Source organism: Vibrio sp. 1401 (assembly GCF_033340295.1).
On sequence record NZ_JAWOWF010000003.1, the window covers coordinates 57672 to 173014 of the forward strand.

The 115343-nt window shown below is 44.1% G+C and carries 103 protein-coding genes, 2 tRNA genes and 1 riboswitch (2 of these 106 cut by a window edge); of the genes, 62 read left to right on the top strand and 43 right to left on the bottom strand.

Annotation, left to right across the window (positions count from 1 at the left end; translation table 11 throughout):
• On the bottom strand, positions 1-98 hold the beginning of the coding sequence (sppA, locus tag R7Z77_RS02555; protein ID WP_005380705.1) for a signal peptide peptidase SppA. Its footprint begins 1753 nt before the window's first position; only the first 98 of its 1851 coding nucleotides appear in the window; its start codon is at positions 96-98; the stop codon falls past the left edge of the window.
• A 224-nt stretch (positions 99-322) separates the two neighbouring features.
• On the opposite strand from sppA, the gene R7Z77_RS02560 reads away from it, so the two are divergent.
• Complete coding sequence (locus R7Z77_RS02560) at positions 323-2335, top strand: NADPH-dependent 2,4-dienoyl-CoA reductase (protein ID WP_206958130.1); 2013 nt, start codon at positions 323-325, stop codon at positions 2333-2335.
• Positions 2336-2394: 59 nt separating this feature from the next.
• On the opposite strand, the gene R7Z77_RS02565 is transcribed toward R7Z77_RS02560, so the two are convergent.
• Positions 2395-3711 carry an MFS transporter gene (locus R7Z77_RS02565; protein WP_025767195.1) on the bottom strand — a complete coding sequence of 439 codons (1317 nt, stop codon included), beginning with the start codon at positions 3709-3711 and terminating at the stop codon, positions 2395-2397.
• A gap of 173 nt (positions 3712-3884) precedes the next feature.
• Between R7Z77_RS02565 and R7Z77_RS02570 the strand changes: the two genes are divergently transcribed.
• Both R7Z77_RS02570 and R7Z77_RS02575 read left to right on the top strand, forming a co-directional pair.
• A complete protein-coding gene (locus R7Z77_RS02570) occupies positions 3885-4433 on the top strand; it encodes an NAD(P)H nitroreductase (RefSeq protein WP_005380711.1) in 549 nt (182 codons plus the stop codon).
• Between the two features lie 103 nt (positions 4434-4536).
• Positions 4537-6504: a DNA topoisomerase III gene (locus R7Z77_RS02575; RefSeq protein WP_017821143.1), complete on the top strand. Its 1968-nt coding sequence runs from the start codon at positions 4537-4539 to the stop codon at positions 6502-6504.
• 44 nt (positions 6505-6548) lie between these two features.
• On the opposite strand, the gene R7Z77_RS02580 is transcribed toward R7Z77_RS02575, so the two are convergent.
• Both R7Z77_RS02580 and R7Z77_RS02585 read right to left on the bottom strand, forming a co-directional pair.
• Complete coding sequence (locus tag R7Z77_RS02580; protein ID WP_005380717.1) at positions 6549-6755, bottom strand: hypothetical protein; 207 nt, start codon at positions 6753-6755, stop codon at positions 6549-6551.
• 183 nt (positions 6756-6938) lie between these two features.
• Positions 6939-7628 (bottom strand): SDR family oxidoreductase, encoded by a 690-nt coding sequence (locus tag R7Z77_RS02585; RefSeq protein ID WP_017635826.1) that lies wholly within the window; start codon positions 7626-7628, stop codon positions 6939-6941.
• A 271-nt stretch (positions 7629-7899) separates the two neighbouring features.
• Between R7Z77_RS02585 and R7Z77_RS02590 the strand changes: the two genes are divergently transcribed.
• Complete coding sequence (locus R7Z77_RS02590; protein ID WP_005384909.1) at positions 7900-8823, top strand: histone deacetylase; 924 nt, start codon at positions 7900-7902, stop codon at positions 8821-8823.
• 194 nt (positions 8824-9017) lie between these two features.
• On the opposite strand, the gene R7Z77_RS02595 is transcribed toward R7Z77_RS02590, so the two are convergent.
• From R7Z77_RS02595 to R7Z77_RS02605, 3 genes are all read right to left on the bottom strand, one after another.
• Positions 9018-9108 (bottom strand) — tRNA-Ser (locus R7Z77_RS02595).
• Between the two features lie 154 nt (positions 9109-9262).
• Entirely contained in the window at positions 9263-11071 is a 1809-nt protein-coding gene (locus tag R7Z77_RS02600; RefSeq protein ID WP_213891762.1) for a DUF3413 domain-containing protein, read from the bottom strand.
• Positions 11072-11093: 22 nt separating this feature from the next.
• Positions 11094-11321: a YejL family protein gene (locus R7Z77_RS02605; RefSeq protein WP_005380722.1), complete on the bottom strand. Its 228-nt coding sequence runs from the start codon at positions 11319-11321 to the stop codon at positions 11094-11096.
• An 85-nt stretch (positions 11322-11406) separates the two neighbouring features.
• Between R7Z77_RS02605 and yejK the strand changes: the two genes are divergently transcribed.
• The 3 genes from yejK to R7Z77_RS02620 all read left to right on the top strand — a co-directional run bounded on the left by yejK (position 11407) and on the right by R7Z77_RS02620 (position 15084).
• Complete coding sequence (gene yejK / locus R7Z77_RS02610) at positions 11407-12405, top strand: nucleoid-associated protein YejK (protein WP_005380723.1); 999 nt, start codon at positions 11407-11409, stop codon at positions 12403-12405.
• Positions 12406-12487: 82 nt separating this feature from the next.
• Entirely contained in the window at positions 12488-13816 is a 1329-nt protein-coding gene (locus R7Z77_RS02615) for an Hpt domain-containing protein (RefSeq protein ID WP_053349606.1), read from the top strand.
• A 104-nt stretch (positions 13817-13920) separates the two neighbouring features.
• Positions 13921-15084, top strand: a complete 1164-nt coding sequence (locus R7Z77_RS02620) for a chemotaxis protein (protein ID WP_318136594.1) — start codon at positions 13921-13923, stop codon at positions 15082-15084.
• A 90-nt stretch (positions 15085-15174) separates the two neighbouring features.
• Here R7Z77_RS02620 and nhaC read toward each other — a convergent pair whose 3' ends face one another.
• Positions 15175-16608, bottom strand: coding sequence for a Na+/H+ antiporter NhaC (nhaC, locus tag R7Z77_RS02625; RefSeq protein WP_005380726.1), 1434 nt, complete (start codon positions 16606-16608; stop codon positions 15175-15177).
• Between the two features lie 431 nt (positions 16609-17039).
• On the opposite strand from nhaC, the gene asd reads away from it, so the two are divergent.
• Entirely contained in the window at positions 17040-18155 is a 1116-nt protein-coding gene (asd, locus tag R7Z77_RS02630) for an aspartate-semialdehyde dehydrogenase (RefSeq protein WP_005380727.1), read from the top strand.
• A gap of 57 nt (positions 18156-18212) precedes the next feature.
• On the opposite strand, the gene R7Z77_RS02635 is transcribed toward asd, so the two are convergent.
• Both R7Z77_RS02635 and R7Z77_RS02640 read right to left on the bottom strand, forming a co-directional pair.
• A complete protein-coding gene (locus tag R7Z77_RS02635) occupies positions 18213-19076 on the bottom strand; it encodes an ion transporter (RefSeq protein WP_005380728.1) in 864 nt (287 codons plus the stop codon).
• A 35-nt stretch (positions 19077-19111) separates the two neighbouring features.
• Entirely contained in the window at positions 19112-19750 is a 639-nt protein-coding gene (locus tag R7Z77_RS02640) for a YchE family NAAT transporter (protein ID WP_005380729.1), read from the bottom strand.
• Between the two features lie 650 nt (positions 19751-20400).
• On the opposite strand from R7Z77_RS02640, the gene adhE reads away from it, so the two are divergent.
• Positions 20401-23103, top strand: coding sequence for a bifunctional acetaldehyde-CoA/alcohol dehydrogenase (gene adhE / locus R7Z77_RS02645; RefSeq protein WP_005380731.1), 2703 nt, complete (start codon positions 20401-20403; stop codon positions 23101-23103).
• Between the two features lie 143 nt (positions 23104-23246).
• Here adhE and R7Z77_RS02650 read toward each other — a convergent pair whose 3' ends face one another.
• From R7Z77_RS02650 to sodB, 3 genes are all read right to left on the bottom strand, one after another.
• Entirely contained in the window at positions 23247-23990 is a 744-nt protein-coding gene (locus tag R7Z77_RS02650; RefSeq protein ID WP_064354206.1) for an SDR family oxidoreductase, read from the bottom strand.
• A gap of 134 nt (positions 23991-24124) precedes the next feature.
• Positions 24125-24628 (bottom strand): VC2046/SO_2500 family protein, encoded by a 504-nt coding sequence (locus tag R7Z77_RS02655; RefSeq protein WP_064354205.1) that lies wholly within the window; start codon positions 24626-24628, stop codon positions 24125-24127.
• Between the two features lie 156 nt (positions 24629-24784).
• Positions 24785-25369: a superoxide dismutase [Fe] gene (gene sodB / locus R7Z77_RS02660; protein WP_005396533.1), complete on the bottom strand. Its 585-nt coding sequence runs from the start codon at positions 25367-25369 to the stop codon at positions 24785-24787.
• 285 nt (positions 25370-25654) lie between these two features.
• Here sodB and R7Z77_RS02665 point away from each other — a divergent pair, with 285 nt between their 5' ends.
• The 4 genes from R7Z77_RS02665 (at position 25655) to R7Z77_RS02680 (ending at position 28518) form a co-directional block, all read left to right on the top strand.
• Positions 25655-25990: a Grx4 family monothiol glutaredoxin gene (locus R7Z77_RS02665; protein ID WP_017635833.1), complete on the top strand. Its 336-nt coding sequence runs from the start codon at positions 25655-25657 to the stop codon at positions 25988-25990.
• A 417-nt stretch (positions 25991-26407) separates the two neighbouring features.
• Positions 26408-26983: a hypothetical protein gene (locus R7Z77_RS02670; RefSeq protein ID WP_053349607.1), complete on the top strand. Its 576-nt coding sequence runs from the start codon at positions 26408-26410 to the stop codon at positions 26981-26983.
• Positions 26984-27176: 193 nt separating this feature from the next.
• Complete coding sequence (locus R7Z77_RS02675; protein WP_064354204.1) at positions 27177-27752, top strand: hypothetical protein; 576 nt, start codon at positions 27177-27179, stop codon at positions 27750-27752.
• A 136-nt stretch (positions 27753-27888) separates the two neighbouring features.
• Entirely contained in the window at positions 27889-28518 is a 630-nt protein-coding gene (locus R7Z77_RS02680) for a DsbA family protein (protein WP_213896241.1), read from the top strand.
• A 78-nt stretch (positions 28519-28596) separates the two neighbouring features.
• Here the strand turns inward: R7Z77_RS02680 and R7Z77_RS02685 are convergent, their stop codons facing one another.
• Positions 28597-29922, bottom strand: a complete 1326-nt coding sequence (locus R7Z77_RS02685) for a Na+/H+ antiporter family protein (RefSeq protein ID WP_017821192.1) — start codon at positions 29920-29922, stop codon at positions 28597-28599.
• 28 nt (positions 29923-29950) lie between these two features.
• On the bottom strand, positions 29951-30595 hold the full coding sequence (gene rnt / locus R7Z77_RS02690) for a ribonuclease T (RefSeq protein WP_318136595.1): 645 nt from the start codon (positions 30593-30595) through the stop codon (positions 29951-29953).
• Positions 30596-30936: 341 nt separating this feature from the next.
• Here rnt and motY point away from each other — a divergent pair, with 341 nt between their 5' ends.
• Positions 30937-31818 (top strand): flagellar protein MotY, encoded by an 882-nt coding sequence (gene motY / locus R7Z77_RS02695; RefSeq protein WP_005384887.1) that lies wholly within the window; start codon positions 30937-30939, stop codon positions 31816-31818.
• 120 nt (positions 31819-31938) lie between these two features.
• Here motY and R7Z77_RS02700 read toward each other — a convergent pair whose 3' ends face one another.
• The 11 genes from R7Z77_RS02700 to R7Z77_RS02750 all read right to left on the bottom strand — a co-directional run bounded on the left by R7Z77_RS02700 (position 31939) and on the right by R7Z77_RS02750 (position 43138).
• Positions 31939-32373 (bottom strand): DUF2753 domain-containing protein, encoded by a 435-nt coding sequence (locus R7Z77_RS02700; protein ID WP_005384886.1) that lies wholly within the window; start codon positions 32371-32373, stop codon positions 31939-31941.
• Between the two features lie 150 nt (positions 32374-32523).
• Positions 32524-32940, bottom strand: a complete 417-nt coding sequence (gene gloA / locus R7Z77_RS02705) for a lactoylglutathione lyase (RefSeq protein ID WP_213967588.1) — start codon at positions 32938-32940, stop codon at positions 32524-32526.
• A gap of 32 nt (positions 32941-32972) precedes the next feature.
• Positions 32973-33614 carry an endonuclease III gene (nth, locus tag R7Z77_RS02710; protein WP_318136596.1) on the bottom strand — a complete coding sequence of 214 codons (642 nt, stop codon included), beginning with the start codon at positions 33612-33614 and terminating at the stop codon, positions 32973-32975.
• Between the two features lie 64 nt (positions 33615-33678).
• Positions 33679-34371, bottom strand: a complete 693-nt coding sequence (locus R7Z77_RS02715) for an electron transport complex subunit E (RefSeq protein ID WP_005384881.1) — start codon at positions 34369-34371, stop codon at positions 33679-33681.
• Positions 34371-35003: an electron transport complex subunit RsxG gene (gene rsxG, locus R7Z77_RS02720; RefSeq protein WP_213967586.1), complete on the bottom strand. Its 633-nt coding sequence runs from the start codon at positions 35001-35003 to the stop codon at positions 34371-34373. Before rsxG ends, R7Z77_RS02715 begins: the two co-directional genes overlap by 1 nt.
• Before the next feature lie 7 nt (positions 35004-35010).
• Positions 35011-36057, bottom strand: a complete 1047-nt coding sequence (gene rsxD / locus R7Z77_RS02725; protein ID WP_318136597.1) for an electron transport complex subunit RsxD — start codon at positions 36055-36057, stop codon at positions 35011-35013.
• Positions 36057-38921 carry an electron transport complex subunit RsxC gene (gene rsxC / locus R7Z77_RS02730; RefSeq protein WP_213967585.1) on the bottom strand — a complete coding sequence of 955 codons (2865 nt, stop codon included), beginning with the start codon at positions 38919-38921 and terminating at the stop codon, positions 36057-36059. The genes rsxD and rsxC overlap by 1 nt, the downstream gene beginning before the upstream one ends.
• Positions 38922-38929: 8 nt before the next feature.
• Positions 38930-39526: an electron transport complex subunit RsxB gene (gene rsxB, locus R7Z77_RS02735; protein ID WP_318136598.1), complete on the bottom strand. Its 597-nt coding sequence runs from the start codon at positions 39524-39526 to the stop codon at positions 38930-38932.
• A 3-nt stretch (positions 39527-39529) separates the two neighbouring features.
• Positions 39530-40108, bottom strand: a complete 579-nt coding sequence (gene rsxA, locus R7Z77_RS02740) for an electron transport complex subunit RsxA (protein WP_042523119.1) — start codon at positions 40106-40108, stop codon at positions 39530-39532.
• A gap of 305 nt (positions 40109-40413) precedes the next feature.
• Entirely contained in the window at positions 40414-42711 is a 2298-nt protein-coding gene (gene pflB / locus R7Z77_RS02745) for a formate C-acetyltransferase (protein WP_064354191.1), read from the bottom strand.
• Positions 42712-43062: 351 nt separating this feature from the next.
• Positions 43063-43138: transfer RNA gene (locus R7Z77_RS02750), tRNA-Asn, on the bottom strand.
• 559 nt (positions 43139-43697) lie between these two features.
• On the opposite strand from R7Z77_RS02750, the gene uvrB reads away from it, so the two are divergent.
• The 3 genes from uvrB (at position 43698) to luxU (ending at position 47766) form a co-directional block, all read left to right on the top strand.
• Positions 43698-45728, top strand: a complete 2031-nt coding sequence (gene uvrB / locus R7Z77_RS02755) for an excinuclease ABC subunit UvrB (RefSeq protein ID WP_017636056.1) — start codon at positions 43698-43700, stop codon at positions 45726-45728.
• Positions 45729-46018: 290 nt separating this feature from the next.
• Entirely contained in the window at positions 46019-47425 is a 1407-nt protein-coding gene (luxO, locus tag R7Z77_RS02760; RefSeq protein ID WP_005380768.1) for a quorum-sensing sigma-54 dependent transcriptional regulator LuxO, read from the top strand.
• Complete coding sequence (luxU, locus tag R7Z77_RS02765) at positions 47422-47766, top strand: quorum-sensing phosphorelay protein LuxU (protein ID WP_017636054.1); 345 nt, start codon at positions 47422-47424, stop codon at positions 47764-47766. The genes luxO and luxU overlap by 4 nt, the downstream gene beginning before the upstream one ends.
• Before the next feature lie 137 nt (positions 47767-47903).
• On the opposite strand, the gene R7Z77_RS02770 is transcribed toward luxU, so the two are convergent.
• Positions 47904-48800 (bottom strand): YvcK family protein, encoded by an 897-nt coding sequence (locus R7Z77_RS02770; RefSeq protein WP_213967583.1) that lies wholly within the window; start codon positions 48798-48800, stop codon positions 47904-47906.
• Between the two features lie 175 nt (positions 48801-48975).
• Positions 48976-49110: riboswitch (molybdenum cofactor riboswitch) on the top strand.
• Here R7Z77_RS02770 and moaA point away from each other — a divergent pair.
• The 11 genes from moaA (at position 49099) to R7Z77_RS02825 (ending at position 59200) form a co-directional block, all read left to right on the top strand.
• Positions 49099-50088 (top strand): GTP 3',8-cyclase MoaA, encoded by a 990-nt coding sequence (gene moaA / locus R7Z77_RS02775; protein WP_064354189.1) that lies wholly within the window; start codon positions 49099-49101, stop codon positions 50086-50088. It overlaps the preceding riboswitch by 12 nt.
• A gap of 101 nt (positions 50089-50189) precedes the next feature.
• Positions 50190-50702 carry a molybdenum cofactor biosynthesis protein B gene (gene moaB / locus R7Z77_RS02780; RefSeq protein WP_005388935.1) on the top strand — a complete coding sequence of 171 codons (513 nt, stop codon included), beginning with the start codon at positions 50190-50192 and terminating at the stop codon, positions 50700-50702.
• A 26-nt stretch (positions 50703-50728) separates the two neighbouring features.
• On the top strand, positions 50729-51208 hold the full coding sequence (moaC, locus tag R7Z77_RS02785; protein WP_005380779.1) for a cyclic pyranopterin monophosphate synthase MoaC: 480 nt from the start codon (positions 50729-50731) through the stop codon (positions 51206-51208).
• A complete protein-coding gene (gene moaD, locus R7Z77_RS02790; protein ID WP_017636051.1) occupies positions 51205-51462 on the top strand; it encodes a molybdopterin synthase sulfur carrier subunit in 258 nt (85 codons plus the stop codon). The genes moaC and moaD overlap by 4 nt, the downstream gene beginning before the upstream one ends.
• Position 51463: 1 nt before the next feature.
• On the top strand, positions 51464-51919 hold the full coding sequence (moaE, locus tag R7Z77_RS02795) for a molybdopterin synthase catalytic subunit MoaE (RefSeq protein WP_017821374.1): 456 nt from the start codon (positions 51464-51466) through the stop codon (positions 51917-51919).
• Positions 51920-52450: 531 nt separating this feature from the next.
• On the top strand, positions 52451-54127 hold the full coding sequence (locus R7Z77_RS02800) for an ABC transporter substrate-binding protein (RefSeq protein WP_017633862.1): 1677 nt from the start codon (positions 52451-52453) through the stop codon (positions 54125-54127).
• Positions 54128-54255: 128 nt separating this feature from the next.
• Positions 54256-55176 carry an oligopeptide ABC transporter permease OppB gene (gene oppB / locus R7Z77_RS02805; RefSeq protein WP_005380786.1) on the top strand — a complete coding sequence of 307 codons (921 nt, stop codon included), beginning with the start codon at positions 54256-54258 and terminating at the stop codon, positions 55174-55176.
• Positions 55177-55191: 15 nt separating this feature from the next.
• Positions 55192-56094 (top strand): oligopeptide ABC transporter permease OppC, encoded by a 903-nt coding sequence (gene oppC, locus R7Z77_RS02810; protein WP_017633861.1) that lies wholly within the window; start codon positions 55192-55194, stop codon positions 56092-56094.
• A 27-nt stretch (positions 56095-56121) separates the two neighbouring features.
• Positions 56122-57093, top strand: a complete 972-nt coding sequence (locus R7Z77_RS02815; RefSeq protein WP_005380792.1) for an ABC transporter ATP-binding protein — start codon at positions 56122-56124, stop codon at positions 57091-57093.
• Positions 57072-58085 (top strand): murein tripeptide/oligopeptide ABC transporter ATP binding protein OppF, encoded by a 1014-nt coding sequence (gene oppF, locus R7Z77_RS02820; protein ID WP_005387265.1) that lies wholly within the window; start codon positions 57072-57074, stop codon positions 58083-58085. The genes R7Z77_RS02815 and oppF overlap by 22 nt, the downstream gene beginning before the upstream one ends.
• Before the next feature lie 167 nt (positions 58086-58252).
• Positions 58253-59200 carry a glutathione S-transferase family protein gene (locus R7Z77_RS02825; RefSeq protein WP_213896229.1) on the top strand — a complete coding sequence of 316 codons (948 nt, stop codon included), beginning with the start codon at positions 58253-58255 and terminating at the stop codon, positions 59198-59200.
• A gap of 113 nt (positions 59201-59313) precedes the next feature.
• On the opposite strand, the gene R7Z77_RS02830 is transcribed toward R7Z77_RS02825, so the two are convergent.
• The 3 genes from R7Z77_RS02830 to R7Z77_RS02840 form a co-directional block, all read right to left on the bottom strand.
• A complete protein-coding gene (locus R7Z77_RS02830) occupies positions 59314-59736 on the bottom strand; it encodes a hypothetical protein (RefSeq protein WP_005380804.1) in 423 nt (140 codons plus the stop codon).
• Between the two features lie 340 nt (positions 59737-60076).
• Positions 60077-62221 (bottom strand): phosphate acetyltransferase, encoded by a 2145-nt coding sequence (gene pta / locus R7Z77_RS02835; protein WP_005380805.1) that lies wholly within the window; start codon positions 62219-62221, stop codon positions 60077-60079.
• Positions 62222-62357: 136 nt separating this feature from the next.
• Positions 62358-63554 (bottom strand): acetate kinase, encoded by a 1197-nt coding sequence (locus tag R7Z77_RS02840; RefSeq protein WP_005380807.1) that lies wholly within the window; start codon positions 63552-63554, stop codon positions 62358-62360.
• Between the two features lie 346 nt (positions 63555-63900).
• Here R7Z77_RS02840 and yfbV point away from each other — a divergent pair, with 346 nt between their 5' ends.
• The 6 genes from yfbV to R7Z77_RS02870 all read left to right on the top strand — a co-directional run bounded on the left by yfbV (position 63901) and on the right by R7Z77_RS02870 (position 71153).
• Positions 63901-64353 (top strand): terminus macrodomain insulation protein YfbV, encoded by a 453-nt coding sequence (yfbV, locus tag R7Z77_RS02845; protein ID WP_005380809.1) that lies wholly within the window; start codon positions 63901-63903, stop codon positions 64351-64353.
• 330 nt (positions 64354-64683) lie between these two features.
• On the top strand, positions 64684-65649 hold the full coding sequence (locus R7Z77_RS02850) for an ABC transporter substrate-binding protein (RefSeq protein ID WP_005380811.1): 966 nt from the start codon (positions 64684-64686) through the stop codon (positions 65647-65649).
• A 174-nt stretch (positions 65650-65823) separates the two neighbouring features.
• Complete coding sequence (locus R7Z77_RS02855) at positions 65824-66759, top strand: ABC transporter permease (RefSeq protein WP_213896228.1); 936 nt, start codon at positions 65824-65826, stop codon at positions 66757-66759.
• Positions 66756-67550 carry an ABC transporter ATP-binding protein gene (locus R7Z77_RS02860; protein ID WP_005387275.1) on the top strand — a complete coding sequence of 265 codons (795 nt, stop codon included), beginning with the start codon at positions 66756-66758 and terminating at the stop codon, positions 67548-67550. The genes R7Z77_RS02855 and R7Z77_RS02860 overlap by 4 nt, the downstream gene beginning before the upstream one ends.
• A 141-nt stretch (positions 67551-67691) precedes the next feature.
• A complete protein-coding gene (gene malZ, locus R7Z77_RS02865) occupies positions 67692-69518 on the top strand; it encodes a maltodextrin glucosidase (RefSeq protein WP_213967582.1) in 1827 nt (608 codons plus the stop codon).
• Positions 69519-69692: 174 nt separating this feature from the next.
• Positions 69693-71153 carry a sensor domain-containing diguanylate cyclase gene (locus tag R7Z77_RS02870; RefSeq protein ID WP_213967581.1) on the top strand — a complete coding sequence of 487 codons (1461 nt, stop codon included), beginning with the start codon at positions 69693-69695 and terminating at the stop codon, positions 71151-71153.
• 51 nt (positions 71154-71204) lie between these two features.
• Here the strand turns inward: R7Z77_RS02870 and dusC are convergent, their stop codons facing one another.
• The gene (dusC, locus tag R7Z77_RS02875; protein WP_017633856.1) at positions 71205-72164 is read right to left on the bottom strand and encodes a tRNA dihydrouridine(16) synthase DusC; all 960 of its coding nucleotides are present in this window, start codon (positions 72162-72164) and stop codon (positions 71205-71207) included.
• 170 nt (positions 72165-72334) lie between these two features.
• Between dusC and R7Z77_RS02880 the strand changes: the two genes are divergently transcribed.
• Complete coding sequence (locus R7Z77_RS02880) at positions 72335-72952, top strand: YecA family protein (protein WP_005380818.1); 618 nt, start codon at positions 72335-72337, stop codon at positions 72950-72952.
• A gap of 79 nt (positions 72953-73031) precedes the next feature.
• On the opposite strand, the gene dsbB is transcribed toward R7Z77_RS02880, so the two are convergent.
• Complete coding sequence (gene dsbB / locus R7Z77_RS02885; RefSeq protein WP_031779052.1) at positions 73032-73568, bottom strand: disulfide bond formation protein DsbB; 537 nt, start codon at positions 73566-73568, stop codon at positions 73032-73034.
• Between the two features lie 83 nt (positions 73569-73651).
• Positions 73652-75238, bottom strand: a complete 1587-nt coding sequence (gene nhaB / locus R7Z77_RS02890; RefSeq protein ID WP_005380822.1) for a Na(+)/H(+) antiporter NhaB — start codon at positions 75236-75238, stop codon at positions 73652-73654.
• A gap of 639 nt (positions 75239-75877) precedes the next feature.
• Here nhaB and fadR point away from each other — a divergent pair.
• On the top strand, positions 75878-76717 hold the full coding sequence (fadR, locus tag R7Z77_RS02895) for a fatty acid metabolism transcriptional regulator FadR (protein ID WP_005380824.1): 840 nt from the start codon (positions 75878-75880) through the stop codon (positions 76715-76717).
• A 110-nt stretch (positions 76718-76827) separates the two neighbouring features.
• Here fadR and R7Z77_RS02900 read toward each other — a convergent pair whose 3' ends face one another.
• Positions 76828-77637, bottom strand: a complete 810-nt coding sequence (locus tag R7Z77_RS02900) for a hypothetical protein (protein ID WP_213967580.1) — start codon at positions 77635-77637, stop codon at positions 76828-76830.
• 743 nt (positions 77638-78380) lie between these two features.
• On the opposite strand from R7Z77_RS02900, the gene R7Z77_RS02905 reads away from it, so the two are divergent.
• The 3 genes from R7Z77_RS02905 to R7Z77_RS02915 all read left to right on the top strand — a co-directional run bounded on the left by R7Z77_RS02905 (position 78381) and on the right by R7Z77_RS02915 (position 79802).
• Entirely contained in the window at positions 78381-79025 is a 645-nt protein-coding gene (locus R7Z77_RS02905; protein WP_225452447.1) for a hypothetical protein, read from the top strand.
• A gap of 10 nt (positions 79026-79035) precedes the next feature.
• Complete coding sequence (locus R7Z77_RS02910; protein WP_062730501.1) at positions 79036-79374, top strand: hypothetical protein; 339 nt, start codon at positions 79036-79038, stop codon at positions 79372-79374.
• A 182-nt stretch (positions 79375-79556) separates the two neighbouring features.
• The gene (locus tag R7Z77_RS02915; RefSeq protein ID WP_226975267.1) at positions 79557-79802 is read left to right on the top strand and encodes a hypothetical protein; all 246 of its coding nucleotides are present in this window, start codon (positions 79557-79559) and stop codon (positions 79800-79802) included.
• A gap of 78 nt (positions 79803-79880) precedes the next feature.
• Here R7Z77_RS02915 and metG read toward each other — a convergent pair whose 3' ends face one another.
• Complete coding sequence (gene metG, locus R7Z77_RS02920) at positions 79881-81956, bottom strand: methionine--tRNA ligase (protein ID WP_132936841.1); 2076 nt, start codon at positions 81954-81956, stop codon at positions 79881-79883.
• A 162-nt stretch (positions 81957-82118) separates the two neighbouring features.
• Between metG and apbC the strand changes: the two genes are divergently transcribed.
• The 3 genes from apbC (at position 82119) to R7Z77_RS02935 (ending at position 86295) form a co-directional block, all read left to right on the top strand.
• The gene (gene apbC / locus R7Z77_RS02925; RefSeq protein WP_213967579.1) at positions 82119-83195 is read left to right on the top strand and encodes an iron-sulfur cluster carrier protein ApbC; all 1077 of its coding nucleotides are present in this window, start codon (positions 82119-82121) and stop codon (positions 83193-83195) included.
• A 180-nt stretch (positions 83196-83375) separates the two neighbouring features.
• Positions 83376-84017 (top strand): uridine kinase, encoded by a 642-nt coding sequence (gene udk / locus R7Z77_RS02930; RefSeq protein ID WP_005380833.1) that lies wholly within the window; start codon positions 83376-83378, stop codon positions 84015-84017.
• Between the two features lie 190 nt (positions 84018-84207).
• Entirely contained in the window at positions 84208-86295 is a 2088-nt protein-coding gene (locus R7Z77_RS02935; protein ID WP_213967578.1) for an AsmA family protein, read from the top strand.
• A gap of 62 nt (positions 86296-86357) precedes the next feature.
• On the opposite strand, the gene cobO is transcribed toward R7Z77_RS02935, so the two are convergent.
• The gene (gene cobO, locus R7Z77_RS02940) at positions 86358-86963 is read right to left on the bottom strand and encodes a cob(I)yrinic acid a,c-diamide adenosyltransferase (protein WP_005380837.1); all 606 of its coding nucleotides are present in this window, start codon (positions 86961-86963) and stop codon (positions 86358-86360) included.
• A 117-nt stretch (positions 86964-87080) separates the two neighbouring features.
• Here cobO and R7Z77_RS02945 point away from each other — a divergent pair, with 117 nt between their 5' ends.
• Entirely contained in the window at positions 87081-87530 is a 450-nt protein-coding gene (locus tag R7Z77_RS02945; protein ID WP_025767219.1) for a low molecular weight protein-tyrosine-phosphatase, read from the top strand.
• Between the two features lie 60 nt (positions 87531-87590).
• Here R7Z77_RS02945 and R7Z77_RS02950 read toward each other — a convergent pair whose 3' ends face one another.
• The gene (locus tag R7Z77_RS02950; protein WP_213967577.1) at positions 87591-89150 is read right to left on the bottom strand and encodes a SulP family inorganic anion transporter; all 1560 of its coding nucleotides are present in this window, start codon (positions 89148-89150) and stop codon (positions 87591-87593) included.
• A gap of 332 nt (positions 89151-89482) precedes the next feature.
• Positions 89483-92557: a ribonuclease E gene (rne, locus tag R7Z77_RS02955; protein WP_318136599.1), complete on the bottom strand. Its 3075-nt coding sequence runs from the start codon at positions 92555-92557 to the stop codon at positions 89483-89485.
• Between the two features lie 639 nt (positions 92558-93196).
• Here rne and rluC point away from each other — a divergent pair.
• On the top strand, positions 93197-94141 hold the full coding sequence (rluC, locus tag R7Z77_RS02960; RefSeq protein WP_021033985.1) for a 23S rRNA pseudouridine(955/2504/2580) synthase RluC: 945 nt from the start codon (positions 93197-93199) through the stop codon (positions 94139-94141).
• Between the two features lie 58 nt (positions 94142-94199).
• Here the strand turns inward: rluC and R7Z77_RS02965 are convergent, their stop codons facing one another.
• On the bottom strand, positions 94200-94781 hold the full coding sequence (locus tag R7Z77_RS02965; RefSeq protein ID WP_053349621.1) for a Maf family protein: 582 nt from the start codon (positions 94779-94781) through the stop codon (positions 94200-94202).
• 149 nt (positions 94782-94930) lie between these two features.
• Between R7Z77_RS02965 and yceD the strand changes: the two genes are divergently transcribed.
• From yceD to R7Z77_RS03040, 15 genes are all read left to right on the top strand, one after another.
• The gene (gene yceD / locus R7Z77_RS02970; RefSeq protein WP_005387307.1) at positions 94931-95455 is read left to right on the top strand and encodes a 23S rRNA accumulation protein YceD; all 525 of its coding nucleotides are present in this window, start codon (positions 94931-94933) and stop codon (positions 95453-95455) included.
• Positions 95456-95514: 59 nt separating this feature from the next.
• Positions 95515-95685, top strand: a complete 171-nt coding sequence (rpmF, locus tag R7Z77_RS02975; protein ID WP_005396978.1) for a 50S ribosomal protein L32 — start codon at positions 95515-95517, stop codon at positions 95683-95685.
• 10 nt (positions 95686-95695) lie between these two features.
• Complete coding sequence (plsX, locus tag R7Z77_RS02980) at positions 95696-96721, top strand: phosphate acyltransferase PlsX (protein WP_017633846.1); 1026 nt, start codon at positions 95696-95698, stop codon at positions 96719-96721.
• Between the two features lie 5 nt (positions 96722-96726).
• The gene (locus R7Z77_RS02985) at positions 96727-97677 is read left to right on the top strand and encodes a beta-ketoacyl-ACP synthase III (protein WP_017821385.1); all 951 of its coding nucleotides are present in this window, start codon (positions 96727-96729) and stop codon (positions 97675-97677) included.
• A 75-nt stretch (positions 97678-97752) separates the two neighbouring features.
• Positions 97753-98676, top strand: a complete 924-nt coding sequence (fabD, locus tag R7Z77_RS02990) for an ACP S-malonyltransferase (protein ID WP_005387313.1) — start codon at positions 97753-97755, stop codon at positions 98674-98676.
• A gap of 45 nt (positions 98677-98721) precedes the next feature.
• A complete protein-coding gene (fabG, locus tag R7Z77_RS02995) occupies positions 98722-99456 on the top strand; it encodes a 3-oxoacyl-ACP reductase FabG (RefSeq protein ID WP_031781117.1) in 735 nt (244 codons plus the stop codon).
• A gap of 246 nt (positions 99457-99702) precedes the next feature.
• Positions 99703-99936 carry an acyl carrier protein gene (gene acpP / locus R7Z77_RS03000; protein ID WP_004406112.1) on the top strand — a complete coding sequence of 78 codons (234 nt, stop codon included), beginning with the start codon at positions 99703-99705 and terminating at the stop codon, positions 99934-99936.
• A gap of 93 nt (positions 99937-100029) precedes the next feature.
• Positions 100030-101280, top strand: coding sequence for a beta-ketoacyl-ACP synthase II (fabF, locus tag R7Z77_RS03005; RefSeq protein WP_017821387.1), 1251 nt, complete (start codon positions 100030-100032; stop codon positions 101278-101280).
• 107 nt (positions 101281-101387) lie between these two features.
• Positions 101388-102203: an aminodeoxychorismate lyase gene (gene pabC / locus R7Z77_RS03010; RefSeq protein ID WP_213896223.1), complete on the top strand. Its 816-nt coding sequence runs from the start codon at positions 101388-101390 to the stop codon at positions 102201-102203.
• Positions 102200-103216 carry an endolytic transglycosylase MltG gene (mltG, locus tag R7Z77_RS03015; protein ID WP_005372950.1) on the top strand — a complete coding sequence of 339 codons (1017 nt, stop codon included), beginning with the start codon at positions 102200-102202 and terminating at the stop codon, positions 103214-103216. The genes pabC and mltG overlap by 4 nt, the downstream gene beginning before the upstream one ends.
• Positions 103213-103845 (top strand): dTMP kinase, encoded by a 633-nt coding sequence (gene tmk, locus R7Z77_RS03020; protein ID WP_005387350.1) that lies wholly within the window; start codon positions 103213-103215, stop codon positions 103843-103845. Before mltG ends, tmk begins: the two co-directional genes overlap by 4 nt.
• 24 nt (positions 103846-103869) lie before the next feature.
• Complete coding sequence (locus R7Z77_RS03025; protein ID WP_054729226.1) at positions 103870-104832, top strand: DNA polymerase III subunit delta'; 963 nt, start codon at positions 103870-103872, stop codon at positions 104830-104832.
• The gene (locus R7Z77_RS03030) at positions 104823-105590 is read left to right on the top strand and encodes a TatD family hydrolase (RefSeq protein WP_005372957.1); all 768 of its coding nucleotides are present in this window, start codon (positions 104823-104825) and stop codon (positions 105588-105590) included. Before R7Z77_RS03025 ends, R7Z77_RS03030 begins: the two co-directional genes overlap by 10 nt.
• 444 nt (positions 105591-106034) lie before the next feature.
• The gene (gene ptsG / locus R7Z77_RS03035) at positions 106035-107465 is read left to right on the top strand and encodes a PTS glucose transporter subunit IIBC (protein WP_005372959.1); all 1431 of its coding nucleotides are present in this window, start codon (positions 106035-106037) and stop codon (positions 107463-107465) included.
• A 212-nt stretch (positions 107466-107677) separates the two neighbouring features.
• Complete coding sequence (locus R7Z77_RS03040; protein WP_005372960.1) at positions 107678-108079, top strand: hypothetical protein; 402 nt, start codon at positions 107678-107680, stop codon at positions 108077-108079.
• Between the two features lie 68 nt (positions 108080-108147).
• Here R7Z77_RS03040 and R7Z77_RS03045 read toward each other — a convergent pair whose 3' ends face one another.
• From R7Z77_RS03045 to R7Z77_RS03055, 3 genes are all read right to left on the bottom strand, one after another.
• Positions 108148-108243 carry a MetS family NSS transporter small subunit gene (locus R7Z77_RS03045; protein WP_005372963.1) on the bottom strand — a complete coding sequence of 32 codons (96 nt, stop codon included), beginning with the start codon at positions 108241-108243 and terminating at the stop codon, positions 108148-108150.
• Complete coding sequence (locus tag R7Z77_RS03050; protein WP_005372966.1) at positions 108240-109706, bottom strand: sodium-dependent transporter; 1467 nt, start codon at positions 109704-109706, stop codon at positions 108240-108242. The genes R7Z77_RS03045 and R7Z77_RS03050 overlap by 4 nt, the downstream gene beginning before the upstream one ends.
• A gap of 569 nt (positions 109707-110275) precedes the next feature.
• The gene (locus R7Z77_RS03055; protein WP_053306612.1) at positions 110276-110866 is read right to left on the bottom strand and encodes an outer membrane protein; all 591 of its coding nucleotides are present in this window, start codon (positions 110864-110866) and stop codon (positions 110276-110278) included.
• Between the two features lie 127 nt (positions 110867-110993).
• Here R7Z77_RS03055 and R7Z77_RS03060 point away from each other — a divergent pair, with 127 nt between their 5' ends.
• Both R7Z77_RS03060 and R7Z77_RS03065 read left to right on the top strand, forming a co-directional pair.
• Positions 110994-111086: a YnhF family membrane protein gene (locus tag R7Z77_RS03060; protein WP_005372970.1), complete on the top strand. Its 93-nt coding sequence runs from the start codon at positions 110994-110996 to the stop codon at positions 111084-111086.
• A 44-nt stretch (positions 111087-111130) separates the two neighbouring features.
• The gene (locus tag R7Z77_RS03065) at positions 111131-112282 is read left to right on the top strand and encodes a patatin family protein (protein ID WP_005372971.1); all 1152 of its coding nucleotides are present in this window, start codon (positions 111131-111133) and stop codon (positions 112280-112282) included.
• Positions 112283-112390: 108 nt separating this feature from the next.
• Here R7Z77_RS03065 and pyk read toward each other — a convergent pair whose 3' ends face one another.
• A complete protein-coding gene (pyk, locus tag R7Z77_RS03070) occupies positions 112391-113833 on the bottom strand; it encodes a pyruvate kinase (RefSeq protein ID WP_064354176.1) in 1443 nt (480 codons plus the stop codon).
• A gap of 410 nt (positions 113834-114243) precedes the next feature.
• Between pyk and R7Z77_RS03075 the strand changes: the two genes are divergently transcribed.
• Positions 114244-115343: the 5' portion of an ROK family protein gene (locus R7Z77_RS03075; protein ID WP_005385828.1), read on the top strand. It continues 118 nt past the right edge of the window; only the first 1100 of its 1218 coding nucleotides appear in the window; it begins with the start codon at positions 114244-114246; the stop codon falls past the right edge of the window.

Here is a 115343-nt window from a genome sequence, read left to right on the forward strand (position 1 = left end):
AGCAAGAAAATTAGGTTTGCCAGTGCGAGTCTGATGAAAGTGATACTTTTCCATATCCCTTTAAATATCAAACCAATAAATTTGAAGAGTTTTTTCATCTTGTCTCCATAACGAGATAGTTACGCCGAGTCTAACAAAGTATGGGTTCTTATCTCTAAGATCTCAAAAGATAACATTTTTTTAGCTTATCACGACCACTCAACAATTGGCATATTTTCACACGAGATTGATCGGTGTTACAAAAATGTAAACGCTTGTTTGATTTTTTGGTTGAGCAGGCTTAATCTGGTCAGACCATGATAATAACAATGGATGTTAAGTGATGTCTGCCATGTACCCAAACCTATTAAAGCCACTGGACCTCGGTTTCACACAATTACGAAACCGAGTTCTGATGGGATCAATGCACACGGGCTTAGAAGAGCACAAAGAAGGATTACAGAAGCTCGCTGCTTTTTATGAAGAACGCGCGAAAGGCGGTGTCGGACTGATTGTAACCGGAGGTTTTTCTCCTAACTTACGCGGTCGTTTACACCCGTTGAGTGCTGAATTCAGCAAGCCAAAACATGCTAAAGCCCATAAAGTTGTGACAGAAGCGGTGCACAAGCACGGTGGTAAAATTGCGTTGCAAATTCTCCATGCTGGGCGTTATGCAATGCATCCATTCTCGCAAAGTGCATCTGGCATTAAAGCGCCGATTGCAAAGTTTGCTCCGAGTGAAATGAGCGACCGCCAGATAAAGAAAACCATCGACGCGTTTGCTAATAGTGCGGAGTTAGCACAGCTTGCTGGTTATGATGGCGTCGAGTTAATGGGCTCGGAAGGTTACTTGATAAACCAATTCTTATGTAAACGTACTAATATGCGTTACGACGAATGGGGTGGCAGCTATAAAAAACGTATGCGTTTTCCGCTAGAAATTGTTAAAGCGGTACGCAAGGCGGTGGGTGACAAGTTCATCATCATCTTCCGTCTTTCTATGCTGGATCTTGTCGAGCAGGGCAGCACTTTTGAAGACGTTATCGAATTGGCGAAAGCACTTGAAGAGGCTGGCGTCACGATTATTAATACGGGTATCGGTTGGCATGAGGCTCGAATTCCGACAATTGCGACTCAAGTACCACGCGGTGCGTTTACATGGGTTACGGAAAAAGTTAAACCTCACGTTTCGGTTCCTATTATCACTTGCAACCGTATAAATACGCCAGATGAAGCAGAACGTATTTTATCTTCAGGTCATGCCGACATGGTTTCGATGGCGCGACCATTCTTGGCCGATCCTTACTTTGTTGCTAAAGCCGAACAGGAAAAAGCGCAGCTTATTAATACGTGTATTGGTTGTAATCAGGCGTGTCTAGATAACGTGTTTAAAGGTAAGCGCGCCAGTTGCTTAGTGAACCCTCTAGCGTGCTATGAAACCGAAATTGTTGTTGAACCAGCCTTTAAAAAGAAAAACATTGCAGTTGTTGGTGCTGGACCTGCGGGCTTGGCTTGTGCGACCACACTGGCTGAACGTGGCCATAAGGTTGATTTGTTCGAAAAGAACGACCGCATCGGTGGTCAGTTCCGTCTTGCGATGCAGATCCCTGGTAAGGAAGAGTTTCGAGAGACGATACGATATTTCGCTAACCGTATTGATGAAACAGGCGTGAATCTGCACTTATCGACGGAAGCGAACTATGACTTACTCACAGAGTACGATGAGATAGTGATGGCATCGGGTGTTGAGCCACGTAAAGTCAATATTGATGGAATTGATAACCCAGAGAAAGTCGTCGACTATCAAACTCTCATTCGAGACAAAACGCCAGTCGGTGAGAAAGTGGCTATCGTTGGTGCTGGTGGCATTGGCGTAGATGTCGCGACCATGCTCACAGAGCCAGTTGGACAAACGTTGGATGACTGGTTGCATGAATGGGGAATCGACAAGGAGATGTCTCAGCCGGGTGGTTTATATCCTTACCCTGATGCAGTCAGCGATAAAGAAGTCTGGGTACTTCAGCGTCGTAAAGGTCGTGTAGGTAAAGGTCCGGGTAAAACGACAGGTTGGATCCATAAACGTACCCTTGAAAAACGGGGCGTACATTTAGTCGGTGGCGTGTCTTACGATAAAATTGATGATCAAGGTTTGCACATTCATGTAGACGGAAGCGCGCAGGTACTTAATGCAGACAAAGTTATCATTTGTGCTGGGCAAGAGTCTGTACGTCCGTTTGAAGATAAATGGTCTGAACTTGGAGATAAGATTCATATCATTGGCGGAGCTGACCATGCGGGTGAACTTGATGCTGTGCGTGCGATTCGTCAAGGTGTTAAATTGGCGGTAAAACTCTAGCCTTTTAATGTGTGTTTACCATAAAAGCTGCGCTTTGAGCGCAGCTTTTTTGTATAGAACTAGTCACTGATATCTGGCAGTTGTTTGGCCATTACCACGCCAGCAAAAGTAATAAAAGAGAACACTAACACCACAGCTGAAAGGCTCAAGAAGTTCGACATAACACCAAGAGAGCTCATTAGAAGCAGCATTATCCCAACCACTGTGTTACTCACGGCTACATAGCTCGTCCGTTTGTCACCTTCTGCGATATCAACTAAATAGGTTTTTCGTCCGACTCGTATTCCGTCGTGGGCAATACAAACACAAAAGTAAAGCAGAGGAATCACGAATAGGAAGCTTTGGCTAGCGGTGACCCATGTATCGTAAACAAATAAAACAACGCCAAGTAGCGCGCTCATCATTGCGCCGATGACCATCACACTGCGGCTAGAGCGATCGGACATTCTTCCCCAGAAAGGACCTGACACAAAGGAGGCCAAGCCACTCGCAAACATAAAGAGAGCTAGCACCCAGAGCTGTCCCCCCAGAGATTGCTGTGCCAGCACAACGTAGTACGGAGCACTCAGCGCAGAACATAAAAATAGTGTCCGCGTGATAACGAATCGACGAAAGGTCACGTCTGTCTTAAGTAACGCGAGTTGTTTAAATGCTTCGAGGACGCCATTTCGACCACCGTCTACCTCACCGGCATACTCATTAATTCGCGCATAGACGAATGCCGCGATGAGCCATATGACGCCCGCTAAGCCTAAACTCAGACCGTAAAAGCGCTCTGTCGGCTCTACGTCCCATAACCAGGCTAGTGCCAGAAGGCTAGCGAAAAGCAGCGTAACCAGGCCAGCAGCGCTTGAAGACCAGCCGTTGACTTGACCTCGTTGGTTTTTAGGGATGGTTTTGCCCAATACATCTTTTGATGCGACGGAATTTAAACCGCGTGAGAGGCTGAAGATCACAAGGCATGCAATCACACCATAACCCGCAGCTGCTCCTGTTAGAGTTAATGCGACCAATCCGATTGCAAATATGGAAAGAGCCTGCAAGATACTGCCAATTACCCAGACCCATTTTCTTACTGGAATGCGTCGGATGTAGTGCGCGATGCTAAGTTGTGGGATAAGGGATCCTGACTCACGAATAGGAACCAGCCAACCAATTAAGTAAACCGGAGCCCCGAGACTTTGTAGTATCCACGGCAACGTGACTTTAGGATTGATTAACGCATCGCCGACTTTCGTTAAAAACTGAGCGAGAATGATTTTAAGAAAGTTGCCGGGAACTTGATGACAAGCTGATTCAGGAATCGCCTTACAGGCACGGGCATCTTCGTCATTAACGATCTTTTCGTAAATGCTGTTTTGTTTGTCCTTGTTCATCAACCTGCCTATGTTCAACTTATTCATTTCGCGAATAAATTAACATTAAACCCAGATTGATGTTAAGTGAAGCACGTTATCAAGCCCACAGAAAACCGGTTGTTATTCGCAGGAGCAGATTGTGCTAAAGTGGCGTAAACAAAATAACAACGATATTCAATAAGGATTCTTTCATGGACGCTCTCGATCTTTTGCTCAATCGCCGATCTATCGCGAAGTTATCCGCGCCTGCACCAGAAGGTAAAGCTCTTGAGAACATCATTCGTGCTGGCCTTCGTGCGCCTGACCATGCGGGATTAACCCCTTGGCGTTTCGTTATCGCACAGGGCGATGGTTTGAAAAAACTGTCAGATATCTTGGTAAAAGCGGCAGAAGCTGAAAATAGTGATGAAGCGGTGGTCGAAAAGGTAAAGAATGCCCCATTTCGCGCACCAATGGTGATCACGGTGATTGCTAAAGTAACAGAACATGAGAAAGTACCAGCACTAGAGCAACACTTATCTGCGGGATGCGCTGTACAAGCGATGCAAATGGCAGCCGTAGCGCAAGGCTTTCAAGGGTTTTGGCGCTCAGGTAAGTGGATGTTCCATCCAGAAGTTCATCAAGCATTTGGTTTAGAAGGTGACGATGAGATTGTTGGTTTCTTGTACTTAGGCACGCCTGGTTGTACACCGATGAAAGTTCCTGAGCGTGACCTTTCTCAGTTTGTTGAATTTCTATAACTGAAAACTTAAATAAATTGACTGTTTATTTATACAGTTTTTCTTGATTTATTAGGGCTACATTCGTTAATGTGGCCCTAATTATATTTATTTCCAAAACGTTATGTCTCGTCTGTTTATTGCTGAAAAACCAAGCTTAGGCCGTGCGATTGCCGCTGCACTGCCAAACCCTCAAAAGAAAGATCAAGGATTCATCCGCTGTGGGAACGGGGATATCGTTACTTGGTGTATCGGCCATTTGCTCGAACAAGTCGAACCTGACGCTTACGATGAGCGTTATAAAAAGTGGAATATGGCAGATTTACCAATTGTTCCGCAGCAATGGCAGCTCAGACCGAGGAAAAGCGCAAGTAAGCAATTAACAGTGATTCGTAAATTGCTCAAAGAAGCTAACGAAGTCATTCATGCAGGAGACCCAGATCGAGAGGGTCAGCTGTTAGTTGATGAAGTTCTGGACTATTGCAAGTTATCTAAAACCAAGAAGGAATCCACACAGCGTTTGCTGATTTCCGACTTGAACTTACCTGCGGTTAAACGCGCACTCAGTTCTATGCGCAGTAATCGCGAGTTTATCCCACTTTCAGTTTCTGCATTGGCCCGCTCTCGGGCTGATTGGCTGTATGGTATGAACATGTCTCGTGCTTATACCTTGCTTGGTCAAAAAGCAGGGTATCAAGGTGTTCTCTCGGTAGGGCGAGTGCAAACGCCAGTTCTTGGCTTAGTGGTGCGTCGTGATGAAGAAATCGAAAACTTTGTCCCGAAGGACTATTTTACCCTACATGCTCTGATCCCATATCAAGATGCCAATGGTACTTTTGATATTCGTGCTCGTTGGAAGCCAAGTGAGGCATGCAAGCCTTGGCAGGACGAAGAAGGTCGAGTGTTAAACCGTAAGTTGGTGGAAAATGTTGCAAACCGCATCGCAAATCAACCTGCAAAAGTGACGGAGTCGGAACAAAAGCAAACCAAGCAATCAGCACCATTACCTTATTCGTTATCTGCCTTACAGATCGATGCCGCGAAGCGCTATGGTATGAGTGCGCAACAAGTACTAGATACTTGTCAGGCATTGTATGAAAAGCACAAGCTGATCACTTACCCGCGTTCAGATTGTCGCTATTTACCGATGGAACACTACTCACAAGCAGGGACGGTGACAACTGCTATTGCGAATAACGCAAAAGAGTTGCAAGTTGCCGTTCAGGGAGCAGACTTAACATTAAAGTCCAAAGCCTGGAACGATAAAAAAGTGGATGCGCACCATGCGATTATCCCTACACCGAAGCAAGCTAATGTGAATGCGCTTTCCGGCAATGAGATGAAAGTGTATCAATTGATTGCGCGCCAGTACCTCATGCAGTTCTATCCGGCGGCGGTTTACGCAGAAGCGAAATTGGTTTTCGATATCGCTGGTGGTACGTTTGTCGCGAAAGGTCGTCAGTTAGTTTCGCCGGGTTGGAAAGCGCTAATGGGCAAAACTGACAAGGAAGATGAAGGTATTGATGCCGTGCCACCGCTACCCGAAGGCACCGTGTTAACTTGTCGTGAAGGGGAAATAAAAGACCGAAAAACCGAGCCACCAAAGCATTTTACCGAAGCATCGCTGTTGCAAGCGATGACCGGGATCGCCCGTTACGTTGCGGATAAAGAACTGAAAAAAATCCTTCGTGACACTGATGGGCTAGGCACGGAAGCGACTCGCGCTGGTATTTTGGACACGCTGTTCAAACGCCAACTGCTTACGCGTCAAGGTAAGTCAATTCTCAGTTCTCCTGCGGGAAGAGGTCTCATTCATGCCTTGCCAGAAGATTCAACATACCCTGATATGACGGCTCATTGGGAGCACCAGTTACAAGGTATGGCAGAGAGAAATCAAGCATATCAGCCGTTCATGCAAGCACTGGAACAACGCATTGATAGCTTGATGGCACAAGTAAAAGCAGGCCCTATCCCTGATTCATTACGTCATTTACCCAAGGTGGAACGTCCTGCGTTTAAACGTAAAAAGCGCAGTTATTCAAAGAATGGTGGCGCGACTAAATCTCGTGCAACCAAAGGTAAGCAGGCATAGGACAAGCGCGGTGTAATTAAACACCGCGCATGCTTGAAAATAGATTACTCGAACAGGTCACCGTGGTTTTGGATCGCGCCTCTTACTTCACCTTGAGTTAACACGCGTTTGTCCAGTACCTCTTTCACCTGGTTGCCCAAGTCAACTAATGTATCTCGATTCGCTTGAGTTTGGCGTTTACCAGCACTTCTCAAGCAGTAATTTAGTTCGTGCTCTTCGCTAAAATTAACCAAATCCCTATCTGCTGCCATCGTGCTTTCTCCTTATTTGTTCTACTTTTTCCTAAGTCTGGATTGGATGTAGATAAATTCAAGTTAGATTGCGTGAATTATGCTGGTGGATCACTGATGAACATTATGTTTGCCAACCAAGTCACGATTATGAAGCCTGGCTTTGATGGTATTTGGTTTAGTGATGGTTGTGTCTTAATGCTGCTACCAAGGTAACTCAGTACCATCGTAGTTAATAAATCGACCTGAAAGCTGCGGTGTGCTCAGCTCTATCACGTTCGCTAGGCCTTGCGCGGAGGTTTGCGTATCTATCAAAGCATTTGGCCCGCCCATCGCCGTTTTTACCCAACCAGGGTGAAGCGCTAAAACGGTAAATCCTTCAGGTGTTAAATCATTACTTAAGCTTTTCACAACCGAGTTAAGCGCCGCTTTCGATGAGCGATAAATATAACCGCCACCGGACGTATTTTCGGTCATGCTCCCCACTTTTGATGAGATACAAGCAATCTTTTTTATCTTGCCTTGTTGTAAGCGAGGGTAACAGTGCTCAACCAGTTTTAACGGTGCAATGGTGTTTACTTCGAAGGCTTTACGCCATTCTTCTACGTCAGTGTTTCCAAAGCCATATCCCTTGGGGCCGTAATATCCTGCATTATTGATGAGTAAGTCGATGGCAGGGAGTTTATCGGCAAGCTTAGCGACTTGTTCGTAGTGAGTGACATCCAGTTCGTGCAAAACCAAATTACTGAATTGTGAGGCTAGAGTTTGTAGTTCTGAACTGTTCTCTAAGGAACGGCTAGTAGCATGTACTTGGTGGCCTTGCTTCAGGTACAGCTCAGTTAAGCTAAGGCCAATGCCGCGATTTGCTCCGGTAATAAAGACGGTTTGACTCATACAAACACCTATGTTTTTTTGATTTCAGTTGAAAGTCATTGTGTTAGTTAAGCACAATAAAATCAACCAACCACCACGCACCAACAACAAGAGATGAAAATAGGGACAGGGCACAAAGAGAGCCAAACAGTGCGCCGAGAATAGCAAAGAAAGTAGAATTCATATGTATATTAAATTTAATTGATATTGAAAATCATTATCAATTAAATTGCGTTTTATTCAACCCTTTAAGTTGATACTATTTCGTTACCATTGTTATTAAGAATTTCTCATGCTGCCATTTATCTACCACCCGATTTATTCTCAACTTGAGTTGCCAGAGGGGCATCGTTACCCAATTATGAAATACCAGTACCTCTATGAATCGGTATTGGTGCATATGGAGAAAGATAACTGGAAAGAGCACACGCAGTTTTTCCAGCCCGAAGCATTAACTGTTGGGGAAGTAAAACGTGTTCATGACGAGGAATACGTCGAGTTACTTGTTAGTGGAAACATGCCAGCTGCGAAGATGCGCCGAATAGGTTTTCCTTGGAGTGAGTCTCTCATTACCAGAACGCTAACTTCAGCAGCGGGCACGGCTCTGACCGCAAAAAAGGCACTTGAGTACGGTGTGGCCATTCATTTGAGTGGTGGGTATCACCACGCACACAAAGAGTTTGGCAGTGGTTTTTGTTTATTTAATGACTTAGTGATCGCGGCCAGGCAAGCGCTCGAAGTCGAGCATGTCGATAAAGTATTGATCATTGATAGTGATGTTCACCATGGGGATGGAACAGCAACTTTATGTGACGATGAGCCAGATATCATCACGCTTTCTTTCCACTGTGATAAAAACTTCCCAGCGAGGAAGCCTCAGTCTGACCTCGATGTGCCTTTGGTGCGAGGGACAGGTGATGAGGATTTTTTAATGGCGTTTAAAGAAGTGGTCGATATGGCACTTAATCTTCATCGCCCTGATTTAGTTATCTACGATGCTGGTGTCGATATACATCAAGACGATGAGCTTGGATATTTTGATGTGTCGACTCAAGGGATTTTAGAACGTGATAGATTTTTAATGCAAACAGTGAAATCTCGAGGTATCCCTGTCGCAGCTGTCGTTGGAGGTGGATATCGAACGAATCATGCTGACCTCGTCCCAATCCATTTGCAGCTTATCAATGCCGCTAAAGAAGTCTTTATTGATGAGTAGATACAACTAGACGTAAATATCAAATTGATTCAACACTGGAACGAACGAAAAGGGCATTAATTTTTTGTGGGTTCTTTCTGAGTGTGGCGGAGTGCTTAGTTGCGTTCAAGAAGTGATAAGTGATTTGTACAAATCTTTTTAAGTCTGGAGATGCGAAAAAGCCCGCTAATTTCTTAGCGGGCTTTTTCTAAATGTGGCGGAGAGATAGGGATTTGAACCCTAGATACGCTATTAACGTATGCCGGTTTTCAAGACCGGTGCTTTCAACCACTCAGCCATCTCTCCGTTGTTGAGGCGCATAATATAAGGCTTTGAAAATGTTGTAAACCCCTAGTTGAACTGATTGGATGTTTACTGCGCAAATTTGTGGTTTGTGTTGTTGAAATAAACAAAAACTCCCCAAAAAGGGGAGTTTGAATAGTATATGGATTGCTAGGTATTAATCGTTTTTAGAATAAAAACGCTGTAACTCAGTTAAACCTTGCATCAAAACTGGCAACTTCGGTGCATCATCTCGAAGTCGTTTGTAGTTTTTGTCATACAGCTTGTAGTTGCCAAACTTATCGATCACTGTGGTTTGTGAGCTAGTAATTAAGGCAAGCTCGCGAGTATCGCCTGCCAAGATCCAGCGACGACGACTTTCATCGAATAGGTTGCGACCACTACTGTAATCATATGGGTTGGAAGATACGCCGAGCATATCTTGCAACAGTGTAACTGAGAGGTCCAAGTGACTTGTGCTGTGATTAAATTCGCCAGCCAGCATTCCAGGCCAATGGATCACCATCGGAACTTGTAATTGATAACGGCTGTAGTTGCTGTTTGCTCCCCAGCTGTTCGTATTGGTTTCGTTAAATTCACTACCGTGATTAGAAGTGATGATTACGATGGTGTTTGTCAGTTGTCCCGTCGTTTCCAGTTCATCAATAATACCGGCGATAGTTCTATCCGCCGACTTCACTGCATATTCATAAGCTTTTTTGAATCGCTCACTTGCAGGCATTTCTTCGTCATTATTTGAAGGAATCGATTCAAAATTATCAACGGTGGTGACTTCGATGTAACTAAACCATGGCTGACTTGCTTTCTCTGCTAACCATGTATTCCAGTTTGCGATAGATTGTTTATCGGTATGAGCTTGCGTGCCATCTAGGTCTTCCGCTAAGTTCAAGTCGCGGAAAATAATTTCTGAGTAGAGATCATCTTCAAACCCACTGCCACTGAATAAACCAAAGTTGTAGCCCTGATCTTTCAGTACATCGAGCAATACTGGGGAAGCACCTTGCGCCTTGATGCTTGATGCATAACTGGTCGGTAAGCCATAGAACAAACCAAAGGCCCCGTATGTATCATTACTTGAGCTGTAATGATTACGGAAGTTCTGATTGTTTTCAGCAAACTCATAGAGGTTAGGCATCTCTTCTTGGTTCAGCGCATCCGCTCGTAAATTGTTTATGCTGATCATCAACACATTGAGCTTATTAACTCGGCGGTTAAACTCAAGCTTTTCAAGAGGGTAGTTGACTAACTCTACGTTGCTTTCGTTTTCTGCTAAACGTTTTAGGTATTCCTCACGGTCAAGTAGACCATGTTTTTCCATAAAACTCTTCGCTGTCATCGGGTAAGACAACGGGAAGTTTGAACGCTGGCTAGTAATTGGGTTGTAAAAATACGCATCTGCCCAAATGTAAACCAAATGGCTGGTCATAAAGCTGAGGAAAAAGACGGCCGCGAGAGGGCGTCCTACGTGCTTATGAGATAGTTTGCGCTGTTTTCGCCATACCCATTCGGATAGTGCGAGTTGAACAAGGAAGATCAGCGGCATCACAACAAATAAATGTTGTAGGTCAGTGCTGAGTGCACTTTTGTCTTCGCTGAATAGTAACTCCCAGACAACGGGAGTTAAGTGCAAATTGATCGACTGATACGCTTGGGTATCAATTAATAATATGGTTTGCCCAACGGTTGCGAAAATCACTGCCACCAAACGGAACAATTTCCGCGATGGCAGGATAAACGTCAACGGGAATAGAACAAGCAAGTAAAGTGCGAAAACTAGAAAGCCAAAGTGACCAACCCAAGAAACCGCCAGATAAAACTGACCAAGTAACGTCTCGGGCCAAGGAGACTGAACAATGTAGCGTGTGCCTATCAACATCGACGCAACGATATTGAAGAATGCAAACCAGTGACCCCAACCAACTAGTCGAGATACACGTTCGCCGTATGAGTTTCCGCTGTCTACCATGTATGTGTTCTATTGTCCGTGATTAGTGTGTTTTTGGTGTTTCTAAAGAAGACATCAGCGCCTGAGCAAATTTTTCAGCAATCGCTTTGCGTTGTGAAGCAGCAACACGTTGATTTAAGACATTGGTTGCGATATTTCCGGCAATCATTAGCGTCAACTCAGGAGAAGCAGCGTGTTTTTCAAGAACTGTTGCTACTTCAGCAAGAATTTTTTCTACTTGCTCGTCAGTATATTTAGATGTAATCGGCATAAAGACTCTAATAATGATAGTAAAAGCGGCTTATGATAACCTACAATGCCCATCAACTAAAACCTTGTAGCAAGATAAAATCACTATGAGTCTTCATCTTTCAAACGTTATTCTGCATCAACTGTGCAAAAACGATCAGGACGAGCTGGTTGTAAACTTTCGTCCAGCATCATTAGAGAACGATGCATCTACAGAAAACTTAGTCGCTGAGCTTCACCGAGTATTCCATTCTAAAGCTGGTAAAGGTTTTGGCGCTTTCCAGTCAGACAGCGAATTTCAATTTTGGCTTCAAGAAATGCGCAAAGGAGAGCGAGATTTTTACGACTTCTCACAAATTAGTGCAAATCGCTTGAAAGAAGAGTTGATTAAGTACCCATTTGCGGATGAAGGTATCTTGGTTTTCGCTGAGTATCAGAGTTTAGCAACGGACTACTTGTTCATCGGTATCTTACCAATGAATCAGAGTTTAAAAGTGACCGAAGGTTTGGACATCAGTGCGACAGATTACCTTGATATCACCAAAATGGATATTGCCGCACGCATCGACCTGTCGAGCTACGAGACCGACAAGGAATCCAATCGTTATCTGCAATACATTAAAGGACGCGTTGGCCGTAAAGTGGCGGACTTCTTCCTAGATTTTCTGCAAGCGGATATTGGCTTAGATACTAAACAACAAAACTTAGTGTTGATGCAGGCGGTGGATGATTTTTGTGCTGACTCGAAGCTAGAAAAGCAAGAAGTGAACGAGTACAAGAAACAAGTTTACGACTACTGCAATGAGCAAATTAAATCCGGTGATGAGGTTCAAATCTCAGAGCTTTCCGGAGAGCTTCCTCAAAGCCAAGATGGCACGAGCTTTATGGATTTCACCAAAGAGCAAGGGTACGAGCTTGAAGAGTCTTTCCCAGGTGATCGTGCGACGGTTCGCAAACTGACTAAATTTGTTGGAGCTGGTGGTGGTTTGAATATTAGCTTCGATAGTCTCTTACTTGGCGAGCGTATTTTTTATGATCCAGAGACGGATACCTTAACGATTAAAGGGACGCCTCCAAATCTAAAAGATCAGTTAAGTCGCAATTAAAATCATATCGTTAAATAAAGAGAGCAAACGGCTCTCTTTATTTATGTGAATAAGAAACATCCATAGTATATGCTTGTAATTAATGGAGATATGCGAGGGGCAAGTGTTGCTGAAGCTAAAAGAAGGAATACGGCGGTTTGTTTGGTTCTGGTTCGTTTTGTGGTGTGTTTTAGCACTTGGCATTTGGCTGCAAGCCAAACAAACGATTCAAACGATTTCGACTGTAAATGAGTTAGGAAGTAAAGTTGAAGAAGTCAGGCACTTTTTTAACTTCGATCTGCCTTACCGTGTTAAACACGTCGACCAAATTTCACTGAAACTTCAGTTGGCTTATGCAGTTCGCTTACAGCTTGAAAGTGAGTTTTCTGAAGGGAAAATCACACCAGATATCACTCAATTGCTTTATACGACCGACCGATTTTTAGAAAGTGCTCGAGCTTTTGTGAGAAGTGACAGTGAATTGGTTTCGTTAGCAGAACAGTTACGAAGCAGCCGTGCTCGAACAGAAAACTCTGAGCAAATTCAGGCAATGTACTATCGCTTAGGTGCGCTTGTTTTTGAGTCTGTCTTTAGTGACTCTGCAACGAATAGCGATACTTACCGTGACTTAGACCGACTTTTTATTGAATCAGAGGCACTCTCTCCCGAAGAGCGAAGTGCTCTTCAGCGCCAGCTTGCTCAAACCTCAAGCGCACTATCTGCTCAGGCACAGGGCAGTTATTTATCTAATCAACTGCTTAATCCAGATTTCCCGAACCAGTTAACTTCGATAAATGATAAGTTGGAACAGAAGCTAATGACTTTTATTGTTTGGCTGTCTGTAATCAGTGGTTTGCTCCTTTTCCTCATTTCATTGGGAGCCTTCTCCCCAAAAACGATTCAACCGATACCACTACCCAGAACCGATGATAAAAAGTCAGAGCAAGTTGGCGATGATGAAAATGGAGCTAACACTGTTCCCTCAGCTCAGTCAGAAAATTTTCAAAACGTCCAAATGAACGAAAAAAGTTGTAATGAGGTGAATTCATCACAAGTGGAAGTAGTGGAACGTGAGCCGTACATAGATATCAATAAAATGTTAGATTCTCTGTCTGGTGACGAGGGCGCTGTGCGGATGTTACTGGAGGTCTTTATTCAGGACCACTCTGGCGATGGCACTAAAATGTATCAGCTGTTAGAAGAGGATAAAGAGCAAGCGCAAAGAGCCGCACACAGTCTTAAAGGGGTCTCAGGGAGTTTAGGTGCAATGCCATTGCACTGTATTTCGGGTGATATTGAACTGTTGATTAAACAAGGGCAAAAAGTGCCGGAAGAGAAGTTGGCATGTTTAGATGATGTCCTAAAACAAACCATACTTTTTGCTAATAATGTTCTCAATAGTGAAAAGATAACAGAAGCGCTAACAGATTGATATTGCTCTGACTTAATGTCATAAGAGTTGAGGTAATAAAGGCTCGAACTATATGACTTAGTTCGCTTTATTCCTGTTCTATACAATTTGTTAAAGGTGTTTTCATGTCCGTTCGCCGAATGTCTTCAATGATGTTGATAGGGCTGGTTATGATGCTTTCAGGGTGCTCCCTGCTCGAAGTCAAGATCGAGAGTCAAACCGTCCCTCTTACCAAACAAGAGCTCAATATGCGTCTTTTGACTCGTGAGTATGCGCAGCAGTTTTTTGCTCAGGTTGAGCAAGCAGCAGACGCACTACACGAACAATATGAGCCTCATGATGAAGTTCATCAATCTTATATTTTACTTTGGAAGATAAATGCTGAAGAAGGCATCCAAGCTTCTGCATACCAAGTGTCCCCAATGGCTGCACTGATTGATACATGGACTTTCACGCTACAAATGGAACAGTTTTTTACTACCGCTTCTGGTAATGAGCTCTTTGCGTCCGATGAGGCCAAGTTAGTTTCCGTTTATTTAGCGAAAGAGGTAGATAAACTGGCTCAATCTTTATTGAAGAAAGAAGCATACATCAAGACACAAACGTTTGTTGCAGAGTTCGCCAAGCAGCATCCCTTCGCTGATTTAAGCATGATTAGGACTCCGGCTTACCGTAGGTGGTTAGATGCAAACCAAATTAGCGAAGAGGAAGCCGTTACAACGCTAGGCACGATGCCAGAAGCACTCGGGGATGTCTCTGATCGTCTAAGTCTGGTATCAGAACAGACACCAAAAATTATGACGTGGAAAGCGCAGTTGTTGGCCTTGAGTAGCTCTGCCAGTATCGAAAAAGTCAATGCGGCGCTCAATAGTTTGCAAGTTACCGCTGATTCGGTGAGGGATTTTATCGATAACAACCCAGAGTACATGCGTTATTTGGCAGAGCAAATGGCGCTGGAGTTACAACCTTTGGTTGACGATATCGATCAAAGGACGGAGGCGCGTTTATCTCAGTTGGGTGAAGAACGCCAAGCTATAGAGCTGATGGTTGCCAGAGAGCGCCAAGAAATCGCACAGATCATTACCCATGAGCGCGAGAAGTTTGCTCAAGATATGGATCGAGTGTCGCAAGAGGTTGTGAATCTCGCAATGACTAAGCTGATTGAACTTGTCAAAAGTACCATCATCTACTTTATTCTGTTCATTGCCGTTATATTCTTTGCACCGCTTGGCTTGGGCTATTGGTTTGGGAAGCGTTCAGCCGTGAAAACGCCAGTCAAACAAAGCTAACGATTTGTTTTGGAAATAAAAAAAGAGCGCTTTAAAGCGCTCTTTTTTAGTATTGAATTCGGAAGAGAGGTTCTTCCTATCTCTGCGAAGTTAAGCGGTTTGCTGCTTTAATTCGCCTTCAGCTTCTTCAACTGCTTCTGCTGTTGGTTCGCACTTATCAACAAACCAACCCATGTAAGAAGTGAAGATCGTTACGATGATACATACAAAACTCAGCCACATGAACGGGGCATAAGACAGTGTAGCAACACCCAAAATACTGGCCATGTAGATACCGTTGTCACTCCAAGGGACCATACCTGAGGTTAGCGTGCCGCCAAATTCTGCGTTACGAGACAAATTCTTACGTTTGTAGCCTAGACGGTCATAGTTCTTCGCACAGATTTTTGGGGTCAGAATAAGTGAAACGTACATCGCTGAACCAAATACGTTGCCCATAAAGGCCGTACCAATTGTGCTTGTTGCCAATGAACCTGCACTTTGAACGCGTTTTTCAAACAGCTTCGCGATAGTCTCTAGCACGCCTACTTTATCTAGTAGACCGCCAAAACCAAGGCCGAATACGATAACCGCTACCGACCCAAGCATTGAAGACATGCCGCCACGGTTAAGGATTGAGTCAATGAAATCTACGCCAGATGAGATTGCAAACGGAGCCCAAGCCGTGTTGAACGCGGTTAGGAAATCGACATCTTGGATCATCACTGCCCAAATAATACCTAGCAGAGAACCAAAACTGATCACTGGGAATGAAGGCATACGCATCGCTAGAAGTGACAATACGATGATCACAGGAACAAATGAGTAAGGGGTGATGTAGAACTGCTGTTCCATCGCTTTAATGACAGAGTCTACCTGGCTCATGTCAACTTGACCTGCGTAGTGGAAGCCAAATGCAGTAAACATAATGCCTGTAATAATGTAGCTAATGAGTGCTATCGGCAACATGCCTTTAATATGTTCCATCACTTCAACGTTAGACATAGATGAAGCAAGGATTACTGAATCCGATAGAGGCGACATTTTGTCACCAAAGTAACAGCCTGAAAGTACGGCACCTGCAGTGATTGGCGCAGGAACACCAAGACCTTGACCGATACCCATCATTGCAATACCTGCCGTGCCAGCCGCACCCCAAGACGTGCCAGTCGCTAGCGCAGTCAATGAACAGATGATCATGGTCGCGAGCAAAAAGATGGAAGGGTGGATTGCTTTAAGGCCGTAGTAAATAATGGTTGGAACAATACCACCAGAGATCCAAGTACCTACAAGCGCGCCAACGGCCAAAAGGATTAAAACGGCTCCAAGTCCATTGGAAATGCCATTTAGTGCTGCTTTTTCCAGATCTTTATACTGATGGCCAAGCTTTATGCCCAATATCATGACAATGAACCAACCGATGTATAGCGCTAGCTGAATCGGTAGGTCTAGCTTGGCTGTGAACGAAAATGCCAGCAGGAGAAATAAACCGAGCGAGATAAATACCTGTATCAAGCTTGGTAGGCGTGGTGTAACTTGCTTCATATGTGCCTCTGTCAATCTTGGAGCAATAGAGGAAGGCGCTCCTTGTTGTAATCGCGCATAACATACATTAACAAAAATTATATTTCGAACATTTGGTGTTTTATCTTGATGTTCGTCGGTAAAAACGTTTGCTTGTGAAATTAACTGTTAGTTTGTTTTAACTTTTTTGGTTTTAAATGTTGTGTAATGTGAAATTATTGTGCTTCATGTGTTATTTTCTCATTGAGTGGTAAGACCAATTAGGGGACTAAAGTGCTTTCCCTACTTGAAAAATGGTTAAAACCGCAAACCAAACACTAAAAAATCTCGTGTAACCCGGTTTTTCAGAGGAAAAGGTTAAAAAACGCGCTTATTTACAAAATAGGGGTTGAGATTTTGCTGTGAAAAATTAACTATGGGGTAGGTTTTTTAATACATGGAGAGTTAATACGATGAGAGTTGGTTTAGTTGGTTGGCGCGGTATGGTTGGTTCAGTCCTTATGCAGCGTATGGTTGAAGAGAAAGACTTCGACCTAATCGAACCAGTATTCTACAGTACTTCTCAAGTTGGTATTCCTGCTCCTAACTTAGGAAAAGACGCAGGCTTACTGCAAGACGCATATGATATTGAAAGCTTAAAACAGCTTGATGCGGTAATCACCTGTCAAGGTGGTAGCTACACAGAAAAAGTGTTCCCTGCACTTCGTCAGGCTGGTTGGAAAGGCTACTGGATTGACGCGGCCTCTACGCTACGTATGGCTGAAGATTCGATCATCACACTTGATCCTGTGAACTTAAAGCAAATCCAACAAGGCATCCACGGTGGCACGAACACATTTGTCGGTGGTAACTGTACGGTTAGTTTAATGCTAATGGGGCTAGGTGGTCTATTTGAGAAAGGCCTTGTTGAGTGGACAAGCGCAATGACTTACCAAGCCGCATCTGGTGCTGGTGCGCAAAATATGCGTGAATTGATCTCGCAAATGGGCGTTATCAATGACTCTGTTAGCTCTGAACTTGCAAACCCATCAAGCTCTATCCTAGATATCGATAAGAAAGTCGCGGATACAATGCGCAGCGGCTCTTTCCCTACCGATAAATTCGGTGTGCCACTAGCTGGTTCGTTGATCCCATGGATCGATGTGAAGCGCGATAATGGTCAGAGTAAAGAAGAGTGGAAAGCGGGCGCCGAGGCGAATAAAATTTTGGGCTCTCAAAGTTCACCTGTCCCAATTGACGGTACTTGTGTGCGTATTGGCGCGATGCGTTGTCACTCTCAAGCACTTACTATCAAGCTTAAACAAAATGTACCAATGGACGAAATCGAAGAAATCATCGCCACTCATAACGATTGGGTGAAAGTGATTCCTAACGACCGTGACATCACTGCTCAAGAGCTAACACCGGCAAAAGTTACGGGCACAATGTCTGTACCAGTGGGTCGTCTACGTAAGATGGCAATGGGTGATGATTTCCTAAATGCTTTCACTGTTGGTGACCAACTGCTTTGGGGTGCTGCGGAGCCATTGCGTCGTACTCTGAGAATTATTCTGTCTGAGAAAGCATAATCACATCAATCCTTTATTTGATGACAAAATAAAAGAGCTCCGTAGGGAGCTCTTTTTTCATGCGTCGTCTTCCGTTCGAACGACTCTTTTGTCTGGATCGGCTAGTTCACTACCACAATGTTTACAGTAAATTGCGTCAGAGTCGTGCCCTGCGTGGGAGCAGTTTGGGCATTTCACCAATACTTTGTGCGATTGCATCTCTTGGTGCAGTTCGGCAGTGAAAATACCTGTAGGTACCGCCAAAATGGAATAACCCAGTAACATGGTGAGTGATGCAAGCCCTTTACCTAGGTCTGTTTGAGGGACCAAGTCACCATACCCAACCGTTGTGATGGTCACGATCGCCCAATAAATACTTTTAGGAATGCTAGTAAATCCGTTTTCAGGTCCTTCAATGATAAAAATCAATGAGCCGAAAATCGTTACCATAATGGCGACGGAGCTAAAGAAGATAAAAATCTTTCTGCGCGCCATAAGCAGTGAACGTAAGAGGATATTGGACTCTTGGAGGTATCGGACTAACTTGAGTATGCGGAATATTCGCATCACTCGCAGCGCCCTGATCACACCCATAAACGAAGCGGATGGGAAGAAGAGTGCTAAATAAGTGGGCAAAATCGCAAGTAAATCGACGACACCATAAAAACTCTTTGCGTAGGCGGCAGGTTTAGGAGAGCAATAAAGCCTTAGAAGGTATTCAATCGTGAATAGGCCAGTAAATGTGTATTCAATAAACTTCAGCTCTTTTTCCCACTCGGCCCGAACGGAGGGTATCGAATCTAACACCAGTACGATTAACGAGCTGATGATCGCGATAATGAGAGCAATATCGAACGTTTTACCAGCTTTGGTATGAGTACCAAAAATGGTGACATATAGAGTATGTTTAAGAGAGTCAGTCGTCATGACAAAGCGATCCATTGTTGAATCGCTCTATCATACAATTTTATAGAAACTCAGGCTAATCCTGGAAATAAGTTGCGTAAGCCATTCGCAATAAACTCTATGCCAAGCGCGCCCAATATCAAACCCATGATACGAGTAATGACGTTGATTCCAGTTTGACCTAAAAATCGTACGATCAATGGGGCAGAGCGGAACAATAGCCATGAACAAAGGCAGAACAAACCAATCGTAATACTAATGCCCACGGTATCGAACATGCTTGGGTAGCGTGCACCATAAACAATAGTCGAACTGATTGCACCAGGCCCTGCCATTAAAGGCATTGCAAGAGGGACCACACCAATCTGTTCACGACTGACGTATTCCGTTTTCTCTTGTTTGTTCTGCTTATCTTCCCCCAGTTTACCGCTCATCATCGAGAATGCGATGCTAAGTAATAGCAACCCGCCAGCGACACGAAACGAATCCAGAGAAATACTGAACATGTCTAACAGTAACTGACCAGCAAAAAGCGAAATGATCAGGATGATCGCAACAGCCACATTTGCTGTTGTTGCCGTATTGCGCTTTTCGTCTGGTGTCATATGCCCGGTTAGTGACACAAACACAGGCATGATACCAACAGGGTTTACTGCGGCAACCAAACCGAGAAAAAACTGCAAGAAGATAGCAAGTTCAAAAGTTTGCATGTTGCTTACTCATCAAAGTTCACATTAGTGAAAAGGAGAAGGGGTAATTTGGGCGTAATGTAAGGCAAAAGTTAGGTTGTAAGAAATGAAAAAAACTAACGCATTCCCTGCCATTTAAGTGAGAAAAACTAATTCTTTAATAAACTGTATCTAATCTGGAAAGGAAATGTTACGTATAAAGTTGCTGATAAATTGCACTGTTTTACATAAACGTTAACATTCGCACATTTTTGATAAAAACCAAGGTGGTTTGTAGAGAGATGTATTCGGTTCGATATACTCTCAGTAGCACAAAGAATTGGTCCTACATGTAATTTTGTTGGTCAAAAATGAAACTTTTTTACAGGTTGTTGTAGTTTCTTTTATTTATTTGTCCATTTGCTTCTTTTTTACTCAATAAAAAATGAAAGTTAATTTATTTGTTTATCAATTATTTATGTCATTTTGGTGTGATGAGGCACCACTTTGGTAGTATTTAGGTGGTGAGAACTGATCCAAGTCAATTTTTTTCACACTCTGAAATATTATACTCAGTCCTGAAAGCAATTTACTAAGACGTTTGTTTTCTAAGTGACTGATAAACAGTAAAAACGATAAGTAATAGCCTTAGTAAAAAGTTTTTAATATTTGTTAATTTTAGGAGATTCCCTATGCCTGTAACTAATATGGCTGAACTAGATGCAATGGTTGCTCGCGTTAAGAAAGCGCAAGAAGAGTTCGCTACTTACTCTCAAGAGCAAGTAGATAAAATCTTTCGTGCAGCATCGCTTGCAGCTAACCAGGCCCGTATCCCGCTAGCTCAACAAGCGGTAGAAGAATCTGGTATGGGTATTGTTGAAGATAAAGTAATCAAGAACCACTTCGCTTCTGAGTTTATCTACAACAAATACAAAGACGAACAAACGTGTGGCATCTTAGAAGAAGATGACAACCTAGGTACTATGACTATCGCTGAGCCTGTAGGCATCATCTGCGGTATCGTACCAACGACTAACCCAACTTCTACAGCGATCTTCAAATCTCTAATCTCTTTGAAGACTCGTAACGGTATCATCTTCTCACCACACCCACGTGCGAAAAACTCAACTAACGATGCAGCTAAACTCGTTCTAGATGCAGCAGTAGCAGCAGGCGCACCAAAAGACATCATCGGTTGGATCGACCAGCCTTCTGTTGAGCTTTCAAACGCTCTAATGAAACACGATGACATCGCTCTTATCCTTGCAACTGGTGGTCCAGGCATGGTTAAAGCCGCTTACTCTTCTGGTAAGCCAGCAATCGGTGTAGGTGCAGGTAACGTTCCTGTTGTTATCGATGAAACAGCAGACATCAAACGTGCTGTTGCTTCTATCCTTATGTCTAAGACTTTCGACAACGGTGTAGTATGTGCTTCTGAGCAGGCTGCAATCGTAGTTGACGAAGTATACGACGAAGTGAAAGAGCGTTTTGCTTCTCACAAAGCTTACGTACTAAGCAAAGCAGAAGCTGATAAAGTTCGTAAAGTGCTTCTTATCGATGGCGCGCTAAACGCGAAAATCGTAGGTCAGCCAGCAGCAGCAATCGCTGAAATGGCAGGCGTTAAAGTTCCAGCAGACACTAAAGTTCTTGTTGGTGAAGGTCTGGGCAAAGTATCTCACGATGACGCATTCGCTCACGAGAAACTATCTCCAACTCTAGGTCTATTCCGTGCTGACAACTTCGAAGACGCGGTTGCTCAAGCGGTAACTATGGTTGAGATTGGTGGTATCGGCCACACATCTGGTCTTTACACTAACCAAGATACTAACGCTGACCGTATCCGTTACTTCGGTGACAAGATGAAGACAGCTCGTATCCTAATCAACATCCCGACTACTCACGGCGGTATCGGTGACTTGTACAACTTCAACGTTGCGCCATCTCTAACGCTAGGTTGTGGTTCTTGGGGTGGTAACTCTATCTCTGAGAACGTAGGTCCTAAACACCTAATCAACAAGAAAACTGTAGCGAAGCGAGCTGAAAACATGTTGTGGCATAAACTACCTAAGTCAATCTACTTCCGTCGTGGTAGCCTTCCAATCGCGCTGGGCGACCTAGAAGGTAAGAAACGTGCATTCCTAGTAACTGACCGTTTCCTATTCAACAACGGTTACGCAGATGACGTAGTAAGCCTACTAAAAGCTCAAGGCATGGAAGTTCAAACATTCTTCGATGTTGAAGCTGACCCAACACTGTCTGTAGTAGAGAAAGGTGCGGCTCAAATGGCTAGCTACCAACCTGACGTTATCCTAGCGCTAGGCGGTGGTTCACCAATGGATGCAGCGAAAATCATGTGGGTAATGTACGAGCACCCAGAAACTCACTTTGAAGAACTAGCAATGCGCTTTATGGACATCCGTAAACGTATCTACAAGTTCCCTAAAATGGGTAAAAAAGCTGAGCTTGTATGTATCACTACAACTTCAGGTACTGGTTCAGAAGTTACTCCATTCGCGGTTGTTACTGACGACAAGACTGGTGCTAAATACCCACTAGCTGACTACGAAATCACGCCAAACATGGCAATCGTTGATGCGAATCTAGTAATGAACATGCCTAAGTCTCTAACAGCATTTGGTGGTTACGATGCAGTAACTCACGCTCTAGAAGCTTACGTTTCTGTTCTTGCTAACGAATACTCAGATGGCCAAGCTCTTCAAGCACTTAAGATGCTAAAAGAGTACCTACCATCAAGCTATGCGAACGGTGCAAATGACCCAATCGCTCGTGAGAAAGTACACAACGCAGCTACTATCGCTGGTGTTGCATTTGCGAACGCATTCCTAGGTGTTTGTCACTCAATGGCTCACAAACTGGGTGCTGAGTTCCACTTGCCACACGGCCTAGCTAACGCACTACTTATCTCTAACGTGGTACGTTACAACGCGAACGACAATCCAACTAAACAAACTGCGTTCTCTCAATACGACCGTCCACAAGCACGTCGTCGTTACGCTGAAGTTGCTGACCACCTAGGCCTAAGCCAAGAAGGTGACCGTACTGCTCAGAAGATTGAACGTCTACTAGCATGGTTGGATGAACTAAAAGTTAACCTAGACATCCCAATGTCTATCCAAGCGGCAGGTGTTGCTGAATCAGATTTCGTAGCGAAACTGGATGAGCTAGCGGTAGAAGCGTTCGATGACCAATGTACTGGTGCGAACCCACGTTACCCTCTAATCAGTGAACTTAAAGATGTGTTGATGGCTTCTTACTACGGTAAAGCATTTGTTGAAGGCGAAACTTTCGAAGGTACAACTGTTATCAAGAAGAAAGCAGACCAAGAAGCAGCAAAAGCAGCACCTAAAGCAAAGAAAGAAAAAGCTGACGCGTAATTAAAAAATCGAGTGAGCAAGGTTTTCGCTAGCACGAAACCTTAATCGGGAAAAGGTTAAAGCCCCAGTCAAATGACTGGGGCTTTTTTTATTTTGGTGCAGGAGTTACATCTGGCTTGGGAAAACAGAGTTGCTGTGTATGCTTACACTTCGGTCGCAACTACTCGGCCACTGAAGTATTCATTCGCGACGATGTATGCTGTGTTGCGGACTAGTTCGTCTTGGATCTCAGCCCAGTGCCTCTCGTTGAGCTCTTCTTTTGTATGATTTACCGAGGGAATAACGCCGCCCACTCGAATGTTGAATGGTGTGAGTTCTTTTGCCCAGCTGTGAGTAAAACCTGACACCAACGCCGCCATGCTTTCAACTCCCGTAAAGTCTTCATGGTTGTCATGAGAAATGACGTTAACAATGACGCCTTTCTTGTTTCTGGCTCGAAAGCGCTCTGCTCCTACTTGGCCGTAGGTATAAAGGAAGCGTGCCGCAGACGACAAGTGATCAATGTAAGTACTCATTGGTTCTGGCGCCATTAAGCCAGGCATAGGGGAGCTGGTCCAGCAATTAACAATCACATCTGGTGTCGCACGTAGCTGTGATTCTATCTGGTCAAACAATAAGTTAATGGACGTTGTGTTATCACTACACACATTCATCGCATACACTTTGTCAGTGAAAGCGTTGATTTGCTCATAGCTCGCTCTCAAAGCGCTAGAATTTTGGTCACAAAGAATCAACGTTGCTCCAAGGTGAGCAAAGTGATTTGCACAGGTTCTTCCTATAACCGAACCTGCAGACGTGACGAGAATAATTGATTCTTTGATATCCATAGCACCTTCACTGTATCCATATGTGAAAAACAATACACCAGTGGTTTGTGCTAATAGCATGGTTGAAATTCGTTGGGTTCAGTGTGAAAGGCTTCAAACTAACGCTTTCGAGTGAGGACTATTGTGCGGTAATTTGTAAGATGTCACATTTCTGACGTGTAGGTATTGCAAGCTATTGGATAAAAAGCGGATCTCTATGCTTTAGCTTGAATTTGATGCTGACGTTGAGCCGTCACTAGCTGATTATATAGCCCAGCATCTGGGATCAGTTGTTTGTTGCGTTCGCCCAATCTGCGTCGCTCATGACCAGATAGGTTGTGATAAACCTCCTCTGGTAGGTTGAATGTGTCTTCAGGCAGGTAAGTCAGCGCATCTGGTTTTAGGTAATGGCTCAGCTTTGCGGAAGGCAATCCTGCATCGTGAAACTGTTTCGCTTGTTCAGCTGCGAGTTCATAGCTGCTGCTATCAGAACGAAGAGCTTGAGGTTGCGATAAACCCAATTGTTGGCGAAGAATACTGTCACTGGTGATGACTTCCTGGACCTCTTCAACTGGGACCACATCGCGAACATCATTAGAGAACATAGACAGAATCAGCGAAAAATCGGCACGACGACCTTCGTGAACAGCATGGTTGATACCGTTGCCGAACTGAATTTCGTTGATAATTGCAGCTTTGTCTAACGTATGAATTTGCATGATGTTCCTCGCTCGATGCTCTTTTAACGGCGTGGATAAGAAAAACTTTAGTAAAAGAGGGAATTATTTAAAGGTGCTAGGGAAGGCGAAACAAAAAAGCCCGCTAAATAGCGAGCTTTTGAATAAGACTAAATTGAACTTAGGGGGGGAAGTATATTACTTCGCTAGGTTCTCAGCTACGAAGTCCCAGTTTACTAGAGCCCAGAAGCCGTTCATGTAATCAGGACGTACGTTGCGGTAATCGATGTAGTACGCGTGTTCCCATAGGTCAACAGTTAGAAGTGGTGTTGTACCTTCTTCTGTTAGAGGAGTAGCAGCGTTAGAAGTGTTAACGATCTCTAGAGAGCCATCAGCTTTCTTAACAAGCCAAGTCCATGAAGAACCGAAGTTGTTGATTGCTGAATCAGTAAACTTCGCTTTGAATTCTTCAAAAGAACCGAATGCTGCGTTGATTGCGTCTGCAACTGCGCCAGTTGGCTCGCCGCCCGCATTTGGAGCAAGACAGTGCCAGTAGAACGTGTGGTTCCAGATTTGCGCTGCGTTGTTGAATACGCCACCAGTAGAAGTCTTGATGATCTCTTCTAGAGTTTTGCCTTCGAACTCAGTACCAGGGATAAGACCGTTAAGCTTAACAACGTAAGTGTTGTGGTGCTTACCGTGGTGGTAGTCTAGAGTCTCTGCTGAGATGTGTGGTTCTAGTGCGTCTTTCGCGTAAGGAAGAGCTGGTAGTTCAAATGCCATTACTCGATTCTCCATTGATTTGAAAGGATGACCTTTCGATTGCTTCCAGTGTTTTTTTATAGCTATGTCGCCTTTAAGGCTGACTTGCTAAGTATTTTAGCAAGTTTTTACTTTATTAAAACCCCGATATGAAAATATTTTAAGAGGTTAGCAGTGGTGAAGTGCTGCATTGCTCGCCAATGAGCAACCTAAAATTAAGCCTTATTAATTATATGGTTTTTATTCTGTCGTTATTGAGTAGAATGTGGCAAATAAATAAAGTTCAAACCCATGAATGAGGAAGCGATGGAAACTATCGACAAAATCAAACAGCAGATCTCTGAAAACTCAATCCTGCTGTACATGAAAGGATCACCGAAACTACCTAGCTGTGGTTTCTCTTCTCAAGCGTCACAGGCACTAATGGCATGTGGTGAGAAGTTCGCTTACGTAGACATTCTGCAAAACCCAGATATCCGTGCTGAGTTACCAAAGTACGCGCAATGGCCAACTTTCCCTCAACTATGGGTTGAAGGTGAGCTTATCGGCGGTTGTGACATTATTCTAGAAATGTTCCAAAAAGGTGAACTGCAGCCTCTAATCAAAGAAGCAGCAGCGCGCGCTGAAGATCAAGCTGAGTAATTCGTAAATACTCACATTTAGCGATAGAATACGAAGGAGCCGTACTGGCTCCTTTTTCTTTTTAGGTTAGTGGAATGAACATAAAGCTTTGTTCTGACTGCCTATCTCGTAAACCTCGCGAAGCCATGTAAATTCCGCCTAGTGTATACAAAAACTTCAATATGCATTTTAATGCATTTTGGCGCGTAATTACGATGTATGCCGCCATCTATTTCGTAAAGTCGTTTTCAAACATCATTGCTTACAGGTCTTGACAAGGGAGTTGCTACAAATGGTATTTGGTTAAGGAATTACACTAAAGGCAATTTGAGTCCCCCAGAATTTTGAGGCCAACTTATTTCGGTACAAAATGCACTCGAAGAGTAAGCCCCATCATAAATCGGCATTGGACGCTAAAAATCAAGTTTTGGAAGGATTATGACAGTTTACAAGATAATAGATAATTTAAGAGAATTTCAAACGATCTGCTCTGGTCCCGATGAAATCGCTAGCCAGTTAGGTGACTTCGACTATTTTGAGAGGATCTTGTTACAGGCAATTAAAAATCAATCTCTGCAAGATATTTGGAAGCCTGTGGAGGTAAAGTTTCAAGATGTATTTAAGTACAATTCTCTATTGCCTGATATTAGTTTGTGGGCGCGAACATATCTTGTTTTATCTCCGAGGGCATATGAAATATTGAATGCTTATCTAACTGAACACGGAGAGTTTTTACCTGCTAACTACCAAGGTGGGCAATGGTATTTATATGCATCACTGACTTTTGGACAAGAAAACAAGAGAAAGTGCGTAGAAAAAATCGCATATGGGAGCCGAGATGGGTTAGATACCCTTGTTTTTATTGACGATGATGTTAAAGACAAAATGGTTTTCAAGTCTCGGCTAGAAGGAGCGGGCACCTTGTACTGTACAGATAAGTTTAAGGCTTTGTGTGAACAAAATCAGCTCAATGGCATCATGTTTTCTTCTAATTTGACAGACCCATTTAATTAGTGATTTTTATTAATATGAAAATACTATTTCTCTGATACTGGGGTTTGGAAGCACTGTAATGGTCGACGAGAAAATTAGCTTTCTCCTCTAAAACGCAGCTTTTTTAGGCCTGTTTCCTTCATGAAGAATGATTTGAAAAGTAACTTACCCATAGGTAGCACCTGGTAGTAAAACATGAGGAGTTGATAGATTAATGACGGTTTATAAAATTTTCGACTGTCACAATGAATATAAAATCGTGAGCACTACGCTTAGTTCTGTAGCTAGGCAGTTAGGTGACATTGATTTAATAGAAAAAATCGTTGTGCAGCCATTAGAAAACTTTTCTTTCAAAAGTATATGGGGTGAAGTAGATATTGAGTTTGAAGATGTTCTCAAGAAAGACTCATTACTTCCTGATATCAGTTTATGGTTACGGGTTTTCTTAGTGCTTTCCCCTAAAGCTTATGCATCTTTAAAAGAGCCATTGAGCAAAGTAGGCGAGTTCTTATCGATTCGTTATAAAGGAGAGGAATGGTACCTGTATACACCGTTGGAGTTTGGGCAAGAAGATGAAGATAAGTGCGTCCAAAAAATTGAATATGGCAGCTTAGCAGGTGTAGAGGTGTTAGTATTTAATGAAAGCGACGTTGCAGAAAAGGTTGTTTTCAAGTCAAAGATGCTAGGAGCGAGCTTTCTGTATTGTACTGAACATTTTAAGAGTTTGTGCGAACAAAATGAGCTAGGTGGGCTAGAGTTCTCAGCTGACAGACTTGTTTATCTAACCTAAGATCTACAATGAAACTTAACACGCCTCGTATAGACTGGCTTTAGAGCGAATTATTAAGATACAGCAGTTTTTCAACTTATGAGACTGTATAATTACTCTGAGATTTTGAAATGATTTTAAAGGTTTAATTATTAAAGTGGATATAAAGCTTTACTACGTGCATGACCCAATGTGCAGTTGGTGTTGGGGTTACAAACCAACGCTGGATAAACTAAAACAGCAACTGCCAGGTGTGATTCAGTTTGAGTATGTGGTTGGTGGTCTTGCGCCAGATACTAATTTACCGATGCCGCCCGAGATGCAACAAAAACTCGAAGGTATTTGGAAGCAGATTGAGCGCCAGTTAGGCACTAAGTTTAACTACGATTTCTGGAAGCTTTGTACGCCAGTTAGAAGCACTTACCAATCTTGTCGTGCGGTTATTGCAGCGGGCTTTCAAGACTCTTATGAGCAGATGCTAGAAGCGATTCAGCATGCGTATTACTTACGTGCGATGCCTCCTCATGAAGAAGCCACTCACTTGCAACTAGCGAGAGAAATTGGCTTGAATGTTCAGCAATTCAAGAATGACATGGATGGCTCTTTCTTAGAGGGTGTGTTCGAAGATCAATTGAGCCTTGCAAAGAGCCTAGGTGTGAACTCTTACCCTAGCTTGGTTCTTAAAATTAACGACGCTTATTTTCCGATTGCCATCGATTACCTGTCGACAGAAGCAACCTTGAAGCTGATTCGTGAGCGTATTATTGACAATATGCCAGCGCAATAACCACAGTTATGAATAACAAAAAGCCGCTCATTGAGCGGCTTTTTCGTAACTAAATGTATATCCATCCAAGCAATAGTATTAAAGCACCATTGCTGCAATCCAACCAAAGATGATTAGAGGGATATTGTAATGGATAAAGGTTGGAACGACTGTTTCCCAAATGTGCTCATGTTGACCGTCGGCATTTAGACCAGATGTAGGGCCTAATGTAGAGTCAGAAGCTGGAGAGCCTGCATCACCTAACGCAGCCGCAGTACCTACCAGTGCAATCGTTGCCATCGGCGAGAAGCCGAATGCTAGCGCAAGAGGCACATAGATAGTTGCAAGGATTGGAATCGTAGAGAACGATGAACCAATGCCCATTGTTACCAACAGACCAACGATCAGCATCAGTAGTGCAGCTAAAGGCTTATTGTCACCGATGCTGGTTGATAGCGATTGTACTAGTGTTTCAACACCGCCAGTTTGCTTCATTACTGCTGCAAAACCTGCCGCTGCAATCATGATGAAGCCAATCATTGCCATCATGTGTACACCTTTAGTGAACACGTCGTGCGTCTCTTTCCATGCAATAACGCCGCCGAAAGTAAACACCATAAAGCCAGCTAGAGCACCGATAATCATTGAACCCGTGTAAAGCTGAACACCCAATGCAGCGACAATACCAAGTGCCGCAACTAAGATGTGCTTTTTATTGATGACATGATCGGTTTCGTCAACGACAGTCAACTCAGTTTCTTTGTAGACACGCGGTTTACGATAGCTAACAAAGATAGCCAGTAATAGACCAAACAGCATGCCTGCACCTGGCAGTAACATGGCGGTTGGGACTTGGCTTGCAACCACGTTTTCCAAACCGTTGTCATGTAGGTTCTTTAATAGAATGTTGTTTAAGAAAATACCGCCGAAACCAACAGGTAAGATCATGTAAGGTGTGATCAAACCGAAGGTAAGAACACACGCGACCAAACGTCGGTCGAGCTTAAGTTTCGCGAATACGCCCAAAAGAGGTGGAATCAAAATTGGAATAAAGGCGATATGGACCGGAATTACGTTCTGAGATGACATCGTGACAAGCACTAACGCCACCAACACGGCGTACTTTAAGCCAGTAGTGGAAGCGGAGTTTTCTTTACCATTTAAGCGCTTGATAACACTTTTGGCCAGTAGATCCGTGATGCCTGATTTCGAGATGGCAACAGCGAAAGTACCTAACATGGCGTAGCTTAGCGCGATAGTTGCACCGCCACCTAGACCACTTTCAAATGCGGCAACCGTATCCCCAAGGCTCATGCCTGCGACTAGGCCGCCTACGATGGCACTAAACGTGAGGGCAACCACCACGTTTACGCGCATCAATGCTAACACGAGCATGACGCACACTGATATAACGACAGGATTCATACTTTTCCTAATATGTTGTGTTTACTTATTATTCTTCGTCGACAAGCGGCCAACCGCCGAGGGCCTTCCATTTGTTGACAATACCGCAGAATAATTCTGCTGTTTTTTGTGTATCGTAAAGCGCAGAGTGTGCTTCACGGTTATCAAATTCTATCCCGGCTGTTTTGCATGCTTTAGCGAGAACTGTTTGGCCATAAGCAAGGCCACTTAATGTAGCCGTATCAAAAGTAGCAAAGGGATGAAAAGGGACTCTTTTTAGTTTACAGCGTTCATTTGCTGCATTTACAAAACCCAAGTCGAATGCTGCGTTATGAGCAACCATAATTGCACGTGAGCAATCTGCGGCTTTTTGTTCTTTGCGAATAAGCTTATAAATTTCCTTTAGCGCCTCTTGCTCAGAAACAGCACCACGAAGAGGGCTGAAAGGGTCACGAATACCATTGAATTCAAGCGCTTCTTTTTCTAAGTTAGCGCCTTCAAATGGCTCCACATGAAAATGAATGGTGGAGGCCGGATGCAACACGCCATGTTCGTCCATTTTCAACGTAACGGCACAGATTTCTAAAAGTGCATCAGTTTGAGCATTGAAACCAGCGGTCTCAACGTCTACTACCACAGGGAAATAACCACGAAAGCGTTTTTTCAAGGTTAGAGCTTCATTTTCTAGTGTCATGTTGGCTTATTTTTGTGTGACGAAGGCTGCATTATTGCAGATTATACCGATGAGAAAAACCGCAATTTAAGAGAAAACCGGAATTCTATTTTGCATCCAATCAATAAGTTTGTATTGCATATTATGTAGACGTTTATTCGCCATACTTTGCATCATGTAAACCGATAAAACATGAGGAAGTAAAACGCTAAGTGGCGGTTAAGGTGATTGGAACACGGTGGCTCACATTAATGGCAGTGTGACAGATAACCCTATATTGGCGAGATTTTTGCATGCCGGTTGAAGTGGTTTTATTGATGCAAATTGACGGCAACAGACTGCCGTTTAAGAGACAGTATTAGATGAAGAAATGGCTGATTACCAGTGGTGTTGTATTTTCGTTGTTTAGCACAAGCAGCTTCGCTTTGATGGGCAAACGTTATGCTGCAACTCCACAGCAATCTCAATGGGAAATGGTGGTCAATACACCATTAGAATGTCAGCTTGTACACCCCATTCCAAGCTTTGGAGATGCGGTATTTTCATCTCGTGCAAATAAAAAAATCAATTTAGACTTTGAGTTAAAAATGCGTCGCCCGATGGGAGAAACACGTAACGTCAGTCTCATTTCTATGCCGCCACCTTGGCGACCAGGTGAACACGCCGATCGAATTACAAACTTAAAGTTTTTTAAACAGTTTGATGGTTATGTCGGAGGGCAAACAGCATGGGGCATTTTGTCTGAGCTGGAAAAAGGCCGTTATCCGACTTTTAGTTACCAAGATTGGCAGAGCCGAGATCAGAGAATTGAAGTCGCATTGTCATCAGTACTATTTCAAAACAAGTACAACGCGTTTAGCGACTGTATTTCCAACTTATTGAAATATAGTTTTGAGGACATTGCTTTTACGATTTTGCACTACGAAAGACAAGGTGATCAGTTAACCAAGGCTTCTAAAAAGCGTTTATCACAAATTGCAGATTATATCCGACATAATCAAGATATCGATCTCGTGCTGGTGGCGACGTACACAGATTCAACCGATGGTAAAAGTGCGAGTCAAAGTTTATCAGAGCGACGTGCAGAGTCACTTCGTGACTATTTTCAGTCTCTAGGGCTACCGGAAGATCGAATTCAAGTGCAAGGGTACGGCAAGCGTCGTCCTATTGCAGATAACGGTTCGCCAATAGGAAAAGACAAAAACCGCCGAGTCGTGATATCTCTAGGGCGAACCCAAGTGTGATGCATATAAAAACGCCGAAGCTGAAAGCTTCGGCATTTTTGATTTACTGACGTTGTTAATAATATTTTAGTGGTATTTTGCCAAGCACGTTTCGGTGATTCCTGCTGTATAATTTGAATGTTAGTTTAAGCGGAATTTGGCAATGACTTCGCAATTGGTGGCGGTATCGATTTTTTCAACCTGTTTGGCAATAGCCGGATTAGGGTGACGCTTCATAAAGTCTATCAACGCCTTAGTACAGCATCCTATCGAGTCGATAAAGCTTGCACACTCTTTATTTGGGCATTGTGGGATAAGTGTTAAGACCTTCTCAGAGGCCAGTTGAAGGTATTTGAGTTCATAGTCAGTATCTCCAGCCCAACGCCAGAACTGAGCTAAGTTATGACAAGAAATCACAGAAATTAATAATCGCTCGTCCGCCTCAATTTCCACACATTCGCTGATATCTTCACTCAGGCTTAGGGCTTGCTGGTAATGAAGAATGCTGCGAACAGGGTCATCTAGTTGAAGTGCCGTATCGGCTAGAAGTGTGTGTTTTTCCCATTCACTGATCATTATCGTAATCCCGCATATCGAAGTTGCGGATAAATCTAAACGATAACTATTATCAAGTAAAGGGTTTTGTTTATAAAAGGACAGGCAGATCGCAGACCTGCCTGTAATCGGAGTTCAACTTGCAGTACAAGTGATTATTAGAAGTGCCGCTTAGCCTTCAAGACCTGATGAAGCTTGCTTGTTTTGAATAAGCTCAATCATATAACCATCTGGGTCTTTTACGAATGCAATGTGCGTGCTTCCGCCTTTTACTGGACCTGGCTCACGCGTCACATTACCGCCCGCCGCTTTGATAGCGTCGCAAGTTGTGTAGATATCATCAACACCAATGGCGATATGACCAAAAGCAGTACCTAGGTCATACTCAGTTTTACACCAGTTGTAAGTCAGTTCGATCACTGCACCTTGGGATTCGTCACCATAACCAAGAAACGCTAGCGTGTATTCGTACTCTTTATTTTCGTTAGTACGAAGCAGCTGCATGCCCATAACTTCAGTGTAAAACTTGATGGATTTGTCTAGATCACCTACGCGAAGCATAGTGTGGAGAATTCGACCGTTTGACATTTTTTGCTCCTAGCTTTGATTTACAAATAGCATTAGCTATCTGGGTATACTTTCTCTTTATATTCGCACAAATCTTCGATAATACAGTTACCGCAGCGAGGCTTTCTTGCTACGCACGTATAACGACCATGAAGAATGAGCCAGTGGTGCACATCGAGTTTGAACTCTTTTGGCACAACTTTTAATAGCTTCTGCTCGACATCATCAACCGTTTTTCCCATCGCAAATTTAGTGCGATTCGACACGCGATAAATGTGCGTATCGACGGCAATAGTTGGCCAACCAAAAGCGGTGTTGAGCACGACGTTTGCGGTCTTGCGACCTACGCCTGATAGCGCTTCTAACGCGGCACGATCTTCAGGAACTTCACCATTGTGTTTTTCCAACAAGATCTTACAAGTCTTGATTGTGTTTTCTGCCTTTGAGTTAAACAAACCGATGGTCTTTATGTATTCTTTTAAGCCATCGACTCCCAAATCAAGAATGCTTTGAGGTGTATTCGCTACAGGGAAAAGCTTGTCGGTGGCTTTATTGACGCTTACATCGGTTGCTTGAGCTGATAGTAATACAGCGATTAGCAGCTCAAAAGGGGAGCTCCAGTTAAGCTCAGTTTGAGGATTCGGATTGTTTTCTCGTAATCGCTCAAGAATTTCGATTCTTTTTATTTTGTTCATTGCTGACTTCCAATACCGTCTCTGCGGTTTATGAAAAAGGCTCCTATGACAGAGCCTTATCTTGTTATGCGTTAGTGACGCGAGCACGTTCTATGGTTGGTTTTTCTTCTTTTGGTTGACGTGCCTGAATTGAATTATCTATGACATTTTTGAGCGCTATCAACAGCCCAACACCGATAAATGCACCAGGTGGGAGAAGCGCTAACAGGAAGCTATTGTCAAATTGGAAAACTTGAATCCGTAGAGCTGAAGCCCAGTCTCCTAGGAGAAGGTCTGCTCCGTCGAATAGTGTGCCATTACCAATCAATTCGCGCATGGCACCTAAAACAACCAAGACGCTCGTCATACCAAGGCCCATCCACAAACCATCTAGCGCAGCGGGTGCAACATCATTTTTTGACGCGTAAGCTTCTGCTCGGCCAATAATAATGCAGTTCGTTACAATCAGAGGAATAAAGATACCTAGAGACAGGTACAAACCGTACGCATAGGCATTCATTAACAACTGAACGCAGGTAACGAGTGAGGCAATGATCATAACGAATACAGGTATACGGATCTCTTTTGGCACATAGTTACGAATAAGAGAAACTGTTACGTTGGATCCAACTAGCACGAGTAAGGTTGCAATACCAAGACCTAATGCATTGGTTATCGTGGAAGAAACCGCTAGTAGTGGACACAGACCCAGCAGCTGTACGAGAGCAGGGTTATTGCTCCACATACCGTTTTTCATCAGCAATTTATTTTCACTCATTACTGCTCTCCTTCACAGCCCAAAGGCTGGCTAAGAATGTCTTCACGAGATTGGTTTACGTAGTTAACGGTATTTCGCACCACTTTTACGACGGCTCTAGGCGTGATCGTTGCACCAGTAAATTGATCGAAATCACCACCATCTTTACGAACTTTCCATGAGTTCCAGTTACTTTCCGTGACTTGTTTGCCCGTAAAGCTCAGGATCCAGTCGGTGACACGAAGATCGATTTTATCGCCCAGACCAGGGGTTTCTTGGTGGTTTAGGACGCGTGTCCCCAAAATATTGCCCTGATTATCAATCCCAGTAATCACTTTTATCTCACCATTGTAGCCATCTGGCGCGATAGATTCTATTGCGATTGCTGTTGGTTCACCATTCTTCGTGGCGAGGTAGGCTGGCATCGCACGTAATGTCCCCAGATCTGGAGACGTGACCATTGTACAAGCTTGTGTGAGTGCGTTGTCATGCATGTTTTCTGGAATGACTTGATTCAAAACAGAAAGTAATTGTTTTTGCTCTTGTTCCTTGATTTGGTCTTTTGTTAGGTACTGAGTAAGGGCGACTAATCCGGTTGTTGCACATGCAAATATCGCGAGTGTCAGACCATTTTTTCTAATAGCGGTTAACATGTTTACCTCAGTGACCGTAAGTTCTAGGTTTGGTGTAGTAATCGATCAGTGGCACACACATATTTGCAAGCAACACTGCAAATGCAACACCATCTGGGAAACCGCCCCAACTGCGAATGATAAAAACCAAAGCACCAATAAGCGCACCGAAGATTAAACGTCCTTTGACGGTGGTAGACGCCGAAACGGGATCGGTTGCAATAAAGAATGCGCCAAGCATGGTTGCACCAGATAACAAGTGTAAAACTGGCGACGCAGTTTCCCCTGGCGTCAGCAACGTGAACACTAGGCTAAACAGAGTCAGACTCGCAAGGAAACCTGCTGGAATATACCATTGGATGATACGCTTTTTGATCATGACTATGCCGCCAAGAAGGTAAGCAAGGTTTACCCATTGCCAACCAATACCACCTAAGCCATCAAATATTGGCTGCGACATTACTTCGCTTGGAGTGGCACCTGTAAGAATGCCAGTCTTAAATGCATCAAGTGGTGTCGCCATTGTCACGCCCTCAACTCCTGAGCGAACTTGCTGAAGTGATAAGCCGTCGTAATCATAGCCCGTAAAAATTAAAGAGAGTGTATCTGCAAAATTTACATGATCAGGTATGAGTGATGTCGGTGCACTCCAACTCGTCATTTGTACTGGGAAAGAGATCAACAAGACCACATAAGCGACCATTGCAGGGTTGAATAAGTTTTGTCCAAGGCCACCATAGAGGTGTTTAGCGATTACTATCGCAAAAATAAGCCCGATCACCATAATCCACCACGGAGACCATGGTGGTATAGCAACGGCTAACAACCAAGCGGTAACTATTGCACTGTTATCACGTAGCGCTCTCATTGGTGAGCGTTTACGACAGATCATGACTAAGGCTTCAAGGGATACAGCGACTGCAATGGCAAAAATCAGTTGAATAAGCGTACCCCAGCCAAAGAAGTAGGTTTGAGCTACTAAACCTGGAAGTGCGCAAAGTGCCACCCATTTCATTAAGTCTGGCGTACTACGACGACTGTGGGTATGCGGTGAACTGGCAATAAAAAACGACACTACTCGTTCTCCTCAGTATTATTTTTATTAGCTTCTTGTTGCGCTTTGCGTGCCTTCGCGCGCGCAATTGCTGCGGCAACCGCGGCTTTCTTCGGATCCTCTTCTGGTTCTTCGGAAGCTGCTTCTTCAACAGGCTCTGTTTGCGTTTCTTGCTTCGCTTTGCGCGCTTTGGCACGTGCAATGGCAGCTGCCACGGCGGCTTTTTTCGGATCTTCGGTTTGCTCGGCAGGTGCTTCAGCTTCTTCCGCTTCAGTTGAGTCTGCTTGTTTCGCTTTACGAGCCTTCGCGCGTGCAATTGCTGCGGCAACCGCGGCTTTTTTCGGATCCACTTCTGGTTCTTCAGAAGTTGCGTCTTCAACAGGCTCAGTTTGCGTTTCTTGCTTCGCTTTGCGCGCTTTGGCTCGAGCGATGGCAGCAGCCACGGCAGCTTTCTTCGGATCTTCGGTTTGCTCGGCAGGTGCGTCAGCTTCTTCCGCTTCAGTTGAGTCTGCTTGTTTCGCTTTACGCGCTTTGGCACGTGCAATGGCAGCAGCCACTGCGGCTTTCTTCGGATCGTCGGTTTGCTCAGCAGGTGCTTTAGCTTCTTCCGCTTCAGTTGAGTCTGCTTGCTTCGCTTTTCGCGCTTTGGCTCGAGCAATTGCAGCGGCAACTGCGGCTTTTTTCGGATCGTCGGTTTGCTCGGCAGGTGCGTCAGCTTCTTCCGCTTCGGTTGAGTCTGCTTGCTTCGCTTTGCGCGCTTTGGCTCGAGCAATTGCAGCGGCAACTGCGGCTTTTTTCGGATCGTCGGTTTGCTCAGCAGGTGCTTCAGCTTCTTCCGCTTCAGTTGAGTCTGCTTGCTTCGCTTTGCGTGCTTTGGCACGTGCAATGGCAGCAGCAACCGCGGCTTTTTTCGGATCGTCGGTTTGCTCAGCAGGTGCGTCAGCTTCTTCCGCTTCAGTTGAGTCTGCTTGCTTCGCTTTACGTGCTTTGGCACGTGCAATGGCAGCAGCAACCGCGGCTTTTTTCGGATCGCCGTCTTGCTGCGCAGACGTTTCCGATTCTACAGATTCAGTTGAATCTTCTTGTTGTGCTTTTTTCGCTTTAGCTCGGGCGATGGCGGCCGCAACTGCCGATTTTTTATCATCAGCGTTATTGTCTGGCGTTTCGCCTTGTTCTTTTTGCGCTTTACGTTCGCGAGCAAGACGTTTGCGTTCTTCGCGCAGTTTTGCCATTTCTGAGTTATCAGGTTCACTAGAGCCTGCTTTAGCTGCTGCCGCTTGTTTAGCCTTCGCTTTGGCAATGGCTGCCGCTACGGCTGGTTTTACTGCTGGCTCTGCTTTTTCAGTGGTTTCTGTCTTTTGAGCTTTCACTCGTGCGATCGCTGCTGCTATCGCATCATCGCTACCAGAAGACTTCATCTCTTTTCGGCGTTGATCGGCAGCTTTCTTGAAGCGATTTTCACGTTCTGCTTTTTCGCGTTCCATACGCGCTTTTTTCTCTTCAAAACGCAGTTTTGCTCGCTCTGCAGCTTCCGCTTCTTGTGTTCTAGTTCTAATTTCTGCTTTCGCTTGGCGGTAGTACTGTACAAGCGGAATTTCACTTGGACATACAAACGCACAAGCGCCGCACTCGATACAATCCTTTAAGTTTAATTCTTCGAGTTTGTCATACTCTTCAGCTTTCGCATGCCATTGCAGTTGTTGAGGCAGCAGCGAAGCAGGGCACGCTTCTGCACATTGGCTACAGCGAATACATTCCATCTCATACTGGTGCGGAGAGATCTCACGACGAGTCGGAGCAAGGATACAGTTTGCTGTCTTGGTAATCGGCACTTGGGAGTGAGGAAGGGTAAAGCCCATCATTGGCCCACCCATAATTAAACGCTGTAACTTCTTATCTGCTTTATAGCCAAACTCATCCAACAGTGCTTGTACTGGTGTCCCTAACAATGCCCAAACGTTGCGTGGTTGTTTGAAGGTTTTACCAGTGAGAGTCACGATGCGCTTTATCATCGGTTCACCGTCGATGACTGCGCGTTTTATAGCGTAAAGAGAACCAACATTCTGAACCAAAATACCAATATCGGCTGGAATCGCGCCACTTGGTACTTCTTTATTGGTTAAAATTTTGATCAGCTGTTTTTCACCGCCAGAAGGGTATTTAGTCGGGATAACGCGAATAACGATATCTTTGTTTATAGCCGCAGCTTCTAGCGCTTTGATTGCTTCTGGCTTGTTGTCTTCAATGCCAATAATCGTGAGCTTTGGTGTCAGGATATGTTCGACAATTTCGATACCTTGAATAAGCTCTTCGGCATGTTCTTGCATGAGCTTGTCATCAGACGTGATGTATGGCTCGCACTCTGCTGCATTAACGATAAGAATCTCGGTACGAGCAAAACCTGATTGGATTTTTTTTGCAGTAGGGAAGCCTGCGCCACCCATACCAGAAATACCAGCGAGACGAATAATATCAATCAGTGCGTCAGGGGTTTCTTGTTGGTAATCTGCGACGGGTTTTCTCTCACACCACGCATCTTTCCCATCAGGCGTGATGACTGCGCACAACTCACTTAACCCAGAAGGGTGCGCGACAGTTCGTGGCTCAATCGCGGTGAGCGTACCGGATGTTGGAGCATGCACTGGAACCGTAAAGCCGGTCTCCGATTGCGTTAATGGCTGACCTTTTAATACGTAGTCACCTTCGGCAACCAGTAGGTTACCCGCTTTACCAATGTGCTGTTTTAGCGGCAATACAATTTCTGACGGGATAGCCGCATGAGCGAGTTCAGTTTTGTTGGACTGCTTTTTATTTTCTGCCGGATGCACACCACCTGGGAAATCCCAAAGCGCGCCTGTACGAATTTGTTCAATCAAAGACAACATGTGAAACCTTACTTAATTGAATCTTTCACGTTCGCTGCATTGTCGGCAGCATCCGTAATGTTAAGTACTGGAATGGAGTGAAGTTGCCACTTCCAGCTTTCTGTGGTCGTTGCCACAGGAATCATTTCAATACAATCAGTCGGACATGGGTCAACACACAAGTCACAGCCCGTACATTCGTCTTTGATTACGGTATGGACCGCCTTTGTTCCGCCTACAATTGCATCCACCGGACACGCCTGAATACACTTAGTGCAGCCAATACACATGTCTTCATGAATAAACGCAACGGTTGGAATTTTGCTGTCGAGATCGTGCGCAGATTCTTCTGGCTCAACACCCATTAAGTCGGCGAGCTTTTCGATTGTTGCCTGGCCTCCAGGGGGACATTTGTTGATGTGATCGCCATTTGCAATTGCTTCAGCATAAGGACGGCAACCAGGGTAGCCACATTGACCGCATTGAGTTTGCGGTAAAATGGCGTCGATTTGATCCACAATAGGGTCCGCTTCAACTTTAAAGCGAATAGAAGCAAAACCAAGTATCGCGCCGAAAATCGCAGCCAGAACCGCTAACGCGATAATCGCAATTAAAATCGTACTCATCGCTTACTTCACCAAACCTGTAAAGCCCATAAAGGCGAGTGACATTAAACCTGCTGTAATCATTGCTATTGATGCACCTTTAAAAGGTACAGGAACGTCGGCGGCGGCTATGCGCTCTCGCATGGATGCAAAAAGTATCAACACCAATGAGAAACCAACAGCGGCGCCGAAGCCGTAGATGATCGATTCAATAAAGTTATGGTTTTCATTAATGTTAAGAAGTGCCACGCCCAATACTGCGCAGTTTGTTGTGATCAGCGGTAAGAAAATGCCAAGCAAGCGATAAAGCGTCGGGCTGGTTTTGTGCACAACCATTTCGGTGAACTGCACCACAACGGCTATCACCAAAATAAAACTCATGGTTCGAAGGTACTCAATACCCAGTGGACGAAGGATGTAGCTTTCCACTAAATACGCACACACTGACGCGAGCGTTAGCACAAAAGTTGTCGCTAAGCCCATACCTATTGCTGTTTCCAGTTTTTTGGACACGCCCATGAAAGGACATAGGCCCAAAAACTTCACCAGTACAAAGTTGTTCACCAGCACAGTGCCGACCAACAACAAAATATATTCGGTCATAGTTATTACGTTCTTAAAATCCGATCTTGATATTATCGTGTTTTGTGACACCAATAACAACCAGTGAACGATGTGGTTTTACATACACGATGGAAAAATAGTCGTCTATTTGATCTATTTTGATGAATCAATAAGAAATTGAATCGTTTGCTGAATGTATTGTTAGCGAGAGGATACTACCTATTAATTTTCATCTAATGTGTGATTTTAAAAAAAGCCCGCCTCTTCCAGGTAGAAAAGAGAGGCGGGCAACGCATATTTACAAGCTAATTATTTAAACTTTCTGAGTGCTTGATGGACTGTGTTTATATCTTACTTGTGAAGGTACGAGTGATGACGTCTTGCTGTTGCTCTGTCGTTAGAGAGTTAAAACGTACCGCATAACCAGACACTCGAATCGTCAACTGAGGGTATTTCTCTGGATGTTCAACCGCATCCAATAACATCTCTCGGTCCAGAACGTTGACGTTAAGGTGTTGACCACCTTCAATCGCAATGCCCTCGTTGCTTGCTTCGTGATGGAAGTAACCATCCATTAGCGCGGCTAGGTTTTTCTTCTGACTTAATTCATCTTTACCCAGTGCGTTAGGCACAATTGAGAAGGTGTAAGAAATACCATCTTTCGCGTAAGCAAACGGCAGTTTAGATACCGATGCCAAAGACGCAACCGCCCCTTTTTCATCACGACCGTGCATTGGGTTTGCACCCGGCCCAAAAGGCATACCTGCGCGACGGCCATCTGGTGTATTACCCGTTTTTTTGCCGTAAACCACGTTAGATGTGATCGTTAGGATCGATTGAGTTGGCACTGCTTCGCGGTAGGTGTGCATCTTCTGAATTTTCTTCATGAAGCGCTCAACCAGATCACAAGAGATGTCATCAACACGGGCATCATTGTTACCAAATTTTGGATAATCACCTTCGATTTCAAAATCAACGGCGATGCCATCTTCATCACGAACAGGTTTCACGGTCGCGTATTTAATTGCCGCCAAAGAGTCAGCGACAACAGACAGACCTGCAATACCACACGCCATGGTGCGGTGCACGTCGCGATCCATCAATGCCATCAGTGATGCTTCGTAGCTGTAACGGTCATGTGAGTAATGGATGATGTTCAACGCTGTGACGTATTGCGTTGCTAGCCACTCCAACATATTGTCGAAACGAGGCATCAAAGCGTCAAAGTCGAGAATTTCATCTTGAACTTTGTCCACTACCGGACCCACTTGCGCTTTCGATTTTTCATCGATACCACCATTGATGGTGTAAAGCAATGCTTTTGCAAGGTTGGCACGTGCACCAAAGAATTGCATGTGCTGACCAACAACCTGCGGGCTCACACAACAGGCAATCGCGTAGTCGTCATTGTCGAAATCAGGACGCATTAGATCGTCGTTTTCGTATTGAACCGAAGAGGTATCAATCGACACTTTTGCAGCATATTGTTTGAACGCTTCAGGTAATTGCTCTGACCAAAGAATCGTCATGTTTGGCTCAGGAGCAGGGCCCATAGTATGTAGCGTATGTAAGTATCGGAATGTCGTTTTAGATACTAGCGTACGGCCATCAACACCCATACCTGCCATGGCTTCTGTCGCCCAGATTGGGTCGCCAGAGAACAATGAATCGTATTCTGGTGTGCGTAGGAAGCGAACCATCCGTAGCTTCATGATGAAGTGGTCAATCATTTCTTGCGCTTGTGATTCATCAATCAAACCGTTTGCGATATCGCGTTCTAGATAGACGTCTAGGAAAGTCGAAGTACGGCCCAGTGACATTGCTGCGCCGTTTTGCGATTTAACCGCCGCTAGGTAGCCAAAGTAGGTAAATTGGATCGCTTCTTGTGCTGTTTTAGCAGGTAGCGACATATCAATGCCGTATTTCAGACCCATTTGACGAATGTCTTCAAGCGCTTGAACTTGATCGGCTATTTCTTCGCGAAGACGAAGTGTTTTCTCAAGATCGTTGCCTTGTTCTAAGAACGTTTGTGTTGAGTTGTATTGTTCTTTTTTGTCTGCTTTTAAGAAGTCGATACCGTATAGGGCGAGACGGCGATAGTCACCAATGATACGACCACGGCCATAGGCATCAGGAAGGCCCGTGATGATACCGGATTTACGACAGGCTAGAATTTCTTTGGTGTAAAGGTCGAAACACGCTTTGTTGTGAGTTTTACGGTATTCAGTGAAGATCTTTTCAACCGTTGGATCCAGTTCGCGGCCATAAACTTCGCACGAGTTTTTTACCATGCGAATCCCGCCATTGGCGATGATTGCACGTTTTAGCGGTTGATCAGTTTGTAAGCCAACGATCTTTTCCAGATCTTTGTTGATGTAGCCTGCATCGTGGGAAGTGATTGTTGAGGGCAAGTCTGTGTCAAAATCAATAGGGGCGTGTGTGCGGCTTTCTTGTTTTATGCCTTCAAGCACTTGGTTCCATAATGCTGAAGTGGATTTGCTAACCTCGGCTAAGAAAGACTCGTCTCCCTCATAGGGTGTATAGTTTTTTTGGATGAAGTCACGAGTGTTGACAGAGTTTTGCCATTCACCAGCAGTAAATCCAGCCCATGCATCTAGCATGTCAGTTGTCGGAATAGTCATAAGTAAATCCCTAAGTTATTGATAATTAGAATGGAGGCGACGAGTAGGACGGAACCATTCTTAACCCTTTTAATCGTATGGATTTATTTATTATGAGTAAAATGAATGCTTTTCATTTTTTCAATGATTAAATTGCATTAATAATAGATTCAATTAGTTATGATTGTTTTTTGCTAGGAAAGAGACAGAATTAAATGTGTGGTACTGTGAGAACACTATCTATGACAATGTTATGAGTTCTGTAATTTGAACTTATTTCGGTGTGATTTTATGGCGCCTAGATTGGCTTAGATTTCCTGGCGATTAAGATACAAAAAAAGCCGTGTCTTGCGACACGGCTTTTCTATAATCTGGCTCCTCCTGCTGGGCTCGAACCAGCGACCTGCGGATTAACAGTCCGTCGCTCTACCAACTGAGCTAAGGAGGAATTGCTTTGCTTGAAAGCGGGACGAATCTTACCGAGCACTCAAACTACTGTCAACAGTAAAAAAATACATTTTTAGCAAAAAATATTGAGTTAAGGGCTTTACTTTTCTGTATGGCTTGCCAGTAAAGGCTCGAGGTTAGTTATCCACTAAATTTGTGGATAAGTATGTTGATGAGATCTGGGTAAAGAAAATTGATATGCAACTAAGCTTTTATTTAATGAATTTTTAGTCGGAATTATGCGTAAAATAAGCAAATAAAACAGAGATTTATCGATGTTAATCAAAAGGTATTCAAAGTGGATAAAAATCAATCTTTTGGGGATAAGAAAGTTTTAAGCTAATTTTTGGGGAAAAGTTGTGGAAACTATAATGTGAAGAATGTGTGTAGCTCTTCAACTAGGGCGAAGTACTATATCAGAGTCACTTTTGTATGGCTATAGCATTCTAGACAAACAAGAAAATTTATTAACAATGATGGGTAAATTCTCGATAGACGTAGATTTCATTAGCTAAGGTGTATATATATACAGCCTTAGCGCAGTAAAATTGAGGAAGGGTATGAGTAAAGTCTATGAATTGGTCTCCGATTATCAGCCGTCGGGCGATCAACCAGGAGCGATCAATCAGTTGCTTGAGGGGCTCGATGCTGGGCTAGCACATCAAACATTGTTGGGGGTCACAGGCTCAGGTAAAACCTTCACACTAGCGAATGTGATTGCTCAAGCCCAACGACCTGCAATATTACTTGCGCCAAACAAAACGCTTGCTGCTCAGTTATATGGTGAGATGAAGTCATTCTTTCCTAATAATGCGGTTGAGTATTTTGTTTCTTACTATGATTACTACCAACCTGAAGCATATGTTCCCACAACAGATACTTTCATTGAAAAGGACGCTTCGGTTAACGCCCACATTGAGCAAATGCGACTGTCTGCCACTAAAGCTTTATTGGAACGGAAAGACGCTATTATCGTTGCTTCGGTTTCAGCTATCTATGGTTTGGGTGATCCGGAATCCTACTTACAAATGATGCTTCATTTGCGACGTGGAGATGTGATTGATCAGCGTGATATGCTTCGTCGCCTAGCGGAGCTCCAATACTCGCGCAATGATGTTGCTTTTGAGCGGGGGCAGTTCCGTGTCCGTGGCGAGGTGATTGATATATTCCCTGCTGAATCAGACCAAGACGCTGTGCGCGTTGAGATGTTTGACGATGAGGTGGATTGCATCAGTGTGTTCGATCCATTGACAGGCGTGGTGAAACAACGAGACTTGCCGCGCTATACCATCTATCCCAAGACGCACTATGTGACGCCAAGAGATCGCATTCTTGAAGCGATTGAAAATATTAAAGTCGAACTAGAAGTGCGCAAAAAGCAGCTTCTAGATAACAACAAGCTACTGGAAGAGCAGCGAATTAGCCAGCGCACTCAATTCGATATCGAAATGATGAATGAGTTGGGCTTTTGCTCCGGTATCGAAAACTATTCTCGTTATCTCAGTGGACGCTCGGAAGGTGAGCCGCCACCAACCCTGTTTGACTACTTACCTCATGATGGCTTGTTGATCATCGATGAATCTCACGTGACAGTACCGCAGATAGGTGCCATGTATAAAGGCGACCGTTCGCGTAAAGAAACGCTGGTGGAGTTTGGTTTCCGGTTACCTTCAGCTTTGGATAATCGTCCACTGAAGTTTGAGGAGTTTGAAGCACTAGCGCCACAAACGATTTTCGTCTCTGCTACTCCTGGAAATTACGAACTAGAAAAATCGGCGGGTGATGTAGCGGATCAAGTCGTTCGTCCTACAGGCTTGCTTGACCCTGAGTTGGAAGTTCGCCCAGTAGCGACCCAAGTCGACGACCTATTGTCTGAGATCCGTATTCGCGCAGCTAAAGATGAACGAGTTCTGGTTACAACACTGACCAAACGAATGGCTGAAGATCTCACCGAATACCTTCACGAACATGATGTTAAGGTACGTTATTTACACTCAGACATTGATACTGTTGAGCGTGTGGAAATTATCCGTGACCTTCGTCTTGGGGAATTTGACGTGCTGGTGGGAATAAACTTATTGAGAGAGGGCCTGGATATGCCAGAGGTCTCGTTAGTTGCAATTTTGGATGCGGATAAAGAGGGCTTCTTGCGGTCTGAACGCTCACTCATTCAGACCATTGGTCGTGCTGCACGAAACATCGAAGGTAAGGCGATTTTATACGCTGACCGAATCACCAACTCAATGAAAAAGGCGATGGATGAAACTAACCGTCGTCGCGAGAAGCAGGAAGCGTACAACGAAGAAATGGGTATTTCGCCACAAGCGCTCAAACGAAATATCAAAGACATCATGGAACTTGGCGATATCACTAAGTCTAAACGCCAGCGTAACACTAAACAGGTACCATTATCGAAAGTGGCGGAGCCTTCGCAAACTTACGAGGCACTGTCCCCTCAGCAGCTAGAAAAAGAAATCAGTCGACTGGAGGCAGCGATGTATCAGCATGCGCAAGATTTAGAATTTGAGTTAGCGGCACAAAAGCGTGATGAGATTGAAAAACTACGAGCGCAGTTCATCGCAAATAGTTGAACAAACTTACCGATTTAACTATCCAAGCATTTTAGGTCGCTTGTAAAAAAAGAAGCCAATAGGCAGTCGGGTCTATTGGCTTGTTTTGTGAACATATCGTTCACTAACAACGTCAGTTGGCTAGCTGACCCGAGGGGTCACAATGGTTACAGCATGGTTTGTGCCACTTTTTAAATAATTGATATTATTTTTGAATTTTTTCCTTTGCCCATAATTTAGCTAATGTTATTTGCAAAATGCAAAGCGTAATGCGATTATTGTTTAAAACACAACAAAATAATAGCTAGGTTATGCAACAAAAACCCGAAGGCCCAAAGTCTCGTTACCTTTTAATGGTCGAGGACACCGCATCTGTTGCGGCTCTGTACCGCTCATACCTGACACCGCTTGGCATAGATATCAATATTGTCGGCACAGGTAGGGATGCCATTGAGAGCCTAAATCATCGAATTCCAGATCTTATTTTACTCGATCTCCGTCTGCCAGATATGACGGGGATGGACGTTTTACATGCCGTTAAAAAGAGTCATCCCGACGTACCTATAATTTTTATGACCGCTCACGGTTCTATCGATACCGCTGTCGAGGCCATGCGTCATGGCTCACAAGACTTTCTAATTAAACCGTGTGAAGCAGACCGTTTACGTGTCACGGTTAACAATGCAATTCGTAAAGCGACCAAGCTAAAAAATGAAGCCGATAATCCAGGCAATCAGAGCTATCAGGGGTTTATCGGCAGTAGCCAAACCATGCAGCAGGTTTACCGTACGATAGATTCAGCGGCGAGCAGTAAAGCGAGTATTTTTATCACAGGTGAAAGTGGTACTGGTAAAGAGGTATGTGCCGAGGCTATTCACGCAGCAAGTAAACGTGGTGACAAACCTTTTATTGCAATTAACTGTGCTGCAATTCCAAAAGATTTGATTGAGAGTGAACTGTTTGGTCACGTAAAAGGGGCCTTTACTGGCGCTGCGAATGATCGTCAAGGGGCAGCTGAGTTAGCGGATGGCGGCACACTTTTTCTAGATGAGCTTTGTGAGATGGACTTGGATTTACAAACCAAGTTGCTACGATTTATTCAAACGGGCACATTCCAAAAAGTGGGTTCCTCAAAAATGAAGAGCGTGGATGTGCGCTTTGTTTGTGCCACTAACCGTGATCCCTGGAAAGAGGTACAAGAAGGTCGATTCCGTGAAGATTTGTACTATCGTTTGTATGTCATTCCTTTGCATTTACCGCCTTTACGCGAACGAGGCGAAGATGTTATTGAAATTGCATACTCACTGCTAGGTTACATGTCACACGAAGAAGGAAAAAGCTTCATACGTTTTGCGCCTGATGTCATCGAGCGATTCAACAGCTATGAGTGGCCGGGTAACGTTCGTCAGTTACAAAACGTGCTACGCAATATCGTTGTTCTAAACAACGGTAAAGAGATTACGTTGGACATGTTACCGCCACCGTTGAATCAACCGCTTGACCGTCCGTCGTCTGTGGCTAAATTAATTGAGCCGAAAGCGATGACCGCATCTGAGATTATGCCATTATGGATGACGGAAAAAATGGCAATCGAGCAAGCGATTGAAGCATGTGATGGCAATATTCCTCGAGCGGCGGGATATCTTGATGTCAGTCCGTCGACGATTTACCGCAAGTTACAGGCATGGAACGGCAAGGAAGAGCGGCAAAAAGTATGAGTGTAAATGTATTAAATCAGCAAAAAATAGATGAACTGTCGATGGAAATTGGCAGTGACAACGTACCTGTACTGTTCGATATCTTCCTAGGAGAAATGGATACCTATATCGAGAACTTATCCCAACTGCAGGGGGCAGAGCGATTAGCTTACTCAAAAGAAATCAGCCACGCGTTGAAAAGTAGTGCTGCGAGCTTTGGGGCAGATCGCCTTTGTGAACTGGCTATGTCCATAGACAAAAAAGCGAAAGCCGGTGAGTTGACTGCGGAGTCTGAGGAGTTAGAGGCTATGTTCGATCTTTTGCACGAAACTCGAGATGCTTATCGCTCTTGGCGACAGTAGCTATTTTTTCTATTAACCATTTTTTCTTAGTAAACATCTGTTTTTACTGGATGCCTGAACTAAAACCCTTCGATGACAGAAGGGTTTTCATTATCAATAAACACCTTAAAAGAGGGCGCTAGCCAGGTAACGTGCTCTTAAATAGAAAGTTGTAGCTGATTTTCAATCGCTAGTTTGAGCTTGTTTCTATCGTGACGCCAGTCTCGGTTATAGGAGGCGAGTGACTCCGTCACTACATTCCATTGACTTAAGACGTCTTGCTCGGTTTTCTCTGCTAGAACCACGTCTATTTTTCTTCCTTGACAGGCACGTTCACACCATTCTAATTTTTGAGCCATCGTCATTCGTCCCGCTGGGCCGTATTCTGGACTCAGGTTAGCAACAAAAATGACTTTTGCTTTTGTGTTTGCTGCAATCGCTTTGCCGAGTTCAGGCAGCAATAAAGGAGGCATGATACTAGTTAAAAAACTGCCAGGGCCAAGAATAATCGCGTCCGCTTCCGCCAAAGCTGTGATGGCTTCTTTGGTAGCAGGCACTTCTGGTGAAAGATCCAAACGTCGCAAGTCTGCTTTCATTTCGTCGACATTTGTTTCTCCCGTAACCCACTTCCCATCTACGGATAACGCGGAAAGATCCGAAGGGTGTTCGGACATAGGAAGGATGTTAACGTCGACTTTTAACATATTGCGAATCAGATTAATGGCATCTAAAGGTCTGACCGATAAGTTATCGAGTGCAGTAAGCATCAAATTACCAAGATTATGACCATCAAGTTCGCCAGTGCCTTTGAAGCGATATTCAAACATCATAGAACTGATCGAAGGCTCTGTAATGAGCTGATTAATACAGTTACGTGTGTCTCCCCAAGCGATTCCTCCTTGGCAGTGACGAATTCTTCCTGTTGAACCACCATTGTCAGTCGTGGCAACAATCCCAGTTGCATTGCTGCCAAAATCTCGTAATGCGGCCAGCATTCGACCTAAGCCATGACCACCGCCAACAGCGACCACTTTTTTATCTGTGTAGATATTCATTATGTTCTTCTAATAATCTAATAAAAAACGGCTACAATTTATCTTAAGGAGTGTCTTAAAGGTACTCACTTAGCGGTAAATTGTGTCTCTAGAGAGTTTTTTATCACTCAAGTCTGGATTCCATTACAAATATTAAGTATTTTACACCGCAAAGCTATCAGAGATTTCATATCTCTGGTTGCCATAACTCCGAGCTCACTATTGCTAAGTCCTTGGATAAGCGTTTTGAGCCAGTGGCATACTGTCACAAGGGCATGATTGGAAATGGCCATGCCTCCCGTGTTTGGAAAGGTGTTCCGTGGCGCAACAATTCGAAGACAAATTTCATCGTAAGTTTTATTACTTGCGTCTGTCTGTGACCGACGTATGTAATTTCAAATGTACCTATTGCCTTCCTGATGGCTATAAGCCTTCGGGCAATAAAAACTCGTCTTTTTTATCTCTCCCTGAAATCAAACGGGTCGTAAAAGCATTCGCTGATTGTGGCACGTCAAAAGTGCGCATCACTGGTGGTGAGCCTAGCTTACGCAAAGATTTTACCGACATTATCCATTCAGTAGCGGCGACGCCTGGCATTCAAAAAGTTGCAACGACAACCAATGGCTATCGTATGGCAAAACAAGTCGCAGATTGGCGTGAAGCGGGTTTAACCCACATTAATGTCAGTGTGGATAGCCTTGACCCGCGTATGTTTCATCAAATCACAGGTGAAAATAAGTTTACTGAAGTCATGAATGGTATCGAACGTGCGTTCGAGGTCGGTTATGAGCAAGTAAAAGTTAATGTGGTGTTGATGAAAGATCTGAACCATCACGAGCTGCCAGCGTTTCTTAACTGGATAAAAGATCGTCCAATCCAACTGCGTTTCATTGAGTTGATGCAAACGGGTGAGATGGATGAGCTATTTAATAAGCACCATGTATCCGGAGTGGCAATTCGTAACCAGCTAATTGCAAATGGTTGGTTGCTGAAAGTGCGCTCGCATAATGATGGTCCTGCGCAAGTATTTGTTCATCCTGATTACAAGGGTGAAATAGGTCTTATCATGCCTTATGAAAAAGACTTTTGTGAAAGCTGCAACCGACTGCGCGTTTCTGCGATGGGTAAGCTGCACCTATGTCTGTTTGGAGACCACGGTGTAGAAATGCGTGATCTTTTGGAACGTGATGAGCAAGAGAGTGAGCTTATTGAACGTATCCAGGCGCAGTTACAAACCAAGTCGGTAAGCCATTTCTTGCATGATGGCAATACTGGTATGACGCCACACCTCGCGTCTATCGGCGGCTAACTTCATTCAATTTTTAGAGCGAGCTCACTGATAAGCTGGCTCTAACTTTTTCCGAATCGATACCAAGCGTATCAAAGCTAATTAAGAGAATAGGTGAACAAATGGGTCACGCTGAAAGCAAATTCCAACCTGCAAATATTGCCGTTCTAACGGTATCTGACACTCGTACTGAAGAAAACGATACCTCTGGTCGTTACCTAGCTGAGCATGCTCAAGAAGCGGGTCACAACGTAGTAGACAAGCAAATTGTTATTGATGACATGTACAAGATCCGCGCGATTGTTTCTCAATGGATTGCTGATGAAAGCGTACAAGCGATCATGATTACTGGCGGTACAGGTTTCACCTCACGTGATAGCACGCCAGAAGCACTTAAGCCTCTATTTGATAAAGAAGTTGAAGGTTTTGGTGAGTTGTTCCGTATGGTGTCGTACGAAGAGATCGGTACGTCTACGATTCAGTCTCGTGCGATTGCTGGTTTTGCTAACCACACCGTGATCTTCGCAATGCCAGGTTCAACTGGTGCGTGCCGCACAGGCTGGACAAAAATTATTAAACAGCAGTTGGATGCAAGTCATCGCCCTTGTAACTTCATGCCACACCTATCTGTATAACCTTTCCTAAAAGCGAAGGAAAAACAATGACCCAATTTACACATATCAATGCTTCTGGCGAAGCAAACATGGTTGACGTGTCAGCAAAAACGGAGACGGTTCGTGAAGCTCGTGCTGAAGCATTTGTTCACATGGCCCCAGAAACACTTCAACTGATTGTCTCTGGCCAGCACCATAAAGGTGATGTATTTGCGACGGCTCGTATTGCTGGTATTCAAGCTGCGAAGAAAACCTGGGATTTGATTCCACTTTGTCATCCGCTACTACTCTCTAAAGTTGAAGTTCAACTGGAAGCTATCGAAGCAGAAAACAAAGTTCGCATCGAATCAGTATGTAAACTTGCGGGTAAAACTGGCGTGGAAATGGAAGCGCTCACGGCAGCTTCCGTTGCTGCTCTAACGATTTACGATATGTGTAAAGCAGTACAAAAAGACATGGTTATTGGTCAAGTTCGTCTATTAGAGAAAACGGGTGGTAAATCTGGTCACTTTAAGGTGGAATCATGATTAAAGTACTTTTCTTTGCTCAAACTCGCGAACTGATTGGCATCGACAGTGTCGAGTTAGACGGGCCGTTTGAGACGGTTGAATCAATTCGTGCACATCTAGTGGAAGAAGGCACTGAGAAAGATGGCAAGTGGGATTTAGCGCTCGAGCCAGGAAAGCTACTTGCTGCAGTGAACCAATCCATCGTCCCTTTGGATACACAAGTAAAAGCAGGTGACGAAGTTGCGTTTTTCCCGCCGGTAACTGGGGGTTAAGATGGATTCTCGTGTTTCTGTACAAATTGAAGATTTTTCGGTTGAGCAAGAATATCAACGTCTATCTGAAGGGACGGCTGCCGGCGCTGTCGTTACATTCGTTGGTAAAGTTCGAGATATGAACCTTGGGGATAATGTCATTGGTTTACATCTAGAGCACTATCCGGGGATGACAGAGAAGAGCTTGAGCGACATTTGCGATCAAGCTGAGTCTCGCTGGCCACTATTAGGTGTACGCGTGATTCATCGTGTCGGAGACATGGATAGCGGTGATCAAATTGTATTTGTGGGCGTTTCCAGTGCGCACCGCGGCGCGGCATTTGATGCGTGCGAGTTCATCATGGATTATCTGAAAACCCAAGCACCATTTTGGAAAAAAGAGCGTACGACGAATGAAGATCGTTGGGTTGAGTCGCGCGACACCGATCATCAAGCTGCACAGCGTTGGGAAAAATAGAACTAACCCGCATTCTAGTGAAAAAAGCTAAGTGCTAATGGCACTTAGCTTTTTTTGTATTTATCTTCATTGTATTGCTCACTTTGTTTCGATATTTCCTATCTTTTGTCTGGTGATATTCTTCACAATAAAAGTTTTTTGCCCAATATATAAACAATTATTTGTTAGACTTGATTTGTCATAAATGTTAAATGATGTGTAAATATCTAGCATAAGATGCTAGTAAATAGTTTAAACTCAGATTAATCGAAAGTTTCGCCTGTTAAATGTCGCTTCTGGTCTTTATTTGGCTGGTGAATGCTTTGGGGTTAGAGTTTACTGCTATATATGTGTGGTTTAGTCAGCATTATTGGTTTTTTTGCTACATTTTTATGGCAAATTACTTCAATGATTGCTAATGTGTGCCGCAGTCTTTGTAAGGTTTTAGACTTTTGTGCTCAGAAAGTGCACTAAAAAAATCTAAAACTCTGACCGTTCCAGGCCCTTACAAAGAAGTCATGGATGCTAACGAAAAAATTTGGAGTTTTACGCATGTATAAGAATAAAATCACGCGCGCTTTATTTATTGGTGCTGGTCTTTCTCTCGCTCTAGCTGGTTGTGGTGAAAAGCCTGCGGAGAAACAAGCTGCTGAGCCTGCTCCGGCTCCAGCCCCTGAAGCTAAATCTGATTCTAAAGAGCCAAAACTTGCTGCTGTTCAAGAATTGGTGCGTGGTAACGGTACAGAAGTTGCGACAATAGACCCTCATAAATCTCAAGGTGTTCCAGAATCCCACGTGATTCGCGATCTTCTTGAAGGCCTTGTAAACCAAGATGCGGACGGTAACACTATCCCTGGTGTTGCAGAATCTTGGGAAACTGAAGACAACAAAACATACACTTTCCACTTACGTGAAGACGCAAAATGGTCAAACGGTGATCCTGTCACTGCAGGTGATTTCGTTTACAGCTTCCAACGCGCAGTCGATCCAGCAACCGCCTCTCCATATGCTTGGTACATGGAATACACCAAGATGAAGAACGCAAAAGACATTGTTGCGGGTAAAAAAGATAAGAGCGAGTTAGGTGTTAAAGCGGTTGACGATCACACGTTAGTGGTTGAGTTAGATACTGCAGTACCATATTTTGTAATGATGATGGGCCACACGACAGTGAAACCTGTTCATCAAGCAACTGTTGAAAAGTTCGGCGATCAATGGACGAAGCCAGAGAACTTTGTAGGTAACGGTGCTTATGTTGTTGACAACTGGGTTGTAAACGAGCGTTTGGTTCTAAAACGTAACGAACAGTACTGGGACAACGAAAACACGACGCTTGACCAAGTTACTTTCCTACCAATCGAGAACCAAGTAGCGGAAATGAACCGCTTCCTAGCGGGTGAAATCGACTTCACGAACGAGCTGCCTACAGAGCACTTCAAGCGTCTGAAGAAAGAGCACCCACAAGAAGTGTCTGTAACCGGTAACTTATGTACTTACTACTACATCTTCAATACGAAGAAAAAGCCGTTTGATGATGTTCGTGTGCGTAAAGCGATTTCTTATGCGATTGACCGTAACATTGTGACCGATGCGATTTTAGGTCAAGGTCAAAAGCCAGCTTACTTCCTAACACCTGAAATTACGGCAGGTTTCAACCCAGAAATTCCTGCATACGGCAAAATGACGCAAGAAGAGCGTAACGCAGAAGCTGCGCGTCTATTGGAAGAAGCGGGTTACGGCGCAGACAACCCTCTTGAATTTAACCTTCTATACAATACATCAGAGAACCACAAGAAACTTGCGGTTGCACTGGGTTCAATGTGGAAGAAGACACTTGGTCTAGACGTTACGCTAGAAAACCAAGAGTGGAAAACTTACCTATCTACCAAAGATTCTGGCAACTTTGAGGTTGCTCGTGCAGGTTGGTGTGGCGACTACAACGAAGCTTCATCTTTCCTAACGCTGATGATGAGTAATAACACTACTGGTGGTATTCACTACGACAGCAAAGAGTACGATGCGATCATGAACAAAGCATTTGCTTCAACTTCTGACGAAGAGCGCCAAGCACTTTACCTAGAAGCAGAGAAGTTGATGGCAAAAGATATGCCAATCGCACCTATCTACCAGTACGTGAAATCACGTCTACTATCACCGAAAGTTGGTGGCTTCCCAGTAAATAACGCGGAAGACAAGATTTACTCTAAAGATCTCTACATCACAGAGTAATTCGTAACTCGATAGAACTATAAAAATGAGGCCCTACATGTGAGAAATTGCATGTAGCGCCTATCTTTAGTCCAAAAGAATTGGACGACTTCTTTAATTTAACTGTCACAGACTGAAAGAGTGAGTTTATGCTTAAATTCATCGCAAAAAGGATATTTGAGGCGATCCCAACAATGTTGGTTTTGATCACCGTATCTTTCTTTCTTATGCGCTTTGCACCGGGAAACCCTTTCTCGACAGAGCGTCCATTGCCACCCGAAGTAATGGCAAACATCGAAGCTAAATATGGCTTGGATAAACCTGTATTTGAACAATACACCACGTATTTGACCAATGTTATCCAAGGTGATTTCGGACCGTCATTTAAATACCTTGATTACTCAGTAAACGAGCTGATCGCGGTTGCCTTACCTGTTTCGGCTAAAGTGGGCTTCATCGCCTTTATCTTTACTTTGATAATGGGGGTTACCGTCGGTACCATTGCTGCGCTCAAGCAAAATACTTGGATTGATTACACCATTATGTCGACTGCGATGCTTGGTGTCGTAATGCCATCCTTTGTATTAGCGCCTGCGCTTATCTACATATTCTCGCTTCATTGGAATATCTTCCCTGCGGGCGGTTGGCAAGATGGTAGCTGGCAGTATTTAGTGCTTCCTGTTATTGGTATGTCGCTACTGTATGTTGCTACCTTTGCTCGTATCACGCGTGGTTCGATGATCGAAACCCTAAACAGTAACTTTATTCGTACGGCACGTGCTAAAGGTCTAAGTTACCGTTATATCATTATCAAACACGCTCTTAAGCCGGCACTTCTCCCTGTTGTTTCTTACATGGGCCCAGCTTTCGTAGGTATCATCACCGGTTCCGTTGTTATCGAAACCATTTTTGGTCTGCCTGGTATTGGTAAACTATTCGTTAACGCTGCGTTTAACCGTGACTACTCGCTAGTAATGGGGGTAACCATTCTGATTGGTTTCCTATTCATTCTATTCAACGCGATTGTAGATATTTTACTTGCAATGATTGACCCGAAAATTCGCTACTAACAGGGACGTTTGGTTATGTTAACGAAAAAAGAAAACCTAGAAGCGATTGAGAAATTCTCCGAAAACTTGGAGATTGAAGGTCGCAGTCTTTGGCAAGATGCTCGTATCCGTTTCATGCGCAACAAAGCGGCGATGGTGAGCTTATTCCTTCTTGTTCTAATGACGTTGGCGGTTATTATCCTGCCAATGATCGCACCGTACACATTTGATGATACTGACTGGTACGCGATGCACGTTGCACCGAATGCTGACCATTGGTTTGGTACTGACAGCTTAGGCCGTGATTTATACGTGCGTACGCTAATTGGAGGTCGTATTTCGTTGATGGTAGGTGTTATGGGTGCATTTGTAGCGGTACTGATTGGTACGCTCTACGGCGCAGCATCTGGTTTCATCGGCGGTAAAGTTGACCGCGTAATGATGCGTATTCTAGAAATTTTATACGCGGTACCGTTTATGTTCCTGGTGATTGTACTGGTAACATTCTTCGGTCGTAACATCATGCTGATCTTCGTTGCGATTGGTGCTATCGCATGGCTAGATATGGCGCGTATCGTACGTGGCCAGACTCTTAGTCTACGTAGCAAGGAGTTTATCGAAGCGGCACATGTGTGTGGTGTAAGCAACTGGAAAATCATTACTCGTCATATCGTACCGAACGTACTGGGTATTGTAGCGGTATACTCTACGCTGCTTATCCCAAGTATGATTCTAACGGAATCATTCCTATCATTCCTTGGTCTTGGTGTCCAGGAACCAATGACAAGTTGGGGCGCTCTTCTACAAGAAGGTGCACAGACAATGGAAGTAGCAATCTGGCAGCTGGCATTCCCAGCAGTGTTCATGGTTGTGACGCTATTCTGCTTCAACTACGTTGGTGACGGCCTGCGCGATGCGCTGGATCCAAAAGACAGATAATTAAAAGATAAGATTAAGGAAGCAATGATGAGCTTATTAGATGTCAAAGATCTGCGCGTCGAATTCACCACGCAAGATGGTATCGTAACCGCAGTAAACGATTTGAACTTCTCTCTCAACCAAGGCGAAACCTTAGGTATCGTTGGAGAGTCGGGATCAGGTAAATCTCAAACCGTATTCGCAATCATGGGCCTTTTGGCTAAGAATGGTATTATTTCTGGTAGCGCAAAGTTTGAAGGCAAAGAAATCCTAAACTTACCAGAAAAAGAACTGAACAAAGTGCGTGCGGAACAGATCGCAATGATCTTCCAAGACCCAATGACATCACTGAACCCTTACATGAAAGTCAGTGATCAGTTGATGGAAGTGCTTATGCTGCACAAAGGCATGGGCAAAGCGGAAGCATTTGAAGAATCAGTACGCATGCTGGAAGCGGTAAAAATCCCTGAAGCGCGTAAGCGTATCACGATGTACCCGCATGAGTTTTCAGGCGGTATGCGTCAGCGTGTAATGATCGCGATGGCGTTGTTATGTCGTCCTAAACTGCTTATAGCCGATGAGCCAACAACAGCACTTGATGTGACGGTACAAGCACAGATCATGGACTTGTTGAATGAGCTGAAATCTGAGTTCAACACAGCGATCATCATGATCACTCACGACCTTGGTGTGGTTGCAGGTTCGTGTGACAAGGTGCTGGTGATGTATGCAGGCCGTACCATGGAGTACGGCAACGTAAACGAAATTTTCTACAATCCAAGCCATCCTTATGCGGAGGGGCTGCTGAAGGCGATTCCTCGCCTCGATACTGAGGGTGAAATTCTGCCGACCATTCCTGGTAATCCACCAAACTTGCTTCGTCTACCGCCGGGCTGCCCTTATCAAGAGCGCTGTCACCGTGTGATGGATCGTTGTAAGCGCGAGGCGCCAATTCTGACACCATTTGGTGATGGTCGTCAGCGTGCATGTTTTTCTGAATGGGAGGCTTGGAACAAATGAACGCAGTAGACAAAAAACTAATTCTGGACATTTCTGAGCTGAAAGTTCACTTCAGCATTGCCTCAAAGTCGGCATGGCCGTGGTCAAAGCCTTCGAGCCTGAAAGCGGTAGATGGCGTGAACGTTCGACTATACGAAGGGGAAACGCTTGGTGTAGTAGGTGAATCAGGTTGTGGTAAATCGACGTTTGCTCGTGCCATCATTGGTCTGGTTGAAGCTACTGACGGCCAAGTAGTTTGGTTGGGTCAAGACCTTACTAAAATGAAAAGCGTTCAGCGCCGTGAGACGCGTAAAGAAATTCAGATGATTTTCCAAGACCCATTGGCATCGCTGAATCCGCGTATGACTGTTGGTGATATCATTGCTGAACCTCTTGAGACATTCTATCCAGAACTGTCTAAGCAGGAAGTGAAAGATCGCGTTAAAGAGATGATGGCGAAAGTTGGCCTATTACCTAACGTGATTAACCGTTACCCACACGAGTTCTCGGGTGGTCAGTGTCAGCGTATCGGGATAGCGCGTGCGCTTATCCTTAAGCCTAAGATGATCATTTGTGACGAGCCAGTATCGGCGCTTGATGTATCTATTCAAGCTCAGGTGGTTAACCTACTTAAAGAGATTCAAAAAGAGTTAGGGCTTTCTCTGGTATTCATTGCGCATGACTTGTCTGTCGTTAAACACATTTCAGATCGCGTTTTAGTTATGTATTTAGGTAATGCCGTGGAACTTGGCGAGGCCGAGGCTCTGTTTGCTGATCCTAAGCACCCATATACGCGTGCGCTGATGTCTGCGGTTCCGATCCCGGACCCGGATATTGAGCGCAATAAGAAAATCCAAATGCTAGAGGGTGATCTTCCTTCACCTATCAACCCACCGTCGGGTTGTGTATTCCGCACTCGTTGCCCACAAGCAACCGAAGAGTGTGCGAAGACAAAGCCAACCATTTTAGGTAATGACGTTCACGCGGTATCTTGTTTACACGTTAGTGTATAAATTCAGCCTGTGACGGGCTTAAGCGCGACACCTTCATCGGGTCGCGCTTTTTTTATGTGTCTGATTTATACATTCGAATTTCTTGAACATGATGTCCTAAGTTCGATGATTCTCTGTTTGATAGGAAACGCTAATATAGACACAAACAGAACGAGAGGAGAGCAATCATGGGTAAGTTGGTTGAAGGTGTTTGGCAAGATGTCTGGTATGACACAAAATCAAATGGTGGCAAATTTGTGCGCGAAGATGCCGGATTCCGTAACTGGGTTAAAAACGACCCTGATGCGGAGTTTACACCAGAGTCCGGTCGATACCATTTGTATGTCTCTCTTGCTTGTCCGTGGGCACATCGAACCCTCATTTTCCGCAAGCTGAAAGGTTTAGAACCACATATTGATGTCACGGTCGTTTGCCCTGATATGCTCAGCCAAGGTTGGCAAATGGGGCTTCCTGAGCCATTGTTTGGTCACATGCGCATGTATCAAATTTACACGCAGGCCAAACCCGATTACACGGGCCGCGTAACCGTGCCTGTACTTTGGGATAAAAAGACCAATACTATTGTGTCAAACGAGTCGTCAGAGATCATTCGCATGTTCAATTCGGAATTCAATGCGTTAACAGGGAATCACGACGACTACTATCCAGATCATCTAAAACACGTTATTGATGAGTGGAACGATTTTGTTTATCCGAATGTCAACAACGGAGTGTATCGTTGTGGCTTCGCGACTACACAAGAGGCGTATGAAGAAGCGTTTGATTCTTTGTTTAATGCGTTAGATAAAATCGATGCTCACTTAGCGACGCATCGTTACTTAGCAGGGAACACAATTACTGAGGCTGATTGGCGTTTGTTTACGACTCTTATTCGTTTTGATGCGGTGTATGTGGGGCATTTCAAGTGTAACAAGCAGCGCATCGCAGACTACGAAAATATACAAGGCTACTTAAAAGAGTTATATCAAGTTGAAGGCGTCGAAGACACGACGGATTTCTATCACATTAAACGCCACTACTACTTCAGCCACACTGGGATTAATCCGACGCAAGTTGTACCAAAAGGGCCTGATTTAGACCTAAATACTCCTCATGGAAGAGAAAGGATTGGCTAGTTTGCTGCTTCCATCGCAAATGAAAAAGTACTTAACGGTTAGCAATGCCGTTAAGTACTTTTGTGTCATCTAAATACCGGGAGTAGGAGTTTACTTTTTCATTCATCGTCACCTTACTTAGCGCGTACGATGTCCATCACTAGCTTTCCGTCCACTTTTACAGGACCGTCCTCTTTAGCGCCGAGCGTATACTCAAACACACCAGTCTTCATGCCACCTTTCTCTCCGTGGACCATTAACATCAGCATATCGCCTGATTCTACTGGTTCCATCAAAATTGCATTTACGTTTTCATTCTTTCCCATTTTTAACGGAGCGTAGCCGATAACAGGACCAGGCTTCATTGATTCGTCTGTTCGGTGGACAACCATCCACCCATTGTCATCAGCATGAGCCATTTCAGCGGTCACCGTTCCTCCGGACATATCTTGATCGACGCCTTTAATACTCGGGGCGGAAAAGCTGAATGAAGAAAAACTAATCAGAAACGCAGCTAAACCAAACTTTATCAGTGATGTATTGATGAAATCCTTCATATATATTCCTTAGCAGTCAATGAGTTTGTGCATTGCAGTAGCTTTTACGTATTTCCTAGCAAAAAAGTTTAGCTAAAACGTAAATAATGTCGATAAATTGAACAGGGACCGTGCTGCTTTGGAGCCAATGCATTTTTGGGAGTGGGTCAATCGGTGTAAGAACAAGCACGAGCAATGTCGATTAGGTATGGGGGCGATAGGGAGAAAGCTTTGTGCACCAGTCATTATAGGTTGTGCAGTGATTGGTATAAAAAACAAATAAGTGTTCTGGCCAGCAATAGAAAAAGCCCTCGACGAATCGAGGGCTTTGTATCTATATCCAACTAGATGTCAGAAGCGATTATTTAGCTTCTTGGTCTGCTTGGATAGCTGTTAGAGCGATGGTGTACACGATGTCGTCTACTAGCGCGCCACGAGACAAGTCGTTTACAGGCTTACGCATACCTTGCAGCATTGGACCGATAGATACTAGGTCAGCTGAACGTTGTACCGCTTTGTAAGTTGTGTTACCCGTGTTTAGGTCTGGGAATACAAATACTGTCGCTTTACCTGCAACTGGAGAGTTTGGTGCTTTAGAAGCAGCAACGTTTTCCATAATAGCAGCGTCGTACTGTAGAGGACCGTCAATGATAAGATCAGGACGTTTCTCTTGAGCCAGTTTTGTTGCTTCACGTACTTTATCAACATCTGCACCCTTACCAGATTCACCAGTAGAGTAAGAGATCATTGCAACGCGTGGTTCGATACCGAATGCTGCTGCGGAGTCAGCAGATTGGATAGCGATTTCAGCAAGCTGTTCAGCAGTTGGATCTGGGTTGATTGCACAGTCACCGTAAACCAGTACTTGATCAGGCAGAAGCATGAAGAATACTGAAGATACGATAGACGCATTTGGTGCCGTCTTGATGATTTGGAACGGAGGAACGATAGTGTTCGCCGTAGTGTGAACAGCACCAGAAACTAGGCCGTCAACTTCGTCGTTCTCAAGCATCATTGTGCCTAGGAATACTGAATCTTGTAGCTTCTCACGAGCCACAACTTCAGTCATGCCTTTCGCACCGCGCAACTCAACTAGGCGAGCAACGTAGTTTTCACGAACAGCATCTGCATCAATGATGGTTACACCAGTACCTAGCTCAACGCCTTGTTGAGCCGCTACGCGACGGATTTCATCTGGGTTACCTAGAAGTACACAGTCTGCAATGCCGCGTTCAGCACAGATTGCCGCTGCTTTAACTGTGCGTGGTTCGTCACCTTCTGGAAGAACGATACGCTTACCTGCTTTACGAGCAAGTTCAGTTAGCTGGTAACGGAACGCTGGTGGGCTTAGACGACGAGACTTCTGAGTGCCTTCAGTCATAGACTCGATCCAGTTACCGTCGATGTGGCCAGCAACGTGTTCGTTGATGAACTCGATACGCTCTTTATCGTCTGCAGGTACTTCGATGCTGAAGCTCTGTAGGTTTAGAGACGTTTGCCAAGTGTTACCTTGTGCTTTGAAGATAGGTAGACCAGTGTCGAATGCTGGTTTACATAGGCCTTCGATTTCGCTAGGGATATCGTAACCGCCAGTTAGCAGTACTGCACCAATATCCACACCGTTCATTGCAGCAAGAGAAGCAGCAACGATAACATCAGGACGGTCTGCAGAAGTAACAAGTAGAGAGCCCGGTTTGAAGTGCTCAATCATGTTTGGCAGAGAACGTGCACAGAAAGTGATGCTCTTGATGCGACGAGTGTTGATGTCACCTTCGTTGATGATATCTGCTTTCAGGTGCTTAGCCATGTCGATTGCACGAGTCGCAATCAGATCAATGCTCCATGGCACACAACCTAGTACACGAATTGGAGAAGTGTTAAAAATTTCCATCACTTTCAATTCGTTTTGTTTCGCGCTGTCTGCATCGTCAAAGATTTCAGATAGGTCAGGGCGAGTACGGCCAGCTTCGTCAACAGGAGCGTTTAGCTTGTTGATGATAACACCTGAGATGTTTTTGTTTTTAGTGCCGCCGAAGTTAGAACATGCTACTTCGATACGCTCTTTCAGTTGCGCAGGGTTATCAGTACCTGGAGTCGCAACTAGCACGATTTCTGCACCAAGTGTTGCCGCGATTTCCGCGTTTACTTGGTTTGCAAATGGGTGCTTACGAGTAGGTACAAGACCTTCGATTAGCGTAACGTCTGCGTCTTTGTTGATTTGGTTGTAACGTTCAACAACGGTTTCTAGCAGCTCGTCCATGTTGTCGTTACCGATTAGGCTTTCAGCAACAGACATCGCCATTGGTTCACCGATCTTCATATCGCTGTTACGACCAACGATAGTTGAAGTCAGATCTGGCTGATCACCACCTGAACGTGGCTGACAGATTGGCTTGTAGAAAGAAACTTTAACGCCTTTACGCTCCATAGCGCGAAGAACACCCATGCTAACGCTTGTTAGGCCAACGCCTGCGCTAGTAGGGATAAGCATAATAGTACGAGACATTCGTAGAGTACCTTTAGCTATTTGGGGGATAAAAGCTCAACTCTTATTCCATGAAGCTCGAAGAATAGGAGTTGAGCCCCTAAGAAATTCGTTTGAATGAAAATCTGGCTAGCCGAGTGGCTAGCCAGGAATTCAATTAAAGACCTGTCAGGCGAGCAGTGTCTTCAGCGATGACTAGCTCTTCGTTAGTAGAGATAACCATTGCAGGGATACGGCTGTTTTCAGTCGTGATAACGCCTTCGCCGCCGAAGCGAGCTTTAAGGTTAGCTTCGCTATCTACTTCGATACCGAAGATGCCAAGACGGTTTAGAACCATTTCACGGATAGGGCCAGAGTTCTCGCCGATACCGCCAGTGAAAGTGATTGCGTCTAGACGGCCTTCCATTGAAGCAGTGTAGCCAGCAACGTATTTAGCTAGACGGTGGCAGAACACGTCCATTGCGCGTGTTGCTTCTTCTTTTTGACCGTAGTTGTCTTCAACGAAACGACAGTCAGAAGTCACTTCAGTTAGACCTTGAAGACCAGACTCTTTAGTTAGCATCGTGTTGATTTGATCAACAGAGTAACCTAGAGCGTCGTGTAGGTGGAAGACGATAGCAGGGTCGATGTCGCCACAGCGAGTACCCATTACCAGACCTTCAAGTGGAGTAAGACCCATAGAAGTGTCTACAGATTGACCGTTCTTGATCGCACATACAGATGCGCCGTTACCTAGGTGACAGTTGATGATGTTTACTTCTTCAACTGGTTTGTTTAGTAGGCCTGCAACTTCACGAGTGATGAACAAGTGAGAAGTACCGTGCATGCCGTAACGACGGATACCGTGTTCTTTGTATAGGTTGTATGGAAGAGCGTATAGGTAAGACTCTTCAGGCATAGTTTGGTGGAACGCAGTGTCAAATACAGCAACGTTTTTCAGCTCTGGGAAGTTTTTCTTAGCCGCTTCGATACCGATGATGTGAGCAGGGTTATGAAGAGGTGCAAATGTTGCAGCGTCTTGAATACCTTTTAGAACTTCATCAGTAATTAGTGCAGATTGAGTGAACTGCTCGCCGCCGTGAACGATACGGTGACCGATTGCGCCTAGGTTAGCTTTAAGCTCTGGCTTAGAAGCAAGAATAGTTTCTACCATAAACGCTAGTGCTTCTTCGTGAGCTGCACCATTGCCTAGTTGAGCTTCGTGCTTGCCATCAAGTTTCCACTTGATGCGAGCTTCAGGAAGGTGAAGACACTCAGCAAGACCTGACAAGTGCTCGTCGCCGTTCTCGGCATCAACAACGGCAAATTTAAGAGAAGAACTACCGCAGTTTAAAACTAAAACTAGCTTAGACATGTATGACTACCTGTTATTCGTCTGATAAAAAATCAGTTAAAGAATGAAAAATTAATCACAAGAATAGCCGATACCCAGAAGGCTGCGTACTAATCCTGGTCAAAAATTGTTCTAATTCCATATAAAGAAATAGTGATGAACCCTTCCATCACTATGATGCGATCCGTGCAGATAGATATCTCGGAGTTGCTTAAATTGTAAATAACAGCAACAATGAGATTGAGGGTCTGCAAAGGATAGCGATAATAAGCAATGATAACAAAAAAAATTTGAAAGAATATTAACTTTCATCAATTTTTTGTACCTTCAGTTGAAATGTTCAACTATTTTTTAGTGAGAGAGCGGTATGAGTAATAAAGTCGGATTGATCCATAGCCTGAAAGATGGCCAGAATTACATGGAGATCTGGCCGGTTCGTAAAGAGCTAAGCGCCATATTTCCGGAACAGCGTATCATTAAGGCGACTCGCTTTGGCATTAAAGTCATGCCGGCCGTTGCTGCGATCAGCGTACTCACTCAAATGGCATTCAACAATTACCACGCGTTACCTCAATCCATTGTTGTCGCCTTGTTTGCGATTAGCTTGCCACTTCAAGGCATTTGGTGGCTTGGTGCTCGATCCAACACGAAATTGCCGCCTTCTTTGGCCTCTTGGTATCGGGAGTTGCATCAAAAAATTGTGGAAACAGGTTTTGCATTAGAGCCTGTCAAAGCTCGCCCTCGTTACAAAGAGCTTGCGATAATACTGAACCGAGCGTTTCGCCAGCTCGATAAATCGTCATTAGAGCGTTGGTTCTAATTTAAATTGTTTGAAATGGAGTGTGCACTGGCCGCTCCATTTTTGATCCTGCCTCTATTACCTACTTTGACGGTCGTTGATGAAGCGAGCGAAGCTTTGTTTACCAAAGATTCTTTCCGGATGAAGAAGTCCCCCCGATCACAAATGTTGCTTTAGTGTTAAATCTTTCTTTTCTTTACTAAGACTTAGTAGTAATAATAAAAACAAGATGCGCAAGAAGTACACAGTTATATGAACACAACAATACCGCCTTCAAACATTTGAATTCACGAGTCGATACACATATTGAAAGCTCGTGAAACAAGGACGAAGTCACATCAAGGAGTTATGATGAAAACGAAACGTTTATTAGCCACTGCCGTTCTATCAGCTACTGCTATTTTCTCTTCTACCAATGTACTGGCCGCCACTGCAACTGTCGCAGTTTCACAGATTGTCGAACACCCGGCGTTAGACGCGACGCGCCAAGGATTGCTTGATGGTTTGAAAGCGAAAGGCTACGAAGAAGGCAAAAATCTAGAATTTGATTATAAGACCGCACAGGGTAATCCAGCTATTGCGGTGCAAATTGCCCGTCAGTACGTCGGTGAAAATCCTGATGTGTTAGTTGGCATCGCTACACCTTCGGCACAAGCTTTGGTGTCGGCTACTCGCTCTATTCCTGTTGTCTTTACTGCGGTAACAGATCCGGTTGGTGCGAAATTGGTTAAGTCGATGGAACAACCAGGTAAAAACGTAACTGGCCTGTCTGATCTTTCACCCGTTGCTCAGCATGTCGATCTCATCCAAGAAATTCTTCCTCAGGTGAAAAGCATCGGGGTTGTATTTAATCCCGGTGAAGCTAATGCCGTGACTTTAGTTGAATTACTAAAAGAAAGCGCAAAAGCAAAAGGCATACAAGTGGTTGAAGCGACCGCACTAAAAAGTGCTGATGTTCAGTCTGCGACTCAAGCGATTGCAGCGAAATCAGACATTCTTTACGCCCCAACAGACAATACAGTTGCAAGTGCGATTGAAGGGATGATTGTGGCAGCGAATCAAGCGAAGAAACCTGTATTTGGTGGCGCGACGTCGTATGTCGAAAAGGGTGCAATTGCAGGCTTAGGTTTTGACTACTACCAGGTTGGTGTACAAACCGCGGATTACGTGGCGGCGATTCTTGATGGTCAAGAACCAGGCAAGCTGGATGTAAAAGTCGCGACGGGCTCTGACCTTGTAATTAATGAAAGCGCAGCATCTAAGCTCGGTATCAAGCTGCCAAGTTCTGTGATTGAACGTGCGACAAGCATGCAATAAGTAACGCTTTTTGGGGTTAAGCCTGTCACGTTGGTTGATAGAGGGTTGCCCCAAAATTGATACTCGCCAGATTTCTCGTGTAAAGCATTCTGCTAGAGAAGAAGGGGAGTATACGTTAGAAGTCTTAAGTTCAGGTTGGTATTAGCCAGCCTGAGCATGCAGAAAGGAGCAGTTATGTCTGCATTTGCTTTTTTTGGTGCACTCGAAATTGGCTTGATTTATGGCCTAGTCGCTCTGGGTGTGTATCTTACGTTCCGTGTTCTCGATTTCCCCGATTTGAGTGTGGATGGCAGCTTTCCAATGGGAGCTGCGGTAGCTGCAACGGCGATTGTCGCAGGTATTAATCCTTGGCTTGCGACAATAATGGCGATGATAGCTGGTAGTATGACGGGGTGGGTAACCGCTTTTCTGGCTGTTCGGTGTGGTATTTTACACCTGTTAGCTTCCATTCTTACCATGATCGCTGCATTTTCAATTAATATTCGTATTATGGGCAAACCTAATATGGCGTTGCTTGGAGAGGATACGATTCTCACTCCGTTTGAAGCATTGGGCGATGCGATGTTTATTCGCCCTCTGGTTGTTGGGGCCTTAGTTCTTCTGTCCGCTTTCTTTGTCATTCGCCTGCTGAACAGCGACTTTGGTCTTGGTTTACGAGCCACGGGTGTGAATGCGCGTATGGTTTCTGCGCAAGGGGCGAGCACTGCCTTTTATACCTACTTTGGCTTGGCTTTATCCAACGGGTTTGTGGGATTCGCAGGCGCGTTGTTTGCACAAACGAACAGCTTTGCAGATGTGACCTCTGGCGTGGGCACCATTGTCGTTGGTTTGGCAGCTGTGATTTTGGGGCAGACCCTTATTCCCGGGCGCAAGATTTGGGTTGCGGTATTTGCGGTCATCATCGGTTCGGTACTTTATCGCCTTGCAGTGGCTTTCGCTTTGAGCTCTGGCATGTTTGGTTTACAAGCTTCAGACCTCAACCTGGTTACCGCAGTATTGGTGGCTGTGGCGCTTATTGCTCCAAAGCTAAAACAGAGCATGAGAGCGAAACAACGCGTTACTGATGCTAAACAAGCGGCATCAAAAAATGGTTCTGGGGAGGCATTATGATCGAACTAAATAATATTCAGGTCACGTTCAACCCTGGGACGATTTTGGAAAATCGTGCATTGAAAGGCGTCTCTTTAGAGGTTCCAGAGCATCAATTTCTTACCGTGATTGGTTCTAATGGCGCAGGAAAATCGACGTTGCTTGGTGCGGTGACAGGTGAGACGCCGATGATAGGTGGTCAGGTGATCATTGATGGCAAAGACGTCACCAAGCAGACGGTTGCCCAACGTGCGACGCAATGCGCCCGAGTGTTTCAAGATCCATTGGCCGGGACTTGTGGTGAACTGACGATAGAAGAGAACATGGCTCTAGCGCACATGCGTGGTAAAAAACGCAGCTGGGGGTTGGCGCTCTCTACCAAACGTCGCAAGCTGTTCCAAGAGCGAATTAGCATCCTCGGTCTTGGTTTAGAAGACCGCTTGGGCGATAGCATTGGGTTGCTGTCTGGTGGACAACGACAAGCCGTTAGCCTTGTGATGGCGACGTTATCGGAGAGTAAGTTGTTGTTGCTTGATGAACACACGGCTGCGCTTGATCCTCGTATGGCGGCGTTTGTTATCGACTTAACTAAACGTATTGTCGATGAGTTCGATTTAACCGTGATGATGGTGACGCATTCGATGAAAGACGCATTAGCATGTGGCGATAGGACCGTAATGCTTCACCAAGGTGAAATTGTGCTTGATGTGGCTGGAGAGCAGCGCGCTAACATGCAAGTACCAGACTTGTTGGATATGTTCTCCAAAGTGCGTGGTGAAGAGCTGGCAGATGACAGTCTTTTGTTGAACTAAGCGGTATCCGACAAGTCACTACGCCTACTAAGTGTGATCCTCCTTGCGAAAATTGGCTGATATGTCAACTCGCAGGGAGGATTTCTTGTCTCTAATTCTTCAATAAAATAGTGGCATATCCGATGACGAGGAGTGCCCATAATGAACCTGCCATTTATTTTTCATAGTCAAACTATTGATGGTTTAGCTTTTAATGACGAGCAAGTTACAGTCAGGCTGAAAACCGAGACATTGGATTTTGATTCCGTCTATGTGCGTATTGAGCCGGACAATGAAGAATATCTGGTCGACATGGCTCAAATTGGAACAGCTGGGGAATTGTTACTATGGGAGGCATCGTTTCGACCAAATCGAGATCGAGATGTCACACATTATGTGTTTAAGCTCCTCAAAGACGGACAACAATACTGGCTCGATGCACGAGGCGTACAAAAGCGTATTCCACCCAAAGAGTTCCACTTTAAGTTGAATGTAAACCATCAACCACCAAGCTGGGTCCAAGAGCAAGTTTTCTATCAAATCTTTCCTGACCGTTTTTCTGCTAGTAAAAGTGAGTCCGATATTCGCCACGCTTATGCTCAGTATGATTCTGCATCGATCGTCAAGGCGTGGGGAGACGCGGTAGGCTCTCACCAAAATACCGGGGCACGTGAATTCTTTGGCGGCGACCTCAAAGGTGTGGAGCAAAAGTTGAACTATCTTGAACAGCTCGGCGTTACTGCGCTTTATTTTAATCCGATCTTTTCTTCACCAAGTAATCATAAATACGACACCACTGATTACTTCACTGTTGACCCTATGTTCGGCACCAACGATCAGTTTGCTGAACTGTGTGAGAAAATCCGTGGTAAGAATATGAAGATTGTCTTAGACGCGGTGTTTAACCACACGTCAGTGCATCATCCTTGGTTTGATATCCATCAAAAAGGAGAAGGAGCGTATGGCAATCCGCAGTCAAAGTTCCGTGATTACTACTTTTTCGAAGGCGAAACCAATCACTACATCGGTTGGAAAGGCATTGGTAACTTACCGGTTCTGAACTTCGAAAATGAACAGGTGCGCGACTACATCTACCAAAGTGAAGATTCTGTCATCAAGTATTGGCTGAAGCCACCGTACTTGGTTGATGGCTGGCGGTTTGATGTAATTCATATGCTTGGCGAAGGGGACGGCGCGAAAAACAATGCTCATTATGTGGCAGCGTTTCGTAATGCGACTAAGTCAGTAAACCCGAATGCTTATGTGTTAGGTGAGCACTTTTTTGAAGCAACGCAGTGGTTGCAAGGTGATCAAGAGGATGGGGCGATGAACTACTACGGTTTTGCTCATCCAGTTCGAGCTTTTATCGCACGACAAGACATTATGTACGATCCAATCAACATTGATGGTTTGGAGTTTAAAGCATGGTTGGACGAAGCCAGAGCAAAAATCCCATTTTCTAATCAGCTATCGCAGCTAAATCAACTCGATAGTCACGATACTGCTCGGTTTATCACACTGGTTGATGGTGATAAGCGTAAAATGAACATCGCGCTAGCAATGCTTATGACTTACGTTGGCACGCCTTGTCTTTACTACGGGAGTGAAGTCGGTCTAGAAGGAGGGCTAGACCCGGATAATCGTCGCTGTTTTCCTTGGAATGAAATCGAAAGTTCACAATGGCTATCGCTTTACCAACAATGGATCAAGATACGTAAACAATGTAAGCCTTTACAGTCGGGCTGTATTCAATGGCTGCATTGCACTAACAACCAGTTGGCGTACGCACGTGTACTGGGTCGTGAAGCAGTCGTTGTTATGATTAATCTCAGTGGTAATGAATGTTCAATCGATTTACCTATGTGGCAACTGGGCTTGGAGGTTAGCCAAGTTATATCGTTGTTAGATGACACAGAACAGGTTGATTATAAAGGTCATATCTCTGTCAATATGTCTGCACAGAGCTGCAAATTATGGCGACTAAAGTGACACCACACTCTATATTGATTAAACTCCTTTAATATATAAACGGTCTCAAACAGCGCGCACACATTTGTTTGGTCTCTTGTTATCTGGTGCTGCATTGCATGCGTCACCAGATAACGAGTATCAATTTAATAGCAATCATAAGAGACTATTGACCTTTCATATGCATGGTACTCAATGGTAAACCAAAGGCGATTTAGCCTCTCATTTGTCATCTTTTTTCCTCTGGCGTTATTTGTAGTGGTTTTACTCGTGACAACGAAAAATTACTATGATGCGGTTAACCGCTATATCGATTCTGAGTATTCGCGTATCGAGCGTGCAATGTCTCGCGGTATTAAAGTACTCACGGCTTTAGATTACAGCTTCACCAACTATACCAATTACGCTAACCCACTGTTTGAAGAACATAATTCTTTAGTCAAAGAAGGGCTTTGTTATCTTTGGCCTATAGATGTGTTATTACTCGAAAGTGTTTATAGTGAAGGGTTACCTGCGGTTGACCTTGATTATATGATCGTAGGGGACGAAAGCTTATGCCAGCAAGGTTCAACGATTAACCAGTTAGCTGAACAAAAGGTGGGTTTTGCGCCGTCCTTGTCATTTCTGCACGATATTGAATCGCACATTGTTGGAATCCATTACATTGACAAACGCGGTTACGTTATCTCCTCACCCGATACCTACGCAAAAAATTTCACGAGAGAACTTTTGTCAACGCTAAAAGCCCGACCTTTTTGGCAAAAAACCGCGCAAGATAAAGTGAACATTACCTTGGCTGGACCAGGGCCAGTGTTGGACTCGATGGAAGGTCAAGTCATTAGTATGACGGTACCCGTCTATGAGAAAGGAGAACACCAAGGTGTTTTGTCTATTGATTTTGACATCAATACGCTCATGGCTTCGTCGCTAGGTCTTGTTGGTCAGTTTCATTTGGTTTCCAATTTACAATCCATTCCTTCAAACAGTACACGAATCAAACCAGTCGAATTAGAGCGATTGAGTGCGAATCACAGCATGTACTACGAGTACAACCTTTGGGATGAAGCTAAGAACCTAGCGGTTTTTGAAAAATACAGCCTTATTGTCGCACTATTTATTTACGTGCTGAGTACCGTCGTCTTGTTCTATGTGAATATGCATAGCGAGCGACGTTACTTTAAAGAACTGGCAGCAAGAGACCCAATGACCAGTTTATTGAATCGTCGAGGTATGCAAACCGTGTGGCGTAATAAGATGACAAAAAAACAGGTTGCTTTAGCAGTGTTCGATATTGATAACTTCAAGAAGATCAACGACACCTATGGTCATGATGTCGGTGACTCTGCAATTCAGCTTGTTGCAAAATGTATACGTGAAAATATTCGCCATACCGATGTTGCCTCAAGGTTTGGTGGCGAAGAGTTCGTTTTAGCGATTTATGACGAAGATTCAGAGGGCATTAAACTCATTTTAGACAGAGTAAAAAAGGCCATAGATGAGCGCTCGACACGCGTAACGAAAGAAGGCTTTACGATCTCTGGCGGTGTGGTGTTTAGTAAAGAGAGCCGAGTAGAAAACTTTGATGAATTGTTTAAAGCGGCGGATGAAAAGTTATATCAAGCCAAAAGTACCGGCAAAAATAAGATCTGTTACTAGGATTTAGATACAAAAAAGGACGAGATATTCGTCCTTTTTTGTGTTCGGGAGTTATGCAACCTGAGAGTTTAAGTCATCGCGGTAGCGTTGAATATGCTCAACAATTGGTGCGGCTTTGTTGAACGTTCTGATTTCTCTAAATAGGTCTTTTGCTTCAGGATAAGCCTGACGTAAGTAAGAGAACCATTGTTTTACGCGGTTTGGGTAATACAAGCCTTTATCGCCTTTCATCTCAAACTTGGAATAATAGATAAGCAACTCAACCACCTCGGGCCATGACATTGGCTGGTGGTTATGTTTTACCATATTGCCTAAGTTAGGGATATTGAAAGCGCCTCGGCACACCATCAAAGAGTTAACGCCAGTCGTTTCAATGCAACGTTGACCGTCTTCATAATTCCAAATTTCACCATTCGCTATCAGTGGGATATCGAAACGTTCGCGAATTTGGTTGATGTAATCCCATTTTATCTCAGAAGCTTTATAACCACCTTGTTTAGTACGTGCGTGTACGGTCAATTCATTTGCGCCAGCAGACTGAATGGCATCGACAATTTCAAAGCAATCTTCAGGGTTCTCCCAGCCAAGACGAATTTTTGCAGTTACGGGAATGGCTTCTGGAACGGCTTCTCGACAAGCTTTAACAACACGGTGAATGAGCTCTGGATGTTGGAGTAGCGCTGCTCCACCTTTACTTTTGTTGACCATTTTGGCTGGGCAACCAAAGTTTATATCAATACCTCTGGCGCCAAGATTTGCCGCTTTAATTGCGTTCTCAGCCATCCAGTTTGGTTCTTGTCCCAACAATTGCACATGTACTGGCACACCAGATGCAGTCTGAGAACCTTGCAACAGCTCCGGGCATAAACGGTGAAATACATGATCGGGTAATAGCTGGTCGATTACGCGAACAAACTCCGTAACACACAGGTCATAGTCGTTTATCTCGGTCAGGATTTGGCGCATCAAATGATCTAAAACGCCTTCCATTGGGCCTAGTACAACTCGCATAGCTTGCCTAATACAGTTTGGTGGTAAAAAGGAGGGCGATTGTAGCGATGTAAGTTAAGTTTGTCATTAAAAGAGTCGAAGCGCCCAGTGCTGTCAAACACACAACGTTAGGTTACGTGCTTTTGAGCTCTGAGGTATAATGCCGCCAAATTTATGGGAAACCAGATGTCATGCAATACACATTGATTGAAAAAGGTGAAGTTCACGTCGATGAATCTTGCCTATTTATCGAAGGCGCAGTGTTAGCTGCGAATCTGACGACAAAACCACTCGCTCCTGAAAAGTGGTTAGAGCCGCTATTAGGTGAGGGATTCAAAGCGATTCAACCAGCTGTGGAAGAGCAAATTCACAAGCAGCATAACCGAATTCAACGAAACGAATATTCCGTGCTAGAGCTAACAGGCAAAGAACCTGAACAACTTGCTGATTTTGCCGAAGGCTTTATGTCTGTTTGGCCAATGATTGAAGAACAGTGGCAGGACGTTGAGCTCAATGATGGATTACAGCGTATGCTGCAAGCATTACTGACCACTTTGATGCTGGCTATTGATGAGCCAGCAACGCAGCAACAGATGCGCGACGCAGGTATTGAAACGCCACCGGCCCTGACAGATTTAGTCGACCAGCTTGATTTAATGGTCGGTGAAGTCGCGCTGGGCGCGGATGAGTTGATGGTAGGAAATAAAGCTCAAAGCCTAAACCCATTCAAAGGTATCGGGCGCAATGATCCCTGTCCTTGTGAGAGCGGAAAAAAATTCAAGCAGTGCTGTGGTCAATCACGCGGCTAAAGCGAATCGCCGCGCTATCCACTTAACAAAAAGCCGACCAGATGGTCGGGTTTTTGTTAATTTTTACGCGTTAGTAGGATTAACGAATTGGATTAACGCGTTTTGCAGGGAAGAATTGTGCAATTACAATTAATGCCAAAGCGATTAAATTGCCTGCAAAAATTACTACTAACCATTGTGGCATTGATAAATCAAGGAGCTGCCACACAACCTTAGAGCAATCACCATATGCTTCAAACATCCAAGGAACCCACTGATTGAGCGGAGCCCAGCTAGGGAATGTGACGAATAAATCGCAAGTCGCGAATGGTGATGGATTAAACTGGTAGTCAACGTGCTGCATTGCAAGTAACAAACCCTTGTAAGCACTTAATCCCCAGCCTATCAAACCTAGCCAGCGGAAAATTGGGTTCTTGGGTGCCAATATACCAACCATTGCAGCGACGCCCACTCCCATCATCGCGACTCTTTCATAAATACACATGACACATGGTGCAAGCATCATGACGTGCTGAAAATAGAGGGCACATGCTTCAAAGAAAACGACGAATAGCAGAAGCAGTAGCCACGATAAACGTCCCTTTGAAAACTGGTTAAGTGAATTTAAAATAGTCACGTTTTTGTTCCTGTCTGAAATAGAAAAAGCTCTGAATACTCAGAGCTTTTTATCGTGGATAAGTTTCCTAATCAACTCAAATTTTAGTGACCACCGGATACTACGGGAGTCAGATCACCACTATGAGGTAAAATCCAACCAGCTTCGTAGAAAGAAGCGGTTGCAGGCTCTAGGAAGAACATGATTCCCATCAGACCGACAATCGCAAGAACGACGGTGTAAGGCAGCGCCATGATAACCATTCGACCGTAAGACAGACGAATTAATGGAGCGAGAGCCGATGTGAGTAAGAATAGGAATGCCGCTTGACCGTTTGGCGTTGCAACAGAAGGCAGGTTAGTACCAGTATTGATTGCCACCGCCAGTAAGTCGAACTGATCACGAGTAATGAGACCCTCAATGAGTGCAGTTTTTACTTCATTGATGTAAACCGTACCAACGAACACGTTATCCGACACCATAGATAATAAGCCATTCGCCACATAGAACAGAGCTAGCTGGGTACCTTTATCTTCAACGGCAAGCACCGCATCGATGACTGGTTTAAATAGCTCTTGGTCAATGATTACGGCAACGATCGAGAAAAATACTGCAAGCAGTGCAGTGAAGGGCAGGGCCTCTTCAAACGCTTTCCCCATGGAGTGCTCTTCAATGACACCAGTAAATGCGGTCGCTAAAATGATCACAGAAAGGCCAATTAAGCCGACAGCCGCTAAGTGCAAAGCGAGTGCAACGATCAACCAAACCGCAATAAGACCTTGAACCCAGAGTTTTGCGACATCTTGATTTGTTCGCGTTTTACGCTCTTCACGGTCAAAATCGACGAGGATCTGACGAACGTTATTAGGAAGCTTCGCGCCATAGCCAAACACTTTAAGCTTTTCAACTAAAGCACAAGTGATGAGACCACAGAAAAATACAGGTAGTGTCACTGGAGACATACGGATTAGGAATTCACCAAATAACCAACCCGCTTGGTCTGCAATAATTAAGTTTTGAGGTTCACCAACCATCGTGGTTACGCCACCTAAGGCAGTACCTACGCCAGCATGCATCAACAAAGAGCGCAAAAAGGCACGATAGTTTTCTAGGTCATCACGCGTTAGTTCAGTGATCGTGTCATCTTGTGTATGGTCATGGTCACCGATAGGGTTACCAGACGCTACTTTGTGATAGATAGAGTAAAAGCCGATCGCCACGCTGATAACAACGGCGATAACCGTCAAGGCATCCAAAAATGCAGACAAAAATGCCGCAGCAAAGCAGAACGCGAGTGATAGTAGGGTTTTAGAGCGAATGCCAAGTAAAATTTTGGTAAAAATGAACAGCAATAGCTGCTTCATGAAGTAGATGCCCGCAACCATAAATACCAGAAGTAGCAGTACTTCGATATTTGCTACTAATTCGTGCTTAACTTGCGCAGGGCTAGTCATGCCGATAGCAATGGCTTCAATAGCAAGTAAACCGCCAGGTTGTAATGGGTAGCATTTTAATGCCATTGCTAGCGTGAAAATAAATTCAGCGACCAACAACCATCCAGCTACAAATGGGTTTATTAGGAAGAATACAATCGGGTTAATTATTAAGAAGGCTATAATGGCAACTTTGTACCAATCAGGCGCTTTACCAAGGAAGTTCTTGATAAAAGCGTTTCCGAGCGATATCGGCATGATAATTCTCTTTATAACAAAATTATGAATAGACACTACAATAGTGCTTAAGTATCTGTTTGTTAGACTTATTAACTAGTCTTTAAAAACAATAACTTAGTAAAACAACAATCCTTTGTTTATTGTAGTCTTGCCAAGTTACTTCCCCTGAACTCAAGCACCGCTCACTTTCGACCGCAAACTCTACACTCAGGCATTTATTAGTCAATAACACAACGTGATGCTACCGACTAAAATGACTTTTTAAATGTAATAACGCGATCAAAACGGCGTTACTATACCATGAAAGTCTTAAAAAAATCCTCTTGGATTTTAAATGACGGTCAGTGACGAGAAAAGGCAAATTAAGAAAGAATATTAACTGTGATATACAAAGTAATTTTTCATATTTTGAATATAAAAATGTGACACGGTTGTCTTTATTTCTCCGAGATTTGTGAGCTGTTTATTTAAATGAAAATTCATATTTTACTGCTTTCGCTTGCATGTTAGAGCCTCTTAAATTGACACAACATATAGAGTATTAACTCTATGTTATGGAGTCGTTTCCACTATTGATCGTAAATTTTCTCAAACCGCTAAGTAGTGGTATGATGAGTAGTATCGACCCTCAGAAATCAATATTGGATAAAAAGTAGAATGGTCATAAAGGCGAAAAGCCCTGCGGGATTCGCAGAAAAATATATTATCGAGAGCATTTGGAACGGCCGTTTTCCTCCAGGCTCAATTTTACCTGCTGAGCGCGAGCTGTCCGAACTGATTGGTGTTACTCGAACGACTTTAAGAGAGGTTCTTCAACGACTAGCCCGTGATGGATGGCTGACTATCCAGCACGGCAAACCTACGAAAGTTAACCAATTTATGGAGACCTCTGGTCTGCATATTTTGGATACTTTAATGACGCTAGACGTTGATAATGCGACAAACATTGTAGAAGATCTGCTTGCGGCACGTACTAACATCAGTCCTATCTTTATGCGCTATGCATTTAAAGCGAACAAAGAGAGCTCTGAGCGTACAATTAAGAACGTAATCGAATCTTGTGAAGCTTTAATGAATGCGGCTTCCTGGGACGAATTCATCGCTTCTTCGCCGTATGCTGAAAAAGTTCTGCAGAATGTGAAAGAAGATAACGAGAAAGATGAAGCGAAGCGTCAAGAAATCTTGATTGCTAAAACGTTCAACTTTTACGATTATATGCTTTTCCAGCGCCTAGCATTCCATTCAGGAAATCAAATTTACGGTTTGATCTTTAATGGTTTGAAGAAGCTCTACGATCGTGTCGGTAGCTACTACTTCTCAAATCCAGCTTCTCGTGAGCTAGCTCTGAAGTTTTACCATCAATTGCTCGAAACTTGTGAAAGTGGCCAGCGTGAACAACTACCAGTAGTGATTCGTCATTATGGTATGGAAAGTGCGTTGATCTGGAACGAAATGAAAAAGCAATTACCAACGAACTTCACGGAAGACGACAGTTAAGCGCTGACAAGTTGGATAAGCGAAAACCGCAGTGCCTTAGGCCTGCGGTTTTTTTGTTTTTATTTATAAGTCGGCGACGGACCAAGCACCAATAATAAGGCATGGAACGTTTATCCTGCTAGCGAGAGTCTGGGTAACGGTAGATATAATGACTCTACGACATCTGAAAGGACATGGTCGTAAGTATTGAAGATGGTCAATGACAAGTCCGATGTGACGCCATAAAGCTCTGCTTCTGTTAAGTCGACATGACTCCCTGTCACGTATTCATTTAGCGTCTGTATTGAGCGCGTGGAAGCAGGAGAGGTAATGCTAAGTGGAGCGATAACCGCTAGTTGGTTTAGCTTACGCATCATGACCGATGCATAGTTTTTGAAACGCTCATTTCCGCCTTGTTCTCCTAAATCTTGAATGCTGATTCGTAACTGAGTCAGGGTCTCCAAGCTATCCATAATGTTTTGCCAGTTCATGTGATACTCATTATGCAAGTCATCTCTTTGCTCAACCGCTAGCCATGCGATGGTTACTTCATCCATCAAAAACAAGCAATGACGAATTAACTTACCATGCTCCATCTGGTTTCTTGCAACACTATGGTCATTCCATTGTTCAAGTAGTTTCCCTACTTTAATCTGTAATACGCGATACATGGGTTTGTTTTCAAACCGTGATGTTTCGACTAAAAAATGCAGCTTGTTAGTCAGAGCATCATGAAGAGCGTCCAATTTTTGTTGATCGTTTTGTTGGAATTGAAGCGAGTAGTGAGTAGCAGCTCGGTGGTGTCTCAGAAGGTGAACAACATCTCGCAACAATGTTAACAGCTGATATTTGCGCGCATGTTGCTGCTCTCGTTTAGAAGATAAGTGATATATTCCGGCTAAAATAGCGATGGACAATAGTGTGGAAATCAAAACAAACATAACCAACTCCTTGTTAGTGTTTGGACCTAACAAGGAAGATTGCAGTTTTGATGCCAAACAAAAACTCAATTTAAACAATTGGTTATATTGAATGTTCTTTTTGAATGGTCGTTGTTGGTGCATGGATTCACCAAATTTGTGAATATGGTTGATTATTCGGTGTCGATGCTTGGTGTACGCGTTATTCTTTGTGAGTTACATATTGATTACTTTTTGTAGTCTGATTCAAGTCACAATGTTTAGAAATTAAAATACTCGAACACTTCATATGATATAAGTTGTCTATTTTGTTGATTGTTCGAGGTAATTAATTTGTCTAATAAATTCGACCTATGCTTCAGTACTCACTCAAAGATAACGCTCCCTATCGATACAAATGATGAGGATAGGTACCTTCAGTTTCGTAAGGACAACCCACATATATTTGGTAGTTTTATTCCCGCAGGTACTCCTTTCATACTGAACGAAGGCTCTGTGAACAACATAGCTAAGTTGCGTAGCGAGAGACCTGATATAGCTTGTGCTCTTGATACTGTAAAAAGTTGGTCACAAGAAACCAAAAGAAATGTAGCCAATCTAACACGTGAGTTTGGCGATGAAAACTAACAAGCGGTAGCCCTCCTCTATGAAAAAGAGATTAAGCCTTTTTTAGATGCTACTAATCATACTATGGGGAGGGGGGAATCGATGAGTATACTGCAGTAGGTGCTGCCGCTACTGCTGTTAATGAAAAGCAAGTCAGATTGAGTAATTTCGGGAAAGCTTCGCTCAAATATCAAAACGCCTTACTAGATGTACGTACAGCCTCACGAAGTGGTGCGCAGAAAAAGGAGCTTGTGAAGCTTGGATATAGAGTTAAAGAAGCTCACAGTTCTTTGAATGCCAAATTTACAAAAGAGCTTGCCCATTATGCAGGACGAGTTAAAAGTAGCCGTGGAAACATTTGGAGCAACCCGAATAGGGCTGTCAATATCGCGCGAAGTGGCAGGGATATAACTAAGTTACATTTAACATCTATAGCTAACATCCGCTCAATTCGATTTCTTGAACAAAGCTCTAGTATTGTGGGTAAAAAGATCATCATGATTGATGCTGGTGTTCGCTTTAACAATGTTCGAAATGCCAAGAATAACGGAGAAAATTGGCAAAAAAGAGCAGCAATGGAAGTTGCAGGGTTTGGTGCGAGCAACGCTGCTGGCGTTTGGACTACATCCAAAGTGATTGTATCTGGAATGGGAGTCGCTTTGGCTGCTGGCCCATTTGGAGTAGTAGTATTAATAGGTGTTGGTTTAGGGGCTGGTTATGCGGCTGCAAAAATGGGTGATTGGTTTGGGCAAGGTTTAGCAGAAAAAACCTATGAAACTAGCTCTAAAGTAAATTGGTTTTAAAGGAGTAGTTGTGTTTTGTTTCGATCTTATAGTGATGATTGTTGGTTGGACATGGTTACTGAGCACATTGGTTTTTATTCGTGTATCAGCAAAGCGGATTGAGACAAAAATATTGCAGGATGGTCATGATCCAATTGGCTGGGACAGAAATGGGTGGGGTTTTAGATTTCCCATGTACGCCTCAGTGTTGATGCGAGGTAAACCTGCGAAAGTATCGCTGGTAGAAGACAAACTTATTCTAAAGTACGCGACGGTCTTTGACCGAGTGCTTGCGTATATTGTCACAATAAGCTTCGTGATGGCACTTGCTTTGGGAGCAGTAATGGGGTTGGGGCCTGAAGAGTACTGAGTGAAAACCAGTTAAGCGCAGGGCTCTGTAGAACGGTGAATACAAGCCTAGTTGAAAAGCCAAATCCTAGTAAAGGGAACAAAGTGTTTTATTTTAATATTGTAAACATTATTGTTGGATGCACTTGGCTAGTGAGTACCTTGTTTTTTATTCGTATATCGGTAAAGCGGATCGAGAAAAAGATGTCGAAGGATGGTCATGGCCCTGTCGGTTGGGATAGAGATACCTGGGGGGTTAGATTCCCAATGTATACTACAGTTTTAATGCGAGGCAAGCCTGCGAAAGTATCACTTGTAGATGATCAGTTAATACTAAAATACGCAACGACATTTGATCGAGTTCTCGCTTTTGTAGTCACGATCAGCTTTGTACTTTTCCTTGCATGTGGCGCGATTATTACTTGGGGTCCAGAAGAATTCTCTTTGTAGTACAATCAAGCTTAATCGATAAGCTTAACTGCGAGAAAAGGCTTAACTGATTTAGTTAAGCCTTTTCAATAAAGATACTTACATTACGCGCATGCCAGGTTGAGCGCCTTCGTGTGGCTCAAGGATCCACAGGTCGCTACCACCAGGGCCTGCCGCTAGGATCATACCTTCAGACATACCAAATTTCATCTTACGAGGTTTTAGGTTTGCTACCATTACCGTTAGCTTGCCTTCTAGCTCTTCAGGTTTGTAAGCTGACTTGATGCCAGAGAATACCTGACGAGTTTCACCACCGATGTCCAATTGGAACTTAAGCAGTTTGTTGGCTTTTGGTACTTCTTCACAAGAGATGATACGAGCGATACGCATATCTACTGCAGCAAAAGCATCGAACTCAATCTCTTCAGCGATTGGTTCTTTGTCTAGCTCGGTTTGGCTAGCCTTGTTCTTTTCCGCTTCAGCTTTCTCTTTCGCCGCCATTTCTGCCGCCGCATCTTCTTTAGATGCTTCGATCATCGCTTCAACATTCTTCGGATCGATACGGTTGAACAGTGCTTTGAACTTAGTGATCTCGTGGCCTGTTAGTGGAGCAGCGATGTTTTCCCAAGTCAGCTCTTGGTTTAGGAATGCTTCAGTACGTGCAGCTAGAGCAGGCATTACTGGTTTCAGGTAAGTCATCAGTACACGGAACAGGTTGATACCAACAGAACAGATGTCTTGTAGCTCCTGATCTTTGCCTTCTTCTTTTGCTACAACCCACGGTGCTTTTTCATCAACGTATTGGTTAGCTTTGTCTGCCAGTGCAGTGATTTCACGGATTGCACGACCAAACTCACGCGTTTCGTAAAGCTCAGCGATACGGTCAGCAGCAGAAACAAATTCGTTGTAAAGTTCAGGCTCTGCAAAGTTGTCAGACAGTTTGCCTTCAAAACGTTTCGCGATGAAACCTGCGTTACGAGATGCCAGGTTAACGATCTTGTTAACAACGTCAGCGTTTACGCGCTGAGTGAAGTCTTCAAGGTTAAGATCTAGATCGTCGATACGGCTGTTTAGTTTCGCAGCGTAGTAGTAACGTAGACACTCAGGGTCTAGGTGCTCTAGGTAAGTGCTTGCTTTTACAAACGTACCTTTAGACTTCGACATTTTTGCGCCGTTTACGGTTACGTAACCGTGTACGAATACGTTGTTAGGCTTGCGGAAGCCAGAACCTTCTAGCATTGCTGGCCAAAATAGGCTGTGGAAGTAAACGATGTCTTTACCGATGAAGTGGTACAGCTCTGCTGAGCTGTCTTTTTTCCAATACTCGTCGAAATCTAGGTCGTCGCGCTTGTCACATAGATTTTTGAAAGAGCCCATGTAGCCGATAGGCGCGTCTAGCCACACGTAGAAGAATTTGTTTTTCTCACCAGGGATCTCGAAGCCAAAGTATGGTGCGTCACGTGAGATATCCCATTGCTGCAAACCAGATTCGAACCATTCTTGCATTTTGTTCGCTGTTTCAGCTTGTAGCGAGCCAGAGCGAGTCCACTCTTTTAGCATGCTTTCAAACTGGGGCAGGTCGAAGAAGAAGTGCTCTGAATCTTTCATTACTGGCGTCGCACCAGAAACCGCAGATTTAGGATTGATCAGTTCTGTTGGGCTGTAAGTCTCACCACAGTTGTCACAGTTGTCACCGTACTGGTCTTCAGACTTACATTTTGGACAGGTACCTTTTACGAAACGGTCTGGTAAGAACATCTCTTTTTCTGGATCGAACAGCTGAGAGATAGTGCGGCTAGAGATAAAGCCATTTTTCTTCAACTCAAGATAAATGTGTGACGCTAGCTCACGGTTCTCATCTGAGTGCGTGCTGTGGTAGTTATCAAAGCTGATATCAAATCCAGCGAAGTCTTTTTGGTGCTCTTCGCTAACTGCGGCAATCATTTCTTCAGGAGTAATACCCATCTGTTGCGCTTTAAGCATGATTGGCGTGCCGTGAGCATCGTCAGCACAGATGAAGTTTACAGTGTTGCCGCGTAGGCGTTGGTAACGAACCCAAATGTCCGCTTGGATATGCTCAAGCATATGACCAAGGTGGATCGAACCGTTAGCGTACGGAAGGGCACAAGTTACCAGCATTTTCCTTGACGGAAAGTTTTTTGGATCGTTTGCCATACTTAATATTCGCTTTTCTTGATAGGTATAAATAAATTTTGATGGATAATACTACCCCATGAACTGACTAACTCCAAGGTGTCAAACTGCGGAATGCCTTAGTTTTTTTGGGGTTCTGGTTGAGCCTGGACGGTGGTAGCATGACATCTAAAAGGAGGGCTTATGCATCAGTTCACTTCAAAACAAGATTTTTGTCACTGGTTTAACCAATTCCAACATCCACAGTTGGTGGAAAACTGGGCAGATACTCATGGCGCAATTTCGATTACGACAAAGGGTTCTATTGATATAACGTTGCCATTCGCAAGTAATGAGCTTCAAACCGTACTGCATGACTGGATCAAACAGCAGCAAGCCTCGGGTAAAGTGGCTGAATTCCCATTTAATATTCGCCTTGGAGTTAAAGCTTTAGAAACTCAAGTGGCTAACTCGGTTAAGGGTGTTAAGAACATCATTGCTGTCAGTTCTGCGAAAGGTGGCGTTGGTAAATCTACTACCGCAGTTAACTTAGCGTTGGCGATTGCTCAATCTGGGGCGAAAGTGGGATTGTTGGATGCAGATATCTATGGTCCGTCTGTACCTATGATGTTGGGGCAAGAAGATGCTAAACCAGAAGTTCGTGATGGCAAGTGGATGGAACCCATTTTTGCTCACGGCACCTATACTCATTCTATCGGTTATTTGGTGGATAAATCAGAAGCGGCGATATGGCGCGGTCCAATGGCTTCAAAAGCATTGTCGCAGTTATTAACTGAAACAGATTGGCCAGATTTGGATTATTTGGTGATTGATATGCCGCCGGGTACGGGGGATATTCAATTGACTCTGTCACAACAAATTCCGGTAACAGGTAGCGTGCTAGTCACAACGCCGCAAGATTTAGCCCTTGCCGATGCAAGGAAGGGAGCGGCAATGTTTAACAAAGTCCATGTCCCGGTTATTGGTGTTGTGGAAAACATGAGTTATCACATTTGTAGTCAATGTGGCGCGAAAGAGCATATTTTTGGTATGGGCGGAGCTGAAAAAATGTCGCAAGAATTTGGCTTAGCATTGTTAGGACAAGTTCCGCTTCATATCTCTATGCGAGAAGATATTGACGCTGGCGTGCCAACGGTAGCAAGACGCCCAGAAAGTGAGCATGCAGGGTATTATAAGCAACTTGCCGATCGCGTATGTAGCACGATGTTTTGGCAAGGCAAAGCAAAACCAGATGCGATTAGCTTTACAATGGTGAACTAAGTTTACTATGCCTGTTGGTTGATAATTGCACATTTTAACGTTTGCTCGGAGGTTAATCCTCTGAGCAGGCAGAAACTTATGACTAAACCCTAATTCCAACTAGTAACTATGGGGTGAACTCCCTATAATCAGGCAGTTTATCTTTTTATGTGACTAGAAATCATCATCGGGTGCAAACTAATGTCTGATAATAATCAATGCGTCATCGTAGGTATTGCTGGCGCTTCTGCTTCTGGAAAAAGTCTGATCGCGAGCACTATTTATAATGAGCTTCGCGCGAAAGTAGGCGATCATCAAATCGGTGTCATCACGGAAGATTGCTACTACAACGACCAAAGCCACCTAAGCATGGAAGAGCGAGTAAAGACGAACTACGATCACCCGAGTGCGTTGGACCACGACCTACTGTGTGAGCACCTAGAAAAATTGGTACGTGGTGAAGCAGTAGAAGTGCCTGAGTACAGCTACACTGAGCACACAAGAACAATTAACACCACCACAATGACACCTAAAAAGGTGATCATTCTAGAAGGTATCCTTCTTCTTACAGACCCTCGTCTTCGTGATTTGATGCATGCGACAGTATTTATGGACACACCGTTAGATATTTGCTTGCTTCGCCGTGTTAAGCGTGATGTGGAAGAACGAGGCCGAACTATGGAGTCTGTTCTTAAGCAATACCAACAAACAGTACGTCCGATGTTCATGCAGTTTATCGAACCTTCTAAGCAATATGCGGACATTATTGTTCCTCGCGGTGGTAAAAACCGTATCGCAATTGATGTATTAAAAGCTCACATTGCAAGACTTTTGAAAGCTTAAGCCTATAGACGGCTATATCGCTTTATTTTTAGGAGAAGAAGTGGCACCTTAAGTGCCACTTCTTTTTTTTTGTTTTTAAATTAGTCAGTTGCAGGTTAAAACCAGACACTTTTCACGCTTTTGTGGAACTGTCAGCGGCAAATGGAGTCTGCGCTTATAATTGTAAAAACACTCGAGCAAGGAAAAACAAATGAAGAAACTGCTCTTAATTCTAGCAATACCGATTGTGGTCATTTTGGTCGCAATTTTAGCGTTAACCATCTTCGTCAATCCGAATCAGTTTAAACCCCTTATTGTTGAGCAAGCGCAAAAGCAAACGGGATTAGAGTTGGTGATTGAAGGGGATATCAGTTGGCAATTTTTCCCATCAATTGGCTTTGAGTTGGGACATACAGAATTGCGAAACCCACAAGGCTTTAGTAAACCCAATTTATTCAAAGTTGATACCGTTGGTGTAGACATCTCTGTTATGCCACTTTTTAGTCAACAGCTTGAAATTGGAAACGTCACGCTTGATGGTGCTGAGTTCTACATTGAAACCAAGAAAGATGGCAGCAAGAATATTGATGCATTGACGAAAGCCCAAACACAACAAGCAGAACAAGAGAGCAATGCTGCGCCTACGCAAAATGGTGAAACGCAAACTTCTGGTTCTGATTGGAGTATTAATCTTGCTGGCGTTACGGTTTCTAACGGTTCATTAGAAATGCAGGATAAGCAAGCCGGTAGTTACACCAAACTTTATGATATTTCATTAAACCTTTCCGAATTCGCTTTTGACAACTGGACAACGGCTGATTTTGGCGTGAAGGGCGAAATGAACGACCAAAAGTTCACCGCGAAAGGTCAGGCAGACTTTAAGCTAGAAAAAGGTTTGGCAAACTACGCGCTAAAGAACATCAACTTTGATGCGACATACTCTGACCCTGCCAATAAAATTGAATCGGCAACGATCGGTTTAGACACGTTTGAATTCGATAAAGTAAATAACCTGACTTATGCCATTAAGGGTGTCGCTGGTGGTATGAAGTTAGATATGCAGGGTGCTGGTCAACTTAGCGTGGACAAGGCTATCAGCAAAGTACAGTTGGATAAGTTAACTCTTAAATCGACTTTTGAGGGTGATGCTTTACCTCAGTCCCCGATGAAAGTCGACATGGTGTCTGATCTGTCTTTCGACCTAACGAAAAACCATCTGAGTTTTGTTCTAGAGAAGTTAACAGCGAATGCTATCGCCCTAGATGGTAAGGCAGATGTGACACTCGGTGATATTCCTAAAGTACGCTTTGCTCTCCATAGCCCCAATATCGATCTTGATGAGTTCTTAGGGTTAGATAAGCAAGCTGCCGAAGGTAATAAGCCTGCTTCTGGTGGCGAGAGTGCTCCTGCCGGACCTGAGGTTGAGCCTGATTTGTCTGCGTTGAAAACGTTAGATGTAAAGGGTGACATTACCATCGACAAATTCAAAGCGGCAAATGCGAAGATGGAAGCGGTAAAAACGAGCTTCACTGTAAATCGTGGCGTGTTTGAGCTTACATCTTTTAGTTCGAAGTTGTACCGAGGCTCAATCTCAGCGACAGCGAAGTTAGATGCACGCCAATCACCAGCGACTTACAGTGTTAAAAAGTCAATCAAAGGCGTGAAAGTTCAACCGCTACTTATAGACGTTGCTGAAAACGACAAACTTGAAGGGACAGGTAACATTGATGTGAATGTTACAGGTAAGAGTCTCACGCCTACCGGTATCAAGAAGAATCTATCTGGTACGGTTGTTATCAATTTTGCTGACGGTGCGGTGAATGGCATCAACGTTGCTCAGTTGATTCGTGAAAACTATGCGAAATTTAAAGGGCAAAAAGTTGAAGGCACCAATGAAGCTAAGAAAACAGACTTCAGTGCGATGACGGCGACATTGAAACTCAACAAAGGTGTTGTATCAACGGATAATATGCAAGCTCAGTCTCCATTGTTACGTGTTCGTGGTAAAGGTACCGCAAACTACATCAATGAAACAGTCGACTTTACTATCAGCACGTCAGTTGTAGGTAGCCTAGAAGGCCAGGGCGGTAAAGATATAGATGAGCTGAAAGACATCACGATTCCAATCAATGTGTCTGGTAAGTGGGCAGAACCTAAATTCAAGCTCGTATTCGATGATGTTCTGAAGCAGAAAGCTCAGAAAGAAATCGATCGTGGCGTAGAGAAGCTAACGGACAAAATCAAAGACGAGAAAACCAAAGATGCGGTCGATGGTTTATTGAAGAATCTTTTCAACTAACCGTGCGTGAAAATCAAAAGGGTTGGCATTTTGCCAACCCTTTTTAAATTACTCTGCGAGTGTTACCAATCGACGCCTTTGAGGGCTTTTACGCCAGATTCAAATGCGTGCTTTACATTTTTCACTTCAGAAACGGTATCGGCCATTTCAATCAGGGTTCGATGTGCGCCACGCCCAGTAATAATAACCGACTGCATTTTAGGTCTGTTGCTCAGTGCTTCGACCACTTCGTCTAAGTCGATGTAGCCGTAGCTCACCATATAAGTTAGCTCGTCAAACAAGATGACATCGATAGAGTCGTCTTGCAGCATGCGCTTACATTCTTGCCATACGCCTTGCGCAGCTTCGGTATCAGCGGCTTTGTTTTGAGTTTCCCACGTAAAGCCGGTTGCCATTACTTGGAATTCAACGCCGAGTTTCTCAAGTAGGTTGCGCTCACCGTTGTCCCAAGTACCTTTAATAAACTGCGCGACAGCACAATTCAAACCATGACCCACTGCGCGTGCGATCGTACCGAATCCTGATGTCGATTTACCTTTACCATTTCCGGTAATGATCAGTAGCAGACCTTTTTCCTCTTGAGCAGCAGCGATTTTTGCGTCTACCTGTTCTTTGACTTTTTGTTGGCGAGCTTTATGGCGTGCTTCTTTATTTTCTTCGATAGACATAATACTTCCTCAATTCCTTTTCGTGCTGTGTCCAAGCTAATTTGGGTTCATTGATTTATCTCGCTATGATAGACCAACATATCGTGAAGAAAAACCACCGATAATTCAGGGAATAAAATGAAGAAAATACTTGTTGTTTGTATGGGAAACATTTGTCGGTCACCAACTGGAGAGGCAGTGTTAAGAGCGAAAGCTCAAAAGCTAGGCGTTGAAGTAGAGGTTGATTCGGCAGGTACAATTGGCTACCACGCAGGAAACCGACCGGATTCAAGAGCGATGGCAGCAGGAAAGCAGCGAGGTTATTCTTTTAAAGGAATGCAAGCGCGCCAAGTCACCATTGATGACTTTGAAAAGTTTGACCTTATATTAGCCGCAGATAAAGCAAATTTGGCCGATTTATTGGATATTTGTCCGTTGAAGTATCGACACAAAGTATCGTTATTTTTAAGTCATTCTGAGTCAGGTTACGACGAAGTCCCGGACCCATATTATGGTGGGGAAGATGGCTTTGAACTGGTGCTTGATTTAATCGAAGAGGCATCAGACGCAATTTTGAAGAAGCTATAATCGCCGTGCTTGAAGACAATAGAAAAAGGGATGAGCTCAGCTCATCCCTTTTTATTCGTGTTAACCCGCTAGTATGTCGGTTGCGACTTTGTAGCTTGGGTCTTCCTTCACGTTAATTTCAACCAAGCTGCCAGCTTTGTCCAAAAGTTTACGACAATCTGGGCTTAGGTGACGAAGGTGCAGCGTTTTACCTTGAGCATTGTAACGCTCAGCCAGTGTTTCAATGGCTTCAATTGCAGAGTGATCTGTCACGCGAGAGTCTGCAAAATCGACAATCACATCTTTTGGATCTTCAGGCGCGTTAAACAACTCCAGGAAGTTAGCCGCAGAGCCAAAGAAAATAGGGCCGTGAATCTTGTACTCTTTTGAACCTTCCTCGTTTAAGCACGTGTCGGCATAGATGTGCTTAGCGTGTTGCCATGCAAACATTAATGCAGAAACGATAACACCAACCGCTACGGCAATAGCAAGGTCAGTAAGAACAGTAACAACGGTCACAAGAACAATAACGAAGAAGTCTTGCTTCGGTACGCGGCGTGCTAGCTTAAATGTTGCCCATTCGAATGTACCAATGACAACCATGAACATCACACCAACCAGAGCAGCGAGTGGGATCATTTCAATTAGCGAAGAAGCGAATAAGATAAACATCAATAGAGCGATAGCCGCAACGATACCAGATAGACGGCCGCGACCACCTGAGTTTACGTTGATCATCGACTGACCAATCATCGCACAACCACCCATTGCGCCAAACACAGAACACGTCATGTTTGCCATACCTTGACCGATACATTCGCGGTTAGATTGACCACGAGTATTCGTCATCTCATCTAAAACTGTCAGTGTTAGTAGAGATTCAATTAGACCAATGGCCGCGAGAATGATCGCGTATGGAAGAATGATTTGTAGTGTCTCTAGTGTAAATGGTACCGCAGGAATAGAGAAGGTTGGTAGTGAACCTGCGAGTGTTGCAGCTTCATCACCAGACATTGTACGCAGGAAGTCAACAACAGTGCGAGTTTCCAGATCCAAGCCAACCACTAAAGCCGTCACCGTTACGATCGCAACAAGTGAAGAGGGTACAGCTGTTGTGATTTTTGGTAGAAAGTGAATGATTGCCATAGTCAGCGCAACCAAACCAAGCATTAGCAGCATCTGGTCTTGTGGTAGCCAAGTAAGCATGCCGTTGATGTCTGGCGCTTTAAACTGACCCAACTGAGCTAGGAAGATAACAATAGCCAGACCGTTCACAAAACCGATCATCACAGGGTGAGGTACGATACGGATGAACTTACCCAATTTAAACATACCAGCGGCAATTTGAAGAATACCAGCGAGCATGATGGCTGCGAATAGGTACTGGACACCGTGAGTCGCGACAAGCGAAACCATTACGACTGCCATGGCACCTGTTGCACCAGAAATCATGCCAGGACGACCACCGAAAATGGAAGTAATAAGACCAACGATGAATGCAGCGTAAAGACCGACCATCGGATCTACGCCTGCGACGAACGCAAATGCGACAGCTTCAGGAACCAATGCTAGCGCAACGGTTAAGCCTGATAGCACATCATTTTTTACGGAGTGCTTAGAAAATTGGGGAAATTCGAACATGTTTGTTTTTAAGTTCTCTTTGCAATGAGTTAAACCCGACACATATTCGTATTTGCACAAGCCACTGGAAGGTTGATTTTTAATCAAACATTGCAGTGTAAACCGTAGTATTAAAAGAGCAGCATCAGAATGGTGTCGAAAACTTGAGTCGGCGCATGCTACCGAAAAGTGTGATTAAGTTCAAGAATGATACGAATAATGGCGTACAAATGTGATCACGAATTGGTATTTATATGAACAATTTATTGGGCAAATATGAAGATAAAAAAGGCTACCAGATGGTAGCCTTTAATTTATTTATGCCGTTAAGCAGTTGAACGTAATGATTTAGCCTAGTTAAAGTTAGGCTTTGTCATCTCTGCCGATGCACGGTTTTTAGCCACTTGGCTACCTGCACCTTTAGCTTGGTAACGTTCGGTTTTGAACGGCGCTGCTGCAACCGTGATTTCGCGTAGCTCTTGAGGGCCAGGTGCTTTCGTCATCGGTGCGCTAGCGTTTAGCTTAGCAGCAACTTTAATGGCTTCGACTTTAGGCTCTGGTTTATCTACTGGCGCTTCGGCTACAATCTCTTTTGCTGCTTCAACGATAGGCTCTTCAGTAGGTGCCGTTTCTACAATGGCATCAACCGGTTCAGCATGTTCAGTTACAGGAGTTTCAACGATAGGCTCTACCGATGCTGTTTCTACTACTGCCGATTCAGCTTTTTCTGCGATTACTGTTTCAACAACAGGTGCTTCTACTACTGGAGCTTCCACTTTCGCTTCAACGGTTTCTTGAACCTTGTGTTCAACAACTGGCGCATCTGTTACGACAGGTTGCTCGCGACGAATAATCACTTTACCCATTGCCATTTCTGGACACGCAAAGCCACCTTGGATTGTAGGTACTGCTGCTACAGCTTCTTCCTTAACTCGCTCTTCCTTCTTAGGTGCTGGTTTCGGAATGTAACGTGGCATTACTTTACCCATAGCCATTTCAGGAGAAGCGACACCTCCCTTACGTAGGCGGAACGGGTTAGGGCGGCGATCACGGCCACGGCGACGACGCTGGCCGCTTGCACGCAGGTGACGTGGCGAACGACGATTACGACATTGCTTAGACTCTGCTTGCTTGTTGTCTTGCTGTGCCTCTACCGCTGCTTCTGTTGGCTTTTCAACTTTAGCTTCAACCGTTTCTTGAGTCTTAACCGCTGTTTCTTCGGCTTTCTTCTCAATAGCTTCTTGGTCCTTAACGCGTACAGACTTGTTCAATTTGCGACGTTGGCGGCGCTCTTTCACTTTTTCTGCTTTCGCATTTTGCTGCTTCGGTTTGCTCTCTTCTGGTTTTGTTTCAGTACGAGCTTCCGCTGCTAGCTGCAGACCTTTTTCCGCTACTTTTGCGTTTGCTTTCTGCTCTTGGGCTTTATCTGCCTGTTGAGCTTTAGGTTTACGCTTTTGGTTACGGTTTTGCGGTTTATTTGTTTGTTGTTGAGCTTCGTTTTGCTCATTAGCCTGCTCATCACGAGGCTTACGACGACGTCGGTTATCGCGATTGTCGCGGTTATCACGATTATCACGCTGGTTGTTATTGCGACGACGATCGTTGCGATCACGTTTGTTACGTCGATTATCGCGATTTGGTTTTTTCTCTTCCTGAGGTTTCTGTTCTTCTTTTGTTTCTTCAGAACCACCGAATAGGAAGCTACCAAGTGCTTTAAACAGACGGCTGAACAATCCAGGTTTCTCTTCTTGTTCAACGTTTTGTTCTTTCTTCTTCGCCTCAGGAGCTGGTTTAGCTGCTGGTGCAGGTGCGGTTTGAGACGGAGCAGCAAAGCCTTTAAGAACTGGCTCTTCAATTCGTTTTGGTTTTACGTCAACTTCCGCTGGCTCTTTACCTTCTGCTTCTTTCATTGCTTCCAGTTTCTTAGGAAGTAAGTAAGAAATCAGATCGAACTCTTCGCCTTCACGAACACGGATAACTTCAAAGTGCGGTGTTTCCATATCAGAGTTAGGAACAACCGTAATTTTCACTTCTTGAATGCGTTCGATATGGTTTACTGAACGACGTTTTTCGTTCAATAAGTAAGAGGCGATTGGCACAGGTACGACTGCAAGTACTTGTGCTGTGTTGTCTTTTAGCGCTTCCTCTTCAATTAAACGAAGTACAGAAAGTGCTAGAGATTCGTTGTCGCGAACGACACCAGTTCCGCTACAGCGAGGACAGATGTGATGGCTTGCTTCTGCAAGAGAAGGGCTCAAGCGCTGGCGTGACATCTCCAACAAACCAAAGCGAGAAATACGACCGATTTGTACACGAGCGCGATCAAGACGAACGGCTTCACGTAGACGGTTTTCTACTTCTCGTTGGTGACGAACTGGGGTCATATCGATAAAGTCGATAACCACTAAGCCACCCAAGTCACGTAGACGTAATTGGCGAGCAATTTCGTCGGCTGCTTCTAGGTTCGTGTTTAGAGCTGTTTCTTCAATATCGCCGCCCTTGGTTGCACGAGCAGAGTTGATATCGATAGACGTTAGTGCTTCAGTCGGGTCAATAACAATAGAACCACCAGATGGCAGACGCACTTCACGTTGGAAAGCCGATTCAATTTGGCTTTCGATTTGGTAGTGGCTGAATAGTGGAACTTCGCCTTCATATTTCTTAACGCGGTTAAGGAAATCAGGGCGCACCAATTGAATGTGCTCTTTTGCACGTTCGTAGATGGTGTTGCTATCAATTAAGATTTCGCCAATATCACGACGCAAATAGTCACGGATTGCACGAACGATAACGTTACTTTCTTGGTGGATTAAGAATGGAGCAGGGTTAGAGTCCGCTGCACCTTTGATTGCACCCCAGTGGTTAAGTAGTACATTCAAATCCCACTCAAGCTCTTCAGCACTCTTGCCAACGCCAGCAGTACGTACGATTAGGCCCATGCCCTGAGGCAGTTCCAAAGTACTTAATGCGGCTTTTAGTTGAGTACGCTCGTCACCTTCGATTCGACGAGAAATACCGCCAGCACGAGGGTTGTTAGGCATCAGAACAAGGTAACTACCAGCAAGAGAAATGAAAGTAGTAAGAGCTGCGCCCTTGCTTCCACGTTCTTCTTTTTCCACTTGAACGATAACTTCTTGGCCTTCCGTTAGCACTTCTTTGATGCTTGGACGACCTTGGTAGGTGTAACCTTCAGGGAAATATTCGCGGGCAATTTCTTTGAGAGGGAGGAAACCGTGACGCTCGGCGCCGTAATCAACAAATGCGGCTTCTAAGCTTGGTTCGATACGTGTGATACGTCCTTTGTAGATATTCGCTTTTTTAGATTCATGACCTGGACTCTCGATATCAAGATCGAAAAGTCGCTGGCCATCAACCAGAGCGACACGCAACTCTTCTTTTTGAGTTGCGTTAATTAACATTCTTTTCATTGAAAATTCTCGTTGTCTTTTCTTTTATATCTTTCTTGTCGACTTGCCACTGTTTTTTCGCTCTTTCACGGTGCCTGATCCCATGGCTTGTATTTTGCAGCCTCCCGGCTGGAAGGGGATGCTCTCGGGCACTTCAGTCATCACAAGCCTCTTGTGGTTTCTGTTGGAAACGTAGACTTGTGACCCGCTATTTGGGCGGTAGGTACTCAACGTGAATATGCGAGGAGTAGGGTGGCAAGAGTGTTGAATTCGATGTGTCTCACGCCAATGCTGCACTCGACCTTCAACGATCTACTCACATTGCTTGAGGATAAATGATTGGTAATGAATAAAATGTAACCAAACCTTCCTTAGCAGCTGTGAACTATAGCAGTGCGCGTGGCTATCAGCAATCTGCTTTCACGCAAACGATAGAAAATTTGCCGCTAAACTCAAAATTTCTATTTTATAACTGGCTGTTTCATAAGCAATTGAGATGTGCAAACTGTTCAAGACAGAAAACAAATTGAGAACTTGATTGAGAGTTTTAATAATTTAAACAAAAGCTTGGCGAAATTTAGACCAGTATGTGCCACCGAGTGTTTCTTTTACGACAAGAATAATGTGAAGTCGCACGAAATTGAGTTTACAATACCGCCCATGAACGAAATAAGAACAAAAGTCCAGTTCGTCGACATCGACGAAGATATGGCGGGTCAGCGCATTGATAATTTTTTGCGCAACCAATTAAAAGACATTCCTAAAAGCATGATTTACCGAATTGTGCGTAAGGGCGAAGTGCGCGTAAATAAAAAGCGTATAAAAGCAGAGTACAAGTTAAAAGCAGGCGATCTCGTTCGTATTCCACCGGTGACCGTCGAGAAAAAAGATGACGATGTCGCACCAAGTACGAAACTTAACAAAGTCGCTGAGTTGGAAAATATGATTATCTTCGAAGATGACCATATGTTGATTCTAAACAAACCATCTGGCACCGCTGTGCATGGTGGCAGTGGTTTAAAGTTTGGTGCGATTGAAGCGCTTAGGGCTCTGCGTCCTCAAGCTCGCTTTCTTGAACTTGTGCATCGTATTGACCGTGATACTTCAGGGATTTTGCTGGTTGCTAAAAAGCGTTCTGCACTTCGTCACTTGCAAGCCCAGTTTCGTGAAAAGACAGTAAAGAAGTTTTACTTAGCTCTTGTCATGGGGCAATGGAAAAGCAGTTGTAAGGTTGTGAACGCGCCACTGCTCAAAAACGAAGTGAACAGTATTGTTCGTGTTAACCCTAATGGTAAGCCGTCAGAAACGCGTTTTAAGATTTTGGAAAAGTTCGAACAAGCTACATTGATTCAGGCGAGTCCGATTACTGGTCGAACTCACCAAATACGAGTTCATACGCAATACACCGGTCACCCAATCGCTTGGGATGATCGCTACGGTGATCGTCGCTTTGATGCTTACACAGGTCAAGTTGGTTTAGATCGTTTGTTCCTACACGCGGCAAACATCAAGTTCCAACACCCATCAAATGATGAGTGGATGGAAATCAACGCACCGATGGAACCGAAACTAGAAAAAGTGTTGGCGGGTTTAAGAAACGCGTAACCATGTTTTCCTCGCGGATGCAAAAGGGAGCCCGTGGCTCCCTTTTATCGTATTTGGGTTAAAGGACATCGAGTCCTTGAACATTCAACATATCAATCAAATCAATCAATGGTAGTCCGACAAGTGTGTTCGGGTCTTTACCGACTAATTTCGTAAACAAGCAAATTCCCATGCCTTCGCTTTTAAAGCTGCCTGCGCAGTAAAAAGGTTCTTCCCTGTCGACGTAGCGTTCGATTTGTTCAAGCGTTAAATCTCTAAAGTGCACCTCGAAAGAATCAAAGCCGACTTCTGTATGGTTTGTCACGGTGTTATGTACCGCAAGACCAGTATAGAAAGTGATGACTTTTCCACTTTGAGCCAAAAGTTGATTTATCGCGTTATCTCTATTTAAAGGCTTGCCAACGATTTCACCATTAATGACACAAACTTGGTCACTGCCGATAACTAAACTTGCTTTATCCGTCTGGCAAGATATTGCTTTCTCTTGGGCCAGTCTCTGCACAAGTTCAGTTGGCGTTTCTTGGTCAAAAGGTGTTTCATCGCAATCAGGTGATAAACAAACGAATGGTAGTGAGAGCTTTTCAAGCAGTTGTTTACGAAAAGGGGAAGTTGAGGCTAAAACCAGTTGGTAATTTTTCATTTTGAATTACAATTCGTGGGAGCATTTCCAATAGGATAATCGATCAAAAATGATTCTGGCTAATGCTCTGTATGTTAAGCGCAAAAAAGTACAACTTTTTTGCCTTTTTCTTTGACTAATTTTGATTTGGAAGATATTATTCGCGCCCTATGCAAAAGGTAAAAATACCGCGAACGGTTGACCCAGCTAAAGCTGCACAGAAACGATTGGATTACGATGGCATCATCCAAGCTAGTCTTTTCAAGCGCTTAGTGGAAACAACTGAAGGCGTAAAACGCGACGCAGAAGTCTCATTGTCATTTGGGATGGATGAACAGCGACTCGTTGTTATCTCTGGTAAAGCTAACATCGAAGTCGATTTAGAGTGTCAGCGTTGTAATGAGGTATTCGCACATGAGTGCGAAGTTGAATTCCTTTCTACTCCTTACTACGGTGAGAAAACAGAACAGGAAGCACCAGAAATTTATGATTTGGTAGATCTAAATGAATATGGTGAATTAGACCTCATACAACTTGTTGAAGACGAGTTCATCTTAGCATTACCTCAAATTGCGATGCACGATGAAGCGGATTGTAGCGTTGATTCAAATAACATGGTTTTTGGTGAGATTCCTGAAGAAATTGAGGAAGAAAAACCGAATCCATTCGACGTTTTGAAAAGTCTGAAAAAGTAATAGGTGTGGTAGCCGATTCTTCTTCAGGTTTTTAACCCAATAGTATAGGAGTAGGGTCAATGGCCGTACAGAAAAACCGTAAAACTCGTTCTAAGCGCGGTATGCGTCGTTCACACGATGCGCTAACTACAGCTGCTCTATCTGTAGACGCGACTTCTGGTGAAACTCACCTACGCCACAACGTAACTGCTGAAGGTTACTACCGTGGTCAAAAGGTTATCAACAAGTAAGGTTGAACCTTTGCAAAGTATTACCGTTGCACTTGATGCAATGGGCGGGGATTTCGGTCCACGCGTAACAGTGCCTGCCGCCGTGCAGGCACTGTCTCATTTCCCAGAGCTAAAAGTGATTCTTATTGGTGATCAATCTCTGATCACGTCTCAATTATCTCAACTCGGTACCTCGACCAGTTCCCGCTTGACTATTCTTCACAGCGAGAAAGTTATCTCGAACTCAGAAAAACCTTCATTGGCGTTGCGTAATAGCCAAAATAGTTCTATGCGTATGGCTATCGATTTGGTTTCTGAGCAGAAAGCGGATGCTTGTGTTAGTGGTGGCAACACCGGTGCATTAATGGCACTATCGCGTTTCATTCTTAAGTTACTTCCTGGCATTGAACGTCCTGCTTTAGTTTCCGCTTTACCGACGATTACCGGAAAGCGCACTTGGATGCTAGATCTGGGGGCGAATGTATCGTGCGATGCTGATAGCTTGTTCCAATTTGCTGTAATGGGCAGTGCATTAGCTGAAGAACACTTGGGTCGTCCTCCTCGCGTTGCTGTACTCAATATTGGCGCAGAAGAGATTAAAGGTAACGATTTAGTCAAACGTTGCGCAGAAATGCTTTCTCAGACCGATGCGATTAACTTTGTCGGTTATATTGAAGGTAATCAAATTTTGCATGATGTTGCTGACGTCATTGTTTGTGATGGATTTGTCGGCAACGTATGCTTAAAAGCCAGTGAGGGAACAGCTCAACTTTTTATCGAAAAAATTAAAACCAGCATAATGGCATCAACGATAAAGGGTTGGATAGCTAGAAAGTTGTTTTCTAGGCTGTTTAATGAACTAAAAACACTGAACCCCGACCAGTATAACGGCGCAAGTTTGCTAGGATTGCGCGGCATTGTCATAAAAAGCCATGGAAGTGCGGATGTATCTGCGATTGTCAATGCACTTGGCGAGGCAGTACACGAGGTCAAACGACAAGTACCAAGCCGTATTAGCGATCGTTTGGAAGCGGTTTTACTCGAGAGGCATTATTAGTCTTCATGTATAGCAAAATTTTAGGTACTGGCAGCTACCTGCCATCTCAGGTGCGTACAAACGCAGATCTAGAGAAAATGGTAGATACAAGTGATGAGTGGATCGTTGCTCGCACGGGTATTAAAGAGCGTCGAATTGCTGCAGAAAACGAGACTGTAGCAGACATGGCATTCTACGCAGCTGAAAACGCTATCGATATGGCGGGTATTGATAAAAACGATATCGACCTGATTATCGTAGCCACAACGAGCAGTAGCCATACTTTCCCTTCATCTGCGTGTCAGGTGCAGGCAAAGCTTGGCATTAAAGGTTGTCCAGCTTTTGACTTAGCCGCTGCTTGTTCTGGTTTTGTGTACGCATTATCTGTTGCAGACCAACATATCAAATCTGGTATGTGCAAAAACGTACTTGTGATTGGTTCAGATGCTTTGTCTAAAACGTGTGATCCGACAGACCGTTCAACCATTATCCTATTTGGTGATGGTGCCGGAGCCGTTGTCGTAGGCGCTAGCCAAGAGCCTGGCATTATCTCTACCCACATATACTCGGATGGTCAATTCGGAGAGCTTCTAAGCCTACCTGTACCTGTGCGGGGGCAAGATGCGGATAAATGGCTTCATATGGCTGGGAACGAAGTATTCAAAGTCGCTGTCACTCAGCTATCGAAACTAGTAAAAGATACGCTTGAAGCCAACAACATGCATAAGTCTGAACTAGACTGGCTAGTGCCGCACCAAGCGAACTACCGCATTATTTCAGCGACAGCGAAGAAACTTTCGATGTCACTAGACCAAGTCGTGATTACACTTGATAAACACGGCAACACATCAGCTGCGACGGTGCCAACAGCACTAGATGAAGCGGTACGTGATGGTCGTATTAAACGCGGTCAAACTCTGCTTCTTGAAGCGTTTGGCGGCGGATTCACTTGGGGCTCGGCCCTTGTGAAGTTCTAAGTTTCACAAGAATTCAAAATTTAAGGTGCACTTGGTGCATCTTATTTCTTTTTACTTTGCTTAAAGGAAAACAACATGAGCAAGTTTGCTATCGTATTTCCAGGTCAAGGTTCTCAAGCTGTAGGTATGCTTGCAGAACTAGGCGAACAATATGACGTAGTAAAACAAACATTTGCAGAAGCATCTGACGCACTAGGTTACGATCTATGGGCGCTTGTTCAAAATGGACCTGCAGAAGATTTAAACGAGACTTTCCGTACTCAACCAGCTTTGCTAGCTTCATCTGTTGCAATCTGGCGTGTATGGCAGGAACTTGGCTTAGAGCAACCAGCAAACCTAGCCGGTCACAGCCTAGGTGAGTACTCAGCACTTGTATGTGCGGGTGTTATTGACTTTAAAGAAGCCATCAAGCTGGTTGAATTACGTGGTCAACTTATGCAAGAAGCAGTACCAGCTGGTACTGGCGCAATGTACGCGATTATCGGTTTGGCTGATGATGCGATTGCAAAAGCGTGTGAAGACGCAGCGCAAGGCGAAGTGGTCTCTCCAGTAAACTTTAACTCGCCTGGTCAAGTCGTTATCGCTGGTAGCAAAGACGCAGTAGAGCGAGCTGGTGCGCTATGTAAAGAAGCTGGTGCGAAGCGTGCGCTTCCTCTTCCTGTTTCAGTACCTTCACACTGTGCACTTATGAAGCCAGCAGCGGAAAAACTTGCTGTAGCTCTCGAGTCTATCGAATTTAACTCACCACAGCTGCCAGTTATCAACAACGTTGATGTGGTTGCTGAGACAGATCCTGCAAAAATCAAAGATGCGCTTGTTCGTCAGCTACATAGCCCAGTTCGTTGGACTGAGACAGTTGAACTGATGCACGAACAAGGCGTAGAAAATCTTCTTGAGCTTGGTCCTGGTAAAGTTTTAACAGGTCTAACAAAACGTATCGTGAAAACGCTAACTGCAGCCGCAGTGAATGATATCGCATCGCTAGACGCTGCGAAGTAATCCATCAAGCGATAAATTTGCGATAAGAAAAGGAAACACAACATGATGAATCTAGAAGGTAAGATCGCGCTAGTTACCGGCGCAAGCCGTGGTATTGGCCGCGCGATCGCGGAACTTCTTGTCGAGCGAGGTGCTACGGTTATCGGTACTGCTACTTCTGAAAGTGGTGCGGCTGCTATCAGCGAGTATCTTGGTGATAACGGTAAAGGCTTAGCGCTTAACGTGACTGATGTCGAGTCTATCGAAGCGACATTAAAAACGATCAACGAAGAATTTGGTGTGATCGATATTCTGGTGAATAACGCTGGTATTACTCGTGACAACCTATTGATGCGCATGAAAGATGATGAGTGGAACGACATCATCGATACCAACCTAACGCCAATCTACCGCATGTCTAAAGCGGTTTTACGCGGCATGATGAAAAAACGTGCGGGTCGTATCATCAACGTAGGCTCTGTTGTTGGTACCATGGGTAACGCAGGTCAAACTAACTACGCAGCAGCGAAAGCGGGCGTGATTGGTTTTACTAAATCAATGGCTCGTGAAGTTGCGTCTCGTGGTGTAACAGTGAATACTGTTGCTCCTGGTTTCATCGAAACTGACATGACTAAGGCACTAAATGATGACCAACGTGCGGCAACTTTGTCGAACGTGCCAGCAGGTCGTTTAGGTGACCCACGTGAAATTGCATCAGCAGTAGTTTTCCTTGCTTCTCCTGAAGCAGCGTACATTACTGGTGAAACTTTGCATGTAAATGGTGGTATGTACATGGTTTAATGCGACAGTTTATGCAAAATAAGCTATTTTACATTGTGAAAAATAGCCTATAGTTGCAGTTAACTGTCATGAACTTGTCATGCTTATGCGCAAGATTTGTGCATGATTTAAGTCAAAAATGTATTGAAATTCGGTTAAATTCGCTAATTTTGTGGTTTGACCAGCAAGGACCCCCTTGCAACTTTCAATAGTTCGAATAAACTACGGAATCATCGCATTAGGCGAAATCTGTAAAGGAAAAGAAAAATGAGCAACATCGAAGAACGCGTAAAGAAAATCATTGTTGAACAGCTAGGTGTAGACGAAGCAGAAGTTAAAAACGAAGCTTCTTTCGTTGACGATCTAGGTGCTGATTCTCTAGACACTGTAGAATTAGTTATGGCTCTAGAAGAGGAATTCGACACTGAGATTCCTGACGAAGAAGCTGAGAAGATCACTACTGTTCAAGCTGCAATCGACTACGTAAACAGCGCTCAGTAATTAGCTCTCCCAGGCGGTCTCCTAGACCGCCTGTGTTCTTTCTAACTTCTTCTATCCTCTCATAGAAATATTCAATTCCCGGAGAATTATATCGTGTCCAAGCGTCGTGTAGTTGTCACTGGCATGGGTATGTTGTCACCGGTAGGCAACACAGTAGAATCATCTTGGAAAGCCCTGCTAGAAGGTCAAAGTGGTATCGTAAATATCGAGCACTTTGATACTACGAACTTCTCAACTCGTTTTGCAGGTCTTGTTAAAGATTTCGATTGCACAGAGTACATGTCTAAAAAAGATGCTCGTAAGATGGACCTTTTCATCCAGTACGGCATTGCAGCGGGTATTCAAGCTCTTGATAACTCTGGCTTACAAATTACCGAAGAAAATGCGGCTCGAGTTGGTGTTGCTATCGGCTCAGGCATTGGCGGTCTTGACCTTATCGAAACTGGCCATACTGCATTAGTAGACAAAGGCCCTCGCAAAGTTAGCCCATTTTTTGTTCCTTCGACCATTGTAAACATGGTTGCAGGTAACCTATCTATCATGCGTGGTCTTCGTGGTCCAAATATCGCGATTTCTACCGCATGTACTACTGGCCTGCATAATATTGGCCATGCAGCACGTATGATTGCCTACGGCGATGCAGATGCGATGGTTGCTGGTGGTGCAGAAAAAGCTTCTACGCCTCTTGGCATGGCTGGCTTCGGTGCAGCTAAAGCGCTATCTACTCGTAATGAAGAGCCTCAAAAAGCATCTCGCCCATGGGATAAAGGCCGTGATGGTTTTGTTCTAGGTGATGGTGCTGGCATGATGGTGCTTGAAGAGTACGAACACGCAAAAGCACGTGGCGCGAAGATTTACGCAGAACTGGTTGGTTTTGGTATGTCTGGTGATGCTTACCACATGACATCTCCAAGCGAAGATGGCTCTGGTGGTGCACTTGCGATGGAAGCGGCGATGCGTGACGCTAACATCACAGGTACTCAAGTAGGTTATGTGAATGCTCACGGTACTTCTACTCCTGCTGGTGATGTTGCAGAAATCAAGGGCGTGAAACGTGCTCTTGGTGAAGAAGGTGCGAAGCAAGTTCTCGTGTCTTCAACTAAGTCGATGACGGGTCACCTATTAGGTGCTGCTGGCTCTGTTGAAGCAATTATCACGGTTATGTCTTTGGTTGACCAAATTGTTCCGCCAACCATTAACCTTGATGAACCAGAAGAAGGCCTAGACATCGACCTTGTGCCGCATACAGCGCGCAAAGTTGAAGGTATGGAGTACGCTATCTGTAACTCGTTTGGCTTTGGTGGTACAAACGGTTCTTTGATCTTCAAGAAGTTCGCTGAGTAACACTATCTAACCTTATTTAGATAAGCGAAACTTGTATTCTAACGGCTCGATGCTTAGCATTGAGCCGTTTTGTTTTATTTGTTGTCTGCTAATTTGAAGGTACGTGAATGTTTTGGGTAAATGGAGTTCCGCAAACGCATGTAGAGCTAGGTGATCGCTCATTCCAATACGGTGATGGAGGCTTTACCACCATCCTGACCCAAAATGGAGAGTTGGTTTACTGGCAAGAACATACTGAGCGCATGAGTGCTTGCCTTGACGCTTTGAAGATCTCTTCACCTGACTGGAAAGTTGTGCATGATTGGGCAAGCAAAGCGGTTTTATCTGACGCACGAGCGGGGGTGAAGATTCACGTTAGCCGCGGTATTGGCGGGCGAGGGTATAGCCCTAATGGGATTAAAGGCCCTATCGTGACGATTTCCAATTTTGCGTTTCCTTCTCATTATTCATCTTGGCAAGAACAAGGTGTGGACTTGGGCGTTTGTAATACTCGTCTAGGGATTCAACCTTTACTTGCGGGACATAAGCACAACAACCGTTTAGAGCAGATTCTCGCCAAGGCTGAAATCGACAATACAGAGTTTGCAGATGCAATAACGTTAAATGTGCAAAACCATGTCATTGAAACTACAATGGCCAACCTTTTTTGGGTTAAAGGTAATAAAGTATTTACGCCGGAGCTGACCTTATCAGGCGTTACGGGCGTAATGCGTCGTAAGGTGCTTGAGTTACTTAAAGTAAGTCATATTGAAGTCATCGAGGGGCGTTTTATACTTCCAGATTTTCTGAGTGCTGATGAGGCTTTCATGTGTAACTCAATATTAGGTGTCGCACCTATTCGCAGCATAGTGACATCGAACTCTAAGACTATATTTCCGATAGGAAAATTGACTCAACGACTGCAAGGGAATTTAACTACGTGATTAAAAAACTGTTGGCTTTTGTTGTGCTGATCGCAGTGATAGGCGCAGCAGCTGTTTTTTATATAATTTCACAGGCTAAACAATACGTTGAAAAGCCTATTCTATTGGAACAACCTCAGCTGTTTACTGTAGAAAGTGGTACAAGCTTTCATCATGTCATGCGCGCCTTAGTTGAAGATGAGGTGATTGAGACATCGGAGTACATCCGTTTAATTCCTCACTTATATCCAGAATTGTTGCAAGTGCGAGCGGGTACTTACCAACTTGAGCCTGGTATGTCGCTTTCGCAAACATTGGAGCATCTGAATACTGGAAAAGAATACCAGTTTGCGATCACTTTTGTTGAAGGCAGCCGCTTTTCTGAATGGGTAGATCAACTAAAAAGTGCTCCTTATTTAAAGCATGATTTAACCGATCTTTCAGAAAAAGAAATGGCTGCGAAGCTCGGAATTGAGAGAGAAAAGCTAGAAGGGTTGTTTTTAGCAGAAACCTACCATTACACAGCGGGTGCGAGTGAAAGCCAGTTATTAAAACGAGCGCATCGAAAACTCAATAAAATACTGGACGCTAGCTGGGAAGCTCGTCAAGAAAAGCTGCCATTACAGGACAAATACGAAGCCTTGATTCTCGCGTCTATCATCGAGAAAGAGACGGCTATTGATTCTGAGCGTGAGCGCGTCGCTTCTGTGTTTATCAACCGATTGAACAAACGCATGCGGTTACAAACTGATCCGACAGTTATTTATGGTATGGGTGATGCATACGATGGCAATATTCGTAAGAAAGATTTGCGTACGCCGACACCATATAACACTTATACCATCAATGGTTTGCCACCAACACCGATTGCGATGGCTGGTGAAGCTTCCATTGAAGCGGCTTTGAATCCAGAAAGCAGCAACTATTTATATTTTGTAGCAAGTGGAAAGGGCGGACATGTATTTTCGAAATCCCTTGCTGAGCACAACCGTGCTGTTCGTGCCTATTTAAGAGAACTAAGAAAGAACAAATGATGAAAGCAAACTTTATTGTCGTTGAAGGCCTAGAAGGCGCGGGTAAAAGCACTGCGATTAAAACCGTTTTAGATACGCTAAAAGCGGCCGGTATTGAGGATATCGTAAATACCCGTGAGCCAGGAGGAACACCGCTAGCAGAAAAAATGCGCGCTCTGGTGAAAGAAGAGCACGAAGGCGAAGAACTTAAGGACATGACGGAGTTGCTTCTTCTGTACGCTGCACGTGTTCAGTTGGTTGAGAACGTGATCAAACCAGCTTTGGAAAACGGTCAGTGGGTGGTTGGTGACCGACACGATATGTCGTCGCAAGCTTATCAAGGTGGTGGCCGTCAGATTGACGCATCGTTAATGAAAAATCTCCGAGATACAACGCTTGGTGATTTTAAACCTGCTCTCACTCTCTATATGGATATTGACCCTCGTGTTGGGCTTGAGCGTGCACGTGGGCGTGGTGAGTTAGATCGTATAGAGAAGATGGATATTAGTTTCTTCGAGCGTACACGTGAGCGTTATTTGGAGATTGCTCATGCCGATCCTTCCATCGTTATCATTAACGCAGAACAGACGATTGAAGGCGTGTCGCGTGATATTCGGGACGCTCTAAACGAGTGGCTAGCTCGTCAATAAGTGAAACGTAAATTTAGGTGACTCATGTTAAATGATTATCCATGGCTACAGCCAATATGGGATAACCTCAAAGTAGGGTTAGAGTCGGACAGAATACCAGGTGCGCTTTTATTACAAAGCGAGCAGGGCTTGGGCATCGAAAAACTTATCGAGTTTTTTAGCCAAGCACTTCTTTGCCAAAATTACGCGAGTGAAGCATGCGGTTTTTGTCATAGCTGCCAGCTAAATCAATCTCAAAACCACCCTGATTTACACTGGATCAAGCCAGAGAAAGAAGGAAAGGCGATAACGGTGGACCAAATTCGCGCTTGTAACCGTCTTGCTCAGGAATCATCTCAGCTTAATGGTTACCGCCTATTTGTAATAGAACCGGCGGACTCTATGAACGAGTCGGCATCGAATGCGCTGTTAAAGACGCTAGAAGAGCCTGGGGCAAAGTGCTTGTTTTTGCTCGTTACCCACAATCAGGAGCGTCTGCTCCCAACGATTCGTAGCCGTTGCCAACACTGGGTTGTTGCGCCTCCGTCAGCGGAACAAGCGATGCAATGGATGCACGAACAAGGGGCGAAGCAAGTTCCTGCTTATGCCTTAAAACTGAATATGGGCTCTCCAATAAAAACATTGGATGCGTTAAATAATGGTGAGCTCGAAGCTTACTTGGCTTTTGAACGCAGTTTTATTAAGGCAATGTCTTCGCCTGTTTCAGACGTTTCTGAGTGTGCTTCTTTAATCGCTAAACACTCAGAGCAATCACTAGACTGGGCATGGTATTTACTGACAGATGCTCAGAAAGCGCAGTTTGGTGTATCAGAAGCTCAAATGCTTCCGGGCGCGACAAAGTTTCAACCGGACAACTATAACGGTTTGTACTCATCAGCGAAGGCGCTGATGAACCTGAAAGCTCAGGTGCAAGCCTTTCCTGGCCTGAACCTTGAGCTACTATCAATGAATTGGTTAATTGAATCACGAGAGGCATTATGTTCGTAGATTCTCATTGTCATTTAGACAAATTGAATTACGACGATCTCCACATCAATGTGGAAGACGTTATTAACAAAGCTAAACAAGCAAACGTAACTGAGCTACTTTCTGTTGGAGTAACGCTGGATTCTTTCCCGAAAATGATGGAAATGATCGAGCCTTATGACAATGTTTATGCTTCGTGCGGTGTGCATCCACTTGATGTTGAAAGCGACTTTTCGATGGACGTATTGCGCCACCATGCGTCGAATGCAAAAGTCGTCGCTATTGGCGAAACGGGTTTAGATTATCATTACAAGCCCGAAACGGCCGCGTTACAGAAAGAGCGCTTTGAGCAACACGTTGATCTTGCAGTGGAGCTCAACAAACCTTTAATTATCCATACCAGAAACGCACGTGCGGATACTCTTGATATTTTGCGTAAGGGTGGGGCAGAGAAATGTGGTGGTGTTATCCACTGTTTTACAGAAGATCTTCCATTTGCTGAAGCTGCACTGGAGCTGGGGTTTTATATTTCTATCTCGGGGATTGTTACTTTCCGTCAAGCTACAGAGTTAAAAGAAGTGGTGAAGACTCTACCTTTAGAGAAGCTTCTTATTGAGACAGATTCTCCTTACTTGGCTCCTGTCCCTCATCGTGGCAAAGAGAATCAACCCGCTTACGTTGTCGAAGTCGCTTCTTATATTGCGCAACTCAAATCGTGCTCTCTTTCTGAAGTGGCACAAAAAACCACCGAAAACTTCCGAAATCTTTTTTTGCGATGAAAAAATAATAAGAGCATAAAAAAGGAGCTTAGGCTCCTTTTTTGTTGATAAAAACAACAGATACGCTCACGAGTTTAATGTTTACTAAAAATGTTGATTTAATAACATTCAAAAATCACAAATGTAATTTTGTTACTAAAAATAACATTGAGGCGTATTTTATTTACGCCTTAAAATTAATTATATAAATAATTAATTCCTTGTAAAACAGTAACATAAGTGCAATGCAAACCTTTTCATCGGCTGTTTTTGGGTGTGATCCAAGACTTGTTTTGAAACTAAATTTCGTAACTGTGTGGAAAGTTTGAGGGTCATCAATATATATTTAGAGCCGGAAAATATAATGCAGTTGTGGTTACATTTTCATTGGGTGCTAACCTTTAGGCTACGGGGGTGTGCCGTTAGTGCCCAAATAATACTTATAAATTTATCAGGAGCATAAACATGTTTAAGAACCTTTTTGCTAACCTGCAAAAAGTTGGTAAGGCTCTGATGCTTCCAGTATCAGTTTTACCAGTTGCAGGTATTTTATTAGGTGTGGGTGCTGCCCATCTAAGCTTTATTCCAGAGATCGTTTCTAATCTTATGGAACAAGCTGGTGGTTCAGTATTCGGCCAAATGGCACTTCTATTTGCAGTAGGTGTAGCTCTAGGCTTCACTAACAACGACGGTGTTGCAGGTCTTGCAGCTATCGTTGGTTACGGCATCATGACGGCAACGCTAGGTGTAATGGCGGGCGTTATGGGTGTTGAGAAAATCGATACAGGTGTACTAGGTGGTATCCTTGTCGGTGGTGTGGCTGCTTGGGCATTCAACCGTTTCTTCAAAATCCAACTTCCAGAGTACCTTGGCTTCTTCGCTGGTAAGCGCGCAGTGCCAATCATCACTGGTTTTGCTGCGATCATCCTAGGTGTTATCCTTTCTGTTATCTGGCCACCAATTGGCGGTGCAATTTCTGCATTCTCTGATTGGGCTGCACACCAAAACCCACAGCTAGCATTCGGTATCTACGGTGTTGTTGAGCGTTCTCTAATCCCATTCGGTCTACACCACGTATGGAACGTACCGTTCTTCTTCGAAGCAGGTTCTTGTGTTAACGCTGCCGGTGAAGCTCAAAATGGTGTACTAACTTGTTACCTAGTTGCTGATGAAGCATCTCGTGCTGCTGGTAATGGCTTCGGTCAGCTAGCGGGTGGTTACATGTTCAAGATGTTCGGTCTACCAGCTGCAGCAATCGCAATTGCTCATTGTGCTAAACCAGAAAACCGTGCAAAAGTAATGGGTATCATGGCGTCAGCTGCACTGACTTCATTCCTAACTGGTATTACTGAGCCAATCGAATTCTCATTCCTATTCGTTGCTCCACTACTATACGGTATCCACGCTCTACTAGCTGGTTCTGCATACATCGTTTCGAACACTCTAGGCTTTGTACACGGTACTTCTTTCTCTCACGGTCTGATCGACTTCCTAGTTCTATCTGGTAACGCTCAGAAGATGGTGCTAATGATTGCCGTTGGTCTAGTTTACGCAGTAATTTACTACGTAGTGTTCCGTGGTGTAATCACAGCGCTTGACCTAAAAACACCTGGCCGTGAAGATGAAACGGAAAGTGCAGCTGTAACTTCTGGCTCTGATATGGGCGGTGAACTGGTTGCAGCGTTTGGCGGTAAAGCTAACATTACTGGTCTAGATGCATGTATCACACGTCTACGTGTAGCAGTTGCAGATACAGCAGCTGTTGACCAAGACAAGCTAAAACAACTAGGCGCTGCTGGTGTTGTAGTTGTAGCTGGTGGTGTACAGGCTATCTTCGGTACTAAGTCTGATAACCTAAAAACTGAAATGGATGAGTGGATTCGTAACCACGGTTAATCGCAGTCATTCATAGTAATGCATAAAAGGAGGCTTCGGCCTCCTTTTTTAGTTCCTATTTTATTAACTGACAGTTCCTTTTTAGTGTGATCCTAAACTCATCTTTACTTTTGTCAGCTTTTTCATACATCGAGCTTACCCATCGTTGACATATTGATATGCCATTATGTTTGAATAGCGAATAATGTTTTTTTGAATAATTGATAACGTGTATGAAGAACAAATTCATTTTAGTTTTGGGACTAGTTTCTAGTACGGCAATGGCGGCAAGCGAACCAACGGATCTATCAGTTGGTATGGCTGTCGATCAACAATTAAGTGTTGTTGTAGAGTTAGATAACAAATATCGTGGCATTATCGGAAACGATGGTATGGCGTTTGATTACATCGCTAAGCGTGGAACATTCGATCAAAACATGCCTGTGACTTGGTATGTCGGCGTTGGTGGCTGGTATGAATGGGATGACGAGTTTGGTGTGAGAGTACCACTTGGTGTGAACTGGGATTTATCACGCGGCTGGGACCTTTATGGTCAAATACACCCAGAGCTAGATCTTTACAAAGGTGCTGACTTGCAACTTGGCGGCGCCGTTGGCATCAAGTACAGTTTCTAGAATTGAACTAATGTATGTACAAAAAACGCCGGTAACTACCGGCGTTTTTTTATATGGAACTTAACGTTCTATTGTTTATCCATGGCTCGCTTGATGCAAACGGCAGCGCCGCCCCAAGTGATACCTAAACCAATAACCATCATAATAATTGCGCTGATTGTCATTTTGCTGTCTCCTTGCGGTTCACTGCGTTGATCACTAGACCAAAGATAAAGAGTGCGGCGATAAGTGCCCAGCCTAAAGTTAGATCATAGCCACCGTAGCCTTCAGTAATTAGGGCGTATAGCTTGGTCGCTAAGATAATGGCGAGCATGATTGGTGTAACGAAGCGTAAGCAGATCTCGAACCATTGACCAACAGAGAAATCAGAGCGCTCGTTAACGTAATTACGTACTTCTGGCACGCGCTTCAATAGCCACGCCATCAAGACAATCTCAACCAGACCACCAACCATGATGCCAACGTTGTTTGCAAAGTGGTCTACTAGATCGAGTAGCAGCAGACCGCCATTGGTAGCAAACGCCATAGAGACAACGAAGCCAATACCAATCACAACATTTGCAGCTTTTTTACGGCTCCACTTCAGCTTGTCGATAATGGCTGAAGTTACGGCTTCCATAATTGAAATATGCGAACTTAGACCAGCAACCACCAGTGCAAAGAAGAACAGTGGACCAAGAATATATGGGGCAGGTAGTAGGTTAATTGCCGCAGGTAAAGTAACAAAAGCCAAGCCAACGCCTGCAGATACCACCTCTGTTAACGGCTTACCTTGCTCTTGAGCCATGTAACCCAATACTGAGAAGATCATGATGCCGGCTAGGATCGAGAAGCCACAGTTGATCAACACGGTCATAAACGCGTTATTCGTTATGTCTGACTTTTCTGGTAGGTAGCTAGAGTAAGCTAGCATGATGGCGAAGCCGATACTTAGCGTAAAAAAGATCTGACCATATGCCGCTGCCCATACTTTCACATCCCAAATTTTGCTGAAATCGGGTTCGAACATGTAGTTCACGCCATCTAGAGCTCCTGGCAAGAAAATCATACGTCCGATTAAGAAAATCACCATCAAGAATAGGATTGGCATCATAATTTTAGATGCTCGTTCAATTCCTGATTTCACGCCTTTGGCAATGGCGGTGTAAGTAATTGCCCAAGCAATTACCATGGATAAAGCAATCTTCCATTGAATACTGCCTAAGTCTGTTGGTGAGTTGTCACCTAGCTTTAGGTATTCACTAAAGAAAAATGCGTTGGTATCGGTTCCCCAACCTTGAGTGAACGACAACCCAAAGTAAGAAATCGACCAACCGATAACAGCCACATAGTAAACGGCAATAACTGCAGCCACACCAACTTGGAACCAGCCAAGCCATTCAAATTTAGAATGAATTTTCGCAAGTGTTTTTGGTGCCGAGCCTCGGTATTTTTGTCCCATACTGAACTCAAGGATCATAAATGGAATACCGGCAGTGATCATGGCAAAAATGTAAGGAATAAAAAATGCGCCGCCACCGTTTTCATAGGCCATGTATGGGAAACGCCAAATGTTTCCCAAACCGATAGCAGACCCAACTGCTGCTAAGATGAATCCCGCCCGGGATCCCCATTGTTCTCGCTTCATATTTGACTCCTATAAGACTCCCTGAGGAATGAAGCTCTCTACGTAACACAGTAATAATTGCGCAAACAGTTGGAAGAAAGGGCCGCTGTTATCCATCAGCTTTTCTATCCTTAATTCTAACTTCTTATAATTTTATAGAGCTATATTCTGGCTACTGTAAGAGAAAGTAGATTATTAATCTTAAAAAATTGATGTGTGTTTGATAAAACTGAAATATTTATCTGTTTTCACTGATCAGACTAACTTCTAATAATACTTAGCGCAATAGAATCTAAATGTTAATTCAGATGCGTTGTCTGGTTTTAATCTTGTTAAATTTGAGTTTGATTGTGGTTTTGTGTGGTTGGTTGGTTGTTTGTCTGGAATAAATAACTGGGATCTAGTAATTGCTTTGGTGTTTAAGACTATTTTGATGAATTAGGGCGTACGGCTATCTTTTGTGCACCTATCTAGATGATGCTTCGTTACTTTGCCAAACAATGGTGTTTAGACGATGTCCTTTATCGGCTCTGTGCAGGACTCGTTCAGCGTTCTTTGTGACGAGCCCTACAGAGGAACATGCATAAAAATTAGAAGCGGAAACTAAAACCAACATTTGATTGGAATTGGTTCATCCAATCAGTATCGAACTTAATGATACAGTTTGAGCCGTCATTAGGTAGAGTACAGGCGCCAGATGTATCGTTATCAACGACCGTTCCTAACCATCTCAGTTGGGCTGTTAACGCAAAGTTCTTTGAAAATTCATATTCCAGCCCTGCAAAAGCGCTAGCCGAAAATCCGTATTTTTTGTCTACCCAATCCACATCGGCATAAGAAGCGCCCAAACCTACACCGATATAGGTTTGCCAATTTTCTGCGACAGGATAGTACATGCTGCTTTGGAAGTGCAGATAATGGATATCTGCCGAGTTGGACAGCTTTTCAAGTTCCGTCGACTGATTGGAGTAAAACAATCCGATCCTTCCTTTTTCTAAGGGAGTCTCGACTGAAAGAGCGTAATTCACTGCGGGGTCGAGATCGTATTTATTACCACTTTCATCCTCTACTTGGCCGCCTCCTGTATAGCCTATGTATGGCGTAACGATGATATTCGCTTGTGCATTGATAGCAGTACTCATCATCATGATTCCTACTAGCCAGCTGAGTTTTTGGTTCATGCCCTATCTCCTTATTATGACTAAGCTAATTGTGATGGGTTAGTCAAAATTGCGCGACTAAATTAAGCAAATCTTGAACATATTTCACACCGGTGTTATTAATTTGTTACATATTAAGGAGGTGTTTATGGAACACGATCTAAAATCCGCATTAATCATTGTGGTGACTGTTTTTGCAGTGCTTTTGTCATTTGGCATCATTGCTATTACAACAGCTTAAGATAACCACTTTTACCAAACGATTTAACAAAATGGCGTGAGCCTATGATACGTAACAGCGGTATAATCACAGAAAGCCATGCAGAGCTTGATGTAAAAGTTTATGAGCACTTTAGGCATGGTAAAACTGCTTTAGTCACGCAAGGTGGAGGGCAGAGAGGGATTTTTACCGCTGGCGTTTTAGACGCCTTTTTACTTTCCAACTTCGATCCTTTCGATGAGTTCTATGGCACCTCTGCCGGAGCACTTAACTTATGTTCTTACTTGTGTCGTCAACATGGCATGGGCAAAGCTTTTATTACCGAGCTGACAACGTCTCCTGAATTTTTTAATCTGTTTCGCTATATCCGAAAGCAGCAGTACTTAGGTTTAGAGTGGGCATTAGAACGGATTCAAGATTTCCCATACAAGCTTGACCTTGATTTAGGTCGTAGTGCATTGGGAAAACGAGGAGCGTTTGCTGCGGTAACGAATATAGAGACGCTATCAGATCAATATCTACCAATCTTGGATGACTCGTGGTTTAACACTATGCTAGCGACATGTGCGATTCCCAAGTTGTACCACGGACCTGTCGACGTAAATGGCAATAAGTTTGTTGATGGCGGCGTGTCTGCCTCTATCCCTGTTCAAGAAGCGTGGCGTCAGAATGCTCGCAACATTATTGTCATTCGCACAGAGCCGTTTTCAGAGATTGAAGCGAGAGCCCAAAGTGAAGTGGGGGATGTGCCTGTTGAATGGTATCGAGAGTCTATCAACTCAGTACAGCAATCATGGCAGCAAAAAGTGAATCAGTGGAAGCTGGATTGGGCGTCGTTCTTCCAACAAAAAATTAATGCAGCACATCAATCGAAGCTTGCAGGGAAAATGCTGTTAAATGGAGGTCGTTGGTTGTTCGGTGCCGATAACTTGTATCGTTTAAGTCATCTGATTGGTGAGAATTTTGATTCAGGTTTAGCCGACATGCTGATGATTCATTATCAAACATTTGAGCTCACTCAGGCCTTTATATCTGCTCCACCTGACGACACTTTTATTTTACAAGTTGCGCCTAAAGAGGGACTTCGTTCTTCTTCTTTGTTAAGTGACCAAGAGTCACTAGAGCATGACTATCAACTTGGGCTTCAAGCTGGGTTTAACCTAGTTCAACTCTATGACCAGCTGGATGTTGAAATTGATGGTAGAGAGAGTGCATAAACCTTCTTACGTTCACGATGTGCGCAATATACAAAGCATATAAATAAGGCTCCATTTTCGGAGCCTTATTTGCGGGTTCTTGTGGTTAACTCCGGTTAGGTATAACGACTACGCTTGTAGAATGCGCATGCAGTTGGTTGAGCCAACAACATCCATTACATCGCCTTGAGTAATAATGACTAAATCACCTTTGTGCAAGAACCCTTGCTCTTTAAGGCTAGTAATAGCTGCTTGAGCCGTTGGTAAACCCGCATCACTTTTTGACTCGAAATATACAGGTGTCACGCCTCGGTATAATGCTGCTCGATTTAGTGTCGATTCATTCCGTGATAAGGCAAATATTGGCAAGCCAGAGCTTAAGCGAGACATCATCAACGCAGTCCTGCCGGACTCAGTTAATGAGATCATCGCTTTAATTCCTTCCATGTGATTCGCAGAGTACATGGTTGCCATTGCGATGGTTTCTTCAGCGGTTTCGAAGGTTCTATCTAAGCGATAAGTAGATAGACTTGCCTCCGACATTTTTTCTGCCCCCACACATACTTCGGCCATGGATTTGACCGTTTCTACAGGATATTTACCTGCAGCAGTCTCTCCAGACAGCATCACCGCGTCAGTGCCGTCTAGAACCGCATTGGCCACATCCATCACTTCAGCACGCGTTGGCATTGGGCTAGTAATCATGGACTCCATCATTTGTGTCGCAGTAATCACGATACGGTTTAAACTGCGTGCGCGGCGAATCAGTTTTTTCTGGACACCTATGAGCTCAGGGTCACCGATTTCTACACCAAGGTCACCACGTGCAACCATCACTACATCGGATGCGAGAATAATGTCGTCAATAGACTCATTGGTCGCGACGGTTTCTGCTCGTTCGACTTTAGCCACTAACATGGCTTCAAGGCCAGCATCTCTAGCTAAGCGTCGAGCGTAATGCATGTCTTCGCCGTTACGCGGGAATGAAATAGCAAGGTAGTCTACTTGAATTGCTGCGGCGGTAAGAATGTCGGCTTTATCTTTCTCTGTGAGCGCATCCGCTGACAATCCGCCGCCTTTTTTGTTGATCCCTTTATTGTTGGACAGTGGACCACCGACAATCACACGGGTATGAACTTTATTACTCTCTACTTTAGTAACTTGCAGCTGAACGCGTCCATCATCGAGTAATAAAATGTCATTTGGTGAAACATCTTGCGGCAGTTCTTTATAATCTAACCCTACAGATTCTTGATTGCCTTCACCTTTTGGTAAATCACTATCTAATGTGAATTTATCGCCCACATTCAAAATGACTTGGCCGTCTTTAAACGTTGATACACGGATTTTAGGGCCTTGTAAGTCACCAAGAATTGCAACCTGACGCCCAAGTCTTGCTGCAATGGTACGGACTTTATTCGCACGTTGAATGTGGTCTTCACTGGTTCCATGTGAAAAATTCATACGGACAACGTTTGCACCGGCTTTGATGATCTCCTCAAGTATATTGTCCTTATCCGTTGAAGGACCCAGCGTAGTGACAATTTTTGTTCGTCTTAATTTGGAAGTCATAGATTCTCCGATGAATGTGTGTGTAAAGGTAACTTGAACTCTATCCTTACTTTACGCAGTCGCTCTCAAGGTTAGCCTCGTTGCTGAGCCCACACCTTAAAGCTACTTGAATATAAGTATATGCACAGAATGTTTACATTAAGAGTAACCCCGGTAAAACAGACAGATATTCGACAGGCAATGGCCTTATTGATAAAAATACGCTGCTTTAAAGGCATTACTTCATAATTTAGTGAATAAAAATAAGTTATTTTTCAAACAATTTAACAGGAGTAGATTCTTCGTTATTTGATTGAATACACAAACAAACAGGTTTATACGTGATGCTTGTCACGGGGATTTATTAATTCACTTCACAATTAGTTCGCAAAGTAAAAAAATTGTCCCGTTATAGAATTTCGGAGTGCAAGATGTACATGGCTCAACCGGGCCATATTGATCATATCAAACAGGTCAATGCTGGTCGTGTATATAAACTAATTGACCTAAAAGGTCCTATTTCTCGAATTGATTTGTCCAAGCAGAGTGAGCTTGCTCCTGCTAGTATCACCAAAATCACTCGAGAATTAATTGAAGCGCACTTGATTCATGAAACGACAGTACAAGAAGCGACGAGTCGTGGTCGACCTGCTGTCGGTTTGCAGGTCAATAATGAAGGCTGGCAATTTTTGTCAATGCGTTTGGGGCGGGGTTATTTAACCATTGCTTTGCATGAGTTAGGCGGTGATGTACTGATCGATACTAAAATCGAGATACACGAGCTTGATCAAGACGATGTGCTTGAGCGCCTGCTTTACGAAATTGATGAATTCTTTCAGACTTACGCGGATCAACTTGATCGTGTTACCAGTATTGCCCTTACGCTGCCTGGTCTCGTGAACTCAGAGCAAGGTGTCGTTTTGCAGATGCCTCATTACAATGTCGAAAATCTTGCTCTTGGACCAGAGATATACAAAGCAACGGGCTTGCCAGTTTTCATTGCCAATGACACGCGAGCTTGGGCATTAGCAGAAAAGCTTTTTGGTCATTCTCAAGATAATGACAACTCCGTTCTTATCTCTATCCACCACGGTTTAGGTGCGGGCATCATTCTGGATGGGCGCGTTTTGCAAGGCCGTCACGGTAACATTGGTGAACTCGGGCATATTCAAATTGACCCAAATGGAAAACGTTGTCATTGCGGCAATATTGGCTGTTTGGAAACCGTTGCCAGTTCTCAAGCAATTCGTGAAGAAGTCGTAAGACGAATCGCTGATGGCGAAGACTCTATTCTTGCTAAACAAGAAGAAATGAGTATTGAGAGCATTTGTGAAGCCGCTGCAAACGGTGATCCTTTGGCCGTCGATGTGATTGAAAAACTTGGACGCTACTTAGGCTCTGCAATTGCTATTGTGATCAACTTATTTAACCCTGAGAAAATCTTGATCGGTGGTGTGATTAACCAAGCAAAAGATGTGCTTTATCCTGCGGTTCGTCGCTGTATCGAAGAGCAGAGTTTACCTGTTTATCA

Bases quoted from the DNA above. Each gene is read 5' to 3' on its own strand.
- R7Z77_RS02650 (WP_064354206.1), bottom strand. From the start codon at position 23,990: ATGCTATTAGCACAAACCACTGGTGTATTGTTTTTCACATATGGATAC.
- moaB (WP_005388935.1), top strand. From the start codon at position 50,190: ATGGGTCACGCTGAAAGCAAATTCCAACCTGCAAATATTGCCGTTCTA.
- nth (WP_318136596.1), bottom strand. From the start codon at position 33,614: ATGAACAAAATAAAAAGAATCGAAATTCTTGAGCGATTACGAGAAAAC.
- fadR (WP_005380824.1), top strand. From the start codon at position 75,878: ATGGTCATAAAGGCGAAAAGCCCTGCGGGATTCGCAGAAAAATATATT.
- R7Z77_RS02915 (WP_226975267.1), top strand. From the start codon at position 79,557: ATGTCGAAGGATGGTCATGGCCCTGTCGGTTGGGATAGAGATACCTGG.
- R7Z77_RS02570 (WP_005380711.1), top strand. From the start codon at position 3,885: ATGGACGCTCTCGATCTTTTGCTCAATCGCCGATCTATCGCGAAGTTA.
- R7Z77_RS02900 (WP_213967580.1), bottom strand. From the start codon at position 77,637: ATGTTTGTTTTGATTTCCACACTATTGTCCATCGCTATTTTAGCCGGA.
- R7Z77_RS03055 (WP_053306612.1), bottom strand. From the start codon at position 110,866: ATGAACCAAAAACTCAGCTGGCTAGTAGGAATCATGATGATGAGTACT.
- rne (WP_318136599.1), bottom strand. From the start codon at position 92,557: ATGAAAAGAATGTTAATTAACGCAACTCAAAAAGAAGAGTTGCGTGTC.
- R7Z77_RS02880 (WP_005380818.1), top strand. From the start codon at position 72,335: ATGCAATACACATTGATTGAAAAAGGTGAAGTTCACGTCGATGAATCT.
- moaD (WP_017636051.1), top strand. From the start codon at position 51,205: ATGATTAAAGTACTTTTCTTTGCTCAAACTCGCGAACTGATTGGCATC.
- apbC (WP_213967579.1), top strand. From the start codon at position 82,119: ATGCATCAGTTCACTTCAAAACAAGATTTTTGTCACTGGTTTAACCAA.
- rnt (WP_318136595.1), bottom strand. From the start codon at position 30,595: ATGACACTAGAAAATGAAGCTCTAACCTTGAAAAAACGCTTTCGTGGT.
- acpP (WP_004406112.1), top strand. From the start codon at position 99,703: ATGAGCAACATCGAAGAACGCGTAAAGAAAATCATTGTTGAACAGCTA.
- uvrB (WP_017636056.1), top strand. From the start codon at position 43,698: ATGAGTAAAGTCTATGAATTGGTCTCCGATTATCAGCCGTCGGGCGAT.
- R7Z77_RS02770 (WP_213967583.1), bottom strand. From the start codon at position 48,800: ATGAATATCTACACAGATAAAAAAGTGGTCGCTGTTGGCGGTGGTCAT.
- adhE (WP_005380731.1), top strand. From the start codon at position 20,401: ATGCCTGTAACTAATATGGCTGAACTAGATGCAATGGTTGCTCGCGTT.
- luxU (WP_017636054.1), top strand. From the start codon at position 47,422: ATGAGTGTAAATGTATTAAATCAGCAAAAAATAGATGAACTGTCGATG.
- R7Z77_RS03060 (WP_005372970.1), top strand. From the start codon at position 110,994: ATGGAACACGATCTAAAATCCGCATTAATCATTGTGGTGACTGTTTTT.
- rsxC (WP_213967585.1), bottom strand. From the start codon at position 38,921: ATGTTGTCTTTGATTGAACAAATTCGTACAGGCGCGCTTTGGGATTTC.
- R7Z77_RS02640 (WP_005380729.1), bottom strand. From the start codon at position 19,750: ATGCAAACTTTTGAACTTGCTATCTTCTTGCAGTTTTTTCTCGGTTTG.
- pabC (WP_213896223.1), top strand. From the start codon at position 101,388: ATGTTTTGGGTAAATGGAGTTCCGCAAACGCATGTAGAGCTAGGTGAT.
- R7Z77_RS02575 (WP_017821143.1), top strand. From the start codon at position 4,537: ATGTCTCGTCTGTTTATTGCTGAAAAACCAAGCTTAGGCCGTGCGATT.
- moaE (WP_017821374.1), top strand. From the start codon at position 51,464: ATGGATTCTCGTGTTTCTGTACAAATTGAAGATTTTTCGGTTGAGCAA.
- R7Z77_RS03025 (WP_054729226.1), top strand. From the start codon at position 103,870: ATGTTAAATGATTATCCATGGCTACAGCCAATATGGGATAACCTCAAA.
- R7Z77_RS03040 (WP_005372960.1), top strand. From the start codon at position 107,678: ATGAAGAACAAATTCATTTTAGTTTTGGGACTAGTTTCTAGTACGGCA.
- R7Z77_RS02560 (WP_206958130.1), top strand. From the start codon at position 323: ATGTCTGCCATGTACCCAAACCTATTAAAGCCACTGGACCTCGGTTTC.
- ptsG (WP_005372959.1), top strand. From the start codon at position 106,035: ATGTTTAAGAACCTTTTTGCTAACCTGCAAAAAGTTGGTAAGGCTCTG.
- R7Z77_RS02985 (WP_017821385.1), top strand. From the start codon at position 96,727: ATGTATAGCAAAATTTTAGGTACTGGCAGCTACCTGCCATCTCAGGTG.
- fabG (WP_031781117.1), top strand. From the start codon at position 98,722: ATGAATCTAGAAGGTAAGATCGCGCTAGTTACCGGCGCAAGCCGTGGT.
- rsxA (WP_042523119.1), bottom strand. From the start codon at position 40,108: ATGACCGAATATATTTTGTTGTTGGTCGGCACTGTGCTGGTGAACAAC.
- R7Z77_RS02620 (WP_318136594.1), top strand. From the start codon at position 13,921: ATGTCCGTTCGCCGAATGTCTTCAATGATGTTGATAGGGCTGGTTATG.
- tmk (WP_005387350.1), top strand. From the start codon at position 103,213: ATGATGAAAGCAAACTTTATTGTCGTTGAAGGCCTAGAAGGCGCGGGT.
- R7Z77_RS02580 (WP_005380717.1), bottom strand. From the start codon at position 6,755: ATGGCAGCAGATAGGGATTTGGTTAATTTTAGCGAAGAGCACGAACTA.
- oppC (WP_017633861.1), top strand. From the start codon at position 55,192: ATGTTAACGAAAAAAGAAAACCTAGAAGCGATTGAGAAATTCTCCGAA.
- R7Z77_RS02655 (WP_064354205.1), bottom strand. From the start codon at position 24,628: ATGCAAATTCATACGTTAGACAAAGCTGCAATTATCAACGAAATTCAG.
- rsxB (WP_318136598.1), bottom strand. From the start codon at position 39,526: ATGAGTACGATTTTAATTGCGATTATCGCGTTAGCGGTTCTGGCTGCG.
- R7Z77_RS03030 (WP_005372957.1), top strand. From the start codon at position 104,823: ATGTTCGTAGATTCTCATTGTCATTTAGACAAATTGAATTACGACGAT.
- asd (WP_005380727.1), top strand. From the start codon at position 17,040: ATGAGAGTTGGTTTAGTTGGTTGGCGCGGTATGGTTGGTTCAGTCCTT.
- rpmF (WP_005396978.1), top strand. From the start codon at position 95,515: ATGGCCGTACAGAAAAACCGTAAAACTCGTTCTAAGCGCGGTATGCGT.
- cobO (WP_005380837.1), bottom strand. From the start codon at position 86,963: ATGTCTATCGAAGAAAATAAAGAAGCACGCCATAAAGCTCGCCAACAA.
- R7Z77_RS02590 (WP_005384909.1), top strand. From the start codon at position 7,900: ATGCTGCCATTTATCTACCACCCGATTTATTCTCAACTTGAGTTGCCA.
- rluC (WP_021033985.1), top strand. From the start codon at position 93,197: ATGAACGAAATAAGAACAAAAGTCCAGTTCGTCGACATCGACGAAGAT.
- rsxG (WP_213967586.1), bottom strand. From the start codon at position 35,003: ATGTTAACCGCTATTAGAAAAAATGGTCTGACACTCGCGATATTTGCA.
- gloA (WP_213967588.1), bottom strand. From the start codon at position 32,940: ATGTCAAACGGTCGAATTCTCCACACTATGCTTCGCGTAGGTGATCTA.
- R7Z77_RS02565 (WP_025767195.1), bottom strand. From the start codon at position 3,711: ATGAACAAGGACAAACAAAACAGCATTTACGAAAAGATCGTTAATGAC.
- motY (WP_005384887.1), top strand. From the start codon at position 30,937: ATGAAGAAATGGCTGATTACCAGTGGTGTTGTATTTTCGTTGTTTAGC.
- udk (WP_005380833.1), top strand. From the start codon at position 83,376: ATGTCTGATAATAATCAATGCGTCATCGTAGGTATTGCTGGCGCTTCT.
- R7Z77_RS02965 (WP_053349621.1), bottom strand. From the start codon at position 94,781: ATGAAAAATTACCAACTGGTTTTAGCCTCAACTTCCCCTTTTCGTAAA.
- R7Z77_RS02585 (WP_017635826.1), bottom strand. From the start codon at position 7,628: ATGAGTCAAACCGTCTTTATTACCGGAGCAAATCGCGGCATTGGCCTT.
- R7Z77_RS02800 (WP_017633862.1), top strand. From the start codon at position 52,451: ATGTATAAGAATAAAATCACGCGCGCTTTATTTATTGGTGCTGGTCTT.
- R7Z77_RS02600 (WP_213891762.1), bottom strand. From the start codon at position 11,071: ATGGTAGACAGCGGAAACTCATACGGCGAACGTGTATCTCGACTAGTT.
- pyk (WP_064354176.1), bottom strand. From the start codon at position 113,833: ATGACTTCCAAATTAAGACGAACAAAAATTGTCACTACGCTGGGTCCT.
- R7Z77_RS02685 (WP_017821192.1), bottom strand. From the start codon at position 29,922: ATGAATCCTGTCGTTATATCAGTGTGCGTCATGCTCGTGTTAGCATTG.
- R7Z77_RS02950 (WP_213967577.1), bottom strand. From the start codon at position 89,150: ATGTTCGAATTTCCCCAATTTTCTAAGCACTCCGTAAAAAATGATGTG.
- pflB (WP_064354191.1), bottom strand. From the start codon at position 42,711: ATGACTATTCCGACAACTGACATGCTAGATGCATGGGCTGGATTTACT.
- R7Z77_RS02675 (WP_064354204.1), top strand. From the start codon at position 27,177: ATGACGGTTTATAAAATTTTCGACTGTCACAATGAATATAAAATCGTG.
- R7Z77_RS02635 (WP_005380728.1), bottom strand. From the start codon at position 19,076: ATGGATCGCTTTGTCATGACGACTGACTCTCTTAAACATACTCTATAT.
- R7Z77_RS02815 (WP_005380792.1), top strand. From the start codon at position 56,122: ATGAGCTTATTAGATGTCAAAGATCTGCGCGTCGAATTCACCACGCAA.
- R7Z77_RS02860 (WP_005387275.1), top strand. From the start codon at position 66,756: ATGATCGAACTAAATAATATTCAGGTCACGTTCAACCCTGGGACGATT.
- R7Z77_RS02830 (WP_005380804.1), bottom strand. From the start codon at position 59,736: ATGAAGGATTTCATCAATACATCACTGATAAAGTTTGGTTTAGCTGCG.
- R7Z77_RS02665 (WP_017635833.1), top strand. From the start codon at position 25,655: ATGGAAACTATCGACAAAATCAAACAGCAGATCTCTGAAAACTCAATC.
- fabD (WP_005387313.1), top strand. From the start codon at position 97,753: ATGAGCAAGTTTGCTATCGTATTTCCAGGTCAAGGTTCTCAAGCTGTA.
- moaC (WP_005380779.1), top strand. From the start codon at position 50,729: ATGACCCAATTTACACATATCAATGCTTCTGGCGAAGCAAACATGGTT.
- R7Z77_RS02615 (WP_053349606.1), top strand. From the start codon at position 12,488: ATGGAGATATGCGAGGGGCAAGTGTTGCTGAAGCTAAAAGAAGGAATA.
- R7Z77_RS03050 (WP_005372966.1), bottom strand. From the start codon at position 109,706: ATGAAGCGAGAACAATGGGGATCCCGGGCGGGATTCATCTTAGCAGCA.
- R7Z77_RS02840 (WP_005380807.1), bottom strand. From the start codon at position 63,554: ATGTCTAAGCTAGTTTTAGTTTTAAACTGCGGTAGTTCTTCTCTTAAA.
- R7Z77_RS02670 (WP_053349607.1), top strand. From the start codon at position 26,408: ATGACAGTTTACAAGATAATAGATAATTTAAGAGAATTTCAAACGATC.
- dusC (WP_017633856.1), bottom strand. From the start codon at position 72,164: ATGCGAGTTGTACTAGGCCCAATGGAAGGCGTTTTAGATCATTTGATG.
- R7Z77_RS03045 (WP_005372963.1), bottom strand. From the start codon at position 108,243: ATGACAATCAGCGCAATTATTATGATGGTTATTGGTTTAGGTATCACT.
- yejK (WP_005380723.1), top strand. From the start codon at position 11,407: ATGAGTCTTCATCTTTCAAACGTTATTCTGCATCAACTGTGCAAAAAC.
- yceD (WP_005387307.1), top strand. From the start codon at position 94,931: ATGCAAAAGGTAAAAATACCGCGAACGGTTGACCCAGCTAAAGCTGCA.
- R7Z77_RS02855 (WP_213896228.1), top strand. From the start codon at position 65,824: ATGTCTGCATTTGCTTTTTTTGGTGCACTCGAAATTGGCTTGATTTAT.
- R7Z77_RS02605 (WP_005380722.1), bottom strand. From the start codon at position 11,321: ATGCCGATTACATCTAAATATACTGACGAGCAAGTAGAAAAAATTCTT.
- sodB (WP_005396533.1), bottom strand. From the start codon at position 25,369: ATGGCATTTGAACTACCAGCTCTTCCTTACGCGAAAGACGCACTAGAA.
- R7Z77_RS03065 (WP_005372971.1), top strand. From the start codon at position 111,131: ATGATACGTAACAGCGGTATAATCACAGAAAGCCATGCAGAGCTTGAT.
- R7Z77_RS02945 (WP_025767219.1), top strand. From the start codon at position 87,081: ATGAAGAAAATACTTGTTGTTTGTATGGGAAACATTTGTCGGTCACCA.
- R7Z77_RS02715 (WP_005384881.1), bottom strand. From the start codon at position 34,371: ATGAGTGAAAATAAATTGCTGATGAAAAACGGTATGTGGAGCAATAAC.
- nhaC (WP_005380726.1), bottom strand. From the start codon at position 16,608: ATGAAGCAAGTTACACCACGCCTACCAAGCTTGATACAGGTATTTATC.
- R7Z77_RS02700 (WP_005384886.1), bottom strand. From the start codon at position 32,373: ATGATCAGTGAATGGGAAAAACACACACTTCTAGCCGATACGGCACTT.
- pta (WP_005380805.1), bottom strand. From the start codon at position 62,221: ATGTCTCGTACTATTATGCTTATCCCTACTAGCGCAGGCGTTGGCCTA.
- oppB (WP_005380786.1), top strand. From the start codon at position 54,256: ATGCTTAAATTCATCGCAAAAAGGATATTTGAGGCGATCCCAACAATG.
- metG (WP_132936841.1), bottom strand. From the start codon at position 81,956: ATGGCAAACGATCCAAAAAACTTTCCGTCAAGGAAAATGCTGGTAACT.
- yfbV (WP_005380809.1), top strand. From the start codon at position 63,901: ATGAGTAATAAAGTCGGATTGATCCATAGCCTGAAAGATGGCCAGAAT.
- R7Z77_RS02935 (WP_213967578.1), top strand. From the start codon at position 84,208: ATGAAGAAACTGCTCTTAATTCTAGCAATACCGATTGTGGTCATTTTG.
- nhaB (WP_005380822.1), bottom strand. From the start codon at position 75,238: ATGCCGATATCGCTCGGAAACGCTTTTATCAAGAACTTCCTTGGTAAA.
- oppF (WP_005387265.1), top strand. From the start codon at position 57,072: ATGGGAGGCTTGGAACAAATGAACGCAGTAGACAAAAAACTAATTCTG.
- R7Z77_RS02870 (WP_213967581.1), top strand. From the start codon at position 69,693: ATGGTAAACCAAAGGCGATTTAGCCTCTCATTTGTCATCTTTTTTCCT.
- malZ (WP_213967582.1), top strand. From the start codon at position 67,692: ATGAACCTGCCATTTATTTTTCATAGTCAAACTATTGATGGTTTAGCT.
- R7Z77_RS02825 (WP_213896229.1), top strand. From the start codon at position 58,253: ATGGGTAAGTTGGTTGAAGGTGTTTGGCAAGATGTCTGGTATGACACA.
- luxO (WP_005380768.1), top strand. From the start codon at position 46,019: ATGCAACAAAAACCCGAAGGCCCAAAGTCTCGTTACCTTTTAATGGTC.
- R7Z77_RS02850 (WP_005380811.1), top strand. From the start codon at position 64,684: ATGAAAACGAAACGTTTATTAGCCACTGCCGTTCTATCAGCTACTGCT.